96 protein-coding genes, 4 tRNA genes, 3 pseudogenes and 1 riboswitch (2 of these 104 only partly in view) are annotated in these 115343 nt (G+C 53.7%); of the genes and pseudogenes, 37 read left to right on the forward strand and 66 right to left on the reverse strand.

Annotated features, from left to right (window positions below; all coding sequences use genetic code 11):
• A protein-coding gene (lplT, locus tag ACZ41M_RS06420; protein ID WP_464731955.1) for a lysophospholipid transporter LplT crosses the window boundary here: on the reverse strand, positions 1 to 788 show its 5' portion. The gene continues 478 nt to the left of window position 1, outside the view; only the first 788 of its 1266 coding nucleotides appear in the window; it begins with the start codon at positions 786 to 788; its stop codon lies off the left edge, out of view.
• Between the two features lie 270 nt (positions 789 to 1058).
• Here lplT and alr point away from each other — a divergent pair, with 270 nt between their 5' ends.
• Complete coding sequence (gene alr, locus ACZ41M_RS06425; RefSeq protein ID WP_464731954.1) at positions 1059 to 2168, forward strand: alanine racemase; 1110 nt, start codon at positions 1059 to 1061, stop codon at positions 2166 to 2168.
• A 31-nt stretch (positions 2169 to 2199) separates the two neighbouring features.
• Here alr and ACZ41M_RS06430 read toward each other — a convergent pair whose 3' ends face one another.
• The 7 genes from ACZ41M_RS06430 to ACZ41M_RS06460 form a co-directional block, all read right to left on the reverse strand.
• Complete coding sequence (locus ACZ41M_RS06430) at positions 2200 to 3333, reverse strand: flavin-containing monooxygenase (protein ID WP_464731953.1); 1134 nt, start codon at positions 3331 to 3333, stop codon at positions 2200 to 2202.
• Positions 3334 to 3458: 125 nt separating this feature from the next.
• Entirely contained in the window at positions 3459 to 4208 is a 750-nt protein-coding gene (fabG, locus tag ACZ41M_RS06435; protein WP_464731952.1) for a 3-oxoacyl-ACP reductase FabG, read from the reverse strand.
• An 87-nt stretch (positions 4209 to 4295) separates the two neighbouring features.
• Entirely contained in the window at positions 4296 to 5234 is a 939-nt protein-coding gene (gene fabD / locus ACZ41M_RS06440; RefSeq protein ID WP_464731951.1) for an ACP S-malonyltransferase, read from the reverse strand.
• 40 nt (positions 5235 to 5274) lie between these two features.
• Positions 5275 to 6261, reverse strand: a complete 987-nt coding sequence (locus ACZ41M_RS06445; RefSeq protein ID WP_464731950.1) for a beta-ketoacyl-ACP synthase III — start codon at positions 6259 to 6261, stop codon at positions 5275 to 5277.
• A gap of 15 nt (positions 6262 to 6276) precedes the next feature.
• A complete protein-coding gene (locus tag ACZ41M_RS06450; RefSeq protein ID WP_464731949.1) occupies positions 6277 to 7248 on the reverse strand; it encodes a beta-ketoacyl-ACP synthase III in 972 nt (323 codons plus the stop codon).
• A gap of 160 nt (positions 7249 to 7408) precedes the next feature.
• Positions 7409 to 7741, reverse strand: coding sequence for an RnfH family protein (locus tag ACZ41M_RS06455; RefSeq protein ID WP_464731948.1), 333 nt, complete (start codon positions 7739 to 7741; stop codon positions 7409 to 7411).
• Positions 7734 to 8186, reverse strand: a complete 453-nt coding sequence (locus tag ACZ41M_RS06460) for a type II toxin-antitoxin system RatA family toxin (RefSeq protein WP_464731947.1) — start codon at positions 8184 to 8186, stop codon at positions 7734 to 7736. Before ACZ41M_RS06460 ends, ACZ41M_RS06455 begins: the two co-directional genes overlap by 8 nt.
• Between ACZ41M_RS06460 and smpB the strand changes: the two genes are divergently transcribed.
• The 3 genes from smpB to ACZ41M_RS06475 all read left to right on the forward strand — a co-directional run bounded on the left by smpB (position 8172) and on the right by ACZ41M_RS06475 (position 9020).
• Positions 8172 to 8720 (forward strand): SsrA-binding protein SmpB, encoded by a 549-nt coding sequence (gene smpB / locus ACZ41M_RS06465; protein WP_464731946.1) that lies wholly within the window; start codon positions 8172 to 8174, stop codon positions 8718 to 8720. The two genes, ACZ41M_RS06460 and smpB, sit on opposite strands and share 15 nt — an antisense overlap.
• 88 nt (positions 8721 to 8808) lie before the next feature.
• Positions 8809 to 8882: transfer RNA gene (locus ACZ41M_RS06470), tRNA-Gly, on the forward strand.
• A gap of 47 nt (positions 8883 to 8929) precedes the next feature.
• Positions 8930 to 9020 (forward strand) — tRNA-Ser (locus ACZ41M_RS06475).
• An 88-nt stretch (positions 9021 to 9108) separates the two neighbouring features.
• On the opposite strand, the gene ACZ41M_RS06480 is transcribed toward ACZ41M_RS06475, so the two are convergent.
• The 3 genes from ACZ41M_RS06480 to ACZ41M_RS06490 are packed head-to-tail and all read right to left on the reverse strand — an operon-like array spanning position 9109 to position 15146.
• Positions 9109 to 10569, reverse strand: a complete 1461-nt coding sequence (locus ACZ41M_RS06480) for an efflux transporter outer membrane subunit (protein WP_464731945.1) — start codon at positions 10567 to 10569, stop codon at positions 9109 to 9111.
• An 11-nt stretch (positions 10570 to 10580) separates the two neighbouring features.
• Positions 10581 to 13841 (reverse strand): efflux RND transporter permease subunit, encoded by a 3261-nt coding sequence (locus ACZ41M_RS06485; protein ID WP_464731944.1) that lies wholly within the window; start codon positions 13839 to 13841, stop codon positions 10581 to 10583.
• Positions 13842 to 13850: 9 nt separating this feature from the next.
• The gene (locus tag ACZ41M_RS06490; protein ID WP_464731943.1) at positions 13851 to 15146 is read right to left on the reverse strand and encodes an efflux RND transporter periplasmic adaptor subunit; all 1296 of its coding nucleotides are present in this window, start codon (positions 15144 to 15146) and stop codon (positions 13851 to 13853) included.
• A gap of 357 nt (positions 15147 to 15503) precedes the next feature.
• Here ACZ41M_RS06490 and ACZ41M_RS06495 point away from each other — a divergent pair.
• The 4 genes and pseudogenes from ACZ41M_RS06495 to ACZ41M_RS06510 all read left to right on the forward strand — a co-directional run.
• Positions 15504 to 15677 (forward strand): annotated as a pseudogene (locus ACZ41M_RS06495) (TetR family transcriptional regulator); the annotation flags it as partial.
• 48 nt (positions 15678 to 15725) lie between these two features.
• Positions 15726 to 16544, forward strand: a complete 819-nt coding sequence (locus ACZ41M_RS06500; protein ID WP_464730411.1) for an integrase core domain-containing protein — start codon at positions 15726 to 15728, stop codon at positions 16542 to 16544.
• Between the two features lie 16 nt (positions 16545 to 16560).
• Positions 16561 to 16863 (forward strand): TetR family transcriptional regulator C-terminal domain-containing protein, encoded by a 303-nt coding sequence (locus ACZ41M_RS06505; RefSeq protein ID WP_464731942.1) that lies wholly within the window; start codon positions 16561 to 16563, stop codon positions 16861 to 16863.
• 222 nt (positions 16864 to 17085) lie between these two features.
• Positions 17086 to 17271: a hypothetical protein gene (locus tag ACZ41M_RS06510; RefSeq protein ID WP_464731941.1), complete on the forward strand. Its 186-nt coding sequence runs from the start codon at positions 17086 to 17088 to the stop codon at positions 17269 to 17271.
• Between the two features lie 188 nt (positions 17272 to 17459).
• Here ACZ41M_RS06510 and yfcF read toward each other — a convergent pair whose 3' ends face one another.
• Together yfcF and ACZ41M_RS06520 are read right to left on the reverse strand one after the other, a co-directional pair.
• Positions 17460 to 18113, reverse strand: coding sequence for a glutathione transferase (gene yfcF, locus ACZ41M_RS06515; RefSeq protein ID WP_464731940.1), 654 nt, complete (start codon positions 18111 to 18113; stop codon positions 17460 to 17462).
• 15 nt (positions 18114 to 18128) lie between these two features.
• Positions 18129 to 18833 carry a glutathione S-transferase gene (locus ACZ41M_RS06520; protein WP_464731939.1) on the reverse strand — a complete coding sequence of 235 codons (705 nt, stop codon included), beginning with the start codon at positions 18831 to 18833 and terminating at the stop codon, positions 18129 to 18131.
• Between the two features lie 165 nt (positions 18834 to 18998).
• On the opposite strand from ACZ41M_RS06520, the gene ACZ41M_RS06525 reads away from it, so the two are divergent.
• The 4 genes and pseudogenes from ACZ41M_RS06525 to ACZ41M_RS06540 all read left to right on the forward strand — a co-directional run bounded on the left by ACZ41M_RS06525 (position 18999) and on the right by ACZ41M_RS06540 (position 21522).
• Complete coding sequence (locus tag ACZ41M_RS06525; protein ID WP_464731938.1) at positions 18999 to 19919, forward strand: LysR family transcriptional regulator; 921 nt, start codon at positions 18999 to 19001, stop codon at positions 19917 to 19919.
• 88 nt (positions 19920 to 20007) lie between these two features.
• A pseudogene (rsfS, locus tag ACZ41M_RS06530) lies at positions 20008 to 20340 on the forward strand (ribosome silencing factor); the annotation flags it as partial.
• A 25-nt stretch (positions 20341 to 20365) separates the two neighbouring features.
• Positions 20366 to 20929, forward strand: coding sequence for a redoxin domain-containing protein (locus ACZ41M_RS06535; RefSeq protein WP_464731937.1), 564 nt, complete (start codon positions 20366 to 20368; stop codon positions 20927 to 20929).
• A gap of 164 nt (positions 20930 to 21093) precedes the next feature.
• Positions 21094 to 21522, forward strand: coding sequence for an MliC family protein (locus ACZ41M_RS06540; RefSeq protein ID WP_464731936.1), 429 nt, complete (start codon positions 21094 to 21096; stop codon positions 21520 to 21522).
• 32 nt (positions 21523 to 21554) lie between these two features.
• Here the strand turns inward: ACZ41M_RS06540 and ACZ41M_RS06545 are convergent, their stop codons facing one another.
• Positions 21555 to 22382: a tRNA threonylcarbamoyladenosine dehydratase gene (locus ACZ41M_RS06545; RefSeq protein WP_464731935.1), complete on the reverse strand. Its 828-nt coding sequence runs from the start codon at positions 22380 to 22382 to the stop codon at positions 21555 to 21557.
• 192 nt (positions 22383 to 22574) lie between these two features.
• Here ACZ41M_RS06545 and ACZ41M_RS06550 point away from each other — a divergent pair, with 192 nt between their 5' ends.
• The 3 genes from ACZ41M_RS06550 to ACZ41M_RS06560 are packed head-to-tail and all read left to right on the forward strand — an operon-like array spanning position 22575 to position 24812.
• Positions 22575 to 22901 (forward strand): DUF2288 domain-containing protein, encoded by a 327-nt coding sequence (locus tag ACZ41M_RS06550; RefSeq protein WP_464731934.1) that lies wholly within the window; start codon positions 22575 to 22577, stop codon positions 22899 to 22901.
• A gap of 11 nt (positions 22902 to 22912) precedes the next feature.
• Entirely contained in the window at positions 22913 to 24232 is a 1320-nt protein-coding gene (locus ACZ41M_RS06555; RefSeq protein WP_464731933.1) for a multifunctional CCA addition/repair protein, read from the forward strand.
• Positions 24233 to 24248: 16 nt separating this feature from the next.
• On the forward strand, positions 24249 to 24812 hold the full coding sequence (locus ACZ41M_RS06560; protein ID WP_464731932.1) for a thioredoxin family protein: 564 nt from the start codon (positions 24249 to 24251) through the stop codon (positions 24810 to 24812).
• Positions 24813 to 24909: 97 nt separating this feature from the next.
• Here the strand turns inward: ACZ41M_RS06560 and ACZ41M_RS06565 are convergent, their stop codons facing one another.
• The 7 genes from ACZ41M_RS06565 to ppc all read right to left on the reverse strand — a co-directional run bounded on the left by ACZ41M_RS06565 (position 24910) and on the right by ppc (position 32861).
• Positions 24910 to 26658: a pseudouridine synthase gene (locus ACZ41M_RS06565; RefSeq protein WP_464731931.1), complete on the reverse strand. Its 1749-nt coding sequence runs from the start codon at positions 26656 to 26658 to the stop codon at positions 24910 to 24912.
• Positions 26659 to 26706: 48 nt separating this feature from the next.
• The gene (gene scpB, locus ACZ41M_RS06570) at positions 26707 to 27543 is read right to left on the reverse strand and encodes an SMC-Scp complex subunit ScpB (protein ID WP_464731930.1); all 837 of its coding nucleotides are present in this window, start codon (positions 27541 to 27543) and stop codon (positions 26707 to 26709) included.
• 234 nt (positions 27544 to 27777) lie between these two features.
• Positions 27778 to 27854, reverse strand: a tRNA-Met gene (locus tag ACZ41M_RS06575).
• 39 nt (positions 27855 to 27893) lie between these two features.
• Positions 27894 to 27983, reverse strand: a tRNA-Ser gene (locus tag ACZ41M_RS06580).
• A 147-nt stretch (positions 27984 to 28130) separates the two neighbouring features.
• Complete coding sequence (gene fabF, locus ACZ41M_RS06585) at positions 28131 to 29369, reverse strand: beta-ketoacyl-ACP synthase II (RefSeq protein ID WP_464731929.1); 1239 nt, start codon at positions 29367 to 29369, stop codon at positions 28131 to 28133.
• 142 nt (positions 29370 to 29511) lie between these two features.
• Positions 29512 to 29748, reverse strand: coding sequence for an acyl carrier protein (gene acpP, locus ACZ41M_RS06590; RefSeq protein ID WP_464731928.1), 237 nt, complete (start codon positions 29746 to 29748; stop codon positions 29512 to 29514).
• A 284-nt stretch (positions 29749 to 30032) separates the two neighbouring features.
• Positions 30033 to 32861 (reverse strand): phosphoenolpyruvate carboxylase, encoded by a 2829-nt coding sequence (ppc, locus tag ACZ41M_RS06595; protein ID WP_464731927.1) that lies wholly within the window; start codon positions 32859 to 32861, stop codon positions 30033 to 30035.
• A 338-nt stretch (positions 32862 to 33199) separates the two neighbouring features.
• On the opposite strand from ppc, the gene ACZ41M_RS06600 reads away from it, so the two are divergent.
• A complete protein-coding gene (locus ACZ41M_RS06600) occupies positions 33200 to 34657 on the forward strand; it encodes a DASS family sodium-coupled anion symporter (protein ID WP_464731926.1) in 1458 nt (485 codons plus the stop codon).
• Between the two features lie 60 nt (positions 34658 to 34717).
• Here ACZ41M_RS06600 and ACZ41M_RS06605 read toward each other — a convergent pair whose 3' ends face one another.
• The 12 genes from ACZ41M_RS06605 to ACZ41M_RS06660 form a co-directional block, all read right to left on the reverse strand.
• Complete coding sequence (locus ACZ41M_RS06605; RefSeq protein ID WP_464731925.1) at positions 34718 to 38254, reverse strand: UvrD-helicase domain-containing protein; 3537 nt, start codon at positions 38252 to 38254, stop codon at positions 34718 to 34720.
• Positions 38251 to 41199 carry a PD-(D/E)XK nuclease family protein gene (locus ACZ41M_RS06610; protein WP_464731924.1) on the reverse strand — a complete coding sequence of 983 codons (2949 nt, stop codon included), beginning with the start codon at positions 41197 to 41199 and terminating at the stop codon, positions 38251 to 38253. Before ACZ41M_RS06610 ends, ACZ41M_RS06605 begins: the two co-directional genes overlap by 4 nt.
• A gap of 116 nt (positions 41200 to 41315) precedes the next feature.
• Entirely contained in the window at positions 41316 to 42305 is a 990-nt protein-coding gene (locus ACZ41M_RS06615; RefSeq protein WP_464731923.1) for a YheT family hydrolase, read from the reverse strand.
• A 57-nt stretch (positions 42306 to 42362) separates the two neighbouring features.
• A complete protein-coding gene (gene glnD, locus ACZ41M_RS06620; protein WP_464731922.1) occupies positions 42363 to 45005 on the reverse strand; it encodes a [protein-PII] uridylyltransferase in 2643 nt (880 codons plus the stop codon).
• A 96-nt stretch (positions 45006 to 45101) separates the two neighbouring features.
• On the reverse strand, positions 45102 to 45581 hold the full coding sequence (gene lspA, locus ACZ41M_RS06625) for a signal peptidase II (RefSeq protein WP_464731921.1): 480 nt from the start codon (positions 45579 to 45581) through the stop codon (positions 45102 to 45104).
• A 58-nt stretch (positions 45582 to 45639) separates the two neighbouring features.
• Positions 45640 to 48426: an isoleucine--tRNA ligase gene (ileS, locus tag ACZ41M_RS06630; RefSeq protein ID WP_464731920.1), complete on the reverse strand. Its 2787-nt coding sequence runs from the start codon at positions 48424 to 48426 to the stop codon at positions 45640 to 45642.
• A gap of 180 nt (positions 48427 to 48606) precedes the next feature.
• Positions 48607 to 49527 carry a bifunctional riboflavin kinase/FAD synthetase gene (locus tag ACZ41M_RS06635; RefSeq protein ID WP_464731919.1) on the reverse strand — a complete coding sequence of 307 codons (921 nt, stop codon included), beginning with the start codon at positions 49525 to 49527 and terminating at the stop codon, positions 48607 to 48609.
• Between the two features lie 40 nt (positions 49528 to 49567).
• Positions 49568 to 51232 (reverse strand): phosphoethanolamine transferase, encoded by a 1665-nt coding sequence (locus ACZ41M_RS06640; protein WP_464731918.1) that lies wholly within the window; start codon positions 51230 to 51232, stop codon positions 49568 to 49570.
• Positions 51229 to 52767, reverse strand: a complete 1539-nt coding sequence (gene lysS / locus ACZ41M_RS06645; RefSeq protein WP_464731917.1) for a lysine--tRNA ligase — start codon at positions 52765 to 52767, stop codon at positions 51229 to 51231. Before lysS ends, ACZ41M_RS06640 begins: the two co-directional genes overlap by 4 nt.
• 89 nt (positions 52768 to 52856) lie before the next feature.
• A complete protein-coding gene (locus tag ACZ41M_RS06650) occupies positions 52857 to 53312 on the reverse strand; it encodes an Ivy family c-type lysozyme inhibitor (RefSeq protein ID WP_464731916.1) in 456 nt (151 codons plus the stop codon).
• 1 nt (position 53313) lies between these two features.
• Positions 53314 to 54418, reverse strand: a protein-coding gene (gene prfB, locus ACZ41M_RS06655) for a peptide chain release factor 2 (RefSeq protein WP_464731915.1) whose coding sequence is annotated in 2 segments (ribosomal slippage) — positions 53314 to 54336 and positions 54338 to 54418 — 1104 coding nt in all. Because the reading frame shifts where the segments join, the coding sequence is not laid out codon by codon here.
• Between the two features lie 141 nt (positions 54419 to 54559).
• A complete protein-coding gene (locus ACZ41M_RS06660; RefSeq protein WP_464731914.1) occupies positions 54560 to 55714 on the reverse strand; it encodes a Bcr/CflA family efflux MFS transporter in 1155 nt (384 codons plus the stop codon).
• 517 nt (positions 55715 to 56231) lie between these two features.
• Between ACZ41M_RS06660 and ACZ41M_RS06665 the strand changes: the two genes are divergently transcribed.
• A complete protein-coding gene (locus ACZ41M_RS06665; protein ID WP_464731913.1) occupies positions 56232 to 57095 on the forward strand; it encodes a DMT family transporter in 864 nt (287 codons plus the stop codon).
• A 16-nt stretch (positions 57096 to 57111) separates the two neighbouring features.
• Entirely contained in the window at positions 57112 to 57981 is an 870-nt protein-coding gene (locus ACZ41M_RS06670) for a sulfurtransferase (RefSeq protein ID WP_464731912.1), read from the forward strand.
• Positions 57982 to 58005: 24 nt separating this feature from the next.
• Here ACZ41M_RS06670 and ACZ41M_RS06675 read toward each other — a convergent pair whose 3' ends face one another.
• The 9 genes from ACZ41M_RS06675 to ACZ41M_RS06715 all read right to left on the reverse strand — a co-directional run bounded on the left by ACZ41M_RS06675 (position 58006) and on the right by ACZ41M_RS06715 (position 67280).
• Positions 58006 to 58710 carry an energy transducer TonB gene (locus tag ACZ41M_RS06675; RefSeq protein WP_464731911.1) on the reverse strand — a complete coding sequence of 235 codons (705 nt, stop codon included), beginning with the start codon at positions 58708 to 58710 and terminating at the stop codon, positions 58006 to 58008.
• Positions 58711 to 58728: 18 nt separating this feature from the next.
• Positions 58729 to 60747, reverse strand: a complete 2019-nt coding sequence (locus ACZ41M_RS06680; RefSeq protein ID WP_464731910.1) for a TonB-dependent copper receptor — start codon at positions 60745 to 60747, stop codon at positions 58729 to 58731.
• Between the two features lie 400 nt (positions 60748 to 61147).
• Positions 61148 to 62227 (reverse strand): 3-dehydroquinate synthase, encoded by a 1080-nt coding sequence (gene aroB / locus ACZ41M_RS06685; RefSeq protein WP_464731909.1) that lies wholly within the window; start codon positions 62225 to 62227, stop codon positions 61148 to 61150.
• A 9-nt stretch (positions 62228 to 62236) separates the two neighbouring features.
• Complete coding sequence (locus tag ACZ41M_RS06690) at positions 62237 to 62869, reverse strand: shikimate kinase (protein ID WP_464731908.1); 633 nt, start codon at positions 62867 to 62869, stop codon at positions 62237 to 62239.
• A 40-nt stretch (positions 62870 to 62909) separates the two neighbouring features.
• Entirely contained in the window at positions 62910 to 64310 is a 1401-nt protein-coding gene (locus ACZ41M_RS06695) for a type IV pilus secretin PilQ (protein ID WP_464731907.1), read from the reverse strand.
• A complete protein-coding gene (locus ACZ41M_RS06700; protein WP_464731906.1) occupies positions 64300 to 64992 on the reverse strand; it encodes a hypothetical protein in 693 nt (230 codons plus the stop codon). Before ACZ41M_RS06700 ends, ACZ41M_RS06695 begins: the two co-directional genes overlap by 11 nt.
• Positions 64993 to 65014: 22 nt before the next feature.
• A complete protein-coding gene (locus ACZ41M_RS06705) occupies positions 65015 to 65683 on the reverse strand; it encodes a hypothetical protein (protein ID WP_464731905.1) in 669 nt (222 codons plus the stop codon).
• Complete coding sequence (locus tag ACZ41M_RS06710) at positions 65680 to 66297, reverse strand: hypothetical protein (protein WP_464731904.1); 618 nt, start codon at positions 66295 to 66297, stop codon at positions 65680 to 65682. The genes ACZ41M_RS06705 and ACZ41M_RS06710 overlap by 4 nt, the downstream gene beginning before the upstream one ends.
• A complete protein-coding gene (locus ACZ41M_RS06715) occupies positions 66294 to 67280 on the reverse strand; it encodes a hypothetical protein (RefSeq protein WP_464731903.1) in 987 nt (328 codons plus the stop codon). The genes ACZ41M_RS06710 and ACZ41M_RS06715 overlap by 4 nt, the downstream gene beginning before the upstream one ends.
• Positions 67281 to 67506: 226 nt before the next feature.
• On the opposite strand from ACZ41M_RS06715, the gene ACZ41M_RS06720 reads away from it, so the two are divergent.
• From ACZ41M_RS06720 to ACZ41M_RS06755, 8 genes and pseudogenes are all read left to right on the forward strand, one after another.
• Positions 67507 to 69984, forward strand: a complete 2478-nt coding sequence (locus ACZ41M_RS06720; protein ID WP_464731902.1) for a penicillin-binding protein 1A — start codon at positions 67507 to 67509, stop codon at positions 69982 to 69984.
• A 150-nt stretch (positions 69985 to 70134) separates the two neighbouring features.
• Complete coding sequence (pepN, locus tag ACZ41M_RS06725; RefSeq protein ID WP_464731901.1) at positions 70135 to 72837, forward strand: aminopeptidase N; 2703 nt, start codon at positions 70135 to 70137, stop codon at positions 72835 to 72837.
• A gap of 97 nt (positions 72838 to 72934) precedes the next feature.
• On the forward strand, positions 72935 to 73939 hold the full coding sequence (locus tag ACZ41M_RS06730; protein ID WP_464731900.1) for a class 1 fructose-bisphosphatase: 1005 nt from the start codon (positions 72935 to 72937) through the stop codon (positions 73937 to 73939).
• 206 nt (positions 73940 to 74145) lie between these two features.
• The gene (recA, locus tag ACZ41M_RS06735; protein ID WP_464731899.1) at positions 74146 to 75240 is read left to right on the forward strand and encodes a recombinase RecA; all 1095 of its coding nucleotides are present in this window, start codon (positions 74146 to 74148) and stop codon (positions 75238 to 75240) included.
• Positions 75241 to 75321: 81 nt separating this feature from the next.
• Entirely contained in the window at positions 75322 to 76224 is a 903-nt protein-coding gene (locus ACZ41M_RS06740) for a 23S rRNA (adenine(2030)-N(6))-methyltransferase RlmJ (RefSeq protein ID WP_464731898.1), read from the forward strand.
• A 321-nt stretch (positions 76225 to 76545) separates the two neighbouring features.
• Positions 76546 to 76818, forward strand: a pseudogene (locus ACZ41M_RS06745) (PepSY domain-containing protein); the annotation flags it as partial.
• A gap of 74 nt (positions 76819 to 76892) precedes the next feature.
• Positions 76893 to 77426 (forward strand): cytochrome b/b6 domain-containing protein, encoded by a 534-nt coding sequence (locus ACZ41M_RS06750; protein WP_464731897.1) that lies wholly within the window; start codon positions 76893 to 76895, stop codon positions 77424 to 77426.
• 36 nt (positions 77427 to 77462) lie between these two features.
• Entirely contained in the window at positions 77463 to 78182 is a 720-nt protein-coding gene (locus tag ACZ41M_RS06755; RefSeq protein WP_464731896.1) for a ZIP family metal transporter, read from the forward strand.
• Positions 78183 to 78217: 35 nt separating this feature from the next.
• Here ACZ41M_RS06755 and ACZ41M_RS06760 read toward each other — a convergent pair whose 3' ends face one another.
• Positions 78218 to 78895, reverse strand: a complete 678-nt coding sequence (locus ACZ41M_RS06760; protein WP_464731895.1) for a DUF2461 domain-containing protein — start codon at positions 78893 to 78895, stop codon at positions 78218 to 78220.
• A gap of 125 nt (positions 78896 to 79020) precedes the next feature.
• On the opposite strand from ACZ41M_RS06760, the gene ACZ41M_RS06765 reads away from it, so the two are divergent.
• A complete protein-coding gene (locus ACZ41M_RS06765) occupies positions 79021 to 80961 on the forward strand; it encodes an ATP-binding cassette domain-containing protein (protein WP_464731894.1) in 1941 nt (646 codons plus the stop codon).
• 27 nt (positions 80962 to 80988) lie between these two features.
• Here the strand turns inward: ACZ41M_RS06765 and ACZ41M_RS06770 are convergent, their stop codons facing one another.
• The 3 genes from ACZ41M_RS06770 to ACZ41M_RS06780 form a co-directional block, all read right to left on the reverse strand.
• Complete coding sequence (locus ACZ41M_RS06770; RefSeq protein WP_464731893.1) at positions 80989 to 82032, reverse strand: chloride channel protein; 1044 nt, start codon at positions 82030 to 82032, stop codon at positions 80989 to 80991.
• A 268-nt stretch (positions 82033 to 82300) separates the two neighbouring features.
• The gene (locus ACZ41M_RS06775) at positions 82301 to 82633 is read right to left on the reverse strand and encodes a potassium channel family protein (RefSeq protein ID WP_464731892.1); all 333 of its coding nucleotides are present in this window, start codon (positions 82631 to 82633) and stop codon (positions 82301 to 82303) included.
• A gap of 270 nt (positions 82634 to 82903) precedes the next feature.
• Positions 82904 to 83476 (reverse strand): HdeD family acid-resistance protein, encoded by a 573-nt coding sequence (locus ACZ41M_RS06780; RefSeq protein ID WP_464731891.1) that lies wholly within the window; start codon positions 83474 to 83476, stop codon positions 82904 to 82906.
• Between the two features lie 144 nt (positions 83477 to 83620).
• Between ACZ41M_RS06780 and ACZ41M_RS06785 the strand changes: the two genes are divergently transcribed.
• Positions 83621 to 83932 carry a LysR family transcriptional regulator gene (locus tag ACZ41M_RS06785; RefSeq protein ID WP_464737501.1) on the forward strand — a complete coding sequence of 104 codons (312 nt, stop codon included), beginning with the start codon at positions 83621 to 83623 and terminating at the stop codon, positions 83930 to 83932.
• A complete protein-coding gene (locus ACZ41M_RS06790; RefSeq protein WP_464731889.1) occupies positions 83854 to 84606 on the forward strand; it encodes a substrate-binding domain-containing protein in 753 nt (250 codons plus the stop codon). The genes ACZ41M_RS06785 and ACZ41M_RS06790 overlap by 79 nt, the downstream gene beginning before the upstream one ends.
• A gap of 5 nt (positions 84607 to 84611) precedes the next feature.
• Here ACZ41M_RS06790 and ACZ41M_RS06795 read toward each other — a convergent pair whose 3' ends face one another.
• From ACZ41M_RS06795 to ACZ41M_RS06815, 5 genes are all read right to left on the reverse strand, one after another.
• On the reverse strand, positions 84612 to 84965 hold the full coding sequence (locus tag ACZ41M_RS06795) for a hypothetical protein (protein ID WP_464731888.1): 354 nt from the start codon (positions 84963 to 84965) through the stop codon (positions 84612 to 84614).
• 146 nt (positions 84966 to 85111) lie between these two features.
• On the reverse strand, positions 85112 to 85588 hold the full coding sequence (locus ACZ41M_RS06800) for a flavodoxin family protein (RefSeq protein ID WP_464731887.1): 477 nt from the start codon (positions 85586 to 85588) through the stop codon (positions 85112 to 85114).
• Between the two features lie 10 nt (positions 85589 to 85598).
• The gene (locus ACZ41M_RS06805) at positions 85599 to 88139 is read right to left on the reverse strand and encodes a DNA internalization-related competence protein ComEC/Rec2 (RefSeq protein WP_464731886.1); all 2541 of its coding nucleotides are present in this window, start codon (positions 88137 to 88139) and stop codon (positions 85599 to 85601) included.
• 2 nt (positions 88140 to 88141) lie between these two features.
• Positions 88142 to 88954, reverse strand: coding sequence for a TatD family hydrolase (locus tag ACZ41M_RS06810; protein ID WP_464731885.1), 813 nt, complete (start codon positions 88952 to 88954; stop codon positions 88142 to 88144).
• 62 nt (positions 88955 to 89016) lie between these two features.
• On the reverse strand, positions 89017 to 90198 hold the full coding sequence (locus tag ACZ41M_RS06815) for an MFS transporter (protein WP_464731884.1): 1182 nt from the start codon (positions 90196 to 90198) through the stop codon (positions 89017 to 89019).
• 230 nt (positions 90199 to 90428) lie between these two features.
• On the opposite strand from ACZ41M_RS06815, the gene ACZ41M_RS06820 reads away from it, so the two are divergent.
• Together ACZ41M_RS06820 and ACZ41M_RS06825 are read left to right on the forward strand one after the other, a co-directional pair.
• Entirely contained in the window at positions 90429 to 90830 is a 402-nt protein-coding gene (locus tag ACZ41M_RS06820) for an MbcA/ParS/Xre antitoxin family protein (protein WP_464731883.1), read from the forward strand.
• A 1-nt stretch (position 90831) separates the two neighbouring features.
• Entirely contained in the window at positions 90832 to 91545 is a 714-nt protein-coding gene (locus ACZ41M_RS06825; protein WP_464731882.1) for an RES family NAD+ phosphorylase, read from the forward strand.
• 130 nt (positions 91546 to 91675) lie between these two features.
• Here ACZ41M_RS06825 and ACZ41M_RS06830 read toward each other — a convergent pair whose 3' ends face one another.
• The 4 genes from ACZ41M_RS06830 to ACZ41M_RS06845 all read right to left on the reverse strand — a co-directional run bounded on the left by ACZ41M_RS06830 (position 91676) and on the right by ACZ41M_RS06845 (position 96177).
• Positions 91676 to 92749: a DNA cytosine methyltransferase gene (locus ACZ41M_RS06830; protein WP_464731881.1), complete on the reverse strand. Its 1074-nt coding sequence runs from the start codon at positions 92747 to 92749 to the stop codon at positions 91676 to 91678.
• The gene (locus ACZ41M_RS06835) at positions 92746 to 93879 is read right to left on the reverse strand and encodes a hypothetical protein (RefSeq protein WP_464731880.1); all 1134 of its coding nucleotides are present in this window, start codon (positions 93877 to 93879) and stop codon (positions 92746 to 92748) included. The genes ACZ41M_RS06830 and ACZ41M_RS06835 overlap by 4 nt, the downstream gene beginning before the upstream one ends.
• Positions 93880 to 94155: 276 nt before the next feature.
• Complete coding sequence (gene lolD, locus ACZ41M_RS06840) at positions 94156 to 94863, reverse strand: lipoprotein-releasing ABC transporter ATP-binding protein LolD (protein ID WP_464731879.1); 708 nt, start codon at positions 94861 to 94863, stop codon at positions 94156 to 94158.
• 30 nt (positions 94864 to 94893) lie between these two features.
• Entirely contained in the window at positions 94894 to 96177 is a 1284-nt protein-coding gene (locus tag ACZ41M_RS06845) for a lipoprotein-releasing ABC transporter permease subunit (protein ID WP_464731878.1), read from the reverse strand.
• A 106-nt stretch (positions 96178 to 96283) separates the two neighbouring features.
• Between ACZ41M_RS06845 and ACZ41M_RS06850 the strand changes: the two genes are divergently transcribed.
• Together ACZ41M_RS06850 and recJ are read left to right on the forward strand one after the other, a co-directional pair.
• Entirely contained in the window at positions 96284 to 97324 is a 1041-nt protein-coding gene (locus tag ACZ41M_RS06850; protein ID WP_464731877.1) for a hypothetical protein, read from the forward strand.
• Entirely contained in the window at positions 97321 to 99057 is a 1737-nt protein-coding gene (recJ, locus tag ACZ41M_RS06855; RefSeq protein ID WP_464731876.1) for a single-stranded-DNA-specific exonuclease RecJ, read from the forward strand. Before ACZ41M_RS06850 ends, recJ begins: the two co-directional genes overlap by 4 nt.
• Positions 99058 to 99175: 118 nt before the next feature.
• Here the strand turns inward: recJ and ACZ41M_RS06860 are convergent, their stop codons facing one another.
• The 5 genes from ACZ41M_RS06860 to ACZ41M_RS06880 all read right to left on the reverse strand — a co-directional run bounded on the left by ACZ41M_RS06860 (position 99176) and on the right by ACZ41M_RS06880 (position 103971).
• Positions 99176 to 99796, reverse strand: coding sequence for an L-threonylcarbamoyladenylate synthase (locus tag ACZ41M_RS06860; RefSeq protein WP_464731875.1), 621 nt, complete (start codon positions 99794 to 99796; stop codon positions 99176 to 99178).
• A 21-nt stretch (positions 99797 to 99817) separates the two neighbouring features.
• Positions 99818 to 100615, reverse strand: coding sequence for a GTP cyclohydrolase FolE2 (gene folE2, locus ACZ41M_RS06865; RefSeq protein WP_464731874.1), 798 nt, complete (start codon positions 100613 to 100615; stop codon positions 99818 to 99820).
• A 147-nt stretch (positions 100616 to 100762) separates the two neighbouring features.
• Complete coding sequence (gene dxs, locus ACZ41M_RS06870) at positions 100763 to 102652, reverse strand: 1-deoxy-D-xylulose-5-phosphate synthase (RefSeq protein ID WP_464731873.1); 1890 nt, start codon at positions 102650 to 102652, stop codon at positions 100763 to 100765.
• A 72-nt stretch (positions 102653 to 102724) separates the two neighbouring features.
• Entirely contained in the window at positions 102725 to 103705 is a 981-nt protein-coding gene (locus ACZ41M_RS06875; RefSeq protein ID WP_464731872.1) for a polyprenyl synthetase family protein, read from the reverse strand.
• Positions 103702 to 103971 (reverse strand): exodeoxyribonuclease VII small subunit, encoded by a 270-nt coding sequence (locus ACZ41M_RS06880; RefSeq protein WP_464731871.1) that lies wholly within the window; start codon positions 103969 to 103971, stop codon positions 103702 to 103704. The genes ACZ41M_RS06875 and ACZ41M_RS06880 overlap by 4 nt, the downstream gene beginning before the upstream one ends.
• Before the next feature lie 305 nt (positions 103972 to 104276).
• On the opposite strand from ACZ41M_RS06880, the gene ACZ41M_RS06885 reads away from it, so the two are divergent.
• Together ACZ41M_RS06885 and ACZ41M_RS06890 are read left to right on the forward strand one after the other, a co-directional pair.
• Positions 104277 to 105380 carry an aromatic ring-hydroxylating oxygenase subunit alpha gene (locus ACZ41M_RS06885; RefSeq protein WP_464732183.1) on the forward strand — a complete coding sequence of 368 codons (1104 nt, stop codon included), beginning with the start codon at positions 104277 to 104279 and terminating at the stop codon, positions 105378 to 105380.
• Between the two features lie 135 nt (positions 105381 to 105515).
• Entirely contained in the window at positions 105516 to 106313 is a 798-nt protein-coding gene (locus ACZ41M_RS06890; protein WP_464731870.1) for an inositol monophosphatase family protein, read from the forward strand.
• 243 nt (positions 106314 to 106556) lie between these two features.
• Here ACZ41M_RS06890 and ACZ41M_RS06895 read toward each other — a convergent pair whose 3' ends face one another.
• The 6 genes from ACZ41M_RS06895 to ACZ41M_RS06920 form a co-directional block, all read right to left on the reverse strand.
• Positions 106557 to 107162, reverse strand: a complete 606-nt coding sequence (locus ACZ41M_RS06895) for a PIN domain-containing protein (protein ID WP_464731869.1) — start codon at positions 107160 to 107162, stop codon at positions 106557 to 106559.
• A gap of 222 nt (positions 107163 to 107384) precedes the next feature.
• Positions 107385 to 108878 carry a magnesium transporter gene (mgtE, locus tag ACZ41M_RS06900; RefSeq protein WP_464731868.1) on the reverse strand — a complete coding sequence of 498 codons (1494 nt, stop codon included), beginning with the start codon at positions 108876 to 108878 and terminating at the stop codon, positions 107385 to 107387.
• Between the two features lie 10 nt (positions 108879 to 108888).
• Positions 108889 to 109845: a DMT family transporter gene (locus tag ACZ41M_RS06905; protein ID WP_464731867.1), complete on the reverse strand. Its 957-nt coding sequence runs from the start codon at positions 109843 to 109845 to the stop codon at positions 108889 to 108891.
• Positions 109846 to 109848: 3 nt separating this feature from the next.
• Complete coding sequence (gene mtgA / locus ACZ41M_RS06910) at positions 109849 to 110553, reverse strand: monofunctional biosynthetic peptidoglycan transglycosylase (RefSeq protein WP_464731866.1); 705 nt, start codon at positions 110551 to 110553, stop codon at positions 109849 to 109851.
• The gene (gene aroE / locus ACZ41M_RS06915; protein ID WP_464731865.1) at positions 110553 to 111404 is read right to left on the reverse strand and encodes a shikimate dehydrogenase; all 852 of its coding nucleotides are present in this window, start codon (positions 111402 to 111404) and stop codon (positions 110553 to 110555) included. Before aroE ends, mtgA begins: the two co-directional genes overlap by 1 nt.
• Positions 111405 to 111581: 177 nt before the next feature.
• Positions 111582 to 112967 (reverse strand): anaerobic C4-dicarboxylate transporter, encoded by a 1386-nt coding sequence (locus tag ACZ41M_RS06920; protein ID WP_464731864.1) that lies wholly within the window; start codon positions 112965 to 112967, stop codon positions 111582 to 111584.
• Between the two features lie 219 nt (positions 112968 to 113186).
• Here ACZ41M_RS06920 and ACZ41M_RS06925 point away from each other — a divergent pair, with 219 nt between their 5' ends.
• Entirely contained in the window at positions 113187 to 113591 is a 405-nt protein-coding gene (locus tag ACZ41M_RS06925) for a hypothetical protein (RefSeq protein ID WP_464731863.1), read from the forward strand.
• Positions 113592 to 113752: 161 nt separating this feature from the next.
• A riboswitch (S-adenosyl-L-homocysteine riboswitch) is annotated at positions 113753 to 113860 on the forward strand.
• 166 nt (positions 113861 to 114026) lie between these two features.
• Positions 114027 to 115343: the 5' portion of an adenosylhomocysteinase gene (gene ahcY / locus ACZ41M_RS06930; protein WP_464731862.1), read on the forward strand. Its footprint extends 84 nt past the window's final position; the window shows 1317 of its 1401 coding nt (coding positions 1-1317); its start codon is at positions 114027 to 114029; its stop codon lies off the right edge, out of view.

Below are 115343 nucleotides of genomic sequence, written 5' to 3' on the forward strand. Positions count from 1 at the left end.
GAGGCCTGCTTCAAATCCTTGCCCAAATCCAACTGCGCCCAGTCCAGTACAATAAACTGCATCACCGCCGCCACCCCCCACAGCAGCGTGGTAATCGACAAAGTGATTTGCCCCAGTTTATCCGTCCACAACACTTTCGAGCTTTGGATAAACTCGCGGGTCAACGCCACCGGATGGATATGCTGCTTGCGGTAGCGCACACCACTATCCGGAATCATTTTGTTCAGAAACGCGGCGATGCCGTAAATCACACAAATCATTGTCACCGCTGTCAAACCGGGGCTAAGCGACCACGTTGGATAATGCCCGACCAGCCAAGTATGCACGCCGGGCGAGGACAAAAATCCGCCCAAGACCGTACCGAAAATAATCGACAATACCGTCAAAGTCTCAATCCAACCATTGGCCGCGACCAAATCCTTGGCCGGTACCAATTCCGTCACAATTCCATATTTGGCCGGCGAATACGCCGCCGCGCCCAGACCGACAATCACCATCGCCATCAACGGCGACACGCCCAGCAACATGATGGAACAACCGACCACCTTGATTAAATTGGTGATGAACATCACCGTACCTTTTGGACGCGAATCGGCAAATGCGCCGACAAACGGTGCAAGTACCACATACGCAATGGTGAAAAAGAATTTGAGCAGCGGTTCGGTATCGCCCGGCGTCGGATCATTCAAAATCTCGCGCAACAAGGCAATGCTGGCCAAAATTAAAGCGTTATCTGCTAAAGACGAAAAAAACTGAGCGGCTAATACGGTATAAAAAGGACGCTTCATATAAATGTGTGTATATTTGACTATTCTGACGTACTCGGAGCAACAGCGTCATATCCGCTACGCCAGCCGTGCGATTTTCATATTATTGGGAAACAGTGCAACCTGATCTTTATATCACAGAACGCCCCTATCCGTTATAAAGATTTTCACCCATACGCCTATTCATTAGCGTTGATCGCGCTCCGAGACTGCGTCCGCGCATGGATTTTTTACCCAAATCACTCTACAATGACACTCAGTCAATTTCAAAATTTTTAGTCAAAGCCCATCATGCCGCGTCCGATACTCGCCACCATCCACCTGAACGCCATCGCCCACAACCTCGCACAAGTTCGCCGGCAAACCGAGTTCAGCGAGACACGGATGTGGGTCGTGGTCAAAGCCAATGCCTACGGTCACGGTGTCAAAAACATCTATCCCGTATTGTGTGAGCGCGCCGACGGATTGGCCATGCTCGATTTTTCTGATGCCAAATTCGTGCGTCAAATGGGCTGGGAAAAACCCATCCTCATGCTCGAAGGCTGTTTCAGCGCGGACGACTACCGCAAAGCCTTCAAACGCAAACTCTCCGTCGTCATTCACCACCACGAGCAAATCGAATGGCTCAAAGCCGCGCTCCCATCCGCACACGAAGATGAAATCATTGATATATACGTCAAACTCAACACCGACATGAACCGCGTTGGTTTTGCTTGCGACGAGGTGGATGCCGTGTACGCGGAACTGCGCCAGCTACCACACGTCGGTCAAATCGGCCTGATGACCCACTTTGCCAACGCCGACCTACCACGCGGCGTGGATCACGCATTGACCCGATTCAAACAAAGCACCGAAAAAATCCGCCTGACACATCCGCACGCGCCCTTATCCATGGCCAATTCAGCCGCGCTTTTGACCCGACACGATACCCACGGCGATTGGGTACGCCCCGGCATCATGACCTACGGTGGCTCACCGTTTGCCGACAAAACCGCCGCACAATGTAATTTACAGGCTGCCATGACCCTTTCCAGTGAGCTGATCTCAGTGCGTACCATCCGCGCAGGCGAAGGCGTCGGCTACGGCTCGCGCTTCATCGCCCCGCACGACATGCGCATCGGCGTGGTCGCCTGCGGTTACGCCGACGGCTACCCGCGCCACGCCACCGATGGCACACCGGTGCTGGTTGACGGCGTGCGCACACAACTGGTCGGACGCGTCTCGATGGACATGCTCACGGTGGATTTAACACCGATTCCCGATGCACGCATCGGCTCATCGGTCGAACTGTGGGGGAAAAACATTCCGATTGACGAAGTGGCCCGCGCCTCGGGTACGATTGGTTATGAACTGATGTGTGCGCTCGCCCCGCGCGTACCGGTGCGGGTGCAAAACGAATGAGCCAACCGATACAACACCACAACTCGCCCAATCACGCCACTGATTGACGTTGAATCGTCTGCGCAATAAACCGCGCCTCATGCGCGATTTCGTGCAGCATCCCGTTCGGTGACAGATAAAAGCCGCACAAATACAAACCATCTTGCCCGACAAAACGCTGCTTTTGAATCGGCTGTTTCAAATCCGCCAAACGCTCATCCGAAATAGTCAACCACGCGCGCAAATTATGCCGGTAGCCCGTCGCCATGATAATCGCATCAAAGTCCTGCGCACGACCATCCTCAAAATACACGGCCTTCCCCACGATTTTCTGGATATTCGGATAAACCGTAATGTGACCTTCACGAATCAACCGCATCGTACCGATGTCCAGTAACGGCACGCGGTTCTCCTTGCGCAATTGTTCCGCTGGGCCATAGCGGTGCTTTTTCAAACCATATCGGGCAATGTCGCCAATGTAGTAACGAATAATCGGCCAATTGATTAAATCCGCGATTTTCGGCGGCATCCACTTGGTGAATTTACTCGCTTCCAAAATCGGCATGCCCCACAAATCACGCGGCAAAACGTTCACCCCCGAGCGTACCGACAACGACGGCGACGCACCATGCTCGTGCAGACAAATCGCCTGCTCACAACCCGAATTGCCAAAACCAACCACCAACACCTGCTGCCCCGCAAACGGCTGACCATTTTTGTACTCAGAGCTGTGTAACAGCCGGCCTGTATAAGTATCCAAACCCTCAAATTCAGCCATTTTCGGCTTGTGATTCATTCCCGTCGCCATAATCACATAATTCGCCAGATAATGGCCTTGGCTGGTCTCAACCCGCCACAGCCCATCACTTTGGCGTTCAATTTTCTGCGCCGTGGTATTGAACTGCGGATGCAGGTCATTCTCACGAGCATATTCGACCAAATAATCAACAACGGCGTTTCTCGGCGGATATTGCGGCTGATCTACGGGATAACTTTTACCGGGAAGCTGCGACCACTGTTTACTGGTGTGTAAATGCAAGCGCTCGTAATGATTGCGCCATTTTTGCCCGATGTGTTCGGCCTGCTCCAAAATCACAAAATCAGTCAAACTCTGATCTTTCAAGCATTTGGCGCAGGCCAAACCCGCTGCGCTGCCGCCAACAATCACCGTATGAACTGCGTGCATCGTGGGTCTCCCTTATGTTGTATTGATACTCGCATCATAAAACGAACCTTGAGGATATTCAACCGGCCAATAAAAAAGCCCCAACGATCCGTTGGGGCTTGGCAAGCTGAAAATATGCTCACATATTACATATCCATTCCACCATTCACGCCCAAGACCTGACCGGTGATGTAATCGGCTTGGCTTGAGGCGAGGAACAGCACGGCATTGGCAATGTCTTGCGCTTGGCCGAGTCGCGCCAGCGGAATTTGGCTTTGCAGCGCGTCAATTGCGCCTTCACCCATCGCTTGCGTCATATCGGTCGCGATAAAGCCGGGCGCAACGCAGTTCACCGTGATATTGCGTGAGCCGAGCTCTTTCGCCAGCGCACGAGTCATGGCTTCAACCCCACCTTTGGCTGCGGCGTAGTTGGCTTGCCCCGGATTGCCCATTTTGGCCACGACCGAGCTGATGTTGATGATGCGACCGTTGCGCGCTTTCATCATGCCGCGCATCACGCCACGCGAGAGGCGAAACACACCGCGCAGATTGGTGGCGATGACGTCGTCGAACTCTTCATCTTTCATACGCATGGTGATGTTGTCGCGGGTTATGCCGGCGTTGTTGACCAGAATGCCAATTGCGCCGACTTCTTGTTCAATTTGACTCAATACGGCATCGGTTTGCTCGGCGTCGGCGACATTCAGCACCAAGCCACGGCATTTCGGGTTAATGCTTTGCAAATCCTGCTCAATCACTTGTGCGCCGGAAGCCGATGTGGCGGTACCCACGACGGTGGCGCCGTGGCGCGCGAGTGTCTGCGCAATCGCGCGACCAATGCCGCGTGAAGCGCCGGTGACCAAGGCGATTTTTCCGTCCAAAGTTTGAGTTGTCATAGTGTTTCCTTCAGCAATTTTTTGTGATGTTAGATGAACAATGGTTCATAAAAAAACAGGGCGAACTTCGCCCTGCTCTATGCAAATTTAGTTGTTCAGTGCCGTGCGAATGGTATTCAGGCTGGCTTGGTCAACCAAGGCATGACCGGCCAGACGCGCGTCAATGCGTTTGGCTAAACCGGCCAGCACTTTGCCCGGGCCGCATTCGACCATATCGGTGACGCCTTGCTCGGCGATGAATTGCGCGCACTCAACCCAGCGCACGGGATGCCATGCTTGGCGTACGAGCGCGTCTTTGATGCGCGCCACATCGGTTTCTATGCGCACATCGACGTTGTTCACCACCGGAATTTCAGGCGTATGTAAATTCAATTCTGCCAACGCGGCTTGGAGTTTTTCCGCTGCCGGCTGCAACAAGGTGGAGTGGAACGGCGCAGACACAGGCAACACCAGCGCACGCTTTGCACCCGCTGCTTTGGCCAGTTCGCAGGCTTTTTCAACCGCACCTTTGTGACCGGCGATCACGACTTGGCCGGGCGAGTTAAAATTCACCGCCTCGACGATTTCGCCGGTAGCCGCTTGCGCATCGGCGCAAACTTGTTTCACCACCGCGTCGTCAATACCCAAAACCGCTGCCATGCCGCCAACGCCAACCGGTACAGCGTTTTGCATCGCTTGCGCGCGCAGACGTACGAGTTTGACCGCATCGGTCAAACTCAATACATTCGCCGCAGTCAGTGCGGAATATTCGCCCAAGCTGTGTCCGGCCATGATGTCGGGTTTCGCACCTCCCGCCTCAAGCCATGCGCGGTAAAACGCGACCGACGCAGTGAGCATCACCGGTTGGGTGTTCACTGTCAGGTTTAAATCCTCTGCCGGACCATTTTGCATCATCGCCAGCAGGTCAAGTCCGAGCGCGTCGGAGGCTTCGATGATGGTATTTTTGACTACGGACAAATCGGCCATGTCGTTGAGCATGCCAACGGCTTGCGAGCCTTGGCCAGGGAATACAAACGCTAATTTCATGAATACTCCGTTGAGATTTAATCAATATTAAGCCGAACGCTTAGAAACGCATCAAGACCGAACCCCAAGTAAAGCCACCGCCGACGCCTTGCATCAACACGGTTTGACCTTTTTTAATGCGGCCGTCGCGCACGGCGGTATCCAGCGCCAACGGCACCGAGGCCGCCGAGGTGTTGCCATGTTGATCGACCGTCACCACGGTTTTTTCCATGGGGAAGCCCAAACGCTTGCACGCGCTTTGGATGATGCGGATATTGGCTTGATGCGGGATGTACCAGTCCAGTTGCTCAATCGGCATATTCACCGCAGCCAGAGTTTCCTCGGCGCATTCGGGCAACACGGTCACGGCGGTTTTGAACACGGCCTGTCCGTCCATTTTGATGCGCGGATCACCCATCACTTTGCCTTGGCGAATTTTCGCGTCGCCGTACAGGACATTGGCCAACTCGCCGTCCGAGTGCAGTTTGCACGCGAGAATACCCGGCTCGTCCGACGCGCGCACCACCACCGCGCCCGCGCCATCGCCGAACAGCACCGCTGTCGTGCGATCTTGCTCATCGAGTACGTCGCTGATGGTTTCTGCGCCGATGACCAGCGCGGTTTTGATTTGTCCCGATTGAATCATCGAGTTGGCGACGGACAAGGCATAAACAAAGCCGGTACATGCCGCCTGCACGTCCATTGCGAAGGCGTTTTTCGCGCCCAATTTGGCTTGAACCAAGCACGCGGCCGACGGGAAAATCATATCCGGCGTGGAAGAGCCGATGATGATGAAATCCAACTCCTCGGCACTGACACCGGCCATTTCCAGCGCATTGCGCGCGGCGATCTCGGACAATACGCTCACCGGCTGATCATCGTTCGCCCAATAGCGCTGGGTAATGCCCGAGCGCTCGCGAATCCACTCGTCAGAAGTTTCCACACCCTGCCGCGCCATGCGCTCCACCAATACTTCGTTGGAAATCGGCTCGTTCGGCAAGCAACGCCCCGTACCGATGATTTGTGCGTAAATGGGCTTCTGACTCATAGTTATCTTTCTTCGTTAAAATCTAAACAAATTCGCACCCCAAGTGAACCCGCCACCGACACCTTGTACCAGCACGGTGTGTCCTTTTTGAATGCGTCCGTCACGAACCGCCGTATCGAGTGCCAATGGCACCGAAGCCGCCGAGGTATTGCCATGTTGATCCACCGTCACCACGACTTTATCCATAGGAAAGTCCAAACGCTTGGCCGTTGCTTGGATAATGCGGATATTCGCCTGATGCGGAATCAACCAATCGAGCTGCTCCGCGCTCATCTTCGCCGACTCCAGCACCTCAACCGCCACGTCGCCCAGCGCCGTGACCGCGTTTTTAAAGACCGCTTGACCATCCATATACATATACGGATTGCCGACCACTTGCCCGTTTTGAATCGAGCTGGAAACCTGCAAAATCGAATTCAAACGGCCATTGGCATGAATTTTACTGGCCAAAATACCCGGTTCGTCTGAGGCAGATAATACCACCGCTCCCGCACCGTCGCCAAATAAAACACAGGTTCCGCGATCGCGCCAATCAAGCATACGCGAGAACACCTCCGCACCAACAACCAGCGCCTTTTTCGCCTGACCCGCACGAATCATGGCGTCTGCCGTGGTCAACGCGTAGACAAAGCCGCTGCACACCGCCTGCACATCAAATGCCGCCGCATTGTCCGCGCCGATTTTCGACTGCAAAATACAAGCCGTGCTGGGGAAAGTCATGTCCGGCGAAGTCGTCGCGACAATGATCAAGTCAATCTCCAACGCGCCCACGCCCGCCATTTCCAAAGCAGATTGCGCGGCGAACATCGCCAAATCGCTGCTGGTTTGATTCGGGCTGGCAATGTGCCGTTGGGTGATGCCGGTGCGTGAGCGTATCCACTCGTCCGACGTTTCCACGCCGTCCTTGGCCAAGCGAGCGGCCAGCTCATCGTTGCTCACCGCCTCGTTGGGTAAATAACTGCCGGTACCGATAATTTTTGAATACATGATTGCCTCGCAATGCACTGATGATGCGTATTAAAGCCCCGATGACCTTTCATTCAGATACAGTAAAACAAAGGCAGGCGGGCTATTTCCGAGGAATATTGTACGCACAACCGAAACATAAAACAAAACACGGTCGTTCGCTTTTTTGCGCGATCAATTTTTATTTTTGATTATTTTTATTGAATTGACGCCATTTGCGCTTATCTCTCACGCTATTAACCCGATCTTTGCGGCTAACGCGCGGGTCAATTTTTAATGGCCGATAGACTTCCACTCGATCCAAATCGTGCAAAATCGTATCCAATGAACGACGATGACTGAAAATACCAACCACCAATTGCTCCAACGACCACTCCGGATGTGCGGCCAAAATTTCGCTGCACGCCAAAGCATCGCGCACCGTCGCGCCCTCCTGCATCGTTAATTCACGGCGAAACCATGTGGTGTCACTCTCAGCGTAGACCACACTGATCGAAATAGTCGGCTTATCCATACAGCGCTTTCGCCTGTTTCACAAACCCATCCATGAAGGTCTGTGCAATCACATTGAATACCGGCCCGATCGCCAAGGCAAACAACTTATTGGAAAACTCATAATCCAGATCAAACACCACACGCACACCCTGACCGTCCTTTTGCGCCGAGGCCAAAGCAACCGGTTCGAAGCGCCATTTACCGACCAAATGCTTGAACGGCCCATCGCGAAAACGCATCTCCATCGCCGACGGCGGCGTATTGCGATTCACCGTGCGAAACGATTGATGCAGACCACGAAAAGCGATTTTGATCGTCACATCCATACTCGTTTCCGTCCGATTGTGCATGGTCACACCGCCGCACCACGGCAAAAATTTCGGGTAATCCTCCACCCGCTCGACCAGATCGTACATCTGGGCTTGAGAATACGGTAACACAACGGTTTTATGAACTCGAGGCATAAGGCAAACTTTGGTACAATAGCAAAGATAATAAGCGGCATTGTAACGAAAAACCCCGCTAAAAACCACAGGAACACCATGAGCATCGTCAGCAACAAAAAAGCCTACCACGACTATTTCATCGAAGAGAAATACGAAGCCGGTCTCGTCCTCGAAGGCTGGGAGGTCAAAGCCATCCGCGCCGGTCGTGTCCAGCTCAAGGACACCTACGTCATCGTGCGCGACGGCGAACTGTGGCTGCTCGGCGGACACATCAGCCCGCTGCTCACCGCCTCCACCCATGTGCGCCCTGATATGACGCGTACGCGCAAACTACTGCTCAAAGCCGATGAAATCAAACGCCTGATTGGCAAAGTTGAGCAACGCGGCTTCACCCTCGTTCCGCTTGATCTACATTACAAAAACGGCAAAATCAAATGTGAAATCGCACTGGCGCGCGGTAAAGCGCAGCACGACAAACGCCACTCCGAAAAAGAACGCGAATGGCAACGCGAAAAACAACGTGTCATGAGCCAAATCAATCATCGGGATTAAAATTCACCTGATTCGTACACAAAAGCTCGCGCACAACGCACAAAATCGCTATAATAACGTCCTCAGTAATTGAGGTATAAGGATGTGCGCGGGTGTAGTTCAATGGTAGAACGAAAGCTTCCCAAGCTCTAAACGTGGGTTCGATTCCCATCACCCGCTCCAGCTTGGTGCATATCCGCAGTACACGTTGTACAATAGTAAAACGCAACAGAGAGGTGGATGAGTGGTTGAAGTCGCACGCCTGGAAAGCGTGTATACGTTCATAGCGTATCGAGGGTTCGAATCCCTTCCTCTCTGCCAAAGCTTTTTAAAAACAACAAGTTACAACAAAGACTCATAAAAACCTCCTGCATTTGCAGGAGGTTTTTTCTTAGGTAGAAGGGTTTTATTACTGCGTGGTGCGCTCGCTTGGCTCAGACGGTTCTGATGGTAGGGTTTTGGAAACCAAGCCACCACCGAGGACTTTGTACAAATCGGCTCGGTTTTCCAGCAAGGTTTGTTGGGTTTGCAGCAGCGCTTGTGCCGACGCGTAGCTGCTGCGCTCGGCATCCAACAGTTCGAGCGAGCTGGATACGCCGTGCTGGAAGCGCATATTGACCAGACGATAGCGCTCGGCAGTGGCTTTATCGCTGCGTTGTTGCGCTTGGTATTGTTGCAGCAGGGTTCGACGTGCGATCAGAGCGTCGGCGACATCACGAAAGGCGGATTGCACTGTTTGCTCGTACTGCGCCACGGCAATATTTTTACGCACCTCGGCCAAATCGAGATTGGCTTTGTTCTGTCCCCATGTGAAAATCGGCAGGGTGATTTGCGGTACAAAACTCCACGTCGCGTTGCCACCGGTGAACAAGGCGCTTAGCTCCGCACTGCCGCTACCAACCGTGCCGGTCAGGCTGATGCGCGGGAAAAATGCAGCGCGTGCCGCACCGATATTGGCATTGGCCGATTGCAAGGCGAATTCGGCTTGGCGCACGTCGGGGCGTTGATAGAGAATTTCGGACGGCAAGCCGACCGGCAATTCGCTATTGGCAAACTGCGCGGTCAATGGCGCCTCGGCAGGTAAATTTTCCGGCAGCGGCTGCCCGACTAAGAGCACCAATGCGTTGCGCGCCTGATCGCGGTTGCGCTCGGCTGCGGCGTAATCAGAGCGCGCCGCTTCGATCTGCGACACAGCGGTATCGACGTCAATCGCGGAAATCACACCGGCTTTGAATTTGAGATCCGTTAGGCGTTTGCTTTCCTCGCGGGTTTTAAGCACCCGCTCGGACAGATTCATATTGGCCTGCGCACTGCGCTGGGCAAAATAGGCTTTGGCCACGCTGGCGATCAGACTGATTTGTGTGGCATCGCGCGCCTGTTCCTGAGCGAAGTATTGATTCAGCGCGGCATTCGACAGGCTGTTCACCCGACCAAACAAATCCAATTCAAACGCAGTTACGCCCAGCCCGACGTTATACGACTCGGTAATATAGCTGCGCCCAACCGCACTCAAATCCTCGGCCACGCGCGCTTTGGTGCCTGTGCCGGTCGCACCAATGGCGGGCAAGCGATCCGCTCGTGCAATGGCGTACTGCGCCCGCACGGCTTCGACATTCAATGCGGCGACACGCAGGTCTTTGTTATTAGCCAAGGCCAGTTCAATCAATTGGCGCAAACGTGCGTCGGTGAAATATTCCTGCCAGCCCAGATTGCTGGCTGCAACAGCGCCGGTTTGCGTCGCAATGTTTGCGGTTGGAAAACTCGGCGCCACCATCACGGTTGGCTGCTGATACCTCGGCGCCATGGAGCAGCCCGACAGTATGACCACCAGCAACGCACCGGTAGACCAAGGTTTTAATCTGTTCAACATCATCTTCATCCTTACTCTTTTGCCTTGTCCGCGTCTGACTTTGGCTCATCCGCGTGGTGCAAAGCTTCGCGTTCCTGTTCAGTTAACCCTTCCTCGGCCTCATGCACATACTGTTCCACCAAGTCAGGCGTCATACCCGCCGCCACAGCGTGCTCGTGAAAACGCTCTTGCTGGCGTTGGGTGTCTTTGAACCACGAACGCACCGCCGTGTAGAACATCGGTACGAAAAATACCGCCAAGCAAGTCCCCACCAGCATGCCCCAAAATACACTGGTACCGATGGCGCGCTGACTGGCGGAGCTGGCGCCGCTGGAGAAATACAGCGGCACGACCCCCATGATGAACGCAAGCGAAGTCATGATGATCGGACGGAAACGCAAATGCGCCGCCGCCAACGCCGCCTCGAAAGCATTTTTACCCTGTGCTTGCAAGTCTTTGGCAAACTCGACGATCAAAATTGCATTTTTCGCCGACAGACCGATCACGGTGACCAAACCGACTTGGAAATAAATGTCATTCGACAAGCCTCGCCCCCAAGTGCCCAAAACCACGCCGAGCAAACCGAGCGGCACGACTAAAATCACCGACAGCGGAATCGTCCAACTCTCGTACAACGCAGCCAAGCACAAAAACACCGCCAAAATCGAGAACGCATACAAAATCGCGGATTGCGAGCCAGAAGCCTGCTCCTCTTTCGACTGGCCGGTCCACTCAAAGCCGAAGCCCTCCGGCAGTTTGGCCGCCAATTGCGCCATCTCCGCCATCGCCTCACCACTGCTGTGACCGGCACTCGCGCTGCCGGTAATCGCCATAGACGGATAGCCGTTGTAGCGCACGGTCTGCATCGGTCCTGTGACCCACGAGGTTGTCACCATACTCGATAAAGGCACGGCCACGCCGCTGCTGTTGGTCACGGTGAGTTTCAAAATATCCTCAGGCTGCATTCGATCGCGCACATCCGCTTGCACGATCACCCGTTGCAGGCGACCGTTGTTCGGAAAGTCATTGACGTAGCTTGAACCCAAAGCGGTGGACAGCACATTGGCAATGCTGGCAAAACTCACGCCCTGCGCGCTGGCCGCATCACGGTTGATGTCCAGACGCAATTGCGGTGCATCTTCCATGCCATCCGGGCGAACCTGCGTCAATAGTTTGCTTTGGCTGGCCATACCGAGCAACTGATTGCGCGCCGCGAGCAAAGCCTCATGCCCTTTGCCACCACGATCCTGCAATTGGAAATTGAACCCCGAACTGCTGCCCAACTCGGGAATCGCCGGCGGCGTCAAGGCAAAAATAAAACCGTCGCGCACCTGCTGCATCATCGCGCCAGTGACCCGTCCTGCGACCGAAGTTGCATCCGAGCCTGCGGCTTTGCGCTCCGACCAGTCTTTGAGGGTGATAAAGCTCAGACCCATATTTTGCCCTTGTCCCGTGAAGCTAAAGCCCGCAATCGCCACCACATTTTCCACCTCGGGTTGCTTCATAGCGAACTGCTCCATGGTCTGAATGGTTTTGAGCGTGCGCTCCTGCGTCGCACCGGGCGGTAATTGAATACTCGCCAGCATATAACCCTGATCCTCGGTCGGTAAAAACGAGGTCGGCAAGCGCATCATCACAAACGCGGCAATCGCGATCAAAGCCACATACATCAACAATACCCGTGTGCCACGACGCAGCAGCCGCGCAACACCGTTTTCATATTTTTTCGCGCCATGCGTGAATTTGCGGTTGAACCAGCCGAAAAAGCCGGTTTTCTCATGGTGATCCTGCGTGATCGGCTTGAGCAGCGTCGCGCACAAGGCCGGTGTCAAAGACAGCGCCAAAAATGCCGAAAACGCAATCGACACCGCCATCACCACCGAGAACTGCCGATAAATATTCCCCGTCGCCCCCGAGAAGAACGCCATCGGAATGAACACCGCGATCAGCACCACGGTAATCCCGATCACCGCGCCGGAGATCTGCGACATGGCCTTGCGCGTCGCCTGTAGCGGCGGCAGTTTTTCATCTGCCATAATCCGCTCGACGTTCTCCACCACCACAATCGCATCATCGACCACAATCCCGATCACCAGTACCATGGCGAACATCGACAGCACATTAATCGACATTCCCACCGCCTGCATCACCGCGAATGCGCCCAGCAAAGCAATTGGCACGACAATGGTCGGAATCAAGGTATAGCGAATGTTTTGCAGGAACAGCAACATCACGAGAAAGACCAAAACCATCGCCTCGGCCAAGGTTTTCACCACCTCTTCAATCGAAATACCGACAAAGGTCGAACTGTCGTACGGCACCTTCGAGTGCACGCCCGCTGGGAAATACGGCTCTAACTGCGCCAATTTCGCCTTAACCGCTTGGGACGAGGCCAATGCGTTGCCATCACTGGTCAACTGTATACCAAGGCCGACCGCCGGTTTGCCATTCAGCCGTGCCGAGGTCGCATACGACTGTGAGCCGAGTTCAATCCGCGCCACATCCTGCAAACGCACCACCGAGCCATCGGTATTGGCGCGCAGCACGATATTGTTAAACTGATCGACCGTTTTCAGTTGACCCGGAACGGTAATCGTAGCGGAAATCGTTTGCCCTTGGCTGTTCGGCAAATCGCCCAAACTGCCTGCCGAAACCTGCGCATTTTGCGCCGCAATCGCGCTGGTAACATCGGTCGCACTCAAATTCAGACTACGCAATTTGTCCGCATCAATCCACACGCGCATGGCGCGCTCGGCGCCAAACAACGTGACGCCGCCAATGCCTTCGACCCGCTGCAATTCCGGCTGAATGTTGCGCGCGACATAATCGCTCACCGCCGCCAGATCCGCATTCGGATCATCGGAGGCAAACATCGCCACCATTAGGAAGTTGGAATTGGATTTTTCTACCTGAATCCCCGTCTGCCGCACTTGACTGGGCAAACGCGGCTCGGCACGCGACAGGCGATTTTGTACATCCACCTGCGCCAAATCGCTATTGGTACCGGTCTTGAAGGTCAAAGTCAGCGTACCAACGCCGTTGGACAAGGAGGTGGCCTCCATATAATCCAGCCCCTCCAGACCATTCATCTCGCGTTCAATCACCGACATCACGCTGTCTTCCAAAGTCTGCGCGTCCGCACCGGCATAAACGGCGGTCAAGGTAATGGTCGGCGGCGCCACCTGCGGATACTGCGATACCGGCAGCATGCGAATCGAAACGATACCGGCGAGCATAATGAAGATCGCCACCACCCACGCAAAAATCGGGCGGTCAATAAAAAATTTTGCCATCACGCCCCCTTATGGTTTGGCCGATTCGGCGGGCTTAGTCGATTCGGCAGGCTTGGCCGAGTCATTTTTTTGCTCACCCGCTGCCGCTGGCTGCGCATGGGCATCCGGCGCAGCAGGTTGTGCGGTGGGTTGTACCTCGGCCTGCCACGGTTTTGTCTGAACCTTCTTCGAGCCACTCATTTGTACCAACGCCATCCCGTCAACAATCACTTTATCGCCCGGGTTCAAGCCACCGGTGACGACCCAATTAGTGCCTTGATTTTGGCTGATGGTCACAGGACGCGGCGCAAACGTGCCGTCTTCGTTCGCCACCATGACGATGTCGCCGCTCGTGCCGCGCGTGACCGCTTGTTGCGGTACCAATACGGCGTTGTTCACCTGCGCTTGCGGAATTTTGACCTGAACAAACATACCCGGCATCAGCAAGCCACCCGGATTCGGCACTTCGGCGCGCAAACTGACTTGACCGGTGTTTTCGTTGACGCTCAAATCGGTGAACAGCAAACGCCCCTTGATGCCGTATTCGCTGCCATCGTCCAAAATAATGGTAACCGGCACATTGCCGTTGATCATCTCCAGCTTGCCTTCGCTCATCGCTTGGCGCAATTTCATCACTGTCGAGGCGGATTGGCTCAGGTCTACATACAGCGTGTCGGTCTGCTGAATCAAGGCCAATTGCGTACCGCCGGCTTGACTGACCAGCGCGCCTTCAGTCACCAAGGCTTTGCCAATGCGACCGGAAATCGGCGCCAAAACGCTGGCGTAGCCCACATTGATCTGTGCCGAGCGGATCGCTGCGTTGGCGCTTTGTATCTGTGCGCGCGCCAAACGCTCCTGCGCAATCGCCGCGTCGAACTCTTGTTTACTGATCGCATTGGCCTGAACCAGCGGACGATAGCGCGTCACATCCGCCGACGCTTTGGCCAAATTGGCCTGCGCCGTGGCCAAGCTGGCTCGTGCAGTTTCTAAATTCGCCAAATACGGCGCATTGTCGATTTGAAATAACGATTGACCGGCTTTGACCTCGCTGCCTTCGGTAAACAGGCGCTTTTTCACCACACCCGTCGCCTGCGCAATCACCAGCGCCTCACGAATCGGTTGCAAGCGTCCGGTCAACTGGCTGTCCAGCGTAACCACGGTCGGCTCGACGGTCAGTACGCTGACCACCGGCGCAGGCGGCTGTTGCGCGCCGACCTGATTGGCATTTTTGTTACACGCGCTCAGGCCAAAGGCGGCCACCGCCGCCAGCGCCAGCACACCAGAGCGCCCCACGCAGCGCATATGATTCTTTTTCTTGTGTTTCATGATCCCATCCATTGTATCAATGCCATCCCAAATCCGATTCGACTCACCCAGCCACTCGAACGGCGAAGCTGGTTCCATCGCTCTGAAGAAAACAAGGGCAAACAGTTATGTGCGGCACCCTATTCGCCATCACATCCATGTAGTCCATAAGCCCGCTCAACATAATCAGCCCATTAGCGACCAGCTCATATCGCTGCGTCGCGGCCATTTCATGATAAACAAAACCGCTTGAACTCAGGCGCGAATTATACATACATTTGCTAATGTATGTTAAATCCATTTTGGCGCGCATTTTGTGTTATCCTGCACCACGATAAACCATCCGCATGTCGTCTTCATGATCATTTGTTAATTTTTATGCGCAAAACCAAAGAAGAAGCCCAACAAACCCGCAGCAACTTATTGAATGCAGCGCTGAATGTATTTTACGAGCGCGGCGTATCGAAAGCCTCACTGGACGAAATTGCCAAAGCTGCCGGCGTGACGCGCGGTGCACTGTATTGGCATTTCAAAAATAAAGAGGATTTATTTGTAAAAAATTAACGCGTTGTTTACAGTATTTTCGGAGAAAATACTGAAATGAATATGCACAAACGAGTCCGCCTAACCCCGTTAGACCGAGAGGAAATATGGCGCTTATATCAAGGTCGACAATGGAAGGTGACGCACTTGGCAGAACACTACCGAGTAAGTCGCCCTACCATCTATTCAGCGCTGAAAAAAGCGCGTTTACAACAATTTGCACCGAGCGACAGCACCAATGCTCGCTATCGTTCGATCCAATATGGGCTTAAACGATTGGCTAAAATTGAGTTGAGTATCCAAGCTCGACTCAAGCGTGAAGCTCAAAGGTATAACAAATCCTATCCCGGCGAAATGGTACATGTTGACACCAAACGTCTGCCCCTAATCAAAGGGCAAAACAACACGCAACCTCGCGAATATCTGTTCGTCGCGATAGACGACTACTCGCGCGAACTCTACGCCGCCATCCTGCCCGATAAAACCCAATTCAGTTCTGCGCAGTTCCTGATGGAACATCTGCTGGCTCAATGCCCTTATGAGATAGACTACATTTACTCAGACAACGGCAAGGAGTATAGAGGTACACCCCATCACGCATTTGTTCAAGCCTGCGCACAGCACAACATCGGGCAGCGCTTTACTCGCATCGCCAGACCTCAAACCAATGGCAAAGCTGAGCGAGTCATTCGTACCTTGATGCAAATGTGGCACGAGAAAATTCAATTTAAAGACCCGTTGCACCGACAAATTGAACTTAATCGCTTCATTAACTTTTACAATACCGTTAAACCTCACAAATCATTAAATAACTTAACCCCCTACGAGATACTACAAAATTACTTTTATCAAACAAACTGTAAACAACCCGATTAATTCTTACAATACCATTTTGTACTATCGTTGTGAACAGACAGAGCGCAACCACAGCATTGTTGAATTGACCCGCCAATACCACCGTCGCTGGGATCTACTGCTCAACAACATCATCAACGAATGCAAACGCAAGCAGATTTTGGATCAAAGGCTCAACACCGAACGAGCCGTACTGCTGCTCATCTCAACCGCTTCGGGTTTGACCGCCAAATGGCTGGACAATCCGCAGGCATTTAATCTGTTGCAACACGCGCCGGCGATCATCCAAACCTGCTTTGATAATCTGAAAAACAGCCCGTATTTACGTGATGCCTCATGACAAACACGGTCCGAATGATGCAAAAATGCCGCACGCACTGTCAAAAAAGCGAAAATATGCGCTACCATGCGCGCACATTCACAAAAAAACCTAAAATACAGAATATGATTTAAATTAATGACACAACGTTATTAATAATACATCTCTTGTTCCAAGGTCGCGTCAAACGCATCCTGCCGACGAAGACCTATATTACCAATAGCACACAGAGCACAAACGATCATGAACCACTTCACTTGCCCGATCTGTTTTCACGAATTCCCACGCAATAGCGACGAAATGGGGCTTCGTCAATTCACCGGCCAAAACTGCCACGAATGCGGCCACCGCGCAACCGAAGATGAGGTCACCAAAGCCTCGCGCACCGTAGCACGCTATATGCTCGCGCGCAGCATAGACCAAAATTAAGAAAACGCGGAATAAATATGTTTTTCAGATCAAGGATTTACATAGGTCGGCACACTTGACAGCATCCGCAATTTCAATATTTTGATTTTGCTCAAATTTTGTCAGAGCTTCCCTGACAAAATTTCCAATCCTAAGCACGGAAACAATAGGGTTTTACTTTTTCCATATTTCCTTAAGCCTCAGCCACATCAGCGCCACGGATGCCGCACCCACGCCTGTACGCTGGCGCGTTGCCATTGATGAATCGCGTACGCGCGCAGTGGCGCGGGTACATCATCACCGTGCGCCACCAACCGCATCAACATCATGGCCAAATCCGTATCGGCAATACAATATTCGCCGAACAAATTCTGCGCCCCATCCGGTAATAAACGCGCCACACCCGCTACCAATTTATCCACCGAGCGACGCGCCTCATCCGACAGTGCCGCCCGTTGCGCCCCATAGAACACCACCTCGGTATCGCGTTCCGCGCGAATCGGTAGAAAATCACTGCGCAACCACGCCTGTACCAGCCGCGCGGTCGCGCGCTGCTGCGGGTTTATCGGATAAATCGCATGATCGGGGAACATATCCTCCAAATACTCCGTGATCGCCGAGGATTCGGACAACACAAAATCACCGTGAGTCAAAGTCGGCACGCGCCGCGTCGTCGAAATCGCCACATACTCAGGCGCATGCTGCGCCCGCTGCGTCAAATCCACGGTATGCAATTCAAACGGCAAGCCCTTTTCCGTCAATGCGACGAATACCGACATCACATATGGGCTGGCCAAATCCTGATCGGTATATAAATGCAGCACATTGCCTGCGCCCTTGTCTGTCTCTGTAAATGCACTCATCACAACCTCCCGCTGTTATTCAACCGAACGAACACCACCAAAATTCGCCAACGCCGCCGTATCGTAGTGCGCCAGCGCCTCGGTCTCGGCCAAAGCCGAACGCTCCCACGCCTGCATGGCCGGATGTGCGAGCATCGTAGCCAAATAGGCGCGCGACTCATCGGATAACTCGGCGTGCTCAGGGACATTATAACTATGAAAACGCCAGATCACCGGCGCAAACATCGCATCCGCCACGGAAAACGCGCCCAATAAATACGGTTGATCGCTACTCGCGCCAAACTGGCGACGTGCTTCAGTCCAAATCTGATCTATGCGCGCCACGTCCGATGCCACCTCAGCAGACAGAGGCGCACCCTGCAAACGCATCTTGATGTTCATACCCATCGCGCCGCGCAAGCTGCCAAATCCCGAGTGCATTTCCGCACTGACCGAACGGGCGCGCGCCCGCGCCAGTCGATCGGCTGGCCACAGATGTTTGGCAGGAAAGGACTCGGCTAAAAACTCAGCAATCGCCAAGGTATCCCAGATTTGAAACTCATTTTCGAGGTGCAAACACGGCACCAAGCCGTTTTGTGAATAACCGCGATGTAAATCATTCGGCCCGCGTCCAGCGACACCGACCATGCGCTCGGTAAACGGCAGATCAAAATGCTTCATCAACAACCACGGGCGCAACGACCATGACGAATAGTTTTTATTACCGATGAACAGCTCCATAGCAACTCCTTTACTGTGAATATTTTTTAATAGATATTTCGTAGCCACCACACAGAAGTCGTGATGCAAACGACTTTGAGCTATATTAGCGCGTCCAAACACATGCAACAATCGATGTTTTTTCTATTAATATGTGAATTAAATTCACATAGCAATTTAAAAATCATGAGAGATTTACCACCCCTGCCCGCATTACGCGCCTTTGAATCCGCCGCTCGGCTGGGCAGCGTGACCCGCGCCGCCGAGGAATTGCACCTGACGCACAGCGCCATCAGTCACCAAATCAAGCAATTGGAGGCATTGATCGGCACGCCGCTGTTTGAACGCGAGGGCAAACGCATTGCGCTTACGCCCGCCGGTCGGGTGTACGCCTACGAGGTGCGGCAGGCGCTCAGTTTCATCGCGCAGGCGACGCAGCACGCATCGCGCCATTTACGCGAGGATGTGTTGCACATCTCGCTGCTGCCTTCGTTTGCCACGCATTGGTTGATTCCGCGTTTGCGCGATTGGTACGAAAAACATCCGAATATCCAGTTGATCTTGAATGCCAGTTTGGAAGTAGTCGATTTTGAAACCGACAAAGCCGATTGCGCCATTCGCATGGGCAATATCACCCGCGATGGTACCAAGCAAATCACGCTGATGTCCGATTGGCAGATGCTGGTGGCCGGAGCCAGCGACCCGCGCTATCATCTGGAGCAGACGGTGGAAGAAGCAATAAACGCCCGCGGATTTTTCATGATCGTCAATGATCGCGGGCTGTGGGCGAGCCAATACCAGACCAAGCCTGCGGACAATGTGCCTTCGTTAAGCGTGAATGACTCAAACCTTGCGCTCGCGGTGGCCGAGCAAAATATGTGCTTACTGCTCACACGCTGGTCGATTGCGGCCAACGGCATTCAGGCCGGTCGGCTCAAGCAAGTATCGCGCAGCATGGTGCTGCACGAGAGCGCCTATCATCTGGTGTGGCCGGATCGGAGCAATCAATCACACGCCTTGGTGCTTTTTCAAAATTGGCTGATCGAGCAATGCAAAATGTTTGAACAATTCACCCAATTGCGCTTAAAACAGTTGGATGAACGCTGAAATCCGCGCAGCAACCCCACGGAAAGTGCGCGGGAAAAGCCGATTTTCGGTACAATAACGTCTTCATTTTAAAAAGAAAGTTTGTCACATGAGCCGTCAACCCAATACATTGGAAATCGAACAATTAGAAGCCATCGTCATTGATGCCTTGGACGATATGAAAGCCCAAGACGTCACAGTCCTGAACACCGAAAGTCTGACCGACGAATTTGACCGCGTCATCATCGCCACCGCGACCAGCAACCGCCAAACCCGCGCACTGGCGAACAACGTGCACGAAAAAGTCAAGGATAACGGCGGCGACGTCCTCTCCACCGAAGGCGAAGACACCGGCGAATGGGTACTGGTCGATTGCGGCGACATCGTGGTTCACATCATGCAAGCGCCGATTCGCGCCTACTACAACCTCGAAGAACTCTGGGATCCGTCCAAGTGAGTTTTCATCAGTGAATATCAATCAGCGCGGCAAAACGACCTCCACCGCAACATCAATCGTTGCATACACCAAAAAGCATCTGTCTTCATGGCTGGGAACCGCGCTTTTGCTCATCATTCTGCTCTGGGGCGTAAATGCGTGGCGCACGCGCGACGTTCCTAACGTTGCCCCCGGATTCACCGCACCCATGTTGGACGGCAGCACGCTGAGCCTCAGTCAATTGCGCCAACAGCACCCCGACCGAGCCATCGCCCTGATTTTCTGGGCGGAATGGTGCCCCATCTGCCGTACCGAAGAACACAGTATCAACCGGCTGATTCGCGATAAAAACCTGCTGATCATCCCCATTGCCACCCAGTCCGGTTCGGCCAATGAGGTGCGTCGCATCCTGAGCGAGCGCGGCCACGACTGGAATATGCTGCTGGATGAACAAGGCACACTGCTCAATGCTTTCGGACTGGTGGCTGTGCCCTCGTTTTTGGTCATAGATACCGACGGCCAAATTCGTCATATTCAAACCGGCTACACCAGCGAATTGGGCATGCGTGTGCGTATTTGGCTCAGTCAATTCTGAATCAAATCAATCGCTTACAAAAAAATCGCGCCCCAAACACACTTCCTAAAAATCGCTACGTTATAATATAACAGTTCAGAAACCGCTGAACCTAAATGATTTAATGACAATCAATTGATTTCACTACCGTTTTTCCAGTCGAAATCACAAAAAGGGAGTTTCATATGACGATAAATATTCAATCTCACAAACTGTTGTTAAGCGCCATTGCAGCAACAATCGCACTGGGCGCCTGCGCACAAGCGGAAAAATCCAATCATGCCGGCGCCAACACTCCGGCACCAAGCAGCGCTGCTCCGGTAACCGCCGCAGAGACCGCAGCCCCTGCTGCGTCGACGCAAGCCAATCCAAACGTTCATATTCGACAATACAAAGCGGCTGATGGCGCCATGCTCACCGCCCGCTACGATACCTCAACAACACCGCCTCAAGTCACACTGACGCTCGGCGGTCAGAATGCAACATTGAAACAAACCGAAGCATGGGCAAAAGGCGCGGTGTATCAAGCGGGCGATTTAACTTGGGAAGCCAAAGGCCAAGAAGCCACGCTAAAACAAGGGAAAAAAATCGTAAAATGGACTGAGACCCAATAAATTCCAGTCATACTTTAATAAAAAAGCACGGTTCACCGTGCTTTTTTCATATCCAAGATCTGCGCCACCGCCCACTGCGCTGCCGCCATACCAAAACTGGCTGTGACCATGACCGAGGAGCCAAATCCAGCACAGTTCAATCCCTGCGGAGCCGCTGCCATCGGCGCATCACCCACAGCGCAAACCGCTGCACTCGCCGCCGGATAACGCACCGCTTCATCGGAGTACAGCACCGGCACATCCATTTTGATGGGCTTTTTGGATTGTTGAACTGCGCCCGCGTGCGTTGAGCGCGATGAGCGTGATTCACGACGCAGTTGCTGGCGAATTTTCGCCAAAATCGGGTCTTGAATGCTGTATGCCAAATCGCTTTGCACGATGCGCGTCGCATCGGTTTTACCGCCCGCCGCGCCGCAAGTCAGCAGTTTTTGCCGCCGCTGTTTGCAAAACGCAATCATCGCCAACTTGGCTTTGACCTGATCGGTGCAGTCGAGCACCACGTCTGCTGTCGCAGGCAATAATGCCAACGTGTCCGCATCAATAAAATCATCCACCTCATGCACCGCGCAATCGGGATTGATCTGCGCGATGCGTTCACGCAACGCGGTGATTTTCGCCTTGCCCAGATTATCGGTGACCGCCTGAATCTGCCGATTCACATTGGATTCAACCACATGATCGGCGTCAATCAAGGTCAGCGTGCCCACGCCGCAGCGCGCCAAAGCCTCCACCGCCCAGGAGCCAACACCACCAACGCCGACCACGCACACATGCGCCTGCGCGAGGCGCTCGGTCGCGCCGTCACCGTACAGGCGATTCATGCCGGCGAAGCGGCGGGATGGTTCTGTCGTTTGGCTCATAAGAAATAAAAAAGATAGGCGTTATGGAACGTGTTCGGCGTTCGGTATTGGGTTCGTAAACGGCTCGTGGTATCATGCAAGCCGAATCCGCCGAAAAAAATAATGATGCAAATCCCCGCTATTGTAGCCGTTTGCCATCATTTTTTCTATCGGCGAACCCAGTAAAAAGATTAAGCATGATTGAGAAAAACCATGTCCGAACACACTTTAAACGAAATAGAACACGCGAAACTGAACGGCGAAACCGCGCGCGTGAACTGGCATGAATTGCAACGCTTCTTCGCGCAAGGCGTGGTGTTGCACGTTGCCGAAAAGCTGGACTTAGTGGACGTCGCTACCAAAATGAGTCTGGATGACATCCACACGGTCAAAACTTGGTTTGACGCGGGTGAGCTGGCTCACGTCAGGGACGAACTGGCGACACGCTGGTTTGCCGACAACACCGAGCTGTGGACAGTGGTGGTGAAACCCTATATTTTGGTGCAGGAAACTGCCGCCACGCCACCAACCACGCATTGAAAGTACGCCCCATGAGCCAACAGCCGCACGCCACACCCCTGTCACCGCCGCGCATTTACCGCGTTGGCGGAGCGGTGCGCGACGAACTCATGGGCTTGACGCCGAACGACGCCGACTACGTCGTGGTGGGCAGCACGCCCGAGGCCATGCTGGCGCAGGGCTACACCGCCGTGGGCAAGGACTTCCCCGTATTTCTACACCCCGTGAGCCACGATGAATACGCGCTGGCGCGTACCGAGCGCAAAACCGCACAAGGCTACAACGGTTTTGCCGTGCATTTCTCGCCCGACGTCACGCTGGAGGAGGACTTGGCGCGGCGTGATTTGACCATCAATGCCATGGCGCGCGAGGTGTTGGATCACCATCCAAACGACGGTCAGGACACACTGGGCGAATTGATCGACCCGTACAACGGCCAACAAGATTTGCGCGATCAAATATTGCGCCACGTCTCACCCGCCTTCATTGAAGACCCCGTGCGCATCCTGCGTCTGGCACGCTTTGCCGCGCGCTGGCCGACATTTACCGTCGCACCCGAAACCATGCAATTAATGCGCACGATGGTCGCGAACGGCGAAACCGCCGCCCTCGTACCCGAGCGCGTCTGGCAGGAAATCGCCCGTGGACTGATGGAAAACACACCCTCGCGCATGTTTGAAATTCTGCGCGAATGCGGCCTGCTCGCACAATGGCTGCCCGAAGTGGACGCGCTGTTCGGCGTGCCGCAACGCGCCGACTACCACCCCGAAATCGACACCGGCGTCCACGTCATGATGGTGATAGATTACGCCGCCAAGCTCAATCTCAACCTCGAATCGCGCTACGCCGCGCTGTGCCACGATTTGGGCAAAGCCGCCACACCCGCAGACGTTTTACCGCGCCACACAGGGCACGAAGCACGTGGCGTGCCTCTGGCCAAAGCCCTCTCCGAGCGGCTCAAGGTCCCGCGCGCCTGCGCCGACTATGCGCGACTCATTACTTTTGAGCACACCAATTTTTACAAACTGAGTGAATTGCGACCCAGTACGGCGCTGAACATCATCAAGCGCTGCGACGGTTTACGCCGTCCCGAGCGTTTTCGCGACCTGCTGCACGCCTCACTCGCCGACTCGCGCGGACGCGGCGGCGATTTCCCCAACCAGCCCGCGCTGTGGTACGACGCGTGGCTGATGCTGCTCGATACCGTTTTAAGCGTGGATCAAGGCGCCGTTGCCGCCGACCACGAAAATGAGCCGGCGAATATCCCCAACGCCATTTTAGAAGCGCAATTGCACGCCATCACGCCCGTCTTACGCGCATGGCAGGCAAGCGTGCGCACCGACGCCACATAAAACCAGAGGAGGAACCATGGCACGCACCCCATCGAATATGCTCGCATTGAACACACCCGCACCCGACTTCGCGCTGATCGAGCCGGCCAGCGGACGCACCGTTCGTCTCGCCGATTTTAACGGACAACCGCTGCTGGTCGCATTCATCTGCAACCACTGCCCCTTCGTCATTCACATCCAAGCCGCCTTTGCACAAATGGCCGCAGAATACCAGCAGCGCGGCGTCGCCGTGGTCGCCATCAACGCCAATGACGTTGCCAACTACCCCGACGACAGTCCCGAAAAAATGATCGAAGCCGTGCGCGAACACGGTTACAGCTTCCCCTATCTGTTCGACGAAACGCAAACCGTCGCACGCGCCTACGATGCGGCCTGCACGCCCGATTTTTACCTATTCGACGCGCAACACCGCTTGTACTACCGCGGCCAATTTGACAATGCCCGCCCGGGCAATGACGAGCCAGTCAACGGCGCGGACTTGCGCCACGCACTGGACGCCGTTCTGGCGCAACAACCTGCACCCGAAGGGCAAAAACCATCGCTGGGTTGTAATATCAAGTGGAAAGTCTCAGCCAATTAACGCTCTGAGACATATGCTCTCAGACATATGTTCTGAAACAGAAAAAAACGGCGAACCTAAGTTCGCCGTTTTTCATCTCGTCCAACGTATTTACGCTTTATTGATTTTTGTTGCGTGTGCCGCGATTGCTTGGGCGCGGCGCTCGTGTTGTGCGCGCAGCAGCAGCGCCATCATTCTGGCGACGCGCGCCGTACGGTGAACGCGATTTGCGTTGCGCCGCGGTTCGATCGCCACTGAATGAGGTATTTTGACCGTCTTGCGTGCGTTGATTATTGTGGTTCCGATCTGCGCGGTCCGTGCGATCCGTACGATTGGTGCGATTACCACGAACGACTCGACCTGCTTCAGTCGCCTCACCCGCCGCTTGAGCGCGCGGGTTTTTATTGCGCGTCACGCCACCGCTGCGGTTCATCGGCGCGCCTTCCATATGGGTGCGCAGGCTTTGTCCGCGTTGGGTTTTGCCGCGTTGCGCCGTGGTGCGTTGCTGAGTGCCACGTTGCGCGCGATTTTGTCCCAAGCCGCTTGGCTGGCGTGCTGCGCCACCGATTCCCGCTGAGCCGCGTTTCGCATCACCACCCGCACGAGCACCACGCGTGCCACGGACTTCGCGTCCGGTCAATCCGGCATCGCGGTTGTGATCGACGCCAAAGGCGCTCATCAGGTGTGCGTCTTGCGGCACGGCTTCGCCATCGTTATGCGCGTGTTTGTTGCGTTGTGCGCTGCTCGCGGTGTTCAAGCCCAATTCGCGCATGAGTTGCAGCACTTGCGGGCGCTCCCACTCTTGCGAACGACCTCGTTTGAGTTGGCTTGGCAAAATGATGGGGCCGAAGCGCACGCGAATCAGGCGACTGACGGTCAGGCCAATGGCCTCGAACATGCGTCGCACTTCGCGGTTGCGCCCTTCGGAAATGACCACGCGCAACCAGCGGTTCGCGCCTTCGCCACCCAGATGTTCTACGGTGGAGAAGCTGGCCAAGCCGTCTTCGAGTTCAATGCCGTTTTTCAGTTGATGCAATTGCGCATCGGTGACTTCGCCAAGCACGCGCACGGCGTACTCACGCTCGTGTCCGTAACGCGGGTGCATCATGCGATTGGCAATATCGCCGGAAGTGGTGAGAATCAGCAAACCTTCGGTGTTGAAGTCGAGTCGACCAATCGCCAACCATTTGCCTTTGCGCGTGAACGGTAATTTGTCGAACACGGTCGGGCGGCCTTCGGGGTCGCTGTGGCTGACGATTTCGCCTGCGGGTTTGTGATAAATCACAATACGCGGCACGGTCGGCGTGAGCTTTTTGCGTTGTAGCAGTTTGCCGTTGATGCGCACTTGGTCGTCATCGGTGATGCGTTGCCCCACGTGCGCGGGCATGCCATTGACCGAAACGCGACCGGAGATAATCAATTCTTCCATATCGCGGCGCGAGCCGATGCCCGCATCGGCCAGTACTTTTTGCAATTTGACCGTACCGTCCAAATCCACTTCGCTGTGCTCGTGTTCGTGCTCAATCGCACCGAACGCTTCGTCCTCTACAGCGGAAGCAGTATCCGTCACACCAACTGCTTTGCCTGTGTGTTGATTTTGTTTGCGCGCCGAACGCACGCCTGCGCGGTATAAGCGCTGACCGGTGCGGGCTGGTTTGTTGCTTTCGGATTTTTCTTGCCAACCCCATTGCTCAGGCAATGAGTCGTCGTGCGGCTGAGACTCTGATACACGTTCTGGGGTGCGATTGGGTGTGGTTTGTGCTGTTGCATCGGCCGATGTGGCGCGTTGAGTGCGTTTGCGCACGCCGTGTTTACCACGCAGTAGGGTACTTTTCTTTTTTGCGGGTTTGTGTTCTGTATCACTCATGGTGTTCATTCTGTATTCTGATGTGGCGCATACGCTCGATGCGAGCATTTATGCGATGGGGGGATTGTTGTGTTGTTCCGTATCCGCGTCGGTACTGTCGGCGTCGACATGATCGCTTACATTGGATGGGGGCTGCGGTTCGGTTGAGGATAGATTGATGTGCTGCGGCTCTGTCGTGATTGAATGACTATCAACTTCAAGTACGGGTGCTAAGGTTTGAATCGATTCGGTCATGCGTTCTAATTGTTGCTCATCGAGCATGACAGCATCCGCAGGGTCGGCTGCGTCCATGTTGGATTCGGGGGCTTCTTGATCCTTGGCCGCGTCATTGGCTTCATGTGTGACCAGCTCCAATTGGCCGGTATCGCCGTCTTCTTGCCCCAGCAATACGGGTAATTCTTTTAACGACAGCAAACCGAGATCATCCAAAAAGTGTTTGGTCGTTGCCCACAACGCGGGTCTACCAGGGACTTCCCGATGGCCTACGGTATCAATCCAGCCGCGCTCTTCGAGCGATTTAATGATGTGCGACGATACCGTGACGCCACGAATATCCTCAATATCGCCCCGTGTAACCGGCTGACGATAGGCAATGATGGCCAAAGTTTCCAACACCGCACGCGAGTATTGCGCCGGCTTTTCCGCACGCAGTCGATCAATATAGGGCAACACGTCTGCCGCCGTTTGAAAACGATAACCGGTCGCAACCTGTGTCAGATGCACCGCGCGTTCCGACCACTCGGCTTTGATTTCATCGAGTAGCAATCGCAAGGTATCATTGTTGATGTCTATATTGAGTGCCGCCTTGATTTGCGCCAAGCTCATCGGCGCGTCGTGACAGAGGATCAGCGCTTCGGTAATGCGTTTGATTTCATTAGGTGTCATGGGGACTGCTCAATGGGTTGTAGCATTATGCTAAAGTTCATCAATTGGGTAAATCCGCAATCGTAGCATTTGTTGTATTCCAACCATTCGCTTAAACCTTGGCTCGCGCCAGAGTAAGCTACCGCATACAATCAAAAACAATGAAACTAAAAGAATAAATAAGAAGATGATCAATCAAAACCAATGAGATAGGACGGCGGGTTTTGACTATTATAATTTTTCTGGACTATGTTGTGGTTGCGGGGGCAGGATTTGAACCTACGACCTTCGGGTTATGAGCCCGACGAGCTACCATGCTGCTCCACCCCGCGCCAGAAAAATAGTGTTGTTTTGGAAACAACAAGTTCGGTTGGCGGAAGCGGTGAGATTCGAACTCACGGAGGGCTCTCACCCTCGGCGGTTTTCAAGACCGCTGCATTCAACCGCTCTGCCACGCTTCCGTAACCAAGACGAGTATTATAAGGGTTATTTTAAATTCATGCAAGTATTAATTCATTTTACGACAGAAAATCGCCCATGACTCACCAAAAACCGCATATAAAAAAGCGCCCGTTTAATCACCGGCGCTTTTTGTATACATGTACGCATCAGATTTTTTTCATTACCAAGGTGCCATTCGTTCCGCCAAAGCCAAAGTTGTTGCTCATGGCAATCTCAATGGTCGCGTCACGCGCGACATTGGCACAATAGTCCAAATCACAGCCTTCACCCGGATTGTCCAGATTGATGGTCGGCGGTGATTTTTGGTGCGCTACGGCCAACGCTGTGAATACCGATTCCACACCACCCGCGCCGCCCAGCAAATGACCGGTCATGGATTTGGTCGAATTGACAATCGCATTTTTCGCCGCATCGCCCAATGCACGTTTGATTGCTACCGTTTCAGCCACATCACCGAGAGGCGTGGATGTGCCGTGCGCATTGATGTAGTTCACCTGATCTGGATTCACGCCCGCATCGCGCATGGCGTTGCGCATGGAGCGCATGGCGCCGTCACCGTCTTCACACGGCGCGGTCATATGATTGGCGTCCGCGCTCATACCATAACCCGCTAACTCAGCATAAATTTTCGCGCCGCGTGCTTTGGCGTGCTCGTATTCTTCGAGCATCAACACGCCAGCGCCTTCGCCCATCACAAAGCCGTCACGATCGGCATCCCACGGACGCGACGCACGCGCGGGTTCGTCATTACGCGTCGAGAGCGCGCGCATATTGGCAAAGCCAGCCATCGCCAGCGCAGAAATTGTAGACTCCGCGCCACCGGCCAACATGGCGTCGGCATCACCATACTGGATCATGCGCATGGCTTCGCCGATACAGTGCGTACCAGTGGTACACGCAGTAACCACCGCCAAATTCGGGCCTTTTAAACCATACATGATCGACATGTGACCGGAAATCATATTGATGATCGAGCCGGGAATCAAAAATGGCGACACACGACGCGGGCCCTTGCTGAACAAACTCTCGCAGTTGGTTTCAATCAACGGCAAACCGCCGATACCCGAGCCAATGATCACGCCGATGCGCTCGGCATTTTCCTCGGTAACGTTAATCCCCGAATCGCGGAACGCCTGAATCCCTGCCGCCAAACCGTAATGAATAAAGGTATCCATCGTGCGCGCTTCTTTTTGCCCGATGTATTCGCTCACGTCAAAATTTTTCACTTCGCCGGCAATTTGGCTACTGATCGCGCTGGCATCAAACTTGCTGATCGTCGCAATGCCCGACTGACCGGCAATCAATTGATTCCATGTGCTGGCAACGTCATTGCCTAAGGGCGTCACTGCGCCCAAACCCGTGATGACCACTCTGCGTTTACTCATAGCCTACCTCTTTGTTCCGCGTACAGGTTCAAAACAGCGCACCGCATCTGTTTTGAATCGCCGTCTATATAATAAAAGAGACCTAACGGGTCTCTTTTATCGTGACACTTTAAAAACCGTCAAGTCGTTTGGACTTAATCAATTATTTAGAATGTGCTGTTACGTAATCAATCGCTTGTTGAACGGTCGCGATTTTTTCTGCATCTTCATCAGGAATTTCGCATTCGAATTCGTCTTCCAAAGCCATCACCAGCTCTACGGTGTCCAAAGAGTCAGCACCCAAGTCTTGGGTAAAAGATGATTCGTTTTTGATTTCGGCTTCGTTCACACCCAATTGTTCAGCAACAATTTTACGGACGCGTTGTTCGATGTTTTCCATGTTCTCTCCATTGGTCGAAAAAATAAATCAGTTGATTTACTGCGCTATTGTAACAGTATTTTTTATGCGATTGACAAGTTTTCCTGCGTTTTTTAACGGCACGATCGTTCGTTTTTGCCCTATTTTACAAGCAGTTACGATCAATTATTTACAGTAATGTATTTTTAATGCAATTTAATCAAACCACGCCAAAACCGATTCGAACACTCGATTTTGGCGTTAAGTTCATTTAAAAATGCTTATCCGCATTGATCAGGTCATAAATTACAGCGAATCAATCGCATTTAACCACTGTTGCGCAAACCGGCTGCCAAGCCATTGATCGCGATGTGAATGCCATCTTGTACCGCTTCGGAGTGATCGCCCGCACGGTAGCGTTTGAGCAACTCAACTTGGAAATAGTTCAGCGGATCAAGATAAGGTAATCGGTTGCGCAGACTGCGCGCCAGCGTCTGATTGGTCGCCAGCAGCGCACTGTGCCCGGTCACGATGAACAAGGCATGCACGACGCGCTTCCATTCGGCAATGATTTCACCGAAAATGCGCTCGGCCAGCGCCGCATCCTCGACCAATTCGGTGTAGCGTTTGGCAATCGCCATATCGGTTTTGGCAATCACCATATCCAGATTGGAAATCACCGATTGGAAAAACGGCCATTGCTGATACATCTGGCGCAACTCGTCCCAGCGCGTTTCATCCGCTCCGACCCACTGCTCAATCGCCGAACCGACGCCATACCAGCCGGGCAACATCATGCGCGCCTGCGCCCACGAGAATACCCACGGAATCGCGCGCAAATCTTCAATGCGTTGTGACGGCTTGCGCGACGACGGACGCGAACCGATGTTCAACTGTGAAATTTCGTTGATCGGCGTGGCAGCACGGAAAAAATCGGTGAAGCCGTCGGTTTCATAAACCAGTTTGCGATAAGCTTTGAAACTCAAATCGGACATTTCGCTCATCGCGGGTTCAAAACGCGACCAGTCGCTGGTTTCGCCGACGTCATTGGCCACGGCTTCCATCGACGCTGCCACCAGAGTTTCCAAATTACGCAACCCCATATCCGGGTCGGCGTATTTCGCACCAATCACTTCGCCCTGCTCGGTCAAACGGATTTTGCCGGTCATGCAGCCCGCCGGTTGCGCCAAAATCGCTTCATATGACGGGCCGCCGCCGCGCCCGACCGAACCGCCGCGCCCGTGAAAGAACGATACCTGTACTTTGGCCTGATTCGCGGTCTCGATCAGCGCCTGTTGCGCCTCGTACAACGACCAAATCGAGGTCAGGAAGCCGCCGTCTTTGTTACTGTCCGAGTAACCAAGCATAATTTCCTGCTTGCGTTCACGGCGATTGAGCCATTCATTGACCAAATCAATGCCGAACCAGTCGTGCATGATCGCAGGCGCCGCACGCAAGTCTTCGATGGTTTCAAACAACGGCACGATGCCGAGCGCGCAACGCGGCTCGGGTTGACTCGCCACCAAACCGGCTTCTTTGAGCAGCACCGCCAGCTCCAACATATCCGACACGCTGGTGGATTTGGAGATAATCGACTGCTCAATCAGGCGTGCGCCAAACTGCGCGCGCAGCACGCGCGCTTCATTAAAAATCGCCAGTTCGTCGCGCAGCAAATCGCTTTGGGTGACCCACGGGCTGCTCAACACGCGCGCCGAATGCAATTGCTCCAGCAAAATTTGGCGGCGTTGCGCCTCGTCCAAGGCTTTGTAATCATCCACCAAGCCCGCACTTTTGAGCAACTCGGCCACGCAGGATTCGTGAATTTCGGAATTTTGACGCAGATCAATGGTCGCCAAGTGAAAGCCGAAAATATGCACCGCTTCGATCAGCTCGTTCAAACGCCCTTCGATCAAAGCCGCGCTGTTGTTCGCGCGCAGCGAATCAGCCAACACCTGCAAATCCTGTGCAAATTCCTCTGCGCTGGCATACGGCGGCAGACTTTTAATGCGCGGCTCCGGCGTCGCGATCATGTCGCACAGCGTCAGCGCAGTTTTCGCCATGCGCCCGTACATGCCAACGACTGCCTGACGATACGGCTCATATGAGCGATGCTGCGAGTCGTCGCCCGACTGCTGCGCCAAAGCGAGCAGCGGTGCACTCATCGTGGTGATTTCCGAAGACAACGGCAATTCCTGCCCCAAAGACAGCAGCTCGTCCAAATAATGCGCAAACACGGCTTTCGCCTGCGCATGGGCACATTCGCGCAAGGTTTGCGCGGTGACGAACGGATTGCCGTCGCGGTCGCCGCCAATCCACATGCCCATGGTCATCGGCAATAATTCCTGCACCTCCGGCTCAGCCATACCGAGTTGGCGCGCCATTTTTTGGTAGCGCAGAACCAGCGATGGAATGCGTTTCAAAAAGGTGATTGGATAGTAGCTGACCGCGTTATTGATTTCATCGATCACATGCAATTTGGATTTACGCAAAATCGCGGTTTGCCAAAAGGTTTTGACCAAACGCTCGATGTCCGCCAGCAGCTCCTGCTCGGTTTCCTCATCCAACTGCGCCGAATCGCGCAAGGACAAACGATGCGCCAATGCGCGCGTCAAATCCAATATCGTTTTGCGCTGTACCTGCGTCGGATGCGCGGTCAACACCGGGACGACCATGACGCGCGACATCGCCTTGAGCGCGTCTTTGGCCGACACGCCACGCGCCTGTAAATTCGCCAAGGAGCGCGCCAGCGTCCCGACCTGCGGCTGCGCACCCTGCAAACGGTAGTAACGGCGACGGCGAATCTGATGCACGTCTTCGGCAATATTGGCCAGCAGTGAAAACAGACTGAATGCACGAATCACGCGCAAAGCCTGTGCATTGCCCAAACGTTCGCACAGATCGACCGAAATTTTGCGCGCTTCGTGCGCCGCGTTTTGCTCCTCAATCGAGCCGGACAGACCGGATTCGCTTTTACGAAAGCGCACCGCCGCCTGACGAATGGTCTCAGTATGATCGAACGACTCATCCCCTGCATAGGTACGTACCGCATCACCCAATATCCGTCCCAATAGGCGAATATCGTTAATCAACGGCAACTCCTTTTCATCCGGCGTGATTTGAAATAGCGGGGTCATGGGCAAAGACGACAAAGACATGGATTCCTCTCAAACAATCAAATAGACAAACAATGAATCATTTCGGTCACAGACGCGCGTAAGAAAGCACGGAACAGCCAGCGCAGATGGTGGGAATTATTCCGTGCTTCCTTAATTCTTCGATGCACAGTCTAACACGACTGCACTGGTGAACGATGATCCTTTTTGGCCAAAGCGGGATTTTTGACGCACGAAAAAAACACCAACTTCCCTAAAGATAGGACTGTTTCCGAAAATCAACATAATTCTGCGTTATGATACAAACATAGTAAAAAAATAGAATTTTGATAATTAAATGTAGGAATTTTTTTGAGTGATGTTCTGAAAAGGAGAAAAATATGGGATTCAAACCTCTCCCCGCAGCGATAGCTGCATTGATTACGCTCGTTATCTGGTTCTTCATTCCAATTCCTGCCGGCGTCACACCGCAAGCGTGGCATCTACTGGCACTGTTCATCGGTGTGATCGCGGCCATCATCGGCAAAGCCATGCCCATCGGCGCGATTGCCTTCATCGCCATATTATTGGTCGCGATCACCGGCGTCACCGCTGACAAACCGGGCGCGGCGATTCAGGATGCCTTGAGCAGCTTTGCCAATCCGCTGATCTGGCTGATCGGTTTTTCCATCATGATTTCACGCGGTTTGATCAAAACCCGTTTGGGTGCGCGCATCGGCTACTATTTCATCTCGATTTTCGGTAAAAAGACCTTGGGCATCGGTTATGGCTTGGCGCTGTCCGAATTGGTGCTTGCGCCAGTCACACCGAGCAACACCGCTCGTGGCGGCGCGGTGATTCACCCCGTTATGAAATCCATCGCCGCGAGCTACGATTCCGATCCCGAACAGGGCACACAAGGGCGCATTGGTAAATACCTCGCGCTGGTGAACTACCATGCCAATCCGATCACCTCGGCTATGTTCATCACCGCGACCGCGCCCAACCCGCTGGTGGTCAAGTTGATTGCAGACGCCACAGGCGCAAACATCCAACTGTCGTGGAGTACATGGGCTTTGGCCATGCTGTTGCCCGGTCTGGCCGCGATTTTATTGATGCCGCTGGTATTGTTCTGGCTCTACCCGCCGGAAATCAAAAATACGCCGAACGCCGCGCAGTTTGCCAAAGAAAAACTCGCTGAAATGGGCAAGATGAGCCATGGCGAACGCATCATGCTGACGATTTTTGCGGTGCTGCTGTTGCTGTGGGCAGGTGTACCTGCAATGATTTTCGGCAGCGCTTGGGCGGTTGATCCGACCACAACCGCTTTATTGGGCTTGGTGCTGTTGTTGCTGACAGGCGTATTGACATGGGACGACGTGTTGAAAGAGAAAAGCGCGTGGGACACCATCGTTTGGTTCAGTGCGCTGATTATGATGGCCTCCTATTTGAATAAACTCGGGCTGATTGCGTGGTTCTCGCAAAGTTTGCAAAGCGGCATTACCCACATTGGGCTGGGCTGGTTTGCCGCCAGCGCCTTGCTGCTGCTCGCGTATATGTATGCGCATTACTTCTTTGCCAGCACCACGGCACACATCACAGCGATGTTCGGTGCCTTTTTCGCTGCCGGTATTGCCTTGGGCGCGCCGCCGATGTTATTCGCCCTGCTGATGGCCGCCGCCTCAAGCCTGATGATGACGCTCACCCACTATGCAACGGGTACGTCGCCGGTGATTTTCGGCTCGGGCTACACGACACTGGGCGAATGGTGGAAAGCGGGATTCGTCATGAGCGTGGTCAACCTCATCGTCTGGGTGGTGGTCGGTTTCGGCTGGTGGAAAGTGCTGGGCTATTGGTAATATTATTCATGTTTGGCATCGCACGATAAAAAACGCACCCACTCTGGTGCGTTTTTTATCTCACCTCACCTCATGCGCCACGCCATCAACCCGCAATAAATAACCGCGTACCGCACATTCGGGATAAATGTCCTGCATCAGCGTGACGTATTCGCGCAGTTGCTGCTCATACGCCATCAGCGCCACCGCATCCCAGCCGCTTTTGTAGTCCAAAACGCTGATCGTCGAACCCTCGCGCACCCAGCGATCCATACGTTTGATCTGGCCATCCGCCGTCATCAGGCTCATTTCATTGTGCGCCTCATCGTACTGCGTCGGGTCAAACCATGCGCGCCATTGCGGTTGATGAACAATCGTTTCGCACCACTGGCGCACCTGCTGCGCCTCAGACAGGCTGATCGCGTAGTGCTCGCTCAGCCATTCGTCGTTCAATTCATGCGGTGGATTCGGCTGGCTGAACCATTCCAACGCCTGATGCAGCACCGAGCCTAATGTGAGCGCATGGTTATCCTGTGCAAGCGGCACCATGGGCATTTGCCTGTTCAATGCCGCTTCATCCGCCTCAATATCACTGTACACATTGACTGCTGTGGTAGCTGCGGCAGTGTTGACCCATTCATCTTTTACAGCAATATCCACGTGTGCCGAACACGCTTCCCGCCACTGCGCCGCGTGGCTGCTCCACAATTGCGGCTGGTCGGGTAATACGCCCGAAGCCACCGGATCAAGGCTCTGAACCGCATGCAGCAACTGTTCAAACAAGCCATTTTTCGCTGGCGATGCGGGCTTTTCGGCATTTTTATCCGCAGCATCATCCTCATCGCCCAACTCCTGCGCCGCACTGACCACCAGCATTTGCCGCGCGCGGGTCATCGCCACATAGCATTTATTGAAATGCTCCTGTTCGTCCAAAGCCCTCGCTACCTTGCGCCGCTCGCTGCGCCACGCGCCGATGCGCTCGCCCGTGCTCACCCACGACACATGTGCGGGTGCAGAATCATCCGGATGCCAGTCAATCAGCCAGTAGTTCGTCGGCGTGCGCTCCGCCGAGGTTTTCATATCAATCAAAAAGACGATGGGCGCTTCCAAACCTTTGGACGCATGTACGGTCAAAATCCGCACTGCATCACGCATCCCGAGCGGCTCGCTTTCCGATTGTCCATCCTGCGCACGCGCCTGCGAGCGTTTGAGCGCGTATAAAAAATCCGCCAAGCTCGGGTAACGCCCCGTATTCACATTCAAAGCCAACTGCAAAAAACTCTGTAAATTCGCTTGCACCTGCGGATTGAGCCAGCTCGGGACGACACGCGCATAGGCCTCAAAAATTCGCCCTTGTGCGTAAATTCGATCCAGCACATCATGCACCGGCAAATAGCCCGCGACCGCCTGCCACTGACTGAGCAGAGCAAAACTGTCGTGCCAATGCGCCTCGGTTGCTTCGCCAAACGCCGCCAAGCGCCGTTGCCAAACCTGCCAATACGACAAACGCTCGCCCGCCGACTCATGGCTGTGTGCCCACGCGCGTAATTGCAACAACTGCGCGTCGGTTTTGGCGAACATCGGATTGCGCAGTACCTGCATCAGCGCCCAATCATCATCCGCGCGCATCAGCCACTGTACCAGCGCCATTAAATCCAAGGCCTCCAGCGTATCGAGCAAACCGCCGCGACGCGAGCTTTCAAACGGAATGTGCGCTTGGCGCAGCAAGCGCTCGTAGTTGACCAAATGCGTGCGCCCATAAATCAAAATCATCATGTCGCCGTAGCGCGCCGGACGGTGGCTGTGCATCTGCTCATCCCACACCGGATAGCGCCCGACCAACTGTTCAATCGCTGCGACCAACTGCGCGCTTTCGCTGTCGCGGATGGTTTGCTCCACGACGTATTGCGGTTGCACCAGCCAATCGCGCGGTGCGGCTTCAGCCTGCTCAGTCACCGTCTCAGACGACTCGTCCGATCCCGCCGATTCCACTTTCGGCAACCCCAGACACGCAACATTGCCAACGACTTTGCCTGTTTGCGCCGTGCTGTGCGGGCTGAAATCCACCAGCGCGCAATCGGGCTGCGTGAACATTTGATTCACCCAGTCAATCACTGCCTGGCTGTTGCGCCGCGTGAATTGCGTTTGCAACACCACTGCGTCGTACTGCTCGCACAGCAAATCCTGCGCCCGATCGAACAAGCGCGCATCCGCGCCGCGAAAGCGATAAATCGACTGTTTCACATCGCCGACCAAAAAGACTCTTGGCTTGTCGTCATCGCCCTGATACGCCGACAGCCAATCGTGAATGATGTGCCACTGCAAGGGGTTGGTGTCCTGAAACTCATCGAACAATAGATGTTTGTAACGTGCATCCAACTGAATTTGCATGAATGCCGCCGTCGTTTCATCGTGCAATAACTCAAAACAACTGCGCGACACATCACCAAATTCGAGCTGATGGCTCAAGCGTTTTTGCGCGCGGTCAATGCGCAGCAGCGCGTCCACGCACGGCCAAATATGCGCGTGCAAACGATAAGCCTTCAAGTCCGCTTCTCGTGCGGCTTTGACTGCAAAGGCCTCGTTAATGACTTCGCGCGCTTCTTCAAACGACTCTTTATCAATGCGTCCGTCCAGACGCTTGAGCTGGTCTTTGTCCAATTGAAATTTTTGCTTGCTCAAGGTATTGGACTGCGTTCGGAACGGATTGAGCGCCTGCCACACAGTCGCTGCATCGCCGCTGTCCAAAGCATTTTGAATGCCCTGCGCACGCTCGGCTTTCTCCGTTTTGCCGGCAAACATCGCCGTCAAAATCGTGTTCAGCGCCTCGCCTGCAGTCACTTCGCGATACCACGCGTGCAGGATGTCCGCTTCGCCGCCATTTACATCAAAACCCGACTCCAACAAAATTTCCTCGCGCAGCCGTGCCAACGGCGGCTCTGTGGATGTGCCTTGCCACAGTTCGATTTCATTGCCCAAATTCAAGGCGGCATTGAGCATATTCTGCGTGACGAACTCGCCCAACTGCCCAAGCAATTGCAAATAATGCGCGCGCACGCTCTGGCCGTCAGCGCGATTGAATTGGCGATAAAACTCATCCCACACGGCTTGGCGCAACGCGTCATTATCCAACACCAGCGTTGCATCACGCGCCACGCCCGAGCCCATCGGCGCGGCCTTGAGCAAGCGGTAAAACCACGCGTCGAAGGTGTAAATCGGAATCTCCTGCCCCGAGCCGAGGATGCGATCATACAGCCCCTGCGCCACGGGCAAACGCTCACGCGCCGCCGACTCGGACAAGCCGCGCTCGGTCAGCAAGGCCAGTACCTGCTCGGTGGAACCATCGGCCATTTCGCGCAGCAGTTGAGCCACGCGGTCGCGCATTTCCTGCGCGGCCTTTTTGGTGAAGGTGATGGCTAAAATTTGCTTCGGCTCAACCCCTTCGAGCAGCAGTCGAATGATGCGCGCAGTCAGCAACCACGTTTTACCACTGCCCGCGCAAGCACGCACCACTACGCTGCACGCGGGATCCAGCGCGGCATGAGTGAACGCTACGCCGTCAATCGGCTGCTCGTTTTTAAAATACGCATTGAAGGAAGTATGGATGGGTGCGCTCATGATGCGTCTCCCTGCCCCGATACCGTCCCCCACACTGGCGCGGCATAATCTTTGCGGCACACCGCGCGGTAATCGCAGTACACACAGGCACTTTTTTCGCCAAATGCGACCAGCGGCGCGCCCTGCGCCATCTGCAAAAATACCTGCTGCACCTGCTCGCGCAATTGTCGTGCCTGCTGATGAATATACGTCGCATCGCCTAAAATCGCTTCGGGCAAAGTGCGATCGGCATGGCGATCCACACCGACATAGCGTGCATCCACAATCTGTTCAGCCGCCCCTGTTGCTTCAACCGCCGACTCAATTAAATTGATGTAGAACGCCAACTGCGTGTCCTCATGATTGCGAATACTCTGTTGATAACCGCGTACATTATTGGTTTTGTAATCGATCAGTGACCATTCGACTTCGCCCAATTCGTTCATTCGCTCATCCACCTGATCAATGCGCCCGCGCCAGTGCAATTCATGCACGGCGTGTCCCGCCGCATCGACGATGCTTTGCGCGCGCGTGACTTGTGGCGCGTATTCGCTGTGTTTGACTTGCCAACCCTCGCGTTCGCGCGCCTGCCACCACTGGACAAATGCGGCGGCGTAGCCGTGAAATTGCTGCTGTACCGCCCAATAGCGCGGATTATCGGCGCACAGCGGCAGCAAGCATTCGTCCACCGTTTGCGTAAATACGCTCAAATCCTGCTCGGGTGTCGCGGCATCGCGCTGACGGTGAAAACGCTCCACCACGCTGTGCCACAAATTGCCTTTATCGCTCGGGCTGATTTCGTCACTCGGCCATTCGTGCGGCGCCATTTGCAACACTTTTTTCGCATGGTATTGATAGGGACAAGCAGCCAAAGTGGTCAAATCGGTAGCGGAAATCTGCCGCGGCAAGTACTGCGCCACCGTGACCGCACTGCGCGGCTGCACCTGCGGAACGACGGTACACTCAATGCGTTCGGTATCCAACACTTCGCCGCCCTGTGCGCGCAGATACTGCTGCAACCACGGACTGAGCGCATTCGGCGCGCCGTCTTTTTGCGCCGCAAAACTGGCGCAGACCTGCGCATTGAGCGCAAAAATATCCAGCAGCGCGGTGCGCATCTGGCGCTGTTTGTCCTGCACGGTCGGCAAACCCAAATCCTGCCGCACCGTCCAATTGAGCAAGCCCGAATCCACCGCCGCGCCGGGTAAATTACCCGCATCCGCGCCAAGCAACCACACCGCGTCAAAGGTACGCAAGCGCGTATTGCCCAGCGGCAATAAAATCACCTCTTCCACGGTTTGCGCCGACTCGCTGCCCAAACTCGGCGGACGGTAGGTCAGCCGCTCAACCTCGGTATTCATCAGGCGCAGCAGCGTCGCAAAACTCAGCGGCGCGTCGTTTGCCACCCACGTCCAGCGGTGCAGCAACGCACACCACAGTTGACCGGCATTATCCTGCTCCAGCGCAGACCACAGGCCGAACTGCTTCGCCCAGTCCATCAACTCTTGCGCCCACACCGACAGCGTGCGCGGCGTTTGCCAACGGCGGTGCTGATTTTTCGCCTGCGCCAGCAATTCATGCACATCCGCATATGCAGTGTCCATTTCGGCAGCGCTCAAATCAGCCAGCGGCATCGCGCGCGTTTTCACATACGCCCATTCCTCAAGCCAGTCATCCCATGTGCGCCACACGCGTGTCTGCTGATAACGCTGCTGCCGATCGGCCAAGGCATACAGCACAGCCACAGCCGCCGCTTTGCGCTCGCTCGACCAATCCGCCAGCACCATCGGATGCGTCAGCCACTGCATCAAATCCTTGGCCCATACGGCTTCGTGCAACAATTGCAAACCCTGAAACCACGCACTCGCCGCGCGCGACGTGGACAGCAGCCAACCGGTATCATCCCGAATGTCCACACCCACACGCCGCAACAAAGCCCAAACGCGCCGACTCACCTGTCGATCCAGCGCCACCAATGCGATTTGACGCAAACCCTGCTCGCGCCAACGCAACACCTGTCGCACGATGGTCTGCGCCTCATCCTCTAAATTGTGCGCACGGAAAAATTGAATGTCTGAAGTCATTTCAGGTGAATCAACGGCACAATCGCCCGACCAACGCGCGGCCAAATCCCCCGCGATACGCGTGATCGCCGCTTGCCGTTGTTTACCCACACGCACCTGAACCGCCTGAATGTCCAGCACGCACACCCGCGTGTGCTGCGCGTAGGTGTGCCAAAAATCCGTCTCATGCGCCGTCCACGGACGGTTGCGCAGTACCCAAACGCAGTCGTAAGGACGCGGCTCGCGCCGACACATCTGCTGCAACACCGCCAAATAGCGCACCACCGGCGTTTGTTTGTCCACGTCGGCTTGCCAACAGTGTAATAAAATCGCCAACTCCTGCTGCGCGATGCGGTGCGTCTGCCGCTGATACACCGTGGCAATCGCCTGCTCCACCGAATTTTTCACCCACTGCACGTCACGACCGGCGAGCAAATGAATGCTCAACTCGTCCGACATATCGATTAACTGCCGTGCCAAGCCGAGCCAATCATCGCTGTGCTCAATCTGCTGCCCCAATGCTTCGCGCAGCACCTGCGCCTGCGGCAATACCTGCATCCAATTGAGCATACGCTCGGTGTCGTGCGCATCCCAGTCCTGTGCGCCATTGGCCTTCGCCCAATCCATCAGCGTCATCAACGGTGGCATGAGCGAGGCTTTTTGCGTCGCGCGCGCGTGCTCCGCCCATGCGGCACGGTAGGCCAGAACCATCGAATTATCAGGGACAATGAATAGCTGTCGTTGCAGCGGCGTTGTCGCCGCCTGCTTCACCATGCGCGCCACCACCTCACGCCAAAATATCGGCGAAAAAGTGCACGCGACGAACTGCAACGCGCCGTTTAAATCAGCGGATGCAGCGGCATGGTGACAGTCGTCATGGAATAAGTCGGCTTGTGTGGACATGAACAGTGACTCAGGGGTTAGCGGTCAGAATAAAGCGTCTTATTATAATCGCCTTCCGCCGATGAAATCCCGAAAATCGGAACAACGCACCGGTGCTGCGTTATCCATGGATCGTGTCAAGCATGCGCCTCAAAATGGCTGAACACCCGATCCGGCATCCACGCAAAATGTTTCATATCATTCTGGCGCGTGGTGACAAAGCCGACATGCCCGCCGTTATCGGTGTAGCACAGGGTCACGCCTTTACCGACCTCGTTCGCAGTGGCCAAACTGTGCGCAGGCACAATTGGGTCATTGGCGGTATTCAAAATCAAGGTCGGCACGGCAATACCGCCCATGAATTGTTTGGACGATGATTTTTGCCAGTAGTCCTCGGCGTCTTTGAACCCATGCAGCGGTGCGGTGAAGTCATTATCCACGTCGAAAAAATTACGCGCAGCGCGCACCTGCGACACGGTCATCGGCAGTTCGGGAAATTGTTCGAGTTTGAGCAGGGCTTTTTGTTTGAGCGTGCCGAGAAAATTGCGCATATACACGCGCTGATTAAAGCCGCTTTGTAGCGCAATCGCGCCGGCCTTGAGGTCGTGCGGCGCACAAATGCCGACCGCGGCTTTGACCCATCGGTCAGCCTCTGCGCCATTTTCACCCAGCCATTTGAGCAAGGCATTGCCACCGAGCGACACCCCGCCGACGAACAACTGTGCGCTGGGAAAACGCTGCGCCATGTGTTTGAGCACCCAGTCGATTTCTGCACTAAAACCTGAGTGATACATCACGCGCTGACGGTTGATTTCGCCGCTGCACGAGCGCCAATGCACCACGACGCCGCTCCAGCCTTTACGCTGCGCCATGCGCATCAGCGCTTTGGCATACGAGCTTTTGCTCGAACCTTCCAAGCCGTGAAACAAGATGAATATTTTTTGCCCCGCATTCGCGGCGGATTCGAGATTTACCCAATCCAAATCAATGAAATCATCATCCGGCGTATCCCAGCGTTCGCGCGCATAACTCGGCATATCAAACGGCAAAATCACCGGCAAAATGGTTTGAACGTGGGCATTATTGGCCCACCACGCAGGGCGAAAAATTCCTCGATGCACACTCACACAAACATCCTTTTGACTTTAGGAAGCACGGAACAACCCCTACCGTCTGCGCTTCCTTTAAATGGTACACACCGTGACAATTCGATGCTCCAGTTCCGCCGCAAAATTCGGCGCGACCAATTGCGGGCTGTAGACCACAAACACGTCTTCCAATCGCTCGCCCAGCGTCACGATGCGCGCACTGCGCAATTTGATATTCATCTCGTGAAAAATATACGAAATGCTGTACAACACGCCCGGGCGATCGGTCGCCGTGAGTTTGAGGACATACTCGTCATTACCGACCGGCATGAGCGACATGCTTGGCTTGATCGGGAAATTGCGCGAGCGCGAGGTCAGACGACCCAAATTCGGCGCCCGCAATTCGCTGGTTTTTTGCATGCTCTCACTCATCTGCGCATTCAATTCCGCCAAAAAGGCGTCGTCCACCGTCACATGCTCAGGCAAGGTGACTTGAAAGGTATCCAGCGCCATGCCCTGCGCGCTGGTATAAATGGTCGCATCAAAAATCGAGTAGCCGCGCTGCTGAATCACGGCACAAATACGGGCGAACAAGTCCGGTTTGTCCGCGGTATAGACCATCAATTGTACGCTGTTGTCCACGTCGTTCAATACATAATGCTGCGATGCGACCAGCACAGCCTGATCCGATGGTAACGACTGCTGCGATTGCTGCAGCTCCGCCGCCAAAATATGCGCCGTATGCCACGCAATGGTCGCCGCGTCGTGACGAATGAAATATTCGGAGTTGAAATGCCGCCACAGCGCATCAACCCGCACGAGAAACTCTTTACTCGCACGCGGTAAATTCAGCAGCAATGCGCGGCTTTGTTCCTGACGTTGCTTAATGATGGTCGCGCGCGGATGTTGGCTCTTACCCTCCAGCACATGCATGGTTGCACGATACAAATCAGCCAGCAGTTTATCCTTCCACGCATTCCACACCTTCGGACTGGTGCCACGAATGTCGGCCACAGTCAGCAAATACAAGGCACGCAGGCGTTCCGGCGTTTTCACCTTTTTAGCAAAGCGCAGGATAACATCGGGGTCGGACAAATCCTCTTTTTGTGCAAACTGAGACATGGTCAAATGCTCGGCCACCAAAAATTCAACCAAGGCCGTTTGCGACTTATTCAACCCATGCTGTTTGGCAAAGCGAACCACTTCCACCGCACCCAAATCCGAATGATCGCCGCCGCGTCCTTTGGCAATATCGTGGTATAGACCGGCGATGTACATCAACCACGGTTTGCCAAACTCGGCCATCACCTGATTGGCCAATTCGTGCTGATGCAAATGCTCTTGCAAGGTAAAGCGGCGCAGATTGCGCATCACCATCAAAATATGCTGATCCACCGTGTAAATGTGAAACAAATCGTGTTGCATTTGCCCGATGATTTTACGAAACACCGGCAAATAACGCCCCAAAACCCCCATCTGATGCATCAAACGCAAGGTGTGCGTGATGCCGCTCGGTAGTTTCAAAATACGTAAAAAACGCTGTCGGTTTTTCGGATCATGCCGAAACGCCGGTGTAATCAATTCGCGTGATTTGAGCACCGCATCCCACAAGCGCGAGGTGCAACCGGTCAAACCGGAACGCGAGCCGTACACATAAAACACATCGAGCAATAAATGCGGCTTGCGCACAAACACGTCATCGCGCGTGATGTCCAGCTCGTGATTGACCTCGACAAACTCGGGAAAACCCTTGATTTTATGCACTCGGCGCGGCATATCTTGCGGCGCCATGTATTCGTCAAATTTTTGCAAAAATAAACTCATGCGCACCGAATTCACCCGCGCCGCGATGTAATATTTTTGCATCAACAACTCGCTCGCCAATTTACCATCGTCATCACTCAGGCCAAACGCCTGCGCCAATGATGCCTGCAAATCAAATAGCAAACGATTTTCCGCCCGACGCGTGAGGATGTGTAAATGCGCGCGGATCGCCAACAGCAAGGTCTCGCAGCGAACAATCAAACGCGCCTGTTTTTGATTGAGCCAGCCGATGTCGTGCAAATCCGCCCACGACTGCGCCAAATGCGCCGCTTTGGACAACCACAGCATCAGATGCAAATCGCGCAAACCGCCGGGCGATTCTTTACAGTTCGGCTCCAAGCTGAACGGCGTTTCCTCAAAACGTGCGTAACGCGCACGCATTTCCGCGACTTTGTTGCGCCAAAACGCCTGCAAATCAAAGTTCGCAAAAAACTGCTGTGAAAACCGTTGAAACAAACCCTCATCACCCGCCAAAAAGCGCGCTTCCAACACCGCCGTTTCTGACGCCAAATCCTCGTGGCAAAACGCCAAACACTCCGCCACCGTGCGCACACTGTGGCTCGGCGCCAAGCCCATATCCCACAAGGAACCGAGCCATCCCTCCACCGCCGTATTGATTTTTAAACGTTGCGCCTCAGAAAGCAGCGCATCATCCAGCAGCACCAGCAAATCTACATCCGAATTAGGCAGCAAATCCCCACGTCCATAGCCACCGACCGCCGTCAGACACACATAGCGGCGTAAATCCGTTGGCACATGCTCATCGAAATGCGCCTGCCAAGCGGTTTGCACCGTGTGATCGGTCAAGGAAGTCAAGCCGCGAATCAGCCGACGAATCGCGCGGGTCGGAACACTGGCGCAATACTGTTCGATCAACTGCTGACGAGCCAGCGAATAAGCGGAGGAGGTTTTCACAACGCGCTCCTAAAAATAAATGCGAGACTGTTAGTCAAGCCCTCGCCTCTGGGGAGAGATAAGAATAGAGTTTTATCAGCAATCAACCATGACTAATCATGCGGACTTTTTACGACCGAACTCGGTCAACAACACCAAAGCCACACCGATGAAAATCGCCGAGTCGGCCAAATTAAATGCAGGCCAGTGCATCCCCTGCCAATGGAAATCGAGAAAATCCACTACCATGCCAATGCGCAAGCGATCGATCATATTGCCCAGCGCGCCACCGGCGATCATGGCAAAACCCATATTTTGCAAGGTTTTGTCGCGGTTCTGGTAAATCTGTACGATGAAAAACACCGCCGCCGCGATTGCCAAAACGGTAAAAAACCAGCGCTGCCAACCATCGTGATCGGCCAAGAAGCTAAACGCCGCACCCGGATTGTAGGTCAAACCGAGATTAAAAAACGAGGTCACCGGCTCAAACTGATGCACGGCATATTTTGCCTCAACCGCAAATTTCGTGATTTGATCCAACGCAATTACCAAGGCAATCACCGCGTAATAACGCGCCATACCCACTTTTTGTGTCATCGTATTCTCCCAAAAACCATAGGGGCAAACGTTGCCCCTATTTTGTCACTATCGTCAATCAAGCAAACTGTCGCGTCTCACCGCCGCCAAACAGATTGCCCACGCAGCGCGCGCACAGCGTCGGATGTTCGGCATTTTGCCCCACATCGACCGTGACATGCCAGCAGCGTTCGCATTTTTGTCCTTGCGCCAATTCCACTTGCACATTTGGCTCACCTTGCGCCACTTCTGCCGCCGAAGTGATCAAGACGAATTTCAAATCATTGCCCAAATGTTGCAACAGCGCCGCATCCGCCGCCGGTGCGCTGATGTGCACCTTCGCTTGCAACGCCGAGCCAATCTGGTTCGCGCCGCGTGCGTCTTCCAAAGCTTTGTTCACATCATCACGCAAGGCACGAATCCGCGCCCAGTCAGCGAGCAATGTTTCCGCATCTTTCGGGGTCGGAATCGTGTGATACAGCTCGGTGAAAATCGTTTCCTCATCCGAAACACCTGCCAAAATCGGCCATGCTTCCTCAGCGGTGAAACTCAAAATCGGCGCCATCACGCGCAGCAGAGACTGCGTGATGTGCCACAGCGCAGTTTGTGCACTGCGACGCGCCACCGAATCCGGCGCACTGGTGTACAAACGGTCTTTCAAAATATCCAGATAGAAGCCGCCCAAATCTTCGGAGCAGAAAATTTGCATCTTCGCCACCAGCGGGTGAAACTCGTATTTTTCCGCATGCGCGAGCAAATCAGCCTGCCATTGCGCGGTTTTCGCCAGCGCGTAGCGGTCAATTTCGAGCAGCTCATCCACGTTCATCAACTGGGTGTTCGCGTCAAAGTCGGATAAATTCGCCAGCAAAAAGCGCAGAGTATTGCGAATGCGGCGATAGCCTTCAGACACACGTTTTAAAATTTCATCGGAGATCGACAATTCGCCCGAGTAGTCGGTCGCGGCCACCCACAGACGGATGATTTCCGCGCCCATTTTATTGGCCACGGTTTGCGGTGCAACGATGTTGCCGACCGATTTACTCATTTTGCGCCCTTGCCCATCGACCACAAAACCGTGGGTCAACAGCGCATCATACGGCGCACGGCCATCGAGCATCGCGCCGGTCAGCAGCGACGAGTGGAACCAACCGCGGTGCTGATCCGAGCCTTCGAGGTACAAATCCGCCGGCCATTTCAGGCTGGATGCGTGCGAGCCGCGCAGCACATGAAAATGCGTCGTGCCCGAGTCAAACCATACATCCAGTGTGTCTTTGTTCTTCACATAATCGGCCGCGTCGCTGCCCAAAAATTCGTTGATGTCCAGCGTTTGCCACGCTTCAATGCCGTTCGCCTCAACCAGCTGCGCCACGCGCTCCAGCAATTCCGGCGTGTTCGGGTGCAATTGCCCCGTCACTTTATGCAGGAAAAATGGCATCGGCACGCCCCATTGGCGTTGGCGCGACAGTGTCCAGTCCGGACGGTTGGCAATCATGTTGTGCAAACGCGCTTTCCCCCACGATGGGAAAAATTGCGTCGCTTCCACTGCGCGCAAAGCGGTGTCACGCAAGCTCTCGCCGTTCACCGGCTTATCCATCGAGGCGAACCACTGCGTCGTCGCACGGTAGATCAACGGCGTTTTGTGGCGCCAGCAGTGCATGTAGCTGTGCGGGTATTGCACCACTTTCAGCAATGCACCGACCTCTTTTAGTTTCTCAACGATGACCGGATTGGCTTTCCAAATATGCATGCCACCGAAGAACGGCAGATCGTCGGCGTACACGCCGTTCGCCAATACCGGCGTCAAAATATCGTCATTACTCACGCCATGCAAAGTGCAGGAGATAAAGTCATCCACACCATACGCCGGCGCGGAGTGCACAATCCCCGTGCCCGCGTCGGTGGTCACATAGTCGCCCAAATAAATCGGTGACAGGCGATCGTAAAACGGATGATGGAATGCGACGTGATCGAGTTTGTCACCCGTGGTTGTCGCGACAATTTCGCCGGTCAAACCATAGCGTTGCAAGCAGGATTCAACCAAGTCAGTCGCTAAAATCAATTGGCCTTGTTCGGTGTTGACCAAGGCGTACTCCACCTCAGGATGCACGTTGAGCGCTTGGTTCGACGGAATCGTCCACGGCGTCGTTGTCCAGATCACGATGTGGCCTTTTTGCGCCACCGGCACGCCAAATGCCGCGCTCAGTTTATCGTGCTCGGCAAACGGAAAACCCACGTCAATCGCCAAATCGGTTTTGTCTTGGTATTCCACTTCCGCCTCGGCCAGCGCCGATTCGCAGTCAAAACACCAGTTCACCGGTTTCAAACCGCGATAGACGTAGCCTTTGTCCAAAATTTTGCCCAGCGCACGGATTTCGTTCGCTTCGTTGGCAAAATTCATGGTTTTGTACGGATTGTCCCACTCGCCCAATACGCCCAAACGCATAAAGTCCACTTTTTGCGACTCGATCTGCTCAGCAGCGTAAGCGCGGGATTTTTCCTGCACCTCACGCGTGGGCAAACCACGCCCGTGGATGGACTCGATTTTGTTCTCAATCGGCATGCCGTGACAATCCCAGCCCGGTACATACGGTGCATCAAAGCCCGCCATCGTGCGCGATTTGACGATGATGTCCTTGAGAATTTTGTTCACCGCGTGACCGATGTGAATGTCACCGTTCGCATACGGCGGGCCGTCGTGCAGAATGAATTTCGGACGGTTTTGCTCGGCAGCGACTTGACGAATTTTGTCATAGCGTTTTTGCTGATGCCATTGCGCGACCCATTGCGGTTCGCGTTTGGCCAGATCACCACGCATCGGAAACGGCGTGTCCAGTAGATTAACGGGGTAGGAATTCTTTGCGCTCATAGGATGTTGGACTATCAAAACAAGGTGTGCGCAGCGCTGTCTTAGGCAAGTTCATTCCCGCCCAAAAACGCCGCAAAGACGCGTATTTTACCTGATAATCAATGCTTTATCAGTAGGAAATCAGCAGGTTGCGAAATAGAATACGCTATGAGCGTTCAATGAGCACGGGAGAGAGTGCGTTTAGAGCGAATGTTCAGCGAAATAGATACTGCACGCATCAATATCGGCTTCAATCGCGCTGATCAAGTCATCGAAACTATCAAATTTTTCCTCATCGCGAACCTTATGCAGCAGCGACACGCACGCCATCTGCCCATAAACCGACTCGTTAAAATCCAGCAAATGTACCTCGCACCAACATTGACCATTGCTGTCCACGCTGGGTCGCGTACCAATACTTGCCGCACCCTGAACCACCCGATCGGGAAAGCCCGACAAACGCACCGTGACCGCATACACCCCCTGCGTCGCCAACTGCGCCGGCATCTTCAGATTGATGGTCGGAATACCGATCGTGCGTCCCAATTGCTTACCACGAATGACATGCCCCGACAAAGTCAGCGAATGGCCGAGCAATTGAACCGCTTTTTTCAGCTCACCTTTGGCCAACAACGCACGAATGCTTGAGCTGGATACACGCACGTCATCCTGTAACACCGAATGCAGGTTCTGCAATTCGTAGCCGTATTGTCCTTGCAGATTACTCAGCAAGGCAAAATCGCCCTTGCGCTGTGCGCCAAAGCGAAAATCATCACCAACCATCAATAATTGGGTATTCAACCGCTCATTTAACACCGTCTGTACGAACACCTCAGCCGGCATATTCGCCAGTTTTGCATCAAACGGCAAAATCACCACTTGTTCAATACCCAAGCGTTTCAATACCGCCACTTTATCGCGCAACGGCATGATCTGCGTGGGCAAAGGCACACCGCGTAGCTGCGCAAAATACGCCTTCGGATTCGGCGCAAAGGTCACCACCGTTGGCACCAAACCACGCTCTTTGGCCAAGGCAACCAGATTACGCAGTACCGCCGCGTGCCCAAGATGTACACCATCAAAGTTACCGATGGTGAGGGCAGATGGCGGTTTTTGGTGCACAGACCCTCTTAATCTACAAATACTCATATCATTTGAATGTTTAATCATGGCTTAAAATAGGCATAGCAGATTCTGCAGGCGCATAATCGGACGCTAAAACATCGTATCGCGCATCATACCATGCCGATCGAATACCCAATACCCCCTGCACAGCATGATCCAACCAATCGCTACGAAATGCCCGTTCAGCATAAATTTCGGGATAATGGTTAACCCAATGATCATTTACCCAAAGCAGCACAGGAATACTGTAGCCACTTAAGTGTTTTTGCGTATGTCCAGAAAAATTATCGTTATGGCCAACTTCTTGTCCATGATCGGAAAAATACAAAACACTGACCGAACGATCCGCTCGCAAAGCCTGAGTCGTTCGCATGATTTGCGCCAACACATCGGCGCCGCAGTAGATTGCATTATCATACTCATCGCGCGCCGTGAGGATATGCGGTAAACGTTTCTGTTCGATTAATTGTTTCCGTACGCCATCATCCACATCGGAAAAAGGGGAAATCGCTTTGGGGCAACGCTGATGGTAATAAAAATGCTGCCCCATCAAGTGAATGACAATCAATTCTCTGGAGGATTTTTGTCTGCGCAGCCAATCATCTAAAACAGGCAGTAGGCTGTAATCTGTACTGCTGCTATCACGCCAATTACCATGATTGACAAACGATCGAAAATCCATACGACGCGCCAAAACATCAAACCATCCCTCTTGGCTCATTTGATTAGACAGCCACGCTGTAGAAAACCCTGCTTCGCGCGCCATTTGTGTCACAGCGGGCGTATTCAGCCATTCATCAGGATGTTCTCGGGTCGCTGGCGTTAAGCCCTTAGTCAAACTCGGCTGAGTGAATGCATCGCTGGACCACGCCTCACGAAACAATATACTTTGGCCAGGCAACTCACGCAACGTTTGTGACAGGGGTGCTGTCGTATCACGAGTATAGCCATACAGTCCCCAATTTTCACGGTTACCACTCTCGCCAATCACCAATACAACCGTTTTGGGCGAGGTATCCATTACCTGAACCCTCCACTGGTCTTTTTGCGCATCAATCATATGTAATCGCTGATCCATTTGGGCAATTCCTTGCTGCGCTTCCGAGTGATATTTAAGCAAGACCGGCCACCGCGCCACAGGATTTTGACGCAACATGGTCGGATTAAAGCCAACGACGATCAAGAGCAGTGATAACACACCAGCAGTAACCACAGAGTACGAATGAGGTTGATAGTCCCGCTTCAATAATACTAACCAAGCGATTACCAGCACCACAAGCGCAAACACCAAACTGGCAGCAATTGAGCGCCAATGTTCTCGAAAGAACTCAAAACTTTCCTGAGTATTGGTGTTAACCAAGGCCTCAACCAATAGGCTTGGCGTGGGTGCGGAACCAAAAAAATGTCGGATGACGCCTTGCACACCTATATCCACGACAAACATCAGCGTCAGCCACCATAAAAACCATGCAATTTTCTTCGACTGATTGAAAGCACTGAAACCAACCACACCTGCACCACACATCAGCGACCACCATCCAGCCAATTTAGCCGCTGTACGCCAATCCAACAAACCCAAAAACCAAGCAGTACAGCAGAAAAATAGGCCAAACAAAAGGCCTATTAAAAGTTGTGAGCGAACAAGGGGACGCAATGCCACGGAAAAACGGTTAAGCAAAGAGTTTCTCCATAAGGTAGTCACACATCTTCTTTCCGCATATGCGGGAACAGCAGCACATCGCGAATATTCGGGCTATCGGTCAAAAGCATGATCAGACGGTCAATCCCGATCCCACAGCCACCTGTCGGCGGCATGCCGTATTCGAGTGCGCGGATGTAATCGGCATCGTAGAACATCGCTTCGTCATCGCCCGCGTCTTTCGCCGCGACCTGCGCCATAAAGCGTGCGGCTTGATCTTCGGGGTCGTTCAACTCGGAAAAGCCGTTGGCGATTTCGCGGCCGGTCATGAATAACTCAAAGCGTTCGGTGATGCCCGCCACGGTGTCGGATGCGCGCGCCAATGGCGACACTTCCACCGGATAGTCGATGATGAAGGTCGGATGCCACAGCAGGTGCTCGGCGACTTCTTCAAACAGCATCAATTGCAACGCACCCAAACCGGCGTTTTTCACCTGCGGATCGTCCATGGTCACGCCGTGTTTGCGCAATTCGCCACGCAAAAAGTCGGTATCATCAAACGGTGAGCCGATGTATTCCGGCGCGTATTTTTCAATCGCTTGAATGATGGTCAAGCGGTCAAACGGCTTGGATAAATCCAGTTCCTTGCCTTGATACGTCAGATTGGCGCTGCCGGTCGCACGCGCGGCGACCTCACGCAGCAGTTGCTCGGTGTAGTCCATCAGCCAGCGATAGTCGGTATAGGCCGCATAGAATTCCATCATGGTGAATTCGGGATTGTGACGCGGCGAAACACCTTCGTTGCGGAAGTTGCGATTGATTTCAAACACGCGCTCAAAACCACCGACGACCAAGCGTTTCAAATACAACTCGGGCGCAATGCGCAGGAACATTTGCATATCCAGCGCATTGTGGTGCGTGGTGAACGGTTTGGCCGAAGCACCGCCCGGAATCGGGTGCAACATCGGTGTTTCCACCTCCATAAAGCCGTTTTCAACCATAAAATCGCGCACGGCGTTCATCGCTTTGGTACGCTTGATGAAGGTAGCACGCGTTTCCGGCGAGACAATCAGATCAACGTAGCGCTGACGGTATTTCAGCTCTTGATCGGCCAGTCCGTGGAATTTGTCCGGTAATGGACGCAGCGATTTGCTCAACAGGCGCAGTTTCGCGCAGCGTACGGATAATTCGCCGTGTTGGGTTTTGAACAAAGTCCCTTCGGCGGCCACGATGTCGCCCATGTCCCAGTGTTTGAACGCGGCATGGATGTCTTCGCCCACGCCTTTGTCGTTGATGTAAAACTGAATTTGCCCCGTGCCGTCCTGTACCGTGGCGAAGCTGGCTTTGCCCATGACGCGCTTGAGCATCATGCGACCGGCGATAGAAACTTGTACGTTTTGCGCTTCGAGTTCTTCGCGCGTGGTGTTGGCAAACTGCTCTTGCAAAGGTTGCGCGCGGTGTGCCGGTACAAAGTCGTTCGGGAATGCCACGCCCTGCTCGCGCAAAGCGGTTAATTTACTGCGGCGCTCGGCCATAATCGCGTTTTCGTCGCGTTCTTCGATCATGCCTTCGGGCGTATGTGATTGGTGTTCAGTCATTTTGTGCTGTCATTGGGTTAAAAAATGCGTCGCGCTGTATTAACTTGTATCGCTTGTTTCACTTGTAGCACGCACGCGCTCATAAATGATTATTGTGTGTTCAGAAGTGCTTTTTGAGCATCGTTCGGCTTGCCCAGCCAAACGGTTTTCTTGTTTAACTGCGCCAAGCCATAAATTTCACGGGTCGGCGGGTTAAACAATATGATGAGGTGATTGTCACCGCAGTTGTGCATTTTGCAGGTGTTGAGTAACACCCAGTTGGTTCCATCCTGTTGAACCACCCGAGAGGGGGCGGAAGGTCCCGCACCATGTCGCACCCATGCAGGCATGGGCACATTGGAGCGCACGAACAGTTGGCGCACTGAGGCGCGGAATTTTGGATTGCGATTCCAGTCGTGGTAGTAGCTTTGTTCAACTTCGTGCTGCGTCAGCGTGTTGAAATCCGTGATCGGCGCGGCCTGCGCCCATGAGGACGCACCCAAACCGAGTACACTCGCGATCAACATTGCGCTGCCCATGCGTTTAATTGAATGACTGATGCTCATATCAAACCCCCTGTTTCAAGCTCGCTTCGATAAAGGCGTCTAAATCGCCGTCCAATACTTTTTGCGTGGCAGAAATTTCGACGTTGGTACGCAAATCTTTAATGCGGCTGTTGTCCAACACATACGAGCGAATTTGATGTCCCCAGCCCACATCGGACTTGCTCGCCTCGAGTTTGTCCTGCTCGGATTGACGTTTGCGCAGTTCTAACTCATACAAGCGCGATTTCAGCATCGACATCGCTTCGGCACGGTTTTTGTGCTGCGAACGGTCATTTTGACACTGCACCACGGTATTGGTCGGAATATGCGTGATACGCACGGCGGAGTCGGTTTTATTGATGTGCTGACCACCCGCACCGGACGCGCGATAGGTGTCAATGCGCAAATCCGCCGGATTGATTTCCACCTCAATCGAGTCATCCACCTCAGGATAGACGAACACGGAGGCAAACGAGGTGTGGCGGCCGCCAGACGAGTCAAACGGCGATTTACGCACCAGACGATGCACACCGGTCTCGGTACGCAACATACCATAGGCGTATTCGCCATCGATTTTCAAGCTCGCAGATTTAATACCCGCAACGTCACCCGGTGACTCTTCGAGAATCTCGACTTTAAAATCCTTGCGCTCGCAATAGCGCACGTATTGGCGCAGCAACATACTCGCCCAATCGCACGCCTCGGTACCGCCCGCACCGGCCTGAATATCCAAAAAGCACGGCTGTGGATCGAGCGGATTGGAGAACATGCGGCGAAACTCCATTTGCCCCACTTCTTCGTCCAATGCTTCAACATCGACAGACAAGGCCTCCAACGTACCGGTATCATCCTCCATCTGCGCCAGCTCGAACAGCTCTGCTGTGTCTTTTTGATGCGCTTTGAGGCGGTCCAGCTGTACGACCGTGCCCTCCAGCAATTTTTTCTCACGACCCAAATCCTGCGCGCGTTTGGCGTCGTTCCAAACGTTCGGGTCTTCCAGCTCCGCGTTGACTACGACCAGACGGTCTGCTTTTTCAGCGTAGTCAAAGATACCCCCATAGCGCTTCGATGCGCTCTTGAAGTTCGGATAGCTGATTGGATAGGGCGTTTATGCGTTCAATTTCCATAGAAATATACTTTATCAAAATTCAGTTAAGCCCCTGTTTTTTCAGGGAAACGTGCATTATAAAAGTTTGAGCCGGAAATTACCACCCGAATTATCGACTCAAGCCGCGATTGCGTTTATTCACCACAGAATCGCACAGTACTTAAACACCCACGCCCGATAACTTGTTGCGACGCTGCAAAAACCCGTAAACACCGAGCAAGCCAAGCATGGCGCACACGCACACCAAGCCAATGGCCATAGGCGCCGAGATGGCTTGCTGGCTCAAAAAGCCACTCACCAGTGCCGACAGGCTCATTTGCAAGCAGCCCAAAATTGCGGAAGCGCGTCCAGTACCCGCCGCAAACTCATTCATCGCCAAGCTATTGGCCGGTGCCATCACCCCGCCGAACAAAAACGAAATCGCCACCATCGGTATCACGAAAGAAACCACGCCGCCCATCGGCTCCAGCAACAACATCAACACACCGCCAACCAACATCAGCAGCATGGAAACCCGCAAAATCACCGGCGCGGTATATCGTTTAAGCAGCTTGGACACCATAAAAAAGCCCAGACTGATAATGCCCGCATTGGCCGCAAAAAACAGCGAAAACGCCAAAGCCGACCAGCCAAAAGTATGGATGAACAAACCCGGCGCCAAAGTCACATAGGTCAAAATAATCGCCAACGCCCACGCAGAGCAAAAACTGTAAAACACAAAAGCGGTGTTTTTCAAAGGATCAAACAAACCCAAAGGCGCGTCATGCAAACGCGCACGATCCCTTGGCATCCAGCGCCACAGCGCCAGCAGCACCACACTCGCCATCAAGGCCAAGGCCATAAAACTGGCGCGCCAATCCAAATACAGCAGCACCAGCGCACCCATCACCGGCGCCAAGAAAGGGACAACATTCAACATACCACCCAAAAAACTGTACTCGCGCGCCGCCTGATCACCCTCAAAATAATCACGAATCAAGGCCATCGCACAGACCGAGCAGGCACTCGCTCCTATACCCTGCATCACGCGATAGGCAATCAACCCCTCCAGCGTCTGCACGGTAAACAGCAAGAGAGACGCGAGGATAAAAATCAAAACGCCCAATAAGGACACCCGCCGTTTACCGTAGCGATCACCCAAAGGCCCGAACAGCAGTTGCCCCACACCCAAAGGAATCAAATATGCCGCCATCGACAGATTGGCCTGAACCCCAAACGCCGTCACCAAGCTGGGTAAGGCAGGCAAATACCAGTCAATCCCCAAGGGGCTAAACAAAATTAACAATCGCGCGGACAATGCCGCCCATTCACTCATGCTTTTTGGATTCATTATTTTTTAAGTCAAGTTAAAGAAAACTCGGAATAAGTATGTTTTTTAGCTCAAGCATTTATAGGAAGCATACTTGAAAGCATCCGCAATTTTAACATTTTGATTTTGTTCAAATCTTGCCAGAGTTTCCCTGACAAAATTTCCAATATTAAGCACGGAAAAAGTGAAACCCTACTTTTTCCGTAGCTCCTAAAGTACACCGCCATATGATTCAAATCGATATGACGTGCGACAAAAATATTCAGGCCACAGTTTACACGCACCGCCCCAAGGAGGAGCGCAAATACTTGTCTAAACCGTCTGCTCGGCGTGTTAAAATTAGCCGCTTATAAGGGTAAGAACCTACCCTTTTGGCATCAATCAACGCACTCGAAACCGAACGCGCACGGATTGATACACAAAGCGCACCGAATGAGTGTGGCCTCTATCGCCCGCCAATATATAGTAATCTATAGCAATCGCCACTCATGCGCCGCCACCGCCATATCACCAAAGGATTGTAATGCAGTCGCTCTGGATGCTCGCCGCATCATTTTTCTTTTCCCTGATGGGAGTCAGCATCAAATTCGCTTCGGAGCAGCACAATTTGGCTGAAATCGTGCTGGCGCGCGGCATTCCGAGCGTTCTGCTGCTGGCTGGATTTGCACTGTATCGCGGGCGCGAGTTGTTCGGACAGCATTTGCGCGTACACGCCATACGCAATCTCAGCGGCGTCATTTCGATGTGGATGGGTTTTTACGCCATGCTGCATCTGCCTTTGGGCTTGGCGACCACGCTGAACTACACCTCGCCATTGTTCATCGCCGCATTTATGCTGTATATCGGCTATTATTCGGGCATTTTGCGCGAGCAATGGCTGCGTTTCGGCGCGGTGGTTCTGGGTTTTATTGGCGTACTGTTCATTTTTAACCCGTTCACCGAAACTCAGCTCAATCATTTCGCAATTCTGGTCGGTCTGCTGTGTGGCGCATTGGCTGCCGTCGCCTACATGAGCGTGCGCAGCCTCGGTCAACTGGGCGAACCGGAATGGCGCACCGTGATGCTGTTTTCCATGAGCATCACCGCGACCGGTCTCATCGGCATGACGGTTTTGGGCTTCTCGCCCAGCCCGACGTGGCAGTCCGTACTCGCACTGCTGGGCATCGGCAGTTTTGGCATGATTGCACAATTGTGCATGACGCGCGCATTCGGCTCGGGACATCCGGTACTCACCGCCACGCTGCAATACAGCACGATTATATTCTCAACGATCTGGGGCGAAATTTTCTGGCGCGAACACATCAGCCTGTCCGGCTTCATCGGCATGGCGCTGGTGATGATTGCCGGATTGTCCGCCACATTGTATAGTCTCAAACACAAACAATGATCTTTTGGAGAGCATTATGACGGTCTACGACAACCTCATCAACGCACAACAACTGCACAATTTACCCGCTAAAAGCACCTTGATATTGGATGTGCGTCACAGCCTCGCCGATTTTGCGCAGGGCAGACGCTTGTACGCCCAATCACACCTGCCCAACGCGCATTTTATCGATATTGAAACCGATCTATCGGGTGAAAAAACGGGGCAAAATGGCCGCCATCCCTTGCCCGATTTGGATGTCTTGGCCGAAAAACTGCGCCGCCTCGGAATGAATCAGGACACGCAAGTGGTCGCCTACGATGATGCGGGCGGCATGATGGCGGCACGCGCATGGTGGCTGCTGCGTGCGCTCGGCCACACCGCCGTTGCGGTGCTGAATGGCGGCATAGCCGCGTGGGAGCGCGCGGGTTTTGCCTTGACCGATGAGCAACCTGCGCCGAACACCGATGGTAATTTTCAACGCGGCGCTTCACTGATGCGTGTATTGAGTGCGAATGACGTATTGGCTCACCTGGACAGCGCCGAGCAATTACTCATCGATGCGCGCTCACCCGAGCGCTATCGGGGTGAAGTGGAACCAATCGATCCGATCGCCGGGCATATTCCGGGGGCGCTGAATTATTTTTGCGCCGACAATCTGCTCGGGGATTTCACCTTCAAATCAGCGAGCGAACTGCGCACGCAATGGCAGGCATTGTTGGGCGAAGCGATCGACAATCATACCGACCGCGTTGTCCACTACTGCGGCTCCGGCATCACCGCCAGCCACAACCTGCTGTCCATGCACATCGCGGGGCTGGACGTATCGGCCAACGGCGCGGGCTTGTACGCCGGTTCGTGGTCGGAATGGATGGCCAACCCGCAACGCCCACGCGATCCGAGTTGATTTTGAACACCATCGCGGCGCAAATTATCTATTCAACTTGAATACGATAGAAAAACGATAGCGGTAGGCAATCGCTTGTCCGCCGCGTGTCGCCGGTGTAAAGCGATATTGATTCAGCACCGTATCGTGCGCCGCACGATCCAAACGCGCATAGCCACTGCCTTGGACCACATCCACCGCCGACGCGCGGCCATTCGGCTCGACCATAACGGACAGTACGACCTCGCCTTGCTCGCCATTCTCCTTGGAGAACTCGGGATATGCCGGACGGGGATTGTGCAAATGTCCACCAATATGCGTGGGCAAAGTCAGCACTGCATGATTACTCTGCGCACCGCCGCCTATCGTCTCAGACGATTGACTCTGAACGCCATTTCCCACCGCATGACGGGCATTTTGCCCCTGTGCCGATGCACTCCACGGCTCTGATGGTCTCGTGTTTGGCTTGTTTGCCAGTGTGTTTACCTTGAGTCCGTCGTTGGTTTTGACTGACGAAACCGTTTCTGCGGTAGGTTCGCTGGTCGTTGCAGAATGCGCGGTGGATGCAGAAGGTGTAACGGAAGGCTCGGAAACTGCTGCCGTATCATTGTGCTCAGACGGTGAACTGACAACGTGTGCGCTCACCCACTGCGGTGACTGGAAACACCCTTCCCGCAAAGCAATACCAATCGCGCCCAGATGAATGAGCGCGATCAGCAAGAGGATACTGAACCAACGCCGCCCCCTCATGCCCAGCCGGTCAAATCATTAAAATGTCGCATTGAGCTTCAGCCAGAACTGACGACCCGGCTCGTTGATGCGCGTACCGACCTGTCCGGCTGCGGCAACGTCGTAGGCCGTTGCTTTGCTGATATGCTCGCTGTAGGTGCGGTTAAAAATATTATCCACGCCCAGATTCAGGCTGGCGTTCGGACTGATTTTCCAACCCGCGTTAAGCGATACCACGCCGTAACCGGCGCTGGCTGTTTTCAAATCTTGCCCCACGATATTGCCCTGTCCCGGGGCAATGCGGTTTTGCCCTGCCACAGCACGCAGCAACAAGGCAGCGGAGAATTTACCATCATCGTAGCCAATCGAGGTTTTCGACTCCAGCGGCGGGGTTTGTGCCAACGGCAGGTTGTCCGTGGTGTTTTTGCCTCGGGTATAGGCCAAACTTTGGCCGATTTTCCAATTCGGCGCAAAGTGCCACGTCAGCTCGGCTTCACCGCCCCAGCGTGCGGCGTCCACATTGCGCGCCTGTGGTGTGCTGTTGCTATCGACCAAGATGAAGTCATTCACACGGCTGCCAAACACGGACAGGCTCGCAGACAGGTTGTCTACCGCGTAAATCACGCCCGCATCCAATTGTTTGTTCGATTCTTTGTTGAGTTTAAAACTGCGGTTGCGCTCCCAAAAATCCGGCGCGCGCTCGCCCACACCCACGCCGGCGTAGGATGTCCACGCACCATCGCGACGCTCAAAACGCACAAAGCCTGAATGGAGTCGGTAGGTTTGATCTTCCCACGGCGTGCCTTGAACCGCAGCGTAGTTGGCGTATTTTTCTTGATACTGCGCTTGGGTTCTGTCGTGACGATAGCCCGCAACCAATCGGTTTTTCTCATCCATCAGCCAAGTGCCTTCGGCATAAACCCCCAGATTGCGGAACTGTTGATCGTTCTGGCGCGGATTCAGGGTGTAGCTTTTCATGCTGTTGCCATTGCGCAGCGTGTGCTGATCATCCATCCAATCCAAGCCCACTTTGGCCTGCACCTTTTCAAAGCCTAAATCGGCTTGTAAACGAGCGGTATCGGTGGTGCGGTCAGGGTTGTTCTCCATTTTCATGCCGGCATTGGGGCGCAAGCTGTAATTGTCCATCACATGATCCACATAGCTGTGGCCGTATTGCGCTTTCAACTCGCTCAACCACGGCGTCAAATCGCGGCGTGCAACGCTGATATTCCACGCATCGCGGTCAAATTGAATCCCGTCCATCGCGCGGTCGGCGTAGGCCGCGTGTCCGCGACTGCGATCATAGCTTGCCTCGATGGTGGTTTTCTCATCCGGCGTGATGCCGACTTGTAGATTTTGGCTGTTGCGTTTATAGGCCGAGTGAATTTCCTTGCCATTACCATCGCTGTAATTTTCCGCGCGGTTATCCACCCAATTCAGACGCACGTAGCCGTATTTCCAGCCCGCGGTCAAACCCGCATAAGCATCAAAGCGCTCCGCGCTACCCGCCGTCAAACTGCCATCGAACTTTAACGTAGCTTGGTCAAAGCGCGGCGTCTGGCGCACAAACTGCACCGAGCCTGCGACCAAACCCGGGCCTTGCGTCACCGACTGCGGGCCTTTGGTGATAATTACTTCATCATAATTTTCAGGATAAATATACGCTGTCGGCGGATCCATACGCCCGCCACAGCCGCCAAATAGGTGATGATCATCCGCCGTAATCGCCAAACGCGAGCCACCCAAGCCACGGAACAGCGGATCGCCGTCAATCCCGCCTTTGCGAATCACCGTCATATTCGGTACGGTTTTGAGCAAAAACGCACCATCGGGCGCGGGAATCGGCTGGATCGGTGCTTTCGGGTTGATTTTCGCCACATTCGGTTTGAGCGTCGGCGTGGAAGTCACCACAACATCGTCCAACACCGCTTCGCCAACCGAAGTTTGGCTCGCGCCCTCTTGGGCATAAGCGGTTAAAGCGAACACGCTCAGCAAAATAGCGGTCATCGGTTTGAGCAAAAATACGGTTTTAGCCCCGCGGGGTGTCGCGCGCAACATAAGCATCCTTTTTGAAGAAAATGAGTGTTTCAAAAGCAAAATTGTGGGCTTATTGTAGAAGCGCGATTCGGGTGGGTAAATCAAAAACCACTCGGTCATGTCATATTCTCACGCCACCTGAGAAAGACCGATAAAAACAATTCTCATTCCGAATATTTTTTAGGGTTTTTGGTTTGGGTTTGTGTGGGCTAAAAATTAGTGGCTTTATTGAAAAGCTTATAAAACATGAGCTTTCAAACTGTTGCAACGGCACAACGCAATACACCACCAAAGAAAAAACCATTTTATTTTTATGGTCTTTTGGTCACAAATTTTGCGCAATCTTCGCTCCAACAGCATCAAAAAAACCTGCGCTCGTTGCCGAAATCGCAGGTTTTTTGATTGGAGATTTTCTGATGAGTTAGGCTGCGCAAACCGCTAAGGTCTGGCGCAAGATCGCTTCATCCGCCGTTTGTACTTTGGCCTTGCCGATGCCGTCCAACAAGACGAATTGAATCTGCCCCGCTGAACTTTTCTTGTCCAGACGCATCATCTCGATCATGGCGTCCACGCCCAAACGCGGCGGCTGTATCGGCAATCCGGCGGCTTCGGTCAAAGCGCCAATCCGCGCCAATTCATCGGCGCTCAGTTGCCCCAAACGATGCGACAAATCCGCCGCCAAAATCATGCCCGCGCCGACCGCTTCGCCATGCAGCCAGTTGCCATAACCCATACCCGCCTCAATCGCGTGACCAAAGGTATGACCAAAATTCAAAATCGCGCGCAAGCCCGATTCGCGCTCGTCCTGCGCCACGACCTCGGCCTTGATTTCGCACGAGCGCACAATCGCATGGGTTAATGCCGCCGCATCGCGCGCGCGCAACGCAGCCATGTTTTGTTCCAGCCATGTGAAATACTCGGCATCGTAAATCGTGCCGTGTTTGATGATTTCGGCCAAACCGGCGGACAATTCGCGCTCGGGTAAGGTGTTGAGCGTGTCAATATCAGCCAGTACCAACTGCGGCTGGTAAAACGCGCCGATCATGTTTTTGCCTAACGGGTGGTTGATGCCGGTTTTACCACCGACCGATGAATCCACTTGTGAAAGCAAGGTCGTCGGCGCTTGAATGAACGGTACACCGCGCATATAGCTGGCCGCCGCAAATCCGGCCATATCTCCGACCACACCGCCGCCGAGCGCAATAATCGTGGTTTTGCGGTCGCACTGCTGTGACAGCAGCGCGTCGAAAATGCTGTTCAGCGTTTCCAGATTTTTATACGCTTCGCCGTCGGGCAATTCGTGCACATACACGGTTTTACCCAAATCGCGCACGAGCTGCGCCATGCGCTCAGCGTACAGCGGCGCAACCGTGGTGTTGCTCACAATCAACACGGTTTTACCTTTGATCGCCTGTTGCAAAGCCTGTGCGTTGCATAAGGCATTCGATTCGATGATGATCGGGTAGGCGCGCTCGCCCAGTTCAACGGTAATGGTGCTCATAGCGATTCGTTATTTCAGGTTAATTGAGGATTGATCCGTAGTCACTTCGGACGCGGCCTGCTCGCTCAGTTTTGCGATCAGTTGCGCAATGATGTCGGCGACCACGCGGGTCACATGTCCGGAGCCGGTTTTCACCACGATGTCGGCCAAGGATTCGTAAATCGGGTGGCGCTTTTGGTACAGCTCGGTCAAGGTCGCCAAGGGGTCTGCAGTTTGCAGCAGCGGACGGTTGCGATCATAGCGCGTGCGGTTGTACAGGCGCTCAGGCGTGGTGGACAGGTACACAATCCAGCCGCTGCTTTTCAATACCTGCTGATTCGCCTCGCGCAGTACCGCGCCACCGCCTGTGCCCAAAACCACCGGTTGTTTGGCGCATAATTCGGCGATCATGCGCTGCTCGCGTTCGCGAAAGCCCGATTCGCCCTCAATCTCGAAAATCGTCGGAATACTCGCACCGGTGCGGTGTACGATTTCTTCATCCGAGTCATAAAAATCCCGCCCCAAGGTGCGCGCCAACATTTTGCCCGCCGTCGATTTACCCGCGCCCATCAGACCGATCAGGTAAATATTGGGCGCTTGCCCGAGCAGGACTTTTTGCGCGGGACTGATGGCAATGCTGGTTTTGTAGTGTTTCGGCGTCATTGAGAAGGTCGTTTTAATCAGCGTTGGGGTTCGTTAACTTTTATTCGTCAATCGTTACGGTGTCGGACTTTGAGGGCAAAATATTACCACGCGCGTCTAAAAGATGCGGCGTTAAAAAAATCAGCAGCTCGTTTTTATTGACCGCGCGCGTGGTGGTTTTGAACAAATTACCCAGCAGCGGAATGTCGCCGAGCAACGGTACTTTGTCCACGGCTTTTCGGTTGTCTTCCTGATAAATGCCGCCAATCACCAGCGTACCGCCATTATCAATCGTCACTTGGGTTTTGACGTGTTTGGTGTTGATCGCGTAGCCCTGCGTGGTCATCGCACCCACGCTGTCTTTGGTCACGTCCACGTCCAGCACGACTTCGCCATTCGATGCAATTTGCGGGGTGACTTCGAGCTTCAGATTCGCTTTGCGAAACGACACGCTGGTCGCGCCCGAGCTGGTCGCCTGCTGGTACGGAATTTCCGTGCCTTGCTCAATGATGGCTTTGACGTTGTTGCTGGTGACCACGCGCGGATTCGAGATCATTTTGCCTTTGCCGTCGGTTTCCAGCGCGCTGATTTCCAAGTTGATGAAACGGCTCATGCTGGAATTGAACAGACTGACCGCAAAGCTCGCCGGATCAACGCCACCGGCACTGACCAATGCGGGAAAGTTAATCATGCTGCTGCCGGTCGTCGGCGCTACGCCCAGCCCTTGAATGCCCGAGGTTTGCCCGCTCAGTTGCTGGACTGCGCCCAGATTGCTGCCAAATACGGCGCCCTTGCTGGTATTGGCAGGGATTTGAACCGGCACATCAATGTATTCACCCGAGCCATTCGGATCGAGCACCCGCTCATAACCTATTTTGTATTGCGTGCGGCTCAGGTCATTAAAGCCCAATTTAACGCCAAGCTTGCGCGAAAACGAGTCTTCAGCCTCGACAATCCGCGCTTCGATCAGCACCTGCTCTTGCGAATACCGCTGCCTCTGCATCCTATCGTTGGGCACATCAGTCGCATAGGTGTTGGAAACGAGTTCATTGCCACGCACATAAATCGCACCGCCGAGTTGCTCCGTGCGCAAATTTTTCGCACGCACAATCACGTCCAAGGCCTCTTGCCAACCGGCCTGCTTCAAATTCAATGTGATCGTGCCACCGACCGATTCATCGGTCACAATATTCACGCCCGCGGTTTCACCGAGTAATTGTAGCAAGGCGCGCACGGGAATGTCCTGAAAGGCAAAATCCATGCGTTTTTCATTGGCCTTCGCGGTATTGGTACTTTCTGCCACACCCGTAGACACATTCACCGTCAAACCGTCCACAGCCTGCGCCTGCGCGCCAAGCGCCGGTAAAAATATGGCCAATATGCTCCAACCGATGCGTTTGACCGCATGTTGCACGGGGTTTTGCGTATACCGTTTGACATGATATTGCGTCTTATTTTTCATAGTGAACCGTTTGACCATTGATTAATACCTGCATTTTTGCCGCATCGAATTGCAACACGCGCCACTGCCCGCGCCCGATGCGCATATCCGGCACGACGCGATACACACGCTCGCCCACTCGCACCAGCCCGAACCGCTCCGATCCCGTTTCCATCATGCCCACGTATTGAATTTGCTGAGCCTCTGCTTGGCTCAAATCAGGCATGATTTGTACCGTTGGTTTAAGCGGTGGACTCAAAACGCCGAAATCGGTTGTACCCAAATCATAGCGATCATGCCGATTGAGGTTCGGTATTGAGGCCTTGGGCGCCCGCTCCGACGACGCCACGGCTTTTTTCTCCACAGCAACGCCCACGGTAGTAAATACGTTTTCGGGGATCTGTTCGTCCAATCCCATACTGCGGATCAAGCGACGATCAAGGTTTTGCAACTGCTGGTTCAGACGACTGACTTCCGGTTGCCCGTGAATACCATGCATCTGACGCAGCTCGGTATTCAACCATTGTTTCGCTTGCTCCGGTGTTTGGGGGGTATTGCCAACATATCCCCGAAGCACCTGCGACTTGGACAATTGATTCGACGTATTCGCCGACTGGGTTTGATCACAGGCAAACAGACCGAAAGATACCGAGATCAAAGCAATCGGCATCCACATACCGCGCCATTGACCTTGCCATCGCAAGATGCACTTTTCGAACTTTGCGCTATTTCGTCCCATTGCGCTCCGCCTTTTTGACATTCTCTTTGAAACACCAAAAACGCACCGACCAACGCACCTGATCAGAACCCACCGCTTCCAGATCAGACGATACGACGCCCAGCCATTCATTATGACGCCCCAAATCCGAGGCAAATCCCAATATGTCGGCATAAGTGCCTTGCATCGAGATACTCAATACCGCCGTTTGACTCAGCCAATCCGTTGAATACTTCAACGGTTCACGATGAAATGTGCGGGCATTTTCTTTTACCGCATAGTCAATAGCATCTGCCAGCGCTTTGCGTTCAGTCTCCGACGGCTCTTGTAACTTCAGCGACACCACGCTCAGATTGCGCTCGCGCGTTGATGCGAGCAAACTCGCCAACCACTGCGCTTCCTCATCAGCTCGGATCATACGTGCAGGCGGCACCAATTCCAAAACATCCGGTGGGACTGCGAGCGCTTGACGAATCTGCTGTTGGGTCGAGCGAATGCGCATCAACTCTGTTTCCAACAGCGCCACACGCGGCCACACCAGCATCAACATCAAGCACGCCAATAACGCTATGCCCAACAAAGCCAAAACCCAACGTCGCACCGTATTTGGCCAATGCGCCATCTGCGCCACATCCAAATCACGCCAATGCAATTGCTGCCTCAGAGATTGCCTCATCGCATCCCCCACATCTGGCTGATGAATGAGCGCATACCGCGATCCGCGCCGGGCGCAGTTTCTTCAACCTTCACCGGCTCCGTCGCCAAAATCCAACGGTGCATCGGGTCAACACCTTCAATACGCATAGAAAAACGCCACCATGTTTGCCCCGCCACATGAACCCCTGTTACCTCACTGATACTCAATGGCGGCGTCGGATAACGTGCCCGAATCTGCTCGGCCACCGCCTCGATGGCCGCACCATCCTGAGCCAGGCCGTCCAATAGTAAATGCTTATTCACCACTTTTGCAGACAACCAACGTACCCGTCCGCCCTGCGTCCATTGCGGCAATTCACCCATCCAATCAAGCTCGCCGGCCACCATTTGCCGTAAAAATCGCGGCATCTGGCCAATCGACTCCTCTTGCACGGCACGCTGTTGTTTGAGCTGCGCCCATTCACTTTGTAAAGTCTGGTGCGCCTTTACCGCTTGATTCAATCGCCCATCGACCCACATCCACGAGGCCAATGTCAACAGCGTCACCAGCAGCAGGGCGAACACGATTTCCAAAACAAAGCGCCGTACCGGCTGAACTACTTGCCCGTCAGGCCATAAATTTAATAGCCTCATGCGTCCACCTGCCCTGCCAAAAGCCACACGGCAGCCAGTCCATTGGCCGGTTTTACCGCCAATGACGACATATGCCCTGCGCTCACATTATCCTCAGCCAAACGAAATGGCAGGCCAAAACGCGATTGCAATAAAGCAATGGCCTCAGGCCAATTAACCGCCTTGCCCGTGACATAAACGCTGTTCAAATTACGCCAAACAGGCTGCCCCAGCCATGTGGCCACATACTGCTCCAGTAAATCGCCCACAAAGCGCGAGGGAAAACGCACGCCTGATTCCAGCGAAGCCTCATCACCGCTGTGGTACACAAAACCAACCCGCGCGGACTCCTGCTCGGTCAAGACATGGTAGAAAGAACGCACGCGCCCATCCGCCTCAACCAACCAAAAAGCCAAACCCTCCGACTCAATGCGGCATACCGCAACCGGTCGATTCTCAATCGCTCGCGCTTGGTAAGCCAAGCCCCAAACCTGCGGCTCCGGACAGACCCATTTCAACTGCCAATCGCTATCGACAAACACCCGATGAATCGATGCCACATCCGCCTGAGGCGCTACAGCCAACAGCACCGTCATCAAGCGCTTTTCGCTCCCCACACTCTGCACCGCCCAATCGTAAAACACCTCGGATTGACTCAAGCCCAGCGTCTGCGTGACATAACGGCTCATTTGATACGATAGCTCCTCAGCATCCAAACCCATCGGCAAACTGACCTCATGCAGCTGCAACCACTGCGTCGGCAGCAACACTGCCACCAGCCCCGAACGCGCAATGCGCTTCGGCAACAGCGGCAACAAGACCTGAGCCAAGGCCTCAGGCTCCGCCAGACGCCCCTCTTGAAACGCCTGCGGTACCGAGCAAGCTCCCTGCGTCAGCATCCGTGCGCCTTGACGTACGACATAACGCACTTCCTGATTCACCAAAGTCAGTGCCAATATCGGCGGGCGTATCCCCAACCAAGACTGCACTTTCTGCCAAATCATAAGCTTGCTCCCAAAATATCGCCGCTCAATTAAAAACCATTAAAAACACTTATTAATCAGATTGTTACAGAAAAACTCCACGATCGATTCATACAATGGGCAGCGTCTTTTTCAGCGCAGCCAAAAGATTCGGCGCTTTTTTCCACAAACAAACTGCGAAAGTATACAATAAGCGACCTTATTGAATCATAGAAATACTGCCTTGTGCCGTTCTAAAAATACACTTATGAGTACAGAAAATTCCACACCGAACCCAAGCAACTCCGGCTCGAACCTCAGTCACATCCTCAAAACGCTGTTGCTTTGGGGGTTATTTGCCGCTGTGGGCGCCGCCATCGCCATCACGATCGCGGTAGTCATCGCGTGGCGCCAGCTACCGCCAATTGATGCACTCAAGGACTACAAACCGCGCATGGCTATGCAGATTTACAGCGCAGATGGCGAAATGATCGGCGAATTTGGCGAGGAACGGCGCAAACCGGTGAACATCAACGAAGTGCCCGATCATTTGAAAAAAGCCCTGTTGGCGATTGAAGACGCACGTTTTTACGAGCACGATGGCGTTGATTACTACGGTTTGGCGCGCGCGTTTGTCAACAACCTGATTCCCGGCGGCGGCAAACAAGGCGCCTCCACCATCACCCAACAGTTGGCAAAAAACTTCTTTTTGACCAGCGAACGCACCTACACGCGTAAATTTTACGAAGCCCTGATGGCGAAAAAAATCGAGCAAAACCTCACCAAAGACGAGATTCTCGAACGCTATATGAACCACATTTATCTGGGTGAACGCGCCTACGGTTTCGCCGCCGCCGCCGACATCTATTTTAACAAAGACATCAAAGACCTCACATTGGCTGAATCCGCCATGCTCGCGACACTGCCGCAAGCACCGAGCAGCAACAACCCCGCAAAAAACCGCAAACGCGCGGACGAGCGTCAACGGTATGTTTTGGAACGCATGTTGGAACTAAACTTCATCACCAAAGCGCAGTACGATCAAGCGCGCGCCGAAGTGGTTAAAGTGGCCGACACCAAAATGGCGATTCGCAACATTAATTACTCCGTTCACGCCGAATATGTCGCCGAAATGGCGCGTATGCTGATGTTTGACCGCTACAAAGACGCAGCCTACACCGAAGGGCTGAAAGTTTACACCACCATCCGCAGCAAAGAGCAAAACGCCGCGTACGAAGCCGTGCGCAAAGCGGTATTCGCCTATGATCGCAAATACGGCTATCGCGGTGCGGAAGAACATTACGAGCTGCCAACCACCCCCGAAGAGCGCAAAAAGAAATTGGCAGAAATCTTCGGCTCTCATCCTGATTTTGACAAATTGCGTGCCGCAGTCGTCACCTCGGTCAGTGGCGGCGTGATGAAAGGCATTTTGTCAGACGGTGAAAACATCGAAATCTCCGGCGCGAATTTAGGCCCGGCTCAAAAATTATTGGGCGCAGCCGGTAAAAAAGGCATTCGTCCGGGTGCCGTCGTGCGCGTGGTCGAGTCCAATGACGGCGACACCTACAAAATTTCACAAGCGCCTGCGGTACAAGCCTCGTTTGTCGCAATGGATCCGAATGACGGCGCAATTCGTGCTTTGGTCGGTGGCTTTGACTTTGGCTTGAGCAAATTCAACCATATTACCCAAGGCTATCGCCAGCCGGGTTCCACCATCAAACCGTTCATTTACTCGGCCGCCATGCAGAAAAACGGCATGAACCCGAACTCCATCGTCAACGACGCGGAAATTCAGGTCGGCTCATGGAAGCCGAAAAATGCCGATGGCCGCTATTTGGGGCCAATTCCCCTCTCCACCGCATTAGCCTCCTCGCGCAATATGGTCTCGATTCGCCTGCTGCAAAGCATCGGCAACGACTATTTCCGCAGCTACGCCGAACGTTTTGGCTTTGAAGGCAGCCGCATTGACAAATACCTCACCGTTGCACTCGGCGCGATTGAAGTCACACCGTATCAACTCGTCGGTGCATACGGCGCATTTGCCAACGGCGGTTATCGCGTTGACCCCTATTTGATTACCAAAGTGGTGGACCGCGATGGCAAAACCATTTTAGAAGCCCAACCACGCAAATCTGGCGATGAGAAAAACCGCATCATCACCAAAGAGAATGCGGCCATGGTTGACTCACTGCTCAAAGGTGTGGTTCGTAGCGGTACGGCGCGCGCCGCACAGGCTCTGGGTCGCTCGGACATCGCGGGTAAAACCGGTACGACCAACGACTCGGTGGACGCATGGTTCGCAGGCTACCAGCCGAATCTCGTAGGCGTCGCCTGGATGGGCTTTGACACCGGCAATAAATCCTTAGGTGCAGGCGAATTCGGTGGCGGTTTGGCATTGCCGATCTGGATGGATTACATGCGCGTCGCTCTGCAAGGCAAAAAGATCGAAAACCGTGAATCCTCTTGGGGCGCAGGCACGGGCAATATTTTGGGCGGCAACGCACCGGTTCAACGCAATCCGACCGATCCAAGCCTGACCATTGACGGTCAACCGGCCCCACCGATCGAAGAACTCAAAGTCGATCCGGGCGCCGTACCGTTACCAGGTTCTGAAGCACGTCAATCCTCTGAGAAAACCAACGAAGCGGACGTCAAAGCCGCTTCGGAGAAAAAACTCAAGGATTTGATTGATCAGGCCACCGAACAACCGGCCAAACCGTCGGTACCACGCGAATCCGGCAACTAAAGATTGGCAAACGGTTTCATAAATATATTTACCTAAAAGAGCAGGTAAAACACGGGGAAAGCGGGTCAATAGACCCGCTTTTTTCATGCAATTCGTTTACAATTGACCTATTGAATCTCATCATTTAAAAAATCAAAAATAGCCAATTTTATGCCATTACGTACCGATTATCAGCCCTACCCATTCGCCATCACACAAACCCATTTGTCGTTTCGCTTAAACGCGCAAACCACCACCGTCACCCATCGCATTTCCTTTGAACGCAAGGATGCCGACTCAAACAGCGATCTGGTTTTGGACGGTGAACATATCCAGTTACAATCCGTTGCCCTGAACGAAACGCCGCTCACACCGGCACAATACAGCCTCACCGACAAAACCCTGACGCTGCACCATACGCCCGCACGCGGAGAATTGACCCTCACAACCACCTGTCAGCCGATGGAGAATACCAGCCTATCGGGTCTATTCGCCACCGGCGAGCATCTGATGACGCAATGCGAAGCTGAGGGATTTCGCCGCATCAGCTACTTCCCCGACCGTCCCGACGTACTGACGGTCTACACCGTCGAATTGATCGCAGACAAAAGCGTGTACCCAGTGTTATTGGCCAATGGCAACCTATTGGAAAGCGCAGATTTGGACAACGGCTGGCACAAAACCGTTTGGCATGACCCGTTTCCCAAGCCGTCGTACTTATTCGCGATCGTCGCGGGCAAATTGGCGCACATCGAGGAACCCATCGAACACAACGGCCAGAGCAAACTGCTGCAAGTCTACGTCGAACCCCACGATTTGCCCAAAGCGCAATTTGCCATGGACAGCCTGAAAGCCTCTATCACGTGGGATTTGCAACGCTACAATTTGCCGCTGGATTTAGAACGCTTCATGATCGTCGCCACATCGGACTTCAATATGGGCGCGATGGAAAACAAAGGGCTGAATATTTTCAACACCAAATACGTGCTCGCCCATCCCGAAACCGCGACCGACAGCGATTTTGAAGGTGTCGAGGCGGTGGTGGGACACGAATATTTTCACAACTGGACAGGCAACCGCGTGACCTGCCAAGACTGGTTCCAACTGAGCCTCAAAGAAGGCTTGACGGTCTATCGTGACCAAGAATTCTCCGCCGATCAGGCAGCGCAAGGTCTATCCGAATCAGCCGCAGCCTCCGCGCGAGCGGTGCAACGCATCGCCAACGTCAACACCCTGCGCTCGGCGCAGTTTGCCGAAGATGCAGGACCGATGGCGCATCCGGTGCGCCCGAATGAGTACGAAGAGATCAATAACTTCTACACCATGACCGTGTATGAAAAAGGCGCCGAAGTCGTGCGTATGTACGAGGCTTTGCTCGGGCGCGAGGGCTTTCGCAAGGGCATGGATCTGTATTTCGCGCGTCATGATGGTCAAGCGGTCACCTGCGACGATTTTCGCATGGCCATGGCCGACGCAAACGGCGTGGATTTGAGCCAATTCGCGCGCTGGTATGAGCAAGCAGGCACGCCGCAAGTTCACGCGCGCGGCCAATACAACGCCACCAAACAAACCTATACCCTGACGCTGACGCAAGACAACCCTCCGGTTGGAATTGAACTGGATCAGGCGAATTTCCAAAAACCGCCGCTGCTCATCCCCATCACCTTGGGGCTGCTTACGAGTGAAAGCACAACACAACACCACCTCGGTCAAAGCCTCGCACTGGATGAATCCGGTGTCTTGAACAAAACAGTGCATTTGACCGAGCGCGAGCAAAGCATCACCTTCCACAACATCCCGTGCGCACCCATTCCATCGCTGAATCGCAATTTCAGCGCACCGATTGAGATGCACTACGACTACAACGATGCACAACTACTCACCCTGCTGCGCCACGACACCGACGCGTTCAATCGCTGGGATGCGGCACAACAACTGTTCACCCGAGCGATTCTCGGCGCTTTGAACGCGCCCGAATCCGCTCATCTGAGTGCAGACTTGATCGAAACGCTGGAGCGCATTTTGCTCGACGCGCATTTGAGCTCATCATATAAAACGCAATTGCTCAGTTTGCCGAATTTCGCCACGCTGGCGCAGAAAGTGCAGCACACGCAAGCGCTTGACCCGCAGAAATTGTTTGCCGCGCGCAAAGCTGTCGGCAACGCACTGGTACATAGCTTGGGCTACTATTGGTCGGACACCTATGTGCAGTTGAACGACGGCGCGGCCTATCGTTACGACGGCGAATCCGCAGGCAAACGCAGCTTGAAAAATCTGGCCTTGGCGTATTGGGCCAAGTCCCGCGAACGCAAAGGTGACGCATGGCGCGCAGTACGCAACCAGTATCAAAACAGCGACAATATGACCGATCGCATTGCGGCATTGAACATCGCCATTGAATATTTCCATGATGACAATGTCGGCGCCGGCGCGCTGATCGAAGATTTTTACCAACGTTACCAAAACGAAGCGCTGGTCATCGACAAATGGTTCAGCGCACAGGCCGCACGCAGCAGCGGCACATTCGCGCAGATGCAAGCGAGTCTGAACGCGCTCATGGCGCATCCGGCGTTTGTAAATCCCAATCCAAACCGCCTGCGCTCGCTGATTTTCGCATTTTGCAATATGAATCCGCACCACTTCCATCAAGCCGATGCTGCAGGCTACCGTTTCTGGGCGGAACAAGTATTGGCCATCGATGCAAAAAATCCACAGACTGCATCGCGTCTGGCGCGCAGCTGCGAGAACTGGCGTTTGTTTGCCGAGCCGTATCAAGGCCAAATGAAGCAAGCCTTGCAACACATCGCCGCCGCGCCGAATCTATCGGATGATGTGGGCGAAATTGTGCGCAAGGCGCTGCATTTACCCAATTGAATGAACTCAGCCTTGAGAGCGAATACAAACCGAATAAAAGCGTAGGAACAACATCACCGCCGTACAGACCGATTTTTTACTTTATAGAAAGAGCACCATGAAACGCAAATCCCTATCGCGTTATCTGATTGAACAGCAACGCGAATACAACAACATTCCCAACGATTTACGGCTGTTGCTGGAGGTCGTCTCGCGCGCCTGTAAATTGATCAGCCGCTCCATTGCCAAAGGTGCATTGGGCGAAGTCTTAGGCTCAGCAGACAGTGAAAACGTCCAAGGCGAAGCGCAGAAAAAACTGGATGTGTTGTCCAACGAAATCCTGCTCGAAGCGAACGAATGGGGTGGTCATCTCGCGGGCATGGCCTCCGAAGAGATGGAAACCATTTACGAGATTCCGAACCGTTTCCCGCAGGGCGAATATTTGCTGGTATTCGATCCGCTGGACGGCTCATCCAATATTGACATCAATTCGCCGGTCGGCACGATTTTCTCAGTATTGAAAAAAGTCGATCACGACCACAGTGTGGACGAGGACGATTTCCTGCAACCGGGCCGCGATCAAGTGGCCGCCGGTTACGCCATTTATGGCTCGCAAACCCTGATGGTACTGACCACCGGGCATGGAACCCATTGTTTCACCTTAGACCCTGAACTCGGCTCATGGATTTTGACCCACGAAAATATGCAGATTCCAAAGGCAGCCGCCGAATTCGCCATCAATACCTCTAACGAACGTTTCTGGTACCCGCCGGTACAACGTTACGTCAAAGAATTACAAGCCGGCGATACCGGCCCGCTCGGCAAACACTACAATATGCGCTGGGTTGCTGCGATGGCAGCCGACATTCACCGCATCCTAACCCGTGGCGGGATTTTCATGTATCCGGGCGACCAACGCACCGGCAAAAACAGCGGCCACATCCGTTTGCTGTACGAAGCCAGCCCAATGGCGATGATCGTTGAACAAGCAGGCGGTTTGGCAACCAACGGCGTGGACAACATCCTTGATATGCAACCCGAATCCCTGCATCAGCGTGTACCGGTGTTCTTGGGTTCTGCCGAAGAGGTTGAACGCATCACCAACTACCACAAAAACACATAAACTCTAAAATAGCGTTAAAAATCAAAAAGATGGATGCGTGACTGACGCATCCCTCTTCTCTTTTCAGCCAAGCGCCACACACGCAACAGCACAAAAAGGCAGCCCGATTTGTGTTAAAGTAATGGCTATTGCACACGTGCGCAAACCCCTATAACAAGCGCAAAGTAGGTCGTTACTTTGCGCTTCACTATATCAAAGGACGAATCATGGCCAAAGCAGACAGCAAAGCCCCCGTAACCCAAGCCGCCAATAGCTCCGAGAAGGCCAAAGCCCTCGCCGCCGCATTGGCACAAATTGAAAAACAATTTGGCAAAGGCTCGATCATGTGTCTGGGCAGCAACGATACGCCGCCAGACGTGCAAGTGGTCTCCACCGGTTCGCTCGGTTTGGACGTCGCGCTCGGCGTCGGCGGTCTACCGCGTGGCCGCGTGATCGAAATTTACGGGCCGGAATCCTCTGGTAAAACCTCATTGACCCTGCACGTCGTGTCCGAAATGCAAAAACTCGGCGGCACTTGCGCCTTCGTCGATGCCGAACACGCATTGGACACCCAATACGCGCAAAAACTCGGCGTCAACCTGAACGAATTGCTTATCTCTCAGCCCGATACCGGCGAGCAAGCACTCGAAATGGTGGATGCCCTCGTGCGCTCTGGCGCTGTTGACCTCATCATTGTCGACTCAGTTGCCGCATTGGTACCACGCGCCGAGATCGAAGGCGACATGGGCGATTCATTACCCGGCCTGCAAGCGCGTCTGATGAGCCAAGCCCTACGCAAACTCACCGCCTCCATCGGTCGCAGCAACTGCACCGTGATTTTCATTAACCAAATCCGTATGAAAATCGGTGTGATGTTCGGCTCACCCGAAACCACCACCGGCGGTAACGCCCTCAAATTCTACGCCTCAGTGCGCTTGGACATTCGCCGTATCGGCGGCCTGAAAAAAGGCGACGAAGTCGTCGGTAACGAAACCCGCGTCAAAGTGGTGAAAAACAAAGTCGCGCCACCGTTCAAAGAAGCCGTGTTTGACATCCTCTACGGCGAAGGCATTTCGCGCGAAGGCGAAATCATCGACATGGGCGTGGCGCAAGGCATCGTCGAAAAGGCCGGCGCATGGTACAGCTACAAAGGCAATAAAATCGGCCAAGGCAAGGACAACACGCGCGAATACCTGCGTCAAAATCCGGCATTGGCAGTGGAAATTGAAAACCTCGTGCGCGACAAACTCGGCATCAAAACCCGCGCCGTGGCCAAAGCTGCCACCTCTGCACCCGCAGAAGCCGATGCAAAAGATGAATAAAGCCACACCCAGCCTTTGCTAAAATAAGGGCAGGTTCAACCTGCCCTTATTCCTTCATACCGAAACCCAAAGAAATCGACCATGTTCAGCTACCGCCACGCCTTTCATGCAGGCAACCACGCCGACGTACTCAAGCACATGACGCTCCTGCACATTTGCCAATACATGACGCAAAAAGACAAACCGCTCACCTACATCGACACTCACGCCGGCGTGGGCATGTATCAATTGGGCAATCCGATGGCGCAAAAAAGTGGCGAACACGAAACCGGCATCAGCAAACTTTGGCCGCTGTGGGAAAACAAAACCACGCGCAACGAATTGCCCGAGCTACTGCAAAAATACCTCAAATTCATTCACGAGTTGAATGCCAGCGGCGAGCTGAAACACTATCCCGGCTCACCGACCGTCGCTTCGCACAACCTGCGCGAGATTGACCGCATCAAAATTTTTGAACTGCATCCGACCGATATGCGTCTGCTGGACGACAATTTGCAATACATCCAAAAGCCCGGTGTGCACGACGACAAACGCATTTTGTTCAAAACCGTAGATGGCTTTGTCGGGCTGAAAGCGAATGTACCGCCGCCTTCGCGCCGTGGTGTCGTGCTGATCGACCCGTCGTACGAGCTCAAAGACGATTACAGCAAGGTCGCCAAAGCCATGAAAGACGCCATGACCCGCTTTCCAACCGGCACTTATGCGATCTGGTACCCTGTGTTGGCGCGCCCCGAGTCGCGCAATCTGCCGGTACAACTCGAACGCATTGCCAACGATGCCGGCGCCAAATGGCTCAACGTCACCCTGATGGTTGACCAAGTACAACCCACGCATCTGGCCGCTGGTTTACAAGCCTCCGGCATGTTCGTGTTCAACCCGCCCTGGACATTGGCCAGCGATTTGCAAGCGAGCCTCAGCACGGTGGTTGAACACCTAAAAACCAGTTCAGCCGGTAATTACCAAATCACCAGCGGCGGGCAGTAATCGTCCAATAATATAGTAGGGGTTCAATTCATTGAACCCCTATTTTCCATGCTGCTCATTCAAGCTCTCCACATCATTTTTGCCTCAGCGACAAAATATTGCCTCTTCAGTTTGTCTTAATTTCATCGTGTTTTAATCACGCCGCTCCGTACACGATTCTGTGAACGGCGGTTTTTCGAAACACACACGTTTAAGGGACACAACATGAACACTTCATTGAAACTGGCTTTATTAACTTCTATCGTTGGTTTGACTTTGGCCGCTTGCGGCGGCAATGAGAAAGTTGAGACCAAACCCGCGGCTGCGCCTGCTGCTGCACCAACCACCTCAACCACTGCGGTAGCCACACCCGCTCCGGCTCCGGCACCAACGGCAGCTTTGGCCAAAGACAAAAACGGTTGCCCGGCATATCCGAAAAACGAATGGATGCCTGAAGCCGACGCGAAAGCCAAAATCGCAGAGATGGGCTACAAAGTGAAAACCTTTGAAGTCACCGGTAACTGCTACGAAATGTATGGTCACGACAAAGATGGCAATAAAGCCGAAGTGTATTTCGACGCGAAAACACTGGCCATCGTGAAAAAGGGCGACTAATCCTATGATCGAACGGCGGTATTGGTCATAACACTACAGAGCCATACCGCCGCTCACCACTGTCGGAGCAAAGCATGAATCAAATCAAGGTTTGGGATCCGCTGGTGCGTATTTTGCACTGGGGTTTGGCCATTTTAATTTTTTCCAATTTTTTAAACGAAGACGGTCATACCGCGCATCGCTGGATCGGCTATGTCGCCACCGGTTTTGTCCTCGTACGCATTGTGTGGGGATTTGTAGGAACGCAACACGCGCGCTTTAGTGACTGGTTTCCCAGCCCTCGCCGCGTGATAGAATACACCAAGCTCAAATTATCCGGCCAAGCGCCGCGCTACGTCGGGCACAACCCTTTGGGTGCGGTGATGATGTTGGCGCTGTTGTTACTGGTCATCAATCAAGGCGTGACCGGCTATATGATGGGCACGGATCTATTTTTCGGCGAGAAATGGCTCGAAGAATGGCACGGATTCACTGCCGATCTGATATTGGTCTTCGTCGGACTGCATGTTTTGGGCGCGATTTTTGAAAGTATCAAACAAAAAGAAAATCTACCGTTATCCATGATTCACGGCTACAAACGTGCCGATGAACCCAAAGCCCATGATTAACCCTCATTAACCCACAGCACATAAAAATAACTCATCATGACCTCACTCTCTCCACTGCAAATCATGCTCATCCCGTCCTCATTCATTGCCTTGTCGGGCGTGTTGGCCTTAACTTGGCAGCCCTCGCATCGCATGCGCAGTCTGATTCAGCACTTTGCGGTTGGGGTGATTTTGGCGGTCTTATCAACCGACGTTTTCCCTGAGATTGCCAAAGAACACGCGGCGGCCGAGGTGCTGATCGGCTCTTTTGCCTTGGGCGGTTTTTTCATGTATTTGATGAAAAAACTCACCGACCGCTGGGAGCGTCAAGCGCACGCATCGGGCAATACCGGCACCAACATCGGACTGATTTCAACCACATTTATTGACGCGGCTATTGACGGCCTGATTATTGGCACGGGCTTGGCGGCCAACACCGCCACAGGCTTGATCTTGGCTGTCGGCTTGTCGGTGGAAATGCTGTTTTTGGGTTTGTCACTGATGTCGGAAACCATGAAGGGCAAACGCATGGTTCTGCTGACGTGTGTTTTGGGTCTGGTGATGTTCGCGTCGATGTTCCTCGGTTATCACTTTTTGAAAGATGCATCGCCGACCATCATCGCTGCCATTTTGTCGTTTGGCGCCGCTGCATTGGTATATCTGGTCACCGATGAATTGCTGATCGAAGCCCACACGATTGAGGAAACGCCGGTATCCGCATTGTGGCTGTTTGCGGGGTTTCTGTTGTTTTGGGGCTTTGAGTTGTATACCATCTGACAAACAAAAGGCTTGGTTATCCAAGCCTTTTGCAGTCATACCGCACGCGCCTCATTCAAAAACCGTTGTAGGGGCTGATACGCCAAGTAGGTCTCCAACACGGTTTGCTCCAGCTTGGCACTGCGCATTTGCGCATCGCTCAAATTGCGTTGAACCCACAACGCTTTGAATTTAATCCACTCGATATACGGACTTTCGGCGCGCTCGCCCGTGAATCCTTGCGGTGGACGCACCAGCCGATCGCCATGCAGTCGGCCAAAATATTGCGTGAATGTCTCGTCCTCAATCACCCGCATCAGCTCCGCACCGTTGTGCAAAATATGCAGGCGAATCTGCTTGAGCCACTCGGGGCTGGGCGCATGCGCACCGCCGCCGATCATGCTCGAATCGGGCGCAATGTGCAGATAAAAACCCGCGCGGTTAAAATCCGAGCGTTTGCCGCTGGAAACAACATGAATGCCAAAATGCGTCTTGTATGGTGCGCCGTCGCGGGCATAGCGCGCGTCTTTGTAAATTCGAAACAGGCAGTTTTTCGGCTCCACGCCGATCAGCAAGGGATCGTACGGAATCAAGACGCCAATCAATTCATCGGTAAAATCCAGCAATTCGCTGTGCAACTGTTGATAGCGCGTTTTGTGTTCGTTAAACCATTCGCGTTTATTATTCGCCGCCAGTTCACGCAAAAATGGCAAGGCATCACTGGGCAATCGCATACGCACTCCTTTCGGGCTAATTGACTGATGGACGGTGGATGAGTTTGTTATAATACGCGCAATCTCCATCCAAAACCCAACGCCTTGCTCTGCGCTTTCGCGGCAAGGCGTTATCGTGCAACCCCATGATTACCATTTCCAATCTGCGCCTGCAACGCGGCCAAAAAGTCCTGCTCGAAAATGCCAACGCCCGCATTGACGTCGGTCAACGCGTCGGCATCATCGGCCGCAACGGCACGGGCAAATCCAGCCTATTCGCGCTATTGCGTGGCGAGCTGCACGCCGATGCGGGCGACGTCATTATTCCCGCGCATTGGGTACTGGCGCATGTCGCGCAGGAAATGCCCGAGACCGATGAGTCGGCGCTGGATTATGTACTCGCGGGCGATGGCGAGCTGGTGGAACTGAATGCCGAGCTCGCACGCGCCGAGCAAATCGACGACGGCACGCAGATCGCACACTGCCACGCCGAACTGGCGCGCATCGACGCGTACAGCGCGCCTGCACGCGCGGCGCAGCTGCTCAACGGCTTGGGCTTCGCACAAAATTTACAAAACAATCCGGTCAGCTCCTTCTCCGGCGGCTGGCGCATGCGTTTGAATCTCGCACGCGCACTGATGTGCCGTTCCGATTTATTGCTGCTGGATGAACCGACCAACCATTTGGACTTGGACACCGTGCTGTGGCTGGAACAATATCTGAAAAGCCATCCCGCAACCCAGCTCATCATCTCGCACGACCGCGATTTCCTCGACGCGCTGTGTACGCACACGATTGAGGTCGCGCAGCAAACCCTGACCAGTTATCGCGGCAACTACACTCAGTTTGAACGCACGCGCGCCGAGCGTCTGCTCCAGCAGCAAGCACAATACGCCCAACAGCAGCGCCACATCGCGCATTTACAAAGCTATATTGATCGCTTCCGCGCCAAGGCAACCAAAGCGCGCCAAGCGCAAAGCCGCATCAAAGCACTCGATCGGCTCGAACTTATCGCACCCGCACATCTGGATTCGCCCTTCACCTTCGAGTTCGCCGAGCTGAACGATCTGCCCAACCCGCTGATGCAGACCGACGGCATCAGCCTCGGTTACGGCGACACGCCATTGCTACAAAAAGTCGCCTTCAGCATCCAGAGCCACGACCGCATCGGCCTGCTCGGCATGAACGGCGCGGGTAAATCGACCCTGATCAAAGCGCTCGCACAGGAGCTGACACCACTGACCGGCGAAATCACCACCGCGCAAAACCTGCGCATCGGCTACTTTTCGCAACAGCATCTGGACACCCTGCGCGAGGATGAATCGCCGCTGTGGCATATGCAAAAACTCGCACCCGATGCCAACATCCAAGTGCTGCGCAACTACCTCGGCGGTTTTCACTTTCAGGGCGACCGCGTGGCCGAATCCATCGAAAATTTCTCCGGTGGTGAAAAAGCCCGCCTCGCATTGGCACTGCTGATTTGGCAAAAGCCGCATTTGCTGCTGCTGGACGAGCCGACCAACCACCTTGACCTCGATATGCGCCACGCACTCACCATCGCGCTGCAACAATTCAACGGCGCGCTGATCGTCGTCTCGCATGACCGCAGTTTACTCGCCAACTGCGTGGACGATTTCTGGCTGGTGGCCGACGGCACCGTCAAACCATTTGACGGCGATCTGGATGACTACCGCGCATGGTGCTCGCAAAGCTGGCAACTATTCAAACAAAGCACCCACGACAAAAAAACCGATCCAAATAACGAAAATGGTGAGGGCGAATCCTCACAAAACAAAAAAGAAGCGCGCCAGCAAGCCGCCCAGCGCCGAACCGCACTGAACGCCGCGCAAAAACCGCTCAAGCAAAAATTAGAAAAGTTAGAAAAACAGCTCGAAGCCGCACAAAAAGAAAACGACGAACTGCTAAACTGGCTCGCCTCCGAAGCCGCCTACGCGACCGAGCACAAAGACGAGCTCGCCAGCGCCGTGCGCCGCAACAGCGAACTCACCGCGCAAATCGCCGAGCTGGAGGAGCAGTGGTTAGCACTGCATGAAGAGTTAGAAACCATCGAGCAAGCGTTGGAATGATCGTAAAACCAAACCACTGACCGAGCATCAATGATGCGATGGCAATAAACGCATCACACCATATCCAGCCAAAATCCCGATAAACAAGGCACCCGGGGCGCTGGCGCCCGTTAGCAGCAACATGATGAGCAGTACAGCGATCGGTTTACCCATGCCTGCCGTAGCAGCCGCAGTCATGCCCGCGATCAAGGCAACGGTTACCGGCGTGCTTGGCCAGCATGCGACCGCGACAAGGCTTAAAACGGCACCCGCAAACAGCAGTGGGAAAATTTCACCACCACGCCAACCACTACTGAGGCACAAAGCCAACGCCAGCGCCTTCAATAAGCCCAGACCGAGCAGCGCCGGCCAGCCAACTTCTACGCCATATTCCAATAAGTGCACCAGCTCATGGTGCCCTGAAAAGCGTACCAGAGGCACAGCCGTCGCCAACACAGCAAACACGGCACTGCCAGCCAAAGTCTGCACCTTGGGCCCGCCCAATTGATTCAGCGCATGGGTGATGTATGGACGACTGAGGCGCAACACAATGCCGGCACAAGCACCCAATAGGGCTGGAATAATGGCCCACAGCAGGTCACTGCCATCTCGCGGCGCAATGTAGGCAGGCAAAGACAATTGAAGTTGCCCATTCGGAATGAGCCAGTGAGCCACCCATACAAAGCCGGCAAAACCAGCAACCGCGCCTAAAAATTTAAGCGCCAATGGTGTGGGTTCATCATCCATATTTTGGCTGGAGAGGTTGGGCGTCGACTCAGGCTCTATATAAACCGCTGCCGCTGGTGGTGCGCCGTATAAACCCGATAGCGCGGCGACCGTTCCGGTGTCGCCGATCAAGCGTGCTTCCGCTCGACTTCTGGCAATCAATAGCGCCACGACGGCGGAGGCTTCGGAAACCACAGCGACCAGACCAGCCTCCGGCCCGACGGCGCCACCAAAACCAACTGCGACAATCGCAGACAGCGCCAGAAACAAGGTACTGCGCTTTTTCAGATGCAATACATCGTGCGCCTGCGCCAATTGGGCATTTAAATCCGCATCCTCTGTGACATTCCGAATCAGTGCAATCAAGACGCCACCCAGCATAATCACAACAGGGATATACCAGCGCGCATCGGATAAAGACCAGACCTAGTGATTGAGCGTATTCATACACCACAGGGTCACGGCGGCCAAGGCGCCAGCCAAGGCACCGTAAATAGCGGCAATAGCAGCAGAGCGCATCATCACAGCCCTTTGTTCAGGCAAGAACAACCACAGGTGTGGGTAGAATCATAAGCTGTGTGCAATAAGTTTTTTGGCATAGGTTCGCTCCAATGGGTCAAAGGCGTCGCAACCATCATTTATTGTCCTTGTTTTGCTGATGAATACTTTGCAGGATGCTATCAGCCACGGCTGTTGCCGTAGCAAAAAACAGACCCAAACCACACAATACGTAACCAATGGTGAACAATTTTCCCAGCGTCGTATGCGGAGAAAAATCGCCATAGCCCACCGTAGCAATCGTGATCACAGAAAAATACACCGCATCAATCAGCTTCCACCCCTCCACCCACCAATAAAATACCGAAGCCACACCGATGAGTGTAAAGGTCAGCGCCAATAATATACGCACCTGAGGCGTGCGAAAAGCAATGGTCAGACCCGAGCTGAGTTGTCGCAAAGAATCCATATCAATATCCTTTATCTATTATTCAAACGATACCGATAAAAGACATCGTAATCAATAGATATGGGGCGCAATCGCAATAAGGATATCCGATGAATACATCAGATATGCTCATCTTTCGCGCCCCATACCGATAAAATGATCCTATGGTTTTTAACCCTGCTGTGCCTAATCGCTCATCAAAGGCTGTTCATCGTATTGGATGCAATACCGATGATCCGGCTTATATTTATAAATACTCAAGCTTAGGCAAGCGCATGGGTCAAATGATGCTCAGTCACCCAGTCGTTTCAGCTCAAATGCCGCCCAAATCAAGCTACAGCCGACAAAAAATGCCCAGAACATAAATACATACAACAAGGTCACTGCGGTCAAACTTGGATTCATCATCAGCAACACCCCACCCAATACATAGAGCAAGCCGATAAAAAAGCTGCCCCACGAACGGCTTCGATCGTCACTACCTTTGGCATAACGGCCAAAAAAGATCAAGATCAAACCGTTGACCAGCATGGATACCGCAAACAATGCCACGATCAGATTTAAAGACACCATACTGGCCAGCGCAGGATGCATCAGCAGTAAAGCACCTGCGACCAAGCCGATCAGACCCGCTATAAACAACCATACACGGCTCTGTCCTGTACTGCCGGTAAAGGAGCGGACAATATTGAGTACACCGTCAAACATCCAGAACAAACCCAGCCAATAAGTCATGGCCACCAAAGTTTTAAGCGGTGTGGCCCACAACGCGGCAGCCAATAAAAAAGCAGCAATACCTTGCACGAGCGGTATCCACCACCATTTGGATAATTCTTTTTTGAGTGCTTGTGTCGAATCAGTCATGAAAATCTCCTGTTCTATATTTTGAAATAAGTAATTGAACCATCCCGCCGCTCGAACATCCATGCAACGTTTCGCGACTTTACCCATACATAAATATAAAGTAAAATGAATTATTATTTCAATTTCGATAAGCTATTGGTTATCATGCTGACACAACGCCGTCTACAACATCTATTGGTACTTGCCCAATACGCGCACTTTGGGCGGGCTGCCCAATCGTTGCATATTTCCCAACCGGCATTGACCAAAAGCATCCAATCACTCGAAGCCGAATTGGGCGTGACCTTATTGGACCGCCAGCGCGGTGCGGTTGCATTAACTGCGTTTGGTGAACTGGTGGTCAAACGAAGCAAATCTTGGCTAAGGCAGAAGACGATTTGCGTCGAGAAATCAACATGCTGGCGAGTAATCATATCGGATCGCTGCGTGTCGCCATCGGCCCGTACCCCAGCGTGATTTCAGGCTTTGCCAGCGCAGCTCGGCTACTCGAAAAGCACCCGAGCATTCGCATGATGGTGCGAGAGGCAAGCTGGCTTGACATCATCCATCTGCTGAACGCCCAGACCATAGACCTCGGCATCACCGAAATCAGCCGTTTGAATCAATACGATCATTTTGTGACAGAAGCAGTGGGTCAGCATGGCGGCTATTTCTTTTGCCGAGTCGGACATCCTTTACTGAACCATACAAGCATTCACATTGAGCAATTGCTTGAGTTCCCTTGGATTGCCCCTCGTCTGCCTGCGCGAATCGCCAATAGACTGCCCAAAGCGCTGGGTCAAGCAGGAGAGATTGATCCGGCAACCGGCGATTTGATACCTCAAGTCGAAATCAGCACACCTTTGCAAGCGATCAGATTTCTCAAAAACAGCAATGCCATTACCTTGTCCACGCTCACCGCTATGGAGCGAGCACTGCGCTCTGGTGAAGTCGTGATCCTACCGTTAACAGATTTCCCCATCCAAACCAACTATGGTTTTGTTTATTTGGAAAACAGATCTTTGCCGCCGGCGGCCATCGCCTATATACAAGAAGTGCGCGCAGTAGAAAGCAGCATACTGCAACGCGAAGCAGAACTGATCAAACAATTCGATCTGCCTTTGCCATCAACCCAAACACTGCCGGAATAAGGCTGTCATTTAAAGACATTGCATCGGGCATGTGTGAGTGCCGCATTGATATACCGCGTGTGGCAAGTACCGTTGTCATAGTGCACCTTGTAAGTGTTGGCATCAACCAACTCATAGGTAACCACCAGCGCGTATCCGGGTTTACGAAACACCAAGTCTTTGCCATAAGAACTTTGGCTCAACTCCGCTTGATCCTTTGGATAACGTCCCTGCTCGCGATGAAATGACTGAACCGCAGCAAACAGCGGCTGGACATACGCCTGTGCCGATCGTTTGGCCGTGGTTTCCGGTGCCATGAAAGCACACCCTGTGACCAACGCGCCCATCCCGAAAATCAACAGTGATTTCGTGTTACGCATATCTCCTCCTTTTTGGTTGAATACGCCTTCGCTGCACAATCGGCATCACAGGATCAATACCACCTCGACCTCATCAACCACATCATACCGAGTTTTTCACCAATACATTTCATAAGCCGCCACAGCGACAATACCCTCACCTGACATCACAAGCCCACCGCCACAGCTCCCACCATATACTGCCCCAATTCATACGCCTGCTGCACATACTCATCCGCCACAGCACTGCCGCGCACGATCAGTTCAGGCTGCGCCAGACGCATGCCGTAGCCGATCATAATCCGCGCGATGGCACTGACCGCACCGCGCCCATCGTTGTCACAGCTGATCATCAGGCCATAGCTGCGTCCGGCGGTTTGCTCGCGAATCTGATTATAGCTGCGGTCAAACACCGCCTTGACTTCGCCCGCCATATAGCCGAAATTTTCCGGCGTGGCGATCAACCACGCCGCAGACTGAACGAGGTCATCCAGTGTCACGTCACGTGCCATTTTAAATACGATGCGGATGCGTTCGTCTACCTCTAAAGTCTGATTCAATGCGCACGCGCCATCATGCGCCGCCTGCGCGAGGCGCTCGTTATTACCCGTCTGGCTGTGGTAAAAAATCAGCAGTTGTTTCATAGATGCGTCCTTATGGTCCCAGCGTGGTCACCCATGCGTGTTGCGTATCAGTCCGCCAAATCTGTGCGCCCGCCGCACGATAGCGCTCAAGCACCGCTTCACGCGGATGCGCAAAGGCATTATACCGTCCCGCTTGCGCGACAGCGATTTTGGGAGCAACGGCGGCGATCAGCGGCGCACTCGAACTGCCATCACTGCCGTGGTGCGGCATGAGAATAATGTCGCTGCGCAACGGCACGCCGCTGACGGAATGCGTGCGCAGCGCAATTGACGTGGATGAGGGCGCTTGAGGTGTCGGATCAACCACCATCTTGGCCTCCGCCAGCATATCCATATCACCGGTGAGCAATATGCTGCTCATGCCGTTGTCATTCGGCTGATGAACTGAAAATCGCAGCACGCAGCTTTTTTGATTGTCCGAAGCTTGAGCATCGTTGAGCGCGGCGTTATCAGGCGAAAACACGGCCATCGTCACGCCATCTATCTGCTGCGTTTGTCCCGCCGAGCACAGCTCATGCGGTATATCTGCCACGCCCAATTCGCGCAATTGCGCTGTACTCAGCGAAGTCAAAATTCGCTTGACCGGCAACACGCTGGCGATACTGTCCGCGCCACCCGTGTGATCGCGGTCATTGTGCGACAGCACCAGCGTGTCAATCTGCCGCACGCCCATATAGCGCAAATGCGGTACGATCACGCGCGCACCCGCATCGGCGTCGCTGCTGTATTGTGGCCCCGCGTCGTATAGCCAGTTTTGCTGCGCGGTTTGCAGCAGCACCGCCGTCCCCTGCCCCACATCCATGACGGTAATGCGCAACTGCCCCTCGTTGACTGTCGGATAATTCGGCGGAATCGACAGCAGGCCAACCATCGCCAGTGCGCTGAACACCACCGCAGCGCCATAACGTTTGAACGACACCCGTCCCCAACCATGCCACAGCATGCGCACCGCCGCGACCAACACCAAAGACAGCACAAATACCGCCACCACCTGCCACCACTCGATGCGCCCGCTCCAGATTTGCTGCTGTGCCAGCGGCGCGATGCGCTGCAACCCATGCAATACCGATTGCAAAATATGCGCCATCCACTGCACCGGTTGTACCCAACCCAACAGCGCCAACACAGCCACACTCAAAAATAACGGCAGCAGCAGGATAGACACCAGCGGAATCGCGATGAAATTCACCCACACACCGAGCAAAGACACCTGCCGAAAAAACAACAAAGTCATGGGTAACAACGACAATGATATGCCCAACTGCGCACCACTTACGCCGACCAACCAGCGCGCCAAACGCCGCCCTCTCGACATCTCATTGAGCGACTCCTTAAGCGATTCATTTAGCGATTCGTTTTGCTCAATCCCCACCGAATCAAACGCCACGATCAGCCACGCCACCGCGCCGTAGGACAGCCAAAAACCGACCAACAACACCGCGAATGGATCAACGACCAGCAACCACAGCACGCTAAAGGCCAACACCCGCAGCCCCGAATGCGCCACACCCAAGCGCGATAAAAACAACCACAGCGCAAGCATCCACACCGTGCGCTGCGCAGGCAACCCCCAGCCCGAAACCAGCGCATACAGCAGCGCGCCGATCAGCCCGACCCACTGCGCGACATACAGCGCCGGAATGCGCTCGGTCAGATACACGCTGCGCCGCCAGAGGTGTTGCGCCAGCCACGCCAAAATCCCCGCGAGCAAAGTCACATGCAGCCCCGAAATACTGACCAAATGCGTCACACCCGTGTCTTGAAATAACCGCCACTGCAAACCCGAAATCGCCGTCTGATCACCCAGCGCAAGAGCTTTAAACAATCCCGCAGCCTCAGCCGAGCTCACTCCCGCCAAAGCCAAATCCATCTGCCGTAAAGTATCAAATCGCCAGTTCTCAATCGCAGCCAACACACCCGAATCCGTGCCCAACAATCGAGGCAATCGCTCCGGCGGCGTATCCTTGTACAGCCGCACATACGCCAGCGCCTCAATGTCATTCGCCAGCCAATAGCGCGTTTGATCAAACACCCCCGCATTGCGCGTCGCGTGCGGTGCGCGCACATGCACGGGCAAACGCCACACCTGCCCGACACGAATCGCAGCTATCCCTCCGGCAGGCAAATCATCCTCCGCCCACGAGAGCGACATCTGCACCGGCATATTCGGCAGGCGCTCGCGTTGCGCCGCCGTTGGCAGTACCAACATCCGCCAACCATAATCCGTACGCGTCGGCATCGCAGCAATGTGTAACTCCATCATCTGCACCGTGCGATTCCACTCATCGGGAATCACACTCGAGCTACGCTCAGCCCAGCGCACATTCGTCCATGCGAACATCAGCGCAGCGAACAACGCCACGCCAATCAACTCATAGACCCACCACTTTTTAAAGGAAAAATAACGACGGAGAACCCGCCATAAGAGAACAGCAACAGCGCCAACAGCCAAGCCACCCACGCCCACCCATGGACGCTCCAGCACAAACACCCCCGTCACCACGCACAATGCCACCACCGCATAAACCAGCGCACGCCACGGCCAACGCATGGTCACACCTCGGGCAAAATCGCATGCAAACGCGGCATCGCGTTCAACGTATTGCGCCACAAAGCCACGGACAAATCCACCTCAGAAATACCGCGCACCTGTGCCAACACCTGCGCAATCCGTGGCAAATGATACGAATAATTCGCCTCGCCTGCGCTTAACCAACTCGGCGGGATGTCCGGCGCATCGGTTTCAATCACAATGGATTCCAAAGGCAGGCGCGCGGCCAATCGACGAATCTGCCGCGATCGCTCATACGTCAGCGTTCCGCCAAATCCCAGATGTAAACCCATTTTCACAAACACATCCGCCTGCACATCACTGCCATTAAATGCATGAGCAATGCCATTTTTGATACCCAACTCACGCAAATATTTCCCCACCGGATCAACCGCACGGCGCACATGCAACAACACCGGCAAATCAAACTCACGCGCCAGTTTCAACTGCTCGCGCAAAAACCATACTTGCGTATCCCAGTCCAAATCCGCGACAAAACCATCCAGCCCAATCTCACCGAGCGCCACAAAACGCTCATCCGGCAGAGCAGATTCAATCGCCGCGCGCAAAGCCGCAATCGCCGTCTCACGCGGCATCTCTCGCACCACCGTCATCACATACATCGGATGAATCCCCAATGCGTAAAAACTCCCCTCATGCGCGTGCGCCACTTCGCGCACGGTGGCGAAATTAAACGGCGCCACCGCCGGAATCACCTGCGCCACCACACCCCGCTCACGCGCACGCAACCAATCCCGCGAGCGGCTCACCTCAAACTCAGGCGCATCAAAATGCGTGTGCGTATCAATCCACATGATTCAATCGGTAAAAACAGTCAGAAATAAAGAGGCTCTGATAGTACACCAAAGCCCCCGATTCAGTGCACCACTTTTCGCCGTAAATATTCCACCATCGTCACCATCCACAGCAAAATCACCGCCAAAAATACCGGCAACCACGCATAGCCGAGTTGCGTGGCGAGCCAGCCAAACAACGGCGGCGCAAAAGTCGTCCCTACATACGCGCTCGCCATCTGCACCCCCATCACCGACTGCGAATGCTGTTTGCCAAAATTGCTGGGCGTCTCATACAACAAACTGGGGAAAATCGGAGCACAGCCCAAGCCCACCAAAAAGAACCCCAGATAAAACAACGGCAAACCCGACACCAGCATCAAGGCCACACCCAGCGCAATCAAACCCTGACCCAGACGAATCATCCGCCGCGTTGACCAATACATCATCAAAAAACCCGACAAAAAGCGGCCAAAGGTAATACCGAAGTAATACACCGCCACCCAACGCGCCGCCGCCTCCGGCGAAATCTGCTTGACCAAAACCAAATAACTGCCGCCCCACAACCCCAAACTCGCCTCAATCGAGCAATAGCAAAAAAACGCCGCCAAAACCGGCTTGACCCCATTCAATCGCACAATTTGCCGAATCGACAACGCACCACCAGCGCCGTGCGACGCCCCCGCCAAACCACCGGACGCGGTATGGTGCACCGCCGCCTTTTGCCACAAGGGCAGAGAAACCAACAACACCACGACCAAAGCCAATTGCAGCAAACCAATCACCCAATAACCCAAATGCCAAGAATCATGACGAGACAAACCCCACGCCATCACCATCGGCCCGATGGTCGCGCCCACGCCCCAAAAACAATGCAACCAGCTCATATGCTTGGCCGCATAATGGTTCGCCACATAATTATTCAGCGCCGCATCGACCGAACCCGCGCCCAAGCCCAGCGGTATCGCCAATACACACAACAAAGCAAAATGATGCGACAGCGCAAAACCCAACAACGCCAAAGCCGTCATCAACACACTGACCAAAGTGATTCGCCCCACGCCGAACCGGCGAATCAGCCGATCACTCAACACGCTGGAGATGATCGTCCCAGCGGCAACGATCATCGAAATCACCCCCGCCCACGAAATCGGCACACCCAAGCCAACGTACATCGACGGCCATGCCGCACCGATCACCGAATCCGGCAAGCCCAAGCTGATAAAAGCCACATAAATAATGAGCAACAAAAGACTGGAAATCATGGTTCATGCTTTCTAAAAACCACCGAAATAAAGCCATCGGGCTGCACCGCCAAGGCGTCGGCCAATCGCCGATCACTCAATCAACAGCCATAAAATACAGCAAAAACAGCCCATTGGCCATTCAAACCAACCGAATTAGCCGCGCAGCGAAATCAATCGTATTATTAAAACGTTTTTTGTTTTAATAGAAACAATATGCTATAATCCACTCAAATGATGAGGAGTTAATCATGACCGCCATTCCTAAAACCTTAGCTCAAACCGATATGACCGATGACAAAGGCGCATTGGCCAAAATGGTGATGAAGCTGCTGGAGCATTGGCAACTGTCCACCGAAGATCAAGCCGCCCTGCTCGGATTGGCCAATACCAACCGCTCTGCGCTCACGCGCTACCGCAAAGGCGAAGCCATCGGCACCAGCCGCGATCAGTACGAGCGCGTCGGCCATCTACTCGGCATCCATAAAAACCTGCGCCTGCTGTTCCCGCACAACCGCGATCTGGTCTACGCCTGGATGAGCACGCGCAACCGCGCGTTTGACAACCGTACGCCGGTCGAAGTCATCCGCGAATGGGGCTTTGCCGGATTACTGATGGTACGCGCCTATCTCGAACGCGCCCGAGGCGTGTGATATGCAAACACTGCTCACCCAGATTACGCTCACCGAAGTCAACCACGACGTGATGCGCAACATCACCTCGATTCGCGTGTCACAAGATTTATTTGACGACCTCTCCGACACACCCGATGACTGGGCGCTGGCGCAGGCGATAGAAGCCGAAATCAAACCGCCGCTGTACCAATCCGCCACCCCTGCAATCCATCGCCCATTTGAAACCGCCGACTGGGACAACGCCATCGGCTACCCATTCACCCACTGGCAACAATCGCGTTTTTCCGATGGCACCTTCGGCGCATGGTACGGCAGCGACAGCATCGCCACCACCGTACACGAAACCGTATACCACTGGGTCAACGGCCTGCTCGCCGACGCGGGCTGGAGCAATCCGCGCGAACCCATCCTCACCGAGCGCAAAGTCTACCGTGTGCATTGCCACGCCGCGCTGCTCGACCTGCGTCCGGCACTGGCGCAGCATCCCGAACTCATCCACCCGAGTGATTACAGCGCCGCGCAAATCCTCGGCACACGCCTGCACCGCGAAGGCCACCCCGGTTGTATCACCGGCTCGGCCCGCCACGCCAAAGGGCACAACTACGTCGTACTCAACCCCAACATCCTCAGCCAACCACGGCACGAATGCCTGCTGACCTATCGCTTTGTAGGACAAGGTCAGCCAGTACAGGTGGAAAAAACACAGGGGAAGATTTGGATGCGGGTGGTTTAGGTCATTGAGTAAGCTGGTGCAAGTGCACCGCATTTGCCCACCCTACTTAATTTCGTAATGAACAACCTTCAAGGTTTAGTCTAACGCCAAGCTAACCGGCGAGCCTTAGCCCGTCCGATTGAGTGCCTTGTTATACGCTTTGGTCTCTATATTCTGGTGGTGGTAGAACAGCCAACGCCTCACCCGCTCCACGATATACTGGGAGACTTAATAAATTTTCAGTTTCACAGTGTGTTGGCTGAGGATATTGGAAGTAATGAAGATTTTTTGCTGCCACAAAGAATAGCCTTCGTCTTTTTTGTGGAACACCATAATCTGCTGCCATTAATTCTCTATGTGTGACTTCATATCCTATTTCGGAAAATGACTTATAAATTTCTTCAATCATGTTTGCGCTTTTAACTTGAGCCAAGCCGTAGACATTCTCCATAACAACGATTTCAGGCTGCAATTCTCGAACATGTCTTATGTAATCTCTATACAAAACACCTAGTGGATCGTTAGTAGCTTTTTGCTTTCCAGCAACACTGAATGGTTGGCAAGGCGGCCCTCCGATAATAACGTCAGGAAAACTTCCAATTATTGCTTTAACGTCAGCTGGGTTTAATTGTGTAATGTCGGCACGATGAAAATTCCATTCTGGCCTGTTTGCTTTAATGGTCGATTCAGCCCATTCTTCTATATCAGTGGTAAAACATGTTCTAAATTGCACTAAATTGTCAGATGCTTGTTCAAAGCCTAAATCAAGGCCGCCTGCACCTGAAAAATATGAAGCAATTTTTATCTCTCCGCCTTTGTTGAGGCGTTCAAAATATTTAGCCACTTCACCTGCTAGCGCTTTTGCAAGACCGACAGGAACAGCGTTCCCAATTTGTTTTTGAACCTGCCCAAGTGTGCCTTTAAATTCATAATCTATGGGAAAGTCTTGCAAAATTGCAGCTTCGCGTGGCGTTATGTATCTATCTTCAGTTGGATGCACAAACTTATTGAAGATATATGCAGTTACTGTTAAAGACGGCTTATCTTTTTCTAATCTTAAAAGCCGCATATTTGGCCCACCAGTTTTTTTATCTCCCGTTCTAATAAAGCTTTCATGCTGCAAATGATTAGGCAAATCACCCATCTTTCCTCCTGGGGGAAGATGGGTGATTCTTTCTAATACTATTCCCGTATATTCTCTTGTTTCATGGTTGGGAACTTTCATAACTCTTCACCTCGCAAAACAGGCTCTTCAAGTGTTATGAGGAAATCAAAAGCCCTTCTAAGATTGTCATTTCTTAATACTTTTTTGCCGCTCATGTTCTCTAAATCACTTTCTAGCCCCCATAGCATGGATAGGAATGGAGCAACGTATTCTTCTCCATGCCTATATGCTGGCAGATTAGAAATGATAGCTGTTTTAATATGTGGAAAATCCTTTACATGCGTACCAATTTTTAATGATTGATAGATGCCTTTTTTAATATCATCAGTTCTATCCATCCCTGCGCTTGTTTTCCCATCGCTGATTGATTCTTTTTGAGGCCATCCATCACGCTCTTTTGCGATTATGGGAGGATGCCCACTAGCGTTAGCTAGGTAATACATTTTATTTTGGCGATCTTTTGTAGAGTAAGCATCTCTAGCCACAAGCCAATCATTTATACAGCCATCAATAAATTTCGAATTTTTTGGATTCATAATAAAATCAACCAATGGTCGGAAAGGCCACATTGGATCACCAACTTTCCCAAGATCTATTGTCCCGCCATTATGCAGATATATAGCTGAATCACAAGCTCGCAGTTGCGAGCTTGTGATTACAGCATTTTCGTGGTTGCCTTTAAGGCATGTTTTGGGAATGTTGAATAAAAAAGGATATGTTAATAGGGGTGCTGATTTTACTTCAGCCAGTATAACCATGCCGTTTTTATGCTTTAGAACGGCATCTGCAAATTCAACACCACCAACAGCCAAAACTTCGACTAGCTGTGGGTGTAATTTTTCAATGAATCTTAAAATTACTTCGCTACTTAATTTTCCAAGCGCTCCAGATTGCGGCTTGACTGCCTTTTGATAGGACCAAATTGATTTATTTATGTAGCATGGAGAACAGAGATTTATAAACCCAAGATGAGCATTATATTTTTTTGTAATCCCGTCGCATTGCTCAATTGATTTCTCAATGCCAGATGTTGCGTCTACATAAGCGGCAGACATAACAAGATCAAAACAAAATGCTTTGATATGTGAATCTTTATTCTGAAGCCACAATAGAAGCCTATCTACTTCTGGCCGCCATGGATAATCAATAAGCGGTTCACGACCTTCTAATTTTTCTATATCAAACGACATGAATACCTCGGTTTATTTAGAGAACGCATAACACTTATGCGTCAACATGACACATAATATGCCATTAAAAAAATTTAATTCATTGATTTTTCGGATCAATACAATCAAAGCGGGTTTGATAGACAGCATAACAAACACTTAAAAGCATCATTCGTTTCTCAATACCTGTGTGCATTGTACAACTGCGCACATTCACGCACAATCCATTTACCTCAAGCCATTATTGCTAATCCGATGCAGTAAAAAGCAGTTTCGTATCATGAGCGTTCATCGCTCTTACAGGCGCACCTCATTCAACTCGCCATCCCGCAACTCCAACACCCGATCCGTGGCTCTGGCCAGTCCCAAATCATGCGACACGAGAATAAAGGCGATACCCAGCTCGCGCGCGAGCTGGCGCACGAGGGCGAATACGCGCTCGGCGGTTTCGCGATCGAGATTGCCCGTCGGTTCGTCGGCCAGCACGCACGCTGGCTCGGTCACGAGCGCGCGGGCGATGGCGACACGTTGGCGTTCGCCGCCGGAGAGTTGACTCGGCAGATGTGCGACCCGCTCGCCGAGGCCGACTTTTTCGAGAATGGCACGGGCTTTTTCGTGTGCATCGGCGCGTTTCATGCGGCGAATCAGTAGCGGCATGGCGACGTTGTCCAGTGCGGATAATTCAGGCAGCAGGTGGTGAAATTGGTAGACAAAGCCGAGGTGCTGGTTGCGCACGACGTTGCGCTCATTGTCCGAGAGCTTGGAGTAGCTTTTGCCCAGCAGGCTGACTTCGCCGCTGTCGGGTAAATCCAGCCCGCCGAGTACGTGCAGCAGCGTGGATTTGCCCGAGCCGGACGAGCCGATGATGGCGACACATTCGCCACGCTGTACCTCGATCGAGGCGGATTTGAGCACGCTGACGGCGAGGTCGTTATCCGTGAAGGATTTGCTGATGCCTTGCGCGGATAACACGGTGACGGATGCGTTTGGATTCATTTGAGTCATTGAATTCATTGGATTCATGATTACCCCTGATTATTCGTAACGCAAAGCACGCGCCGGTTCGACCGCAGCGGCTTTTCTGCTCGGGTAAATGGTGGCAAGCAGGCTCAGGCCAAAGCTGACCACGGCGATGGTAACGACCTCTTGCCAGCGAATATCGGATGGCATGCGGTTGATGAAGTACACGCCTTTGGGCAGCAGCTCAAAGCCGAGCAGATGCTCGACGCCCGCGACGATCGAGCCGATATTGGCGGCGACGAGTATGCCGAGCAGCACGCCGATGATCGTGCCCAGACCGCCGATCAGTGCGCCCTGTATCATGAAAATTTTCATGATGCTGCGGCGCGACGCGCCCTGTGTTCGTAGGATGGCGATGTCGGCTTGCTTTTCATTCACGGTCATGACGAGCATGGAGACGAGGTTAAAACCGGCGACGATGGTGATGATGAGCAGGATGATGGTCATCATGGTTTTTTCGGTTTTGACGGCGGAGAACCACGCGGGGTTGATGGTGGTCCAGTCGCGTGAGAGCACTTGGAAACCGCCTTTTTCCGCTGCGCCTTCGATTTGCAAGCCAACTTTTTGCGCTTGATCCATATCAGCGACTTTCACACGCAGACCGCGATTGCCGTCACGGAATAGCCGCGTGGCGTCGCCCACATTGATAAACGCGAAGGAGTTATCAATCTCGAAATGCCCCGAGCTGACGATGCCCACCACTTTGAATTCGCGCATGCGCGGCATCATGCCGGCAACGGTGACGTTCGCCTCGGGTGCGAGCAGCGTGATTTCCTTGCCCAGCGCAAACTGATTCGGGCCGGTTTGCAAACCAAGCGAGCGTGCCAGCTCTACGCCGAGCACGATATTGAAACTCTCGTCGGTCAGCTCGCCCAGGCTACCGGCGATGAGTTTTTGCCCGACTTCGGATACTTGATTTTCCTCTTTCGGGTCGATGCCTTCGACCTTCACACCGATCATTTCACCCTGATACAGGATGATGGATTGGCTGCTCATGTACGGCGCGACGCCCTGTACCTGCGGATTTTTCGCGATCAATTGCGTGAGTGGCTGCTCCCAGCCCTCCGGCGTGTTTGGTGAGGCGTACACCTGAATGTGCGGAATCACCGAGAGCATTTTTGCGCGGACTTCTTTTTGAAAACCGTTCATCACCGACAATACGATGATCAACGCGGCTACGCCGAGTATGATGCCGATCATCGAGAGGATGGAAATAAACGAAATGAAGCGGTTTTTACGCGCACCGCGCGAGACGCTGGTGTAGCGCCAGCCGAGTAACCATTCAAACGACCAATTCATAGTATCCTGTATTCAAATTGCAAGAGATTGTTAGGCTGAAACATACCCAAAACAAAGCCGATAGTTTATCATTCTTAGCCTCAGATTCTTGATTATTCCGCCATTCATGACGCATTTACCCCCATCTGCCCCCGTTTTATACCTGCAAGCGACCGATGAGCGCTTTTTTGACGCACTTTGGGCGAACGCCACGACGCAGGAGCGACAGCAATACGCCTTTTTACGCACCTTGCAGCAGGCCAACTACCAGTACCGCGCGCAAATCCTGTCCGAGCAACCGATACACACCGCCGATGTCTGCTACGCACTGGCGCAACGCGGTTTATCGGCGGATTTAGGGTTGGCGCCATGGCTCGCAGCACACGCGGGTGTGACTGCGGCACAGCAGGACATTACTCAAACGAGCGCTGCCACATGGCTACGGCTCACGCCGGTGCACTGGGCGGCAGCGCGCGACCACGTGAATGTACACCGTTTTTATGGCGATATGATGGCGGCTCAGGATCGCGCGGATTGGCACGCTATTTGGCTCAACCTCGCGCCGTGGCTGGACGAAATGAGCTGGACGCTGTTTCCCATTGAGTCCGATGCGACTGTTTACGCCCGCGCACCGCAAGGTTTTGACTATTGCGCGCCCAGTTTGGATTATGCGCAAAGCGACATGCTGGAAGCATTTTTACCGAACGGCAGCGATTTAAAACGCTGGCAAAAACTACTGACCGAGCTGCAAATGCTGCTGCATGCGCATCCCGTCAACACCGCCCGTGTACAACGCGGCGCACGCCCGATCAACAGCCTATGGCTCGATCAAATCGCGCCCGCCAGCGCCATGCCGCACGACGCGCTCAACACCGCGCCACCGATGCCCGACAGCACCCCGACGTTAAGCTTCGCGCACAGCTTGGCCGATATTGCCGCGGCATTCAAACCGTTTGCGCAGCAGGTTCAAGACGGACAAACCGCCTCATTGATCCTGCTCACCGACACGCTGAACGACACACCGATGGCGGTGGCGCATCATTTCACCTTCACACCGCCGAGTCTGTGGCAAAAAATCCGCGCTCGCTTAGGTAAACAAGCACCCGCCAACGCACACCCATTCGGCTGGCTAAAGCCCTGTTGTGAAAGTCATGAGGCGCAACCATGACCAGTCTGATCGCACGTACCTTTCGCCCCGCCGATGCCGAGCAGTTACACGCGTCCGGCTATTCGCCCCTACTCGCGCGGCTGCTCGCAGCGCGTGGCGTGCGCAATGCTGAGGAAGCGCAGCTCGATTTCGCCCATCTGCTGCCACCGACGGATTTACTGAATATCAACAGCGCCGCAGCACATTTGGCTGACGCATTGAGCCAGCACAAAAATTTAGTGGTGATCGCCGATTACGATTGCGATGGGGCGACCGCCTGCGCGGTCGCAGTGCGCGGTTTGCGCGCCTTGGCCAAAGCGATTGGTTCGCATTCGCACATTGACTTTCTCGTACCGAACCGTTTTGATTACGGTTATGGTTTGTCACCCGAAATCGTCGAGCTGGCCGTGCATTTGCACCAGACGCAGCCGAATTTCCCGAAACCCGACCTGCTGATTACCGTGGACAACGGCATGGCCAGCATCGCGGGCGTTGAGCGGGCGAATGCACTCGGCGTGCCGGTACTCATTACCGACCATCATTTACCCGCGGACGAGACGCCCAACGCAGTGAGCATCGTCAATCCGAACCAGCATGGTTGCGGCTTTGCCAGCAAAAATCTCGCCGGTGTCGGCGTGATGTTCTACGTACTGATCGCCACACGCTCGGAACTGCGTCAGAGAGCCGCATTTACCGCCGCCGAACCGAATTTAGCCGAGCTGCTCGATCTCGTTGCGCTCGGCACGGTCGCCGATGTGGTCAAACTCGATCACAACAACCGCATTCTGGTCGCGCAGGGCTTGCGCCGCATACGGCAAGGCAAAATGTCAGCGGGCATCGGCGCGCTGCTGCAGGTCGCCGGACGCGATTTCACCAAAGCCTCCACGTTCGATCTTGGTTTTGCCCTCGGTCCACGACTGAATGCGGCGGGACGGCTGGACGACATGACGCTGGGGATTCGCTGTTTGCTCAGCGATTCGACGCACGAAGCCGAGCAACTCGCGCAGACACTAAACGAGATGAACGACGAGCGAAAAGCGATTGAAAAGCAAATGCGCGAGGAAGCCGAAGTCAACGTCGCCGCGCTCAACGTGGACGCGCACAACAGCATCTGCGTCATGCACGAAGAATTTCACCAAGGCGTCATCGGCATCGTCGCCGGACGACTGAAGGAAAAATACCACCGCCCGACCATCGTATTCGCACCGGATGGCAATGAGTTTCTCAAAGGCTCAGGCCGCTCGATTGCAGGCATCCACCTGCGCGATGTACTGGATTGGGTGAACAAACGCGCGCCCGACACCATCGTTAAATTCGGAGGGCACGCCATGGCCGCCGGGCTGACCATCGTTCGCGAACATTACGAGTTATTCAAACAGACCTTGGAGCAAGCCGTCCTCGCCATGAGCGAACCGGATGCATTCATCAAACAAATCAACACCGATGGCGAACTCGCCCCCGCCGACATGACGCTGGACAATGTCGAGGCAATCCATGCCCAAGTCTGGGGACAAGGCTTCGCCCCGCCGCTGTTTGAAGGCGTATTTGAAATCGTTGAACAACGGATTTTAAAAGACGCGCACCTCAAGCTCACCCTGCGCAACGACGCGGGCACGCACAGCGCAATTTGGTTTTTCCACGCACAAGAAATGCCCTCACCGATCCACGCCGCGTATCAAATGCAACGCAACGAATGGAACGGCAATGTCAGTATTCAATTATTGATCGATTTTGCGCAGGCGATGGAAGAATAATGCTCGGCATCATTCAAATGCCGCAGGGCGGGTTAAAACCCGCCCCTACCAACATCATCCTTGAATCAACATAACGCGTGGGCAATGCCGCTACGGTTTATTGCGCCTACATGTGCCATCAAATCACCCGACTCAAATCGCCTTTACCCTCACGCACCACCACAATTTCATCCTCCGTCAAATCCAGTACGGTGGTGGACTCGGGTTCGCAGTGGCCGGAGTCGATGATGAGGTCGACGCGTTTGCCGATTTTCTCAGCGATATCGTCGGCATCACTGAGCGGTACATCATCGTCCGGCAACATCAGGGTGCAGGAGAGGATGGGTTCGCCCAAGGCTTTGAGCAAAGCTTGCGCGACGGGATGATCCGGCACACGCAGGCCGATGGTAGCTCGTTTGGGGTGCAGGGTGCGACGCGGAACTTCTTTGGTCGCAGGCAGAATGAAGGTATAAGCGCCCGGCGTGAGTTGTTTGAGCAGGCGATATTGTTGATTATCCACGCGCGCGTACTGCCCCAATTCGGACAGGTCGTGGCAGACCAATGTGAGATGATGCGAGAGTTCGATTTGGCGAATCTGTAAAATCCGCTCCATCGCTTCGCGGTCGCCGAGCCGACAGCCGAGCGCATAACCGGAGTCGGTGGGATAGACGATCACGCCATTGCGCTCAATGACCTCAACTGCTTGCGCGATCAGGCGCGCCTGCGGTGATTCGGGGTGAATACTTAACAGGGCGGCCATGACGAACTCCGTGAATAAATTTTATAAATCGGTGGAATCAATCAGCGCGTAGGCTGAGTGGTTGTGAATCGATTCGAAGTTTTCTGCTTCTACGGTGAATGCGATCACGCCTTTTTGCGCGCGCAGCACACCGGCCACATCGCGCACCAGATCCTCGACGAATTTCGGATTGTCGTAAGCGCGCTCGGTGACGTATTTTTCATCAGGGCGCTTGAGCAGGCCGTATAAATCGCAGGAACCTTGCTGCTCCACTTCACGGATCAAATGATGCAGGTCAAAGTCGCTCAACGCATCCGCCGCCAAATCCATGTGCGCGGTGACGTGTGAACGTTGATTGTGCGCGCCGTAGTCAGAAATTTGTTTGGAGCACGGGCACAGGCTGGTCATCGGGATCAGCACGGACAGCTGCACACGTGCTCCGTTTTTATCCGCTGTACCTTTGAGCGTGATTTCGTAATCCATCAGGCTTTGAATACCCGAAATCGGCGCGGTTTTTTTGATGAAATAGGGGAAACGCACGATGATGTCGCCCTCTTCCGCTTCGAGGCGCGCCAACATATCGACCGTGATGGCTTGGAAACGGCTCAACGAGAACGCCTCGGTATGCTCCTCCAGCAGAGAAATAAAACGCGACATGTGCGTGCCTTTTTTGTCTGCGGGCAGTTTGACGGTCAACTGGTAGTGACCAATGGTCGCTTGCGCGCCAGCACCGAAATCCATCATCATCGGGAAACGCACGTCTTTGATACCGACGCGGGCGATCACCATATTGCGCGGGTCGTGGCTACTTTGAATATCGGGAATGTGTGAATGTGTCATTGTGTTCGCTTCAGTTGTTGTGCTTAATTAGGTTCATAAAATCAGTGGCGCTCTCAACTCAGCCATGCACATCGAAGCAGCGTCGCCGCTGCATCTTTGCGTGCCAAAACTGGGTACGATTGAATTGAGAACGGTTCTCAAGTAGAACTATGCCACAAATTGGCGAACCTTGCTGGCGACCGATTCGGCGTCCAAACCCAGACGCTGATAGATCAGGTTGACATCGCCTTGATCAATGAACGCGTCGGGTAAACCCAAATGCAGGAATTTCGGCGCGTAGCCGTTGGCGGCGCACCATTCGGCGACCGCACTGCCCGCACCACCGGCGATACACGAATCCTCAATGGTGACAATCTGCGTGTGGGTTTTCATCAATTCGTGCAGCAGCGCTTCGTCCAAGGGCTTGACCCAGCGCATATCCACCAGCGTCGCGTCGGTTGCCTCGGCGGCTGGATGCGCGTGGTGCAGCAATGTGCCAAAAGCCAAAATCGCCGTGGCCTGATCGGTTTTCGCACTGCGGCGCACAACGTTGGCCTTGCCCAACGGCAACGGCGTCAATTCATCGGATACAAGCGCGCCCACACCACTGCCGCGCGGATAACGCACCGCCGCAGGGCCGTTATACGCATACGCGCTGTTCAGCAAAGCGCGGCATTCAGCCTCGTCCGACGGCGTGGCGATCATGATGTTCGGAATACAGCGCATATACGCCACATCATACGCACCCGCGTGCGTTGCCCCGTCCGCACCGACCAGACCGGCGCGGTCTACGGCGAAGGTCACATCCAGATTTTGCAAGGCAATGTCGTGAATGATCTGGTCATACGCGCGCTGCATGAAGGTGGAGTAAATCGCCAACACCGGCTTCATGCCGTCGCAGGCAATGCCAGCGGCAAACGTTGCGGCGTGCTGCTCGGCAATGCCCACGTCAAAATAGCGCGTCGGAAATTTGGCCTCGAATTCGACCAGACCCGAGCCTTCGCGCATCGCCGGCGTGATGCCGATGAGTTGATCGTCCGCCTCGGCCATATCGCAAATCCAGCGACCAAACACTTGGGTAAAGGTTTGTTTGACCGGCGCATCCGGCGTTTCGATACGGACAATGCCCAAACTCGGATCGAATTTGGCCGGACCGTGGTAGGAAATCGGGTCTTGCTCGGCATACGGATAGCCGTTACCTTTTTTGGTGACGACGTGTAAAAACTGCACGCCGCCGAGTTGTTTGATGTTGTTGAGCGTTGGAATCAACGAGTCCAAATCATGCCCGTCAATCGGCCCGATGTAGTTCAGACCAAAAGCCTCAAACATCGTGGCGGGTACGAACATGCCCTTGGTATGCTCCTCGAAACGCCGCGCGAATTCGAGCACGCCCGGCGCACCCTGTAACACCTGCTTGAGTTTTTCGCGTGCGCCGGAGACCAAGCGACCGCTCATGATTTTCGCCAAATGGCGATTGAGCGCACCGACGGGCGGTGAAATCGACATATCGTTGTCATTCAAAATCACCAGTAAATTGATACCCTCGGTCACGCCCGCGTTGTTCATCGCTTCAAACGCCATACCGCCGGTCAATGCGCCGTCGCCGATCACGGCGATGTGCTGGCGTTGCGGCTGTTTCAGTTCACGCGCCGCAACCGCCATGCCCAGTGCGGCGGAAATGCTGGTCGAGGAATGCCCCGTGCCGAAGGTGTCGTATTCCGACTCTGCGCGCTTCGGAAAGCCGGAAATTCCATCGATTTGACGCAAATGCGCCATTTGCTCGCGTCGTCCGGTGATGATTTTATGACCGTAGCTTTGATGACCCACGTCCCACACGATTTTGTCATCCGGCGTGTTGAATACATGATGCAGGGCAATGGTCAGTTCTACCGTACCGAGGTTGGACGACAAATGACCGCCGGTTTGCGCCACCGAATTGAGGATAAACGCGCGCAATTCCTCAGCCAATTGCCCGAGCTGCTCGCGCGAGAGTGTACGCACATCCGCCGGTGAGGCTATGTTGGGGAGAATCGGAGCGTTGTGTGCTGTGCTATTCATAATCGTTGTTTAAAAATAATCGTTGGCGACCTTAAACAGTCTTTCGTGGCTTAATCGTGAATTAGTCGTGGTTTAAAACAGTCGTTCATGGCAATACGCGGTCAAATCGGCCAAACACTGCACGCCCTGCGTGTATTCGGGCGCGGTATTGATTTGATTCAAACTCATCAGCGCATCTTTGTACAAAGCTTGCGCGTGCTCGCGCGCACCGTCAATGCCAAGGGCTTGAACATACGTCGGTTTATTCGCCGAAGCGTCTTTGCCCGCCGTTTTACCCAAGGTTGCGGTGTCTTGCGATGCATCCAAAATATCGTCGACGACTTGGAACAGCAAACCCAAATCCTCGGCAAAACGCGATAATGCGGCGGTTTGTGACGGCGACAGCGGATTTTGCCCGCACATCGCACCCATCATCACACTGGCGTGCAGCAATGCGCCGGTTTTCAAGCGATGCATGGTCTGCATGGTTTCACTCGCCATCACCTGACCGACGTGATGGCAGTCAATCGCCTGGCCACCCGCCATACCCGCAACACCCGAAGCACGTGCCAAAGTACGGATCAGCTCAACCTGCGCTTGTGCCGACAACTGCGTATTCAGTTGCTCATGCGCCAGCACATCAAACGCCAGCGTTTGCAAGGCATCACCCGCCAACAGCGCCTGCGCCTCACCGTAAACAATGTGTACCGTTGGCTGGCCGCGTCGCAAATCATCGTCATCCATGCACGGTAAATCGTCGTGAATCAGTGAATAAGCGTGAATATACTCCAAGGCCACGGCGATCTGCATCGCCACCGCCGGCGCGCCGCCGACCAGCTGCGCCGCCGCCAAAGCTGCCAGTGCACGAACGCGTTTCCCACCATTCATCACCCCGTGGCGCATCGCCGACAACAGCGGCGAGTGCACAGCCACCGCGTGCTCGCGGTAGGCATCCAAACCCTCGGCCAAAGCCTGTTCGACCTGCGGGCGCATGCGTTGCGCCCATGCATTGAACGCTTCGGCCTCGCCTCGGATTGTTACCGTCGCCAAAACCGACGTATCGTCGTGCATCATGCCTCACCCTCGTTCAAATCCAGCGGACGCACCATATCGGCCTCGACGATTTTCACCTGCTCCTGTACTTTTTGCAGCTGCGACTGACAATATTTGACCAAAAACGCGCCGCGTTGATAGGCCCGCAACGATGCCTCCAGCGGCAAGTCGCCATTTTCCATACCGGCAATCAATTGCTCCAATTCACGCATCGCCGCTTCAAAATCAGCAGGCGATTTCTGGCTCGTTTTAGGTGTTGATTTGGGTGTCGCTTTGGCAGTTGCCATAGTGTCCTCGATATTCAAACTCAAGCGTATCCAATCGCACCAAACAGGCGCAAAATGAATACGATAATAAGTCGCCATTTTACGCCAAAAATGCCCAAATCAACACAGTAAAACCAAAAACCGCGCGCCCATCATCCACAAACAGCCCCAAATACGGTATCCAAGGGTATAATTCACCCGTTTGTTTAGGTGCTCCCTCCCTTGGGAATGACACCGTTTACCAGACGAATGGCTGTCCATCCGTGGACATGACCGCCGGGACCGAGCTGCCATCGCAGCCGCCGGACTTACTAAGGGATAAAACCATGACCCATCCGGGTAACGCAACCGAACTGTCTATGGGGCAGACACAACTGCCCGTCTCCGTCTACTTTGACGAATGCTTGTATCAACGCGAACTCGAACTGCTGTTCAAAAACCGCCCGCAATACGTCGGTCACGAGCTGATGGTGCCGAATGAAGGCGACTATCAAGTCCTCGCCAGCGAGCAAAACGGTCGCGCGCTGATCCGTGACAAAGGCCAAGTACGCCTGCTGTCCAACGTCTGCCGCCACCGCCAAGCCATCATGCTGACCGATCGGGGCAACGCGCAAAATATCGTCTGCCCGCTGCACCGCTGGACCTACGACCGCGCAGGCAAACTGCTCGGCGCGCCGCATTTTGCCGATGATCCCTGCCTGAACCTGCACCAAACACCTGTGCAGAGCTGGAACGGCATGCTGTTCAAAGGTGGTAGCGAATCGCAAGTCGCGCGCGATTTGACCCAGATGGGTGTGGCCGATAAGCTCAATTTCGATAACTACGCGCTCGGTCGCATCGAGCAACACACCTGCAATTACAACTGGAAAACCTTTATCGAAGTCTATTTGGAGGACTACCACGTCGCGCCGTTTCACCCGGGTTTAAGCGGTTTTGTCACCTGCGACGACCTCGCATGGCAATTCGGTGAGCATTACAGCGTGCAAACCGTCGGCGTGTTTAACCAACTCGCCAAACCCGGCTCGCCCGCCTACCAAAAATGGCACGACGAGGTACTCAAATACCAAAACGGCGCACCACCGGCGCAAGGCGCGATTTGGCTCACCTACTACCCAAACGTCATGGTCGAATGGTATCCAAACACGCTCGTGGTCTCCACACTATACCCGCAGGGATTGAACCAAACGCTGAACGTGGTCGAATACTACTACCACGACGACATCGTCGCGTTTGAACCCGACTACATGGAGGCGCAACGCAACGCCTACATGGAAACCGTGCGGGAGGACGACGAAATTGCCGAACGCATGGATCAGGGGCGGCGTGCGCTGTACCAGCGCGGCGACAACGAAGTCGGCCCATATCAAAGCCCGATGGAGGATGGTATGCAGCATTTCCACGCGTGGTATCGGCGCATGATGGCACTATAAACATCTACAACCTTTTTGAGGCAAGCCGTGAATTGTGGACATCTTCTCCACAGTGCAGCTCCACAGTTTGTCCTTGGCCTTGACGTAGAATAAGCGGCGTTGTTCATGACACTCAACCCGCTTATCTTACAAAAAATGAATACCCCACATCACGCCAGCAGCATCGAAATTCTCAAAAGCATTGCCCTCGAAGCCGGCGCCATCGTGCGCAAAGGATTCGCCGCCAGCAAAGAAATCACCCACAAAGGCACGGTCGATTTGGTCACCCAGTACGACGTCGCCACCGAGCAATTCATCATAGAAAAACTACGTGCCGCTTTTCCCGAGCACACGCTGATCGGCGAAGAAACGCATCGTGGGGATTTCGGCACAGTATTTGAGAAAGCCATCTACATCGACCCGATTGACGGCACCACCAACTTTGTTCACGGCATACCGCATGTAGCGATCTCCATCGGCGTGTATGAGCACGGCGAAGGCGTGATGGGCGTGGTCTACAACCCGATTTTGGACGAACTGTTTTGCGCAGTGCGCGGCGAAGGCGCGTGCTGCAACGGCAAAACCATCCACGTCAGCACGCAGGACACTTTGCAACAAGCCTTGATCGCCACCGGATTTCCGTACAGCAAAGTGGAGCAAGGCGCCGATTACGCATGGGTCATGCAAACCATGGACAAAATGCTGCCCCATGTACGCGACATTCGTCGGCTCGGCTCTGCGGCATTGGATTTATGCTACGTCGCACGCGGTACGATGGACGGCTACTATGAAATCAACCTCAAACCGTGGGATGCCGCCGCCGGACTCATCATCGCGCAGGAAGCCGGCGCCCTCGTCACCTCGGTGGATGGTTCACCCGTACATTTTGAGAACACCACCGTAATTGCCGCCAATCCGAGCTTACATCAGCAGATTGTGCAGCAGTTGCAATAAAACCGTAGGCTGGCGATGACGTACCGAACCCCAGCGAAATATTATTGAAAAATCCATCATAGGTCGGATACTTGTATCCGACATCAATCTCCACAGAAACCTCTGGTAATATTTATATGCCTCCCGTTAACCTAACGCCCAAGGTAAGCGGCGCCGCAAGGAGCGCAGCGACTGAAGGGCACCAACAAGGGCCAGGACAATGGCGAAGCCATGGCCCTTATTGGCGTCCGCTTGACCGCCCAGTTAGGCGACAGTTTCGGGCAAAGCATATGACACCTTGTTTTCGCTGATTGTGATGGCGCCGGATGATTGCAGCTCAGCCAAGAGCAGTGTCAACTCTTCGCCTGGGAGTTGCTTCTGGAATAGCGAGAGGATGGTGCTCGATAGCGTTTTAACCGTGCGTGGCCTGGACGCGCCGCGCTGTTTCAGGTTGGCAATGACGACCGCAGTTTTTTCCTGAAGGGTCTTGGAGTTTGCCGCTTTGAGCAACGGAATTTCGCTGATGTCTTTAGATCTGGTTGCACCGATCTTCTGTGACTTCAGATGCTGAATAAGTGGGTCAAATCCCGTGTCTTTGGAGATGATGTGAAAGTAGGCCGTTGGGTCTTGTTGCGCCAATCTTCCGATGTAGTACGCAATGTGAAAGTCCAGCGCATTGCTCCCGTTGGCTGCAATCTTGATGTAGGCCGCCCGCTCGCCCAGTCGTTGAGCAACTGATGCCAACTCAAAGGGGATCTTGGTTTGGCTTGCGCCAACGAAGATCAGAACCTTGAAGAATTCAGCATCAAGGCCAGCAAGTGACGCCGGCTGAACGTTCTCAAGGTCGATCAGCACATAGTTGATTCGCATGGCTCTACCCTTGTTTTACTGTTGCCTAACTATACTTATGCGTCACTATGTGTCAAATAACATTCTTCAAATTGACACATAACACGCCACTAAAAAATACAACTATTTGATTTTTAATTGAAAGACAAAAAAATCAGCCTATATTCGGTCATCGTACTGGACAAAGACCATCATTCTTAAATTGATCCGATACACCGAGATAATAACGCTCTCAACAAATAGTTACAATAAAAACACCGTCGCCAACCCGAGGAAAATCAGAAAGCCCATGGTATCGGTGGCGAAGGTCAGCAGCACGCTGGAGCCGACCGCTGGGTCTTTGCCGTATTTTTCGCGCATGATCGGCACAAACATGCCCACGCTTACGCCGACCAGCATATTGCACACCATCGAGGCCATCATCACGGCGGCGAGCGGCAGGCTGCCGGAGATCATGTAGGCAAAAATCGCGGCAATCACGCCACCGGCCAAGCCGGCGAGCACGGTCACGGAGAGTTCTTTTTTAATCAAATCGCGTACATTCGAGCTGGTCACTTGCCCGAGCGCGAGTGCGCGGATCACCAGCGTCATGGTCTGGTTGCCCGAGTTACCGCCAATCCCCGCAACGATGGACATGAGAAACGCGAGTACGACGATGTGCGCGACGGTATTTTCAAAGCGTGAGGCGACATACGAGGCAAAACCGGCGGTACACAGATTGACCAGCAGCCACGGCGCGCGGTTGCGCACGGCGTTGAGCACGCTGGAGAAAATATCCTGCTCTTCTTTCAAACCGACTTGCGCCAAATAGTCTGCCTCGCCCTGTTCACGAATCGCATCGACCACTTCGTCAATGGTCAAACGGCCGACCAAGCGCCCTTGGCCATCGACCACCGGCGCACTGACCAAGTCATAGCGCTCAAATGCTTGCGCCGCGTCGTCCATATCGTCCAGCGGATTGAGCTGGAACACTTCTTTGCGCATCACGTCGCCGACCAGTATATCCGGCTGATTGACCAGCAGGCGGTTCAAACTCAGACGCCCGAGAAATTGATTGTCGTCATCGACCACAAAAATCTGGTCGGTCTGCTCGGGCAGGCCATCCATTTGTCGCAACTGCGCCAACACCATTTCCAGTGTCACATCAGGGCGCGTGGTGAGCATGTCGTAGTCCATCGCCGAGCCGACCACGTCGTCGGGGTAGCTCATGGCGGCGCGCAACTGCGCACGCTCTTCGAGCGGCAGGCTCTCGGCGACTTCTTCCACGACCTCGCGCGGCAAGTCATCGGCCAGATCGGCAATCTCGTCGGTATCGAGGTTTTTCGTCGCCGCCACCATCTCTTGGCGGCTCATGTCGGCGATCAGCGTTTCACGCACCGAGTCGGAGACTTCGAGCAAAATCTCACCGTCACGCGCCGGATCGACCAAACCCCATACATGCAAACGATCGTCCAGCGGCAAGGCTTCGAGTACGTAGGCGATATCCGCCGGATGCAGACCATCGAGCACCCAGCGCATTTCCGTATCCGCGTGTGCGTTGACCGTCATCAGCTCATTCATATCCGTGGCCACGCCACGCACGTGCGCCTCGCGCCAATTGAGCAAGGTGTGCACCATTTCCAGCGCCTGAGCAGCCTGCTCGGTCTCGAAGTGTTGTTCGGATTCGCCCTTTGATTTGCCGTCCTGAGGCAGGTCATCGGTTGGCGTCGGATTGAATATTTTGTCTGAATCTGCCATTTTTATATGCTCAATGCGAATGAACTTGCTCGGTTGCTTGCTCTGTTGATTTGGAAAACGCCATTAAAACAATGCCCGATAAGGCGCAGGCAAACGCCACTGTGTGATAAATCGTCCAGACCTCGTGAAACCAGGTCACACCGATCAAAGCCGCCGTCAGCGGCAAAGCCACGGTCATCACGCCCGCGCGATTGGCCGGAATCCATTTTAAACCATTAAACCACAGCCACGGCGCAATTTGACTGGCCGCCACAGCATAAAACACCATCAATGCCCATCCGCCCCACGAAATCGCCGCCCAGTTCACTTGACCGAGCTGCGTGAGCGCCAGCGGCGTGGTCAAAACCAGCCCGAAGGTATTCATCGCCACCGCTACCTGTTTGGGCGAATAGCCACGACTCAAATATTTCGCGCCCACCACGTAAAACGCCTCGCACAGCAGCGCACCGACCATCATTGTGTTGCCCAAAATCGTTTGCCCTGCATCCGCTTTATTCAAACTCAAACTCATCACGCCCAACACCGCCAAGGCAATGGTCAACACACTTGATCGGGTCAAATGCTCGCGCAGCACCCACGCGGAAATCAGCGCGATCACTGCGGGGAGCAAACTCATGATGATGCCCGCCGCCGTCGCCGAGGTGTGCGCCACGCCGTACAGCATGCATAACGTGAACAAAAAATTGCCGAAAAACGACATGCCGAACAGCACCCAGCGATCGTGTTTCGGTACGCTCGCCACTTTACCGCGCCACGTCAGCAGCCACGGCGCCATAAACACCGCTGCGATCAAAAACCGCACCCACGCCAGCGCAAACGGTGGAAACACCGTGAGCAGCTCTTTGGACAGCGCGACATACGCGCCGACCAGCATCATCGAGATCGCGAGCGCGGCATACGCCGTCGGCTTGCCCCAATGATGTGGATTCAAGCTGGAAAAGAATGATAGCGGCGGATCATGACGCACCAATTAAATCCCCTCGTCATCTGGAATTTGCGCGCCACCCATGCGCCGCAAAATCACGTTTGCGCGACGACCGAGGTTGCGGTGCTTGCGATTGGCATCGTAAAATTTCGGCGCGGGTAGCATCACCGCGAGTTTCGCTGCCTGCTGCGCGCTCAATTGATTCGCATCGCGTTTGAAATAATGCTGTGCCGCCGCCTGCGCGCCAAACACACCCTCGCCCCACTCGACTGAGTTCAGGTAAATTTCGAGGATTTTATCCTTGGGCAGCATCAGCTCCATCACATAGGTCATGCCGATTTCCTCGGCCTTGCGCAGATAACTGCGGTTGGACGAGAGAAACAGGTTTTTGGTCAACTGCATGGAGATGGTCGAACCGCCCGAGATGATTTTACCGCGCCGTTCGTTGCGTTTTTTTGCGGTGTCGATGGCGTTCCAATCCACGCCGTCGTGCTCGACAAAGCCCGCATCCTCAGAGGCCACGACGGCTTTTTTCAGATTGTCCGAAATCTCGCCGTAGCTGCGCCAATCGCGCTCCAGTAAAAACTGCCCTTTGGCCGGAATCAGGCGCATTTGTTCAGCCTTCATAAACGCCGTGAACGGATGCACACCCAAGCTGTACAAAGCCAGCCATGCGACGCACCAGATTTGAAACACCACAAAAATGGCGAACAGCGAATAGATATAGGGCTTGAGCCAATAACGCCACATTATGCGTCCCCTTGTTCGATTCGTCTAAACAGCGGCGCCGTGTCCGGTGCAACGCCATGCCAAATATAAAAGCTTCTCGCCGCCTGCTCAACCAACATACCCCAGCCGTCCGCAGTTTGCGCGCCATGCGCACGCGCCCACGCGAGAAATGCGGTTGGTTTGCCATACATCATGTCGTACGCCAAAGCATTCGCCGCAAACGCCACGCCCGACGGCGGCGTAAATGCGTCAGACAAGCCGCTCGCGGTCGCATTGATAATCACATCGTATTCACTGGCGACCTCATCCGCCCACGCCGCCACGCGCAGCTCACACGCACCAACCACCTCATGAAAATCTGCGTTTTGCTCAATCTCGGCCAACCAAGCCTGCGCCTTGTCCAAACTGCGGTTTTTCACCACGACGTGGGCCGGCTGCTCATTTAAAATCGGGCGCAGTACACCGCGCGCCGCGCCGCCCGCACCGAGCAGCAACACGTTTTTCCCATGTAAACGCACGCCCAGATTATGCGTGATGTCACGCACCAAGCCCACGCCGTCGGTATTGTCGGCTTTGATTGTGCCATCGGCAAAACTCAAGGTATTGCTCGCGCCCGCCCACCGCACATCCGCCGAGCGTTCGTGCGCATAAGCAAACGCATCCAACTTAAACGGCACGGTGACGTTGCAACCACGCAAACCCTGCGCGCGCAAAGCATCAAGCGTATTCGCAAAGCCATCAACCGGCGCCAATACGCGCTCGTAGCGCAGCACGATACCCAACTGCGCGGCAAACTGCGCGTGGATTTCAGGCGATTTGCTGTGCGCGATCGGATTGCCGATGACGGCGAAATATTGAGCAACTTCGTTCATAATGCTATTTGAAAGTAAATATCATAACTAAATCATTAACCGCCGCATTGTACACCGTGAAGCGGGTGAAATTGCAGATTCACGGCGCGAGAAGCCCTATTTTTCCCCGTCGCCAAAAGAAAACCGCCCAAGTTGACTTGGGCGGCTGTGCATCACATGATTAAACCGAGACCTGCATCAGATAAATCCGCGCATGCTGGCAAAAATATAGCCAAAAATACACGCGGTGGTCACACCGATCAAGCCCGGCAAAATAAAGCTGTGGTTGATCACAAATTTACCGATGTGCGTTGTGCCGCTGCGGTCAAATTGAATCGCAGCCAAATCGCTCGGATAGGTTGGCAAAATGTAGTAGCCGTAACACGCAGGTGCAAACGCCACGATCACACCCGGCGGCACGCCAATGCCCAATGCCAGCGGCACGAAGGCGGCAATTGCAGCGGCTTGCGAGTTCACAAATTTAGAAATCAAAAGCAACATCAGCGCATAGGTCCATGGATGCTGCTGCACCACGCCACCGAGCATATCTTTAATCATCGGCGTGTGCACTTCAAACATCGAGTCGGCCATCCACGAAATCCCAAACACCGCCACCAGCGCGATCATACCGCTGCGGAAAATTTCATTTTTACCGATTTTGCTCGCATCCACTTTGGTGAAAATGACCATCAACGCACCCGCCAACAGCATGAAAATCTGAATGGTATTCACCATATTCAGACGGGTCAATTTATCCTTGATCATCCATGCCGGACGCAAGTTTTCAAAAGCACCGAGCAATGCAACCACGGCAATCGCACCCAAGAAAATCCACATCGCTTTCCAGCTTTCCATCGGCAGCTTTTTGCCCAGCAAAGTCGTGGAGTCGCCGTACACATATTCACGGTTTTCTGGTTTGGAAATGTACGCTTGGAATACCGGATCTTTATCCAAATCTTTACCACGGAACCAACTAAAAATCCCAATAGCCAAAACCCCCAGCATAGACGCCGGAATGGTGATTGACAGCAAATCCAAATAACCGTTAAAGCCATTGAGCTTCGTGCTCGCGCCCATCAAAAATGCGGTCAAGGACACCACCGCCACCGATACCGGACTGGCGATAATACCGATTTGGGATGAAATCGAGGATGCCGCCATCGGACGCTCAGGACGAATATTATTTTTAATCGCGATATCATAAATAATCGGTAACATCGTGTACACCACGTGCCCCGTACCGCACAGCATCGTCAGGAAAAACGTGGTAAATGGCGCGAGGATACTGATGTATTTCGGATTTTTACGCAAAACTTTTTCCGCCAACTGCAACATCACATCCAAACCACCGCTGGCTTGTAACGTCGCACTGGCCGCAACCACGGCCAAGATGGTGAGCATCACATCAACCGCAGGCTTACCCGGCTGGATTTTGAACAAAAACACCAGCATAAACAAACCGATACCACCGAGCAAACCCAGCGCAATCCCGCCTTTTTTCGCACCGTAGAACAAACACAGCAAGACAACGGCTAATTGGATGGCAAATTGCGTGCCCTCACTTAAGTTGGTTAGAAAGTCCATTGTTTTTCTCCTCTTTTCCTCTACTAAAGCGTCTTACACGATCACTGCAATGCTATTTGGATTATACGCTTGAGTGATAACGATTTAATGAAAATATGTACCGAACTTATAATACCTTCTGGTAAAAAATTCTGAATAATTCGCACGATTTAGATAATCTTTTTATGTACAATCGCATGCAAGCCATTCACGCCCCATCTGCTCAAAAAGAGTCGCGCCATGAGTCCACAACCATACCCAAGACCGCACCCAAAACCACACCAGCCATCACAAAAAATTTGGGATCAGATTTTAGAAAATCAGCCCGCACTCGCTTGCTGGAAGCCTTGGTTGAACAAACACGGCCTGGATGGCTCACTGATTGATCATACCGATAGCCTTAGCTTTGTCGATCATCAACTGCGCAAAGCCATCGTGATTGAATACAAACCTCAGGACACACACCCCATTGCCGCTTGGGTTAGTATCTTTGGCGATTTACCGAGTGAAACAATCGACCAATTAGTCCTCATTTTCAGCGATATTCAAAAAGCCCAAAGCATATTTCCTGCACTCGTTCAATCGTGGTTAGATCCGACCATGACCGCCGAGCAAATGAAGCAAACCATTTCCAATACCTTATAAAATATTTTCACTTTATCAAAGTCAAAGGGGCAAATTTCTCGCCCCCTTTTATTCACTCCTTCATTCACCCTTTCATTCACCCTTTCATTCATTGCAGCCGATCAAAAAACGGCTGTTTTTTCTGATTTATCAATGAGCTACTTATGCTATAATTTGCGCCTCGCATCGAGGAGCGTTGCAACAGTCACTCTACTCACCGACTATCAGGCTCGATGCACAGCCCTTCAGAATTTCAGAATGAATGGCTACCTCAACGACGCTCACTTTTCCCTTTTATAGTGTGTTTAAAATTTAAAAGCGGTTTTAAGTGAGCGAGTTTTCCGATCACATAGATCACTCCGATCCTCCGATCACTCCTCACTGCCCGACACTTATTTTGGATTTCAATCGCGCATGCATGCGTTTTTGAATCAGTAAATTTTATTGGAGCAGATTATGTATATCACCGAAAACGCCCACATCGCCGACATCGCCTTGGCTGACTGGGGTCGCAAAGAACTCAACATCGCCGAAACCGAAATGCCGGGCTTGATGGCATTGCGCAAAGAATACGGCACGAGCCAGCCGCTCAAAGGCGCACGCATCGCCGGTTCATTGCACATGACCATTCAGACCGCCGTGCTGATTGAAACCTTGCAAGCCCTCGGCGCAGAAGTGCGCTGGGTGTCGTGCAATATTTTCTCGACCCAAGACCACGCCGCTGCCGCTATCGTAGCCGCTGGCACGCCGGTATTCGCGTACAAAGGCGAATCATTGGAGGACTACTGGGCGTTCACCCACAAAATCTTCGACTGGGGCAATGGTTCGTATGCCAACATGATTCTCGATGACGGTGGTGATGCAACCATGCTGCTGATCCTCGGCGCGAAAGCGGAAAAAGATCTGAGCGTGCTCGACAACCCAGGCTCACACGAAGAGACCATCCTGTTCGCCGCCATCCGCGAGCAACTCAAAACCGATCCGAAATGGTATTCCACTCGCTTGACCTCAATCCAAGGCGTGACCGAAGAAACCACCACCGGCGTAAAACGTCTGTATCAACTGGCCAAAGACGGCGATTTGCCGTTCCCAGCGATCAACGTCAATGACTCCGTCACCAAATCCAAATTTGACAACTTATATGGCTGTCGCGAATCACTGGTCGACGGTATCAAGCGCGCGACCGACGTGATGATCGCCGGTAAAGTCGCCGTGGTCTGCGGCTACGGCGACGTGGGCAAAGGCTCAGCGCAATCTTTGCGCGGTCTCGGTGCGACCGTTCTCGTCACCGAGATCGACCCGATTTGCGCGCTGCAAGCCGCTATGGAAGGCTACCGCGTGGTGACCCTCGAAGACGTGGTTGAAACCGCCGACATTTTCGTCACCACCACGGGTAACAAAGACATCATCACCGCCGCGCACATGGCGAAAATGCGTGACCAAGCGATCGTGTGTAACATCGGTCACTTTGACAATGAAATCGACGTCGCCGGTATCAAAAATCTGCAATGGGACAACATCAAACCACAGGTCGACCACATTGTGTTTCCTGATGGCAAACGCATCATTTTGTTGGCCGAAGGTCGCCTGATTAACCTCGGCTGCGCCACCGGTCACCCGTCGTTCGTGATGAGCAACTCGTTCACCAATCAGACTTTGGCGCAGATGGAGTTATTCGCGCATGGTGACAAATACAACAATGAAGTCTATGTTTTGCCAAAACATCTGGATGAGAAAGTCGCGCGCTTGCACTTGGAGCGCATCGGTGCGAAA

This window comes from Puribacter membranae (assembly GCF_055380425.1).

What these genes read in the sequence shown, in the direction of transcription:
- ACZ41M_RS06430 (WP_464731953.1), bottom strand. Translation starts at nt 3,333, where the DNA reads ATGCACGCAGTTCATACGGTGATTGTTGGCGGCAGCGCAGCGGGTTTG.
- ACZ41M_RS06705 (WP_464731905.1), bottom strand. Translation starts at nt 65,683, where the DNA reads ATGAGGCAATCTCTGAGGCAGCAATTGCATTGGCGTGATTTGGATGTG.
- ACZ41M_RS06890 (WP_464731870.1), top strand. Translation starts at nt 105,516, where the DNA reads ATGAATACCCCACATCACGCCAGCAGCATCGAAATTCTCAAAAGCATT.
- alr (WP_464731954.1), top strand. Translation starts at nt 1,059, where the DNA reads ATGCCGCGTCCGATACTCGCCACCATCCACCTGAACGCCATCGCCCAC.
- fabF (WP_464731929.1), bottom strand. Translation starts at nt 29,369, where the DNA reads ATGAGTAAACGCAGAGTGGTCATCACGGGTTTGGGCGCAGTGACGCCC.
- ACZ41M_RS06730 (WP_464731900.1), top strand. Translation starts at nt 72,935, where the DNA reads ATGAAACGCAAATCCCTATCGCGTTATCTGATTGAACAGCAACGCGAA.
- mgtE (WP_464731868.1), bottom strand. Translation starts at nt 108,878, where the DNA reads ATGGCAGATTCAGACAAAATATTCAATCCGACGCCAACCGATGACCTG.
- ACZ41M_RS06510 (WP_464731941.1), top strand. Translation starts at nt 17,086, where the DNA reads ATGAACCACTTCACTTGCCCGATCTGTTTTCACGAATTCCCACGCAAT.
- ACZ41M_RS06550 (WP_464731934.1), top strand. Translation starts at nt 22,575, where the DNA reads ATGTCCGAACACACTTTAAACGAAATAGAACACGCGAAACTGAACGGC.
- ACZ41M_RS06690 (WP_464731908.1), bottom strand. Translation starts at nt 62,869, where the DNA reads ATGACGCCGAAACACTACAAAACCAGCATTGCCATCAGTCCCGCGCAA.
- ACZ41M_RS06835 (WP_464731880.1), bottom strand. Translation starts at nt 93,879, where the DNA reads ATGTCGTTTGATATAGAAAAATTAGAAGGTCGTGAACCGCTTATTGAT.
- ACZ41M_RS06650 (WP_464731916.1), bottom strand. Translation starts at nt 53,312, where the DNA reads ATGAGCATCAGTCATTCAATTAAACGCATGGGCAGCGCAATGTTGATC.
- ACZ41M_RS06820 (WP_464731883.1), top strand. Translation starts at nt 90,429, where the DNA reads ATGACCGCCATTCCTAAAACCTTAGCTCAAACCGATATGACCGATGAC.
- ACZ41M_RS06780 (WP_464731891.1), bottom strand. Translation starts at nt 83,476, where the DNA reads ATGACTGATTCGACACAAGCACTCAAAAAAGAATTATCCAAATGGTGG.
- scpB (WP_464731930.1), bottom strand. Translation starts at nt 27,543, where the DNA reads ATGACACCTAATGAAATCAAACGCATTACCGAAGCGCTGATCCTCTGT.
- ACZ41M_RS06805 (WP_464731886.1), bottom strand. Translation starts at nt 88,139, where the DNA reads ATGCGTTGGCCGTGGCGTGCGCTGGTTTATGCGGTGGTGGCATTGTGC.
- ACZ41M_RS06485 (WP_464731944.1), bottom strand. Translation starts at nt 13,841, where the DNA reads ATGGCAAAATTTTTTATTGACCGCCCGATTTTTGCGTGGGTGGTGGCG.
- ACZ41M_RS06785 (WP_464737501.1), top strand. Translation starts at nt 83,621, where the DNA reads ATGCTGACACAACGCCGTCTACAACATCTATTGGTACTTGCCCAATAC.
- ACZ41M_RS06875 (WP_464731872.1), bottom strand. Translation starts at nt 103,705, where the DNA reads ATGATGCACGACGATACGTCGGTTTTGGCGACGGTAACAATCCGAGGC.
- lysS (WP_464731917.1), bottom strand. Translation starts at nt 52,767, where the DNA reads ATGACTGAACACCAATCACATACGCCCGAAGGCATGATCGAAGAACGC.
- ACZ41M_RS06525 (WP_464731938.1), top strand. Translation starts at nt 18,999, where the DNA reads ATGAGAGATTTACCACCCCTGCCCGCATTACGCGCCTTTGAATCCGCC.
- ACZ41M_RS06565 (WP_464731931.1), bottom strand. Translation starts at nt 26,658, where the DNA reads ATGAGTGATACAGAACACAAACCCGCAAAAAAGAAAAGTACCCTACTG.
- lspA (WP_464731921.1), bottom strand. Translation starts at nt 45,581, where the DNA reads ATGACACAAAAAGTGGGTATGGCGCGTTATTACGCGGTGATTGCCTTG.
- ACZ41M_RS06795 (WP_464731888.1), bottom strand. Translation starts at nt 84,965, where the DNA reads ATGCGTAACACGAAATCACTGTTGATTTTCGGGATGGGCGCGTTGGTC.
- ACZ41M_RS06545 (WP_464731935.1), bottom strand. Translation starts at nt 22,382, where the DNA reads ATGAGCCAAACGACAGAACCATCCCGCCGCTTCGCCGGCATGAATCGC.
- ACZ41M_RS06675 (WP_464731911.1), bottom strand. Translation starts at nt 58,710, where the DNA reads ATGAGGGGGCGGCGTTGGTTCAGTATCCTCTTGCTGATCGCGCTCATT.
- ACZ41M_RS06755 (WP_464731896.1), top strand. Translation starts at nt 77,463, where the DNA reads ATGACCTCACTCTCTCCACTGCAAATCATGCTCATCCCGTCCTCATTC.
- ACZ41M_RS06670 (WP_464731912.1), top strand. Translation starts at nt 57,112, where the DNA reads ATGACGGTCTACGACAACCTCATCAACGCACAACAACTGCACAATTTA.
- ACZ41M_RS06665 (WP_464731913.1), top strand. Translation starts at nt 56,232, where the DNA reads ATGCAGTCGCTCTGGATGCTCGCCGCATCATTTTTCTTTTCCCTGATG.
- ACZ41M_RS06850 (WP_464731877.1), top strand. Translation starts at nt 96,284, where the DNA reads ATGACGCATTTACCCCCATCTGCCCCCGTTTTATACCTGCAAGCGACC.
- ACZ41M_RS06720 (WP_464731902.1), top strand. Translation starts at nt 67,507, where the DNA reads ATGAGTACAGAAAATTCCACACCGAACCCAAGCAACTCCGGCTCGAAC.
- yfcF (WP_464731940.1), bottom strand. Translation starts at nt 18,113, where the DNA reads ATGAGTGCATTTACAGAGACAGACAAGGGCGCAGGCAATGTGCTGCAT.
- lolD (WP_464731879.1), bottom strand. Translation starts at nt 94,863, where the DNA reads ATGACTCAAATGAATCCAAACGCATCCGTCACCGTGTTATCCGCGCAA.
- ACZ41M_RS06605 (WP_464731925.1), bottom strand. Translation starts at nt 38,254, where the DNA reads ATGAGCGCACCCATCCATACTTCCTTCAATGCGTATTTTAAAAACGAG.
- ACZ41M_RS06740 (WP_464731898.1), top strand. Translation starts at nt 75,322, where the DNA reads ATGTTCAGCTACCGCCACGCCTTTCATGCAGGCAACCACGCCGACGTA.
- ACZ41M_RS06765 (WP_464731894.1), top strand. Translation starts at nt 79,021, where the DNA reads ATGATTACCATTTCCAATCTGCGCCTGCAACGCGGCCAAAAAGTCCTG.
- ACZ41M_RS06500 (WP_464730411.1), top strand. Translation starts at nt 15,726, where the DNA reads ATGAATATGCACAAACGAGTCCGCCTAACCCCGTTAGACCGAGAGGAA.
- ACZ41M_RS06775 (WP_464731892.1), bottom strand. Translation starts at nt 82,633, where the DNA reads ATGGATTCTTTGCGACAACTCAGCTCGGGTCTGACCATTGCTTTTCGC.
- recA (WP_464731899.1), top strand. Translation starts at nt 74,146, where the DNA reads ATGGCCAAAGCAGACAGCAAAGCCCCCGTAACCCAAGCCGCCAATAGC.
- ACZ41M_RS06560 (WP_464731932.1), top strand. Translation starts at nt 24,249, where the DNA reads ATGGCACGCACCCCATCGAATATGCTCGCATTGAACACACCCGCACCC.
- acpP (WP_464731928.1), bottom strand. Translation starts at nt 29,748, where the DNA reads ATGGAAAACATCGAACAACGCGTCCGTAAAATTGTTGCTGAACAATTG.
- ACZ41M_RS06895 (WP_464731869.1), bottom strand. Translation starts at nt 107,162, where the DNA reads ATGCGAATCAACTATGTGCTGATCGACCTTGAGAACGTTCAGCCGGCG.
- ACZ41M_RS06600 (WP_464731926.1), top strand. Translation starts at nt 33,200, where the DNA reads ATGGGATTCAAACCTCTCCCCGCAGCGATAGCTGCATTGATTACGCTC.
- ACZ41M_RS06800 (WP_464731887.1), bottom strand. Translation starts at nt 85,588, where the DNA reads ATGAAACAACTGCTGATTTTTTACCACAGCCAGACGGGTAATAACGAG.
- ACZ41M_RS06815 (WP_464731884.1), bottom strand. Translation starts at nt 90,198, where the DNA reads ATGATTTCCAGTCTTTTGTTGCTCATTATTTATGTGGCTTTTATCAGC.
- ACZ41M_RS06810 (WP_464731885.1), bottom strand. Translation starts at nt 88,954, where the DNA reads ATGTGGATTGATACGCACACGCATTTTGATGCGCCTGAGTTTGAGGTG.
- fabD (WP_464731951.1), bottom strand. Translation starts at nt 5,234, where the DNA reads ATGAAATTAGCGTTTGTATTCCCTGGCCAAGGCTCGCAAGCCGTTGGC.
- ACZ41M_RS06880 (WP_464731871.1), bottom strand. Translation starts at nt 103,971, where the DNA reads ATGGCAACTGCCAAAGCGACACCCAAATCAACACCTAAAACGAGCCAG.
- ACZ41M_RS06885 (WP_464732183.1), top strand. Translation starts at nt 104,277, where the DNA reads ATGACCCATCCGGGTAACGCAACCGAACTGTCTATGGGGCAGACACAA.
- folE2 (WP_464731874.1), bottom strand. Translation starts at nt 100,615, where the DNA reads ATGACACATTCACACATTCCCGATATTCAAAGTAGCCACGACCCGCGC.
- dxs (WP_464731873.1), bottom strand. Translation starts at nt 102,652, where the DNA reads ATGAATAGCACAGCACACAACGCTCCGATTCTCCCCAACATAGCCTCA.
- ACZ41M_RS06450 (WP_464731949.1), bottom strand. Translation starts at nt 7,248, where the DNA reads ATGTATTCAAAAATTATCGGTACCGGCAGTTATTTACCCAACGAGGCG.
- ACZ41M_RS06490 (WP_464731943.1), bottom strand. Translation starts at nt 15,146, where the DNA reads ATGAAACACAAGAAAAAGAATCATATGCGCTGCGTGGGGCGCTCTGGT.
- ACZ41M_RS06825 (WP_464731882.1), top strand. Translation starts at nt 90,832, where the DNA reads ATGCAAACACTGCTCACCCAGATTACGCTCACCGAAGTCAACCACGAC.
- ACZ41M_RS06715 (WP_464731903.1), bottom strand. Translation starts at nt 67,280, where the DNA reads ATGATTTGGCAGAAAGTGCAGTCTTGGTTGGGGATACGCCCGCCGATA.
- ACZ41M_RS06455 (WP_464731948.1), bottom strand. Translation starts at nt 7,741, where the DNA reads ATGGATAAGCCGACTATTTCGATCAGTGTGGTCTACGCTGAGAGTGAC.
- recJ (WP_464731876.1), top strand. Translation starts at nt 97,321, where the DNA reads ATGACCAGTCTGATCGCACGTACCTTTCGCCCCGCCGATGCCGAGCAG.
- ACZ41M_RS06540 (WP_464731936.1), top strand. Translation starts at nt 21,094, where the DNA reads ATGACGATAAATATTCAATCTCACAAACTGTTGTTAAGCGCCATTGCA.
- ACZ41M_RS06830 (WP_464731881.1), bottom strand. Translation starts at nt 92,749, where the DNA reads ATGAAAGTTCCCAACCATGAAACAAGAGAATATACGGGAATAGTATTA.
- ACZ41M_RS06750 (WP_464731897.1), top strand. Translation starts at nt 76,893, where the DNA reads ATGAATCAAATCAAGGTTTGGGATCCGCTGGTGCGTATTTTGCACTGG.
- ACZ41M_RS06925 (WP_464731863.1), top strand. Translation starts at nt 113,187, where the DNA reads ATGAGTCCACAACCATACCCAAGACCGCACCCAAAACCACACCAGCCA.
- ACZ41M_RS06660 (WP_464731914.1), bottom strand. Translation starts at nt 55,714, where the DNA reads ATGAGTGAATGGGCGGCATTGTCCGCGCGATTGTTAATTTTGTTTAGC.
- aroE (WP_464731865.1), bottom strand. Translation starts at nt 111,404, where the DNA reads ATGAACGAAGTTGCTCAATATTTCGCCGTCATCGGCAATCCGATCGCG.
- smpB (WP_464731946.1), top strand. Translation starts at nt 8,172, where the DNA reads ATGAACTCGAGGCATAAGGCAAACTTTGGTACAATAGCAAAGATAATA.
- ACZ41M_RS06920 (WP_464731864.1), bottom strand. Translation starts at nt 112,967, where the DNA reads ATGGACTTTCTAACCAACTTAAGTGAGGGCACGCAATTTGCCATCCAA.
- ACZ41M_RS06460 (WP_464731947.1), bottom strand. Translation starts at nt 8,186, where the DNA reads ATGCCTCGAGTTCATAAAACCGTTGTGTTACCGTATTCTCAAGCCCAG.
- ACZ41M_RS06445 (WP_464731950.1), bottom strand. Translation starts at nt 6,261, where the DNA reads ATGAGTCAGAAGCCCATTTACGCACAAATCATCGGTACGGGGCGTTGC.
- ACZ41M_RS06760 (WP_464731895.1), bottom strand. Translation starts at nt 78,895, where the DNA reads ATGCGATTGCCCAGTGATGCCTTGCCATTTTTGCGTGAACTGGCGGCG.
- ACZ41M_RS06695 (WP_464731907.1), bottom strand. Translation starts at nt 64,310, where the DNA reads ATGAAAAATAAGACGCAATATCATGTCAAACGGTATACGCAAAACCCC.
- ACZ41M_RS06610 (WP_464731924.1), bottom strand. Translation starts at nt 41,199, where the DNA reads ATGTCCACACAAGCCGACTTATTCCATGACGACTGTCACCATGCCGCT.
- ACZ41M_RS06710 (WP_464731904.1), bottom strand. Translation starts at nt 66,297, where the DNA reads ATGAGGCTATTAAATTTATGGCCTGACGGGCAAGTAGTTCAGCCGGTA.
- fabG (WP_464731952.1), bottom strand. Translation starts at nt 4,208, where the DNA reads ATGACAACTCAAACTTTGGACGGAAAAATCGCCTTGGTCACCGGCGCT.
- ileS (WP_464731920.1), bottom strand. Translation starts at nt 48,426, where the DNA reads ATGAGCGCAAAGAATTCCTACCCCGTTAATCTACTGGACACGCCGTTT.
- ACZ41M_RS06480 (WP_464731945.1), bottom strand. Translation starts at nt 10,569, where the DNA reads ATGTTGAACAGATTAAAACCTTGGTCTACCGGTGCGTTGCTGGTGGTC.
- ACZ41M_RS06520 (WP_464731939.1), bottom strand. Translation starts at nt 18,833, where the DNA reads ATGGAGCTGTTCATCGGTAATAAAAACTATTCGTCATGGTCGTTGCGC.
- ppc (WP_464731927.1), bottom strand. Translation starts at nt 32,861, where the DNA reads ATGTCTTTGTCGTCTTTGCCCATGACCCCGCTATTTCAAATCACGCCG.
- aroB (WP_464731909.1), bottom strand. Translation starts at nt 62,227, where the DNA reads ATGAGCACCATTACCGTTGAACTGGGCGAGCGCGCCTACCCGATCATC.
- ACZ41M_RS06555 (WP_464731933.1), top strand. Translation starts at nt 22,913, where the DNA reads ATGAGCCAACAGCCGCACGCCACACCCCTGTCACCGCCGCGCATTTAC.
- mtgA (WP_464731866.1), bottom strand. Translation starts at nt 110,553, where the DNA reads ATGTGGCGTTATTGGCTCAAGCCCTATATCTATTCGCTGTTCGCCATT.
- ACZ41M_RS06680 (WP_464731910.1), bottom strand. Translation starts at nt 60,747, where the DNA reads ATGTTGCGCGCGACACCCCGCGGGGCTAAAACCGTATTTTTGCTCAAA.
- ACZ41M_RS06845 (WP_464731878.1), bottom strand. Translation starts at nt 96,177, where the DNA reads ATGAATTGGTCGTTTGAATGGTTACTCGGCTGGCGCTACACCAGCGTC.
- ACZ41M_RS06860 (WP_464731875.1), bottom strand. Translation starts at nt 99,796, where the DNA reads ATGGCCGCCCTGTTAAGTATTCACCCCGAATCACCGCAGGCGCGCCTG.
- pepN (WP_464731901.1), top strand. Translation starts at nt 70,135, where the DNA reads ATGCCATTACGTACCGATTATCAGCCCTACCCATTCGCCATCACACAA.